General features: G+C 66.6%; 127 protein-coding genes and 5 tRNA genes (1 of these 132 only partly in view). 54 read left to right on the top strand and 78 right to left on the bottom strand.

Going from position 1 to position 112842, the window contains the following annotated elements:
* The 6 genes in view from FQ137_RS15080 to FQ137_RS15055 are tightly spaced (at most 2 nt apart) and all read left to right on the top strand, a layout consistent with a single transcriptional unit that may run on beyond the window.
* Positions 1-310, top strand: partial view of an MCE family protein gene (locus tag FQ137_RS15080; RefSeq protein ID WP_149293446.1) — the 3' portion only. 839 nt of this gene lie to the left of the window's left edge; the window shows 310 of its 1149 coding nt (coding positions 840-1149); its start codon lies beyond the left edge, outside the window; it ends in the stop codon at positions 308-310.
* Complete coding sequence (locus FQ137_RS15075; RefSeq protein WP_149293445.1) at positions 307-1563, top strand: MCE family protein; 1257 nt, start codon at positions 307-309, stop codon at positions 1561-1563. Before FQ137_RS15080 ends, FQ137_RS15075 begins: the two co-directional genes overlap by 4 nt.
* Positions 1560-2813, top strand: a complete 1254-nt coding sequence (locus tag FQ137_RS15070; protein ID WP_149293444.1) for an MCE family protein — start codon at positions 1560-1562, stop codon at positions 2811-2813. Before FQ137_RS15075 ends, FQ137_RS15070 begins: the two co-directional genes overlap by 4 nt.
* A complete protein-coding gene (locus tag FQ137_RS15065; protein ID WP_149293443.1) occupies positions 2810-4228 on the top strand; it encodes an MCE family protein in 1419 nt (472 codons plus the stop codon). Before FQ137_RS15070 ends, FQ137_RS15065 begins: the two co-directional genes overlap by 4 nt.
* 2 nt (positions 4229-4230) lie before the next feature.
* Positions 4231-4770, top strand: a complete 540-nt coding sequence (locus FQ137_RS15060; protein WP_188065103.1) for a hypothetical protein — start codon at positions 4231-4233, stop codon at positions 4768-4770.
* Positions 4767-5648: a hypothetical protein gene (locus FQ137_RS15055; protein WP_149293442.1), complete on the top strand. Its 882-nt coding sequence runs from the start codon at positions 4767-4769 to the stop codon at positions 5646-5648. The genes FQ137_RS15060 and FQ137_RS15055 overlap by 4 nt, the downstream gene beginning before the upstream one ends.
* A gap of 34 nt (positions 5649-5682) precedes the next feature.
* Here FQ137_RS15055 and FQ137_RS15050 read toward each other — a convergent pair whose 3' ends face one another.
* From FQ137_RS15050 to FQ137_RS15040, 3 genes are all read right to left on the bottom strand, one after another.
* The gene (locus FQ137_RS15050; RefSeq protein ID WP_149293441.1) at positions 5683-7146 is read right to left on the bottom strand and encodes a trehalose-6-phosphate synthase; all 1464 of its coding nucleotides are present in this window, start codon (positions 7144-7146) and stop codon (positions 5683-5685) included.
* 34 nt (positions 7147-7180) lie between these two features.
* Positions 7181-7363: a hypothetical protein gene (locus FQ137_RS15045; RefSeq protein WP_149293440.1), complete on the bottom strand. Its 183-nt coding sequence runs from the start codon at positions 7361-7363 to the stop codon at positions 7181-7183.
* A gap of 73 nt (positions 7364-7436) precedes the next feature.
* Entirely contained in the window at positions 7437-8819 is a 1383-nt protein-coding gene (locus FQ137_RS15040; RefSeq protein ID WP_255584404.1) for a threonine/serine exporter ThrE family protein, read from the bottom strand.
* Positions 8820-8898: 79 nt separating this feature from the next.
* Here FQ137_RS15040 and FQ137_RS15035 point away from each other — a divergent pair.
* From FQ137_RS15035 to FQ137_RS15025, 3 genes are all read left to right on the top strand, one after another.
* Positions 8899-8971: transfer RNA gene (locus FQ137_RS15035), tRNA-Thr, on the top strand.
* Positions 8972-9118: 147 nt separating this feature from the next.
* Complete coding sequence (locus tag FQ137_RS15030; protein ID WP_255584403.1) at positions 9119-9496, top strand: nuclear transport factor 2 family protein; 378 nt, start codon at positions 9119-9121, stop codon at positions 9494-9496.
* A 52-nt stretch (positions 9497-9548) separates the two neighbouring features.
* Positions 9549-9941: a nuclear transport factor 2 family protein gene (locus FQ137_RS15025; protein WP_149293438.1), complete on the top strand. Its 393-nt coding sequence runs from the start codon at positions 9549-9551 to the stop codon at positions 9939-9941.
* A 33-nt stretch (positions 9942-9974) separates the two neighbouring features.
* On the opposite strand, the gene FQ137_RS15020 is transcribed toward FQ137_RS15025, so the two are convergent.
* The gene (locus tag FQ137_RS15020; protein ID WP_149293437.1) at positions 9975-10403 is read right to left on the bottom strand and encodes an HIT family protein; all 429 of its coding nucleotides are present in this window, start codon (positions 10401-10403) and stop codon (positions 9975-9977) included.
* 134 nt (positions 10404-10537) lie between these two features.
* Here FQ137_RS15020 and FQ137_RS15015 point away from each other — a divergent pair, with 134 nt between their 5' ends.
* A complete protein-coding gene (locus tag FQ137_RS15015; RefSeq protein ID WP_255584402.1) occupies positions 10538-11236 on the top strand; it encodes a TetR/AcrR family transcriptional regulator in 699 nt (232 codons plus the stop codon).
* A gap of 70 nt (positions 11237-11306) precedes the next feature.
* Entirely contained in the window at positions 11307-12563 is a 1257-nt protein-coding gene (gene purD / locus FQ137_RS15010) for a phosphoribosylamine--glycine ligase (RefSeq protein WP_149293436.1), read from the top strand.
* Positions 12564-12779: 216 nt separating this feature from the next.
* Here purD and idi read toward each other — a convergent pair whose 3' ends face one another.
* Positions 12780-13346, bottom strand: a complete 567-nt coding sequence (idi, locus tag FQ137_RS15005) for an isopentenyl-diphosphate Delta-isomerase (RefSeq protein ID WP_149293435.1) — start codon at positions 13344-13346, stop codon at positions 12780-12782.
* A gap of 83 nt (positions 13347-13429) precedes the next feature.
* A complete protein-coding gene (locus FQ137_RS15000) occupies positions 13430-14569 on the bottom strand; it encodes an acyl-CoA dehydrogenase family protein (protein WP_149293434.1) in 1140 nt (379 codons plus the stop codon).
* A 164-nt stretch (positions 14570-14733) separates the two neighbouring features.
* Between FQ137_RS15000 and FQ137_RS14995 the strand changes: the two genes are divergently transcribed.
* The 6 genes from FQ137_RS14995 (at position 14734) to purB (ending at position 22548) form a co-directional block, all read left to right on the top strand.
* A complete protein-coding gene (locus FQ137_RS14995) occupies positions 14734-16362 on the top strand; it encodes an AMP-binding protein (RefSeq protein WP_188065102.1) in 1629 nt (542 codons plus the stop codon).
* Positions 16363-16416: 54 nt separating this feature from the next.
* Positions 16417-17877: a family 43 glycosylhydrolase gene (locus FQ137_RS14990; protein WP_149293433.1), complete on the top strand. Its 1461-nt coding sequence runs from the start codon at positions 16417-16419 to the stop codon at positions 17875-17877.
* A gap of 91 nt (positions 17878-17968) precedes the next feature.
* Positions 17969-19660, top strand: coding sequence for a DASS family sodium-coupled anion symporter (locus FQ137_RS14985; protein ID WP_149293432.1), 1692 nt, complete (start codon positions 17969-17971; stop codon positions 19658-19660).
* Positions 19661-19724: 64 nt separating this feature from the next.
* Positions 19725-20900, top strand: coding sequence for an aminotransferase class I/II-fold pyridoxal phosphate-dependent enzyme (locus FQ137_RS14980; protein WP_149293431.1), 1176 nt, complete (start codon positions 19725-19727; stop codon positions 20898-20900).
* Positions 20901-20942: 42 nt separating this feature from the next.
* Positions 20943-21086 (top strand): hypothetical protein, encoded by a 144-nt coding sequence (locus FQ137_RS15425; RefSeq protein ID WP_188065100.1) that lies wholly within the window; start codon positions 20943-20945, stop codon positions 21084-21086.
* A 22-nt stretch (positions 21087-21108) separates the two neighbouring features.
* Positions 21109-22548, top strand: coding sequence for an adenylosuccinate lyase (purB, locus tag FQ137_RS14975; protein WP_149293430.1), 1440 nt, complete (start codon positions 21109-21111; stop codon positions 22546-22548).
* A gap of 85 nt (positions 22549-22633) precedes the next feature.
* On the opposite strand, the gene FQ137_RS14970 is transcribed toward purB, so the two are convergent.
* The 5 genes from FQ137_RS14970 to FQ137_RS14950 form a co-directional block, all read right to left on the bottom strand.
* Entirely contained in the window at positions 22634-24127 is a 1494-nt protein-coding gene (locus FQ137_RS14970) for a multicopper oxidase family protein (RefSeq protein WP_149293429.1), read from the bottom strand.
* Positions 24124-24384: an SHOCT domain-containing protein gene (locus tag FQ137_RS14965; RefSeq protein ID WP_255584401.1), complete on the bottom strand. Its 261-nt coding sequence runs from the start codon at positions 24382-24384 to the stop codon at positions 24124-24126. The genes FQ137_RS14970 and FQ137_RS14965 overlap by 4 nt, the downstream gene beginning before the upstream one ends.
* Before the next feature lie 23 nt (positions 24385-24407).
* Complete coding sequence (locus tag FQ137_RS14960) at positions 24408-25013, bottom strand: CueP family metal-binding protein (RefSeq protein ID WP_223146524.1); 606 nt, start codon at positions 25011-25013, stop codon at positions 24408-24410.
* Positions 25010-27103 carry a heavy metal translocating P-type ATPase gene (locus tag FQ137_RS14955; RefSeq protein WP_149293428.1) on the bottom strand — a complete coding sequence of 698 codons (2094 nt, stop codon included), beginning with the start codon at positions 27101-27103 and terminating at the stop codon, positions 25010-25012. Before FQ137_RS14955 ends, FQ137_RS14960 begins: the two co-directional genes overlap by 4 nt.
* 155 nt (positions 27104-27258) lie before the next feature.
* The gene (locus FQ137_RS14950; RefSeq protein ID WP_149293427.1) at positions 27259-27879 is read right to left on the bottom strand and encodes a DUF305 domain-containing protein; all 621 of its coding nucleotides are present in this window, start codon (positions 27877-27879) and stop codon (positions 27259-27261) included.
* Positions 27880-28127: 248 nt separating this feature from the next.
* On the opposite strand from FQ137_RS14950, the gene FQ137_RS14945 reads away from it, so the two are divergent.
* From FQ137_RS14945 to FQ137_RS14925, 5 genes are all read left to right on the top strand, one after another.
* Positions 28128-28826: a response regulator transcription factor gene (locus FQ137_RS14945; protein WP_149293486.1), complete on the top strand. Its 699-nt coding sequence runs from the start codon at positions 28128-28130 to the stop codon at positions 28824-28826.
* Positions 28823-29989, top strand: a complete 1167-nt coding sequence (locus tag FQ137_RS14940) for a cell wall metabolism sensor histidine kinase WalK (RefSeq protein ID WP_149293426.1) — start codon at positions 28823-28825, stop codon at positions 29987-29989. Before FQ137_RS14945 ends, FQ137_RS14940 begins: the two co-directional genes overlap by 4 nt.
* Positions 29990-30068: 79 nt before the next feature.
* Positions 30069-30932 (top strand): alpha/beta hydrolase, encoded by an 864-nt coding sequence (locus FQ137_RS14935; RefSeq protein ID WP_149293425.1) that lies wholly within the window; start codon positions 30069-30071, stop codon positions 30930-30932.
* A gap of 70 nt (positions 30933-31002) precedes the next feature.
* Positions 31003-31896 carry a phosphoribosylaminoimidazolesuccinocarboxamide synthase gene (locus FQ137_RS14930; protein ID WP_149293424.1) on the top strand — a complete coding sequence of 298 codons (894 nt, stop codon included), beginning with the start codon at positions 31003-31005 and terminating at the stop codon, positions 31894-31896.
* A complete protein-coding gene (locus tag FQ137_RS14925; protein WP_255584400.1) occupies positions 31893-34115 on the top strand; it encodes a S9 family peptidase in 2223 nt (740 codons plus the stop codon). The genes FQ137_RS14930 and FQ137_RS14925 overlap by 4 nt, the downstream gene beginning before the upstream one ends.
* Positions 34116-34271: 156 nt before the next feature.
* Here FQ137_RS14925 and FQ137_RS14920 read toward each other — a convergent pair whose 3' ends face one another.
* Positions 34272-34826 carry a hypothetical protein gene (locus FQ137_RS14920; protein WP_149293423.1) on the bottom strand — a complete coding sequence of 185 codons (555 nt, stop codon included), beginning with the start codon at positions 34824-34826 and terminating at the stop codon, positions 34272-34274.
* On the bottom strand, positions 34823-35101 hold the full coding sequence (locus FQ137_RS14915; RefSeq protein ID WP_149293422.1) for a helix-turn-helix transcriptional regulator: 279 nt from the start codon (positions 35099-35101) through the stop codon (positions 34823-34825). The genes FQ137_RS14920 and FQ137_RS14915 overlap by 4 nt, the downstream gene beginning before the upstream one ends.
* 63 nt (positions 35102-35164) lie before the next feature.
* On the opposite strand from FQ137_RS14915, the gene FQ137_RS14910 reads away from it, so the two are divergent.
* The 3 genes from FQ137_RS14910 (at position 35165) to purQ (ending at position 36754) form a co-directional block, all read left to right on the top strand.
* The gene (locus FQ137_RS14910; protein WP_149293421.1) at positions 35165-35662 is read left to right on the top strand and encodes a glutathione peroxidase; all 498 of its coding nucleotides are present in this window, start codon (positions 35165-35167) and stop codon (positions 35660-35662) included.
* A 163-nt stretch (positions 35663-35825) separates the two neighbouring features.
* Positions 35826-36080: a phosphoribosylformylglycinamidine synthase subunit PurS gene (purS, locus tag FQ137_RS14905; RefSeq protein ID WP_149293420.1), complete on the top strand. Its 255-nt coding sequence runs from the start codon at positions 35826-35828 to the stop codon at positions 36078-36080.
* A complete protein-coding gene (purQ, locus tag FQ137_RS14900) occupies positions 36077-36754 on the top strand; it encodes a phosphoribosylformylglycinamidine synthase subunit PurQ (RefSeq protein ID WP_149293419.1) in 678 nt (225 codons plus the stop codon). Before purS ends, purQ begins: the two co-directional genes overlap by 4 nt.
* Positions 36755-36829: 75 nt before the next feature.
* Here the strand turns inward: purQ and FQ137_RS14895 are convergent, their stop codons facing one another.
* Positions 36830-37018, bottom strand: a complete 189-nt coding sequence (locus tag FQ137_RS14895) for a hypothetical protein (RefSeq protein ID WP_149293418.1) — start codon at positions 37016-37018, stop codon at positions 36830-36832.
* A gap of 228 nt (positions 37019-37246) precedes the next feature.
* On the opposite strand from FQ137_RS14895, the gene FQ137_RS14890 reads away from it, so the two are divergent.
* The 7 genes from FQ137_RS14890 to purM all read left to right on the top strand — a co-directional run bounded on the left by FQ137_RS14890 (position 37247) and on the right by purM (position 46480).
* On the top strand, positions 37247-38458 hold the full coding sequence (locus tag FQ137_RS14890) for a trans-acting enoyl reductase family protein (protein WP_149293417.1): 1212 nt from the start codon (positions 37247-37249) through the stop codon (positions 38456-38458).
* A gap of 61 nt (positions 38459-38519) precedes the next feature.
* Complete coding sequence (purL, locus tag FQ137_RS14885; RefSeq protein ID WP_149293416.1) at positions 38520-40820, top strand: phosphoribosylformylglycinamidine synthase subunit PurL; 2301 nt, start codon at positions 38520-38522, stop codon at positions 40818-40820.
* Positions 40821-40860: 40 nt separating this feature from the next.
* Positions 40861-41529, top strand: coding sequence for a YoaK family protein (locus tag FQ137_RS14880; protein ID WP_149293415.1), 669 nt, complete (start codon positions 40861-40863; stop codon positions 41527-41529).
* A gap of 106 nt (positions 41530-41635) precedes the next feature.
* Positions 41636-43204 (top strand): LssY C-terminal domain-containing protein, encoded by a 1569-nt coding sequence (locus FQ137_RS14875; RefSeq protein ID WP_149293414.1) that lies wholly within the window; start codon positions 41636-41638, stop codon positions 43202-43204.
* Complete coding sequence (locus FQ137_RS14870) at positions 43201-43587, top strand: sterol carrier family protein (protein ID WP_149293413.1); 387 nt, start codon at positions 43201-43203, stop codon at positions 43585-43587. The genes FQ137_RS14875 and FQ137_RS14870 overlap by 4 nt, the downstream gene beginning before the upstream one ends.
* Before the next feature lie 139 nt (positions 43588-43726).
* Positions 43727-45358, top strand: coding sequence for an amidophosphoribosyltransferase (purF, locus tag FQ137_RS14865; protein WP_149293412.1), 1632 nt, complete (start codon positions 43727-43729; stop codon positions 45356-45358).
* A gap of 39 nt (positions 45359-45397) precedes the next feature.
* Positions 45398-46480, top strand: a complete 1083-nt coding sequence (gene purM, locus FQ137_RS14860; RefSeq protein WP_149293411.1) for a phosphoribosylformylglycinamidine cyclo-ligase — start codon at positions 45398-45400, stop codon at positions 46478-46480.
* A 151-nt stretch (positions 46481-46631) separates the two neighbouring features.
* Here the strand turns inward: purM and FQ137_RS14855 are convergent, their stop codons facing one another.
* The 3 genes from FQ137_RS14855 to FQ137_RS14845 all read right to left on the bottom strand — a co-directional run bounded on the left by FQ137_RS14855 (position 46632) and on the right by FQ137_RS14845 (position 48644).
* Positions 46632-46817 carry a DUF3073 domain-containing protein gene (locus FQ137_RS14855; protein ID WP_149293410.1) on the bottom strand — a complete coding sequence of 62 codons (186 nt, stop codon included), beginning with the start codon at positions 46815-46817 and terminating at the stop codon, positions 46632-46634.
* A gap of 149 nt (positions 46818-46966) precedes the next feature.
* Complete coding sequence (locus tag FQ137_RS14850) at positions 46967-47308, bottom strand: carboxymuconolactone decarboxylase family protein (protein WP_149293409.1); 342 nt, start codon at positions 47306-47308, stop codon at positions 46967-46969.
* Positions 47309-47483: 175 nt separating this feature from the next.
* Positions 47484-48644, bottom strand: coding sequence for a folate-binding protein YgfZ (locus FQ137_RS14845; RefSeq protein WP_255584399.1), 1161 nt, complete (start codon positions 48642-48644; stop codon positions 47484-47486).
* 37 nt (positions 48645-48681) lie between these two features.
* Between FQ137_RS14845 and FQ137_RS14840 the strand changes: the two genes are divergently transcribed.
* From FQ137_RS14840 to cydC, 5 genes are all read left to right on the top strand, one after another.
* On the top strand, positions 48682-49602 hold the full coding sequence (locus FQ137_RS14840) for an aminodeoxychorismate lyase (RefSeq protein ID WP_149293407.1): 921 nt from the start codon (positions 48682-48684) through the stop codon (positions 49600-49602).
* A 167-nt stretch (positions 49603-49769) separates the two neighbouring features.
* Entirely contained in the window at positions 49770-51272 is a 1503-nt protein-coding gene (locus tag FQ137_RS14835; protein ID WP_149293406.1) for a cytochrome ubiquinol oxidase subunit I, read from the top strand.
* A 15-nt stretch (positions 51273-51287) separates the two neighbouring features.
* The gene (gene cydB, locus FQ137_RS14830) at positions 51288-52358 is read left to right on the top strand and encodes a cytochrome d ubiquinol oxidase subunit II (protein WP_149293405.1); all 1071 of its coding nucleotides are present in this window, start codon (positions 51288-51290) and stop codon (positions 52356-52358) included.
* 6 nt (positions 52359-52364) lie between these two features.
* Positions 52365-54053 (top strand): thiol reductant ABC exporter subunit CydD, encoded by a 1689-nt coding sequence (gene cydD, locus FQ137_RS14825; RefSeq protein ID WP_149293404.1) that lies wholly within the window; start codon positions 52365-52367, stop codon positions 54051-54053.
* Positions 54050-55729: a thiol reductant ABC exporter subunit CydC gene (gene cydC, locus FQ137_RS14820; protein WP_149293403.1), complete on the top strand. Its 1680-nt coding sequence runs from the start codon at positions 54050-54052 to the stop codon at positions 55727-55729. The genes cydD and cydC overlap by 4 nt, the downstream gene beginning before the upstream one ends.
* A 5-nt stretch (positions 55730-55734) precedes the next feature.
* Here the strand turns inward: cydC and FQ137_RS14815 are convergent, their stop codons facing one another.
* The 4 genes from FQ137_RS14815 to FQ137_RS14800 all read right to left on the bottom strand — a co-directional run bounded on the left by FQ137_RS14815 (position 55735) and on the right by FQ137_RS14800 (position 58674).
* Positions 55735-56424, bottom strand: coding sequence for an FABP family protein (locus FQ137_RS14815; RefSeq protein ID WP_188065098.1), 690 nt, complete (start codon positions 56422-56424; stop codon positions 55735-55737).
* Between the two features lie 119 nt (positions 56425-56543).
* Positions 56544-57044 (bottom strand): hypothetical protein, encoded by a 501-nt coding sequence (locus tag FQ137_RS14810; RefSeq protein WP_149293402.1) that lies wholly within the window; start codon positions 57042-57044, stop codon positions 56544-56546.
* 48 nt (positions 57045-57092) lie between these two features.
* Complete coding sequence (locus FQ137_RS14805) at positions 57093-57923, bottom strand: sulfurtransferase (protein WP_149293401.1); 831 nt, start codon at positions 57921-57923, stop codon at positions 57093-57095.
* Positions 57924-57933: 10 nt separating this feature from the next.
* Positions 57934-58674 (bottom strand): DUF2993 domain-containing protein, encoded by a 741-nt coding sequence (locus FQ137_RS14800; RefSeq protein ID WP_149293400.1) that lies wholly within the window; start codon positions 58672-58674, stop codon positions 57934-57936.
* 82 nt (positions 58675-58756) lie between these two features.
* On the opposite strand from FQ137_RS14800, the gene FQ137_RS14795 reads away from it, so the two are divergent.
* The 6 genes from FQ137_RS14795 (at position 58757) to pstB (ending at position 64622) form a co-directional block, all read left to right on the top strand.
* On the top strand, positions 58757-59440 hold the full coding sequence (locus tag FQ137_RS14795) for a winged-helix domain-containing protein (protein WP_149293399.1): 684 nt from the start codon (positions 58757-58759) through the stop codon (positions 59438-59440).
* Positions 59441-59442: 2 nt separating this feature from the next.
* A complete protein-coding gene (mshD, locus tag FQ137_RS14790) occupies positions 59443-60429 on the top strand; it encodes a mycothiol synthase (protein WP_149293398.1) in 987 nt (328 codons plus the stop codon).
* 254 nt (positions 60430-60683) lie between these two features.
* Positions 60684-61793, top strand: coding sequence for a phosphate ABC transporter substrate-binding protein PstS (pstS, locus tag FQ137_RS14785; protein WP_149293397.1), 1110 nt, complete (start codon positions 60684-60686; stop codon positions 61791-61793).
* A gap of 79 nt (positions 61794-61872) precedes the next feature.
* Entirely contained in the window at positions 61873-62922 is a 1050-nt protein-coding gene (gene pstC, locus FQ137_RS14780; protein WP_149293396.1) for a phosphate ABC transporter permease subunit PstC, read from the top strand.
* Complete coding sequence (pstA, locus tag FQ137_RS14775; RefSeq protein WP_149293395.1) at positions 62922-63836, top strand: phosphate ABC transporter permease PstA; 915 nt, start codon at positions 62922-62924, stop codon at positions 63834-63836. Before pstC ends, pstA begins: the two co-directional genes overlap by 1 nt.
* A 9-nt stretch (positions 63837-63845) precedes the next feature.
* Entirely contained in the window at positions 63846-64622 is a 777-nt protein-coding gene (gene pstB, locus FQ137_RS14770) for a phosphate ABC transporter ATP-binding protein PstB (RefSeq protein ID WP_149293394.1), read from the top strand.
* 15 nt (positions 64623-64637) lie between these two features.
* On the opposite strand, the gene phoU is transcribed toward pstB, so the two are convergent.
* The 3 genes from phoU to FQ137_RS14755 all read right to left on the bottom strand — a co-directional run bounded on the left by phoU (position 64638) and on the right by FQ137_RS14755 (position 66911).
* Positions 64638-65414, bottom strand: coding sequence for a phosphate signaling complex protein PhoU (gene phoU / locus FQ137_RS14765; RefSeq protein WP_149293393.1), 777 nt, complete (start codon positions 65412-65414; stop codon positions 64638-64640).
* A 136-nt stretch (positions 65415-65550) separates the two neighbouring features.
* Positions 65551-66729, bottom strand: a complete 1179-nt coding sequence (gene dusB, locus FQ137_RS14760; RefSeq protein WP_149293392.1) for a tRNA dihydrouridine synthase DusB — start codon at positions 66727-66729, stop codon at positions 65551-65553.
* A 105-nt stretch (positions 66730-66834) separates the two neighbouring features.
* Positions 66835-66911, bottom strand: a tRNA-Lys gene (locus FQ137_RS14755).
* 171 nt (positions 66912-67082) lie between these two features.
* On the opposite strand from FQ137_RS14755, the gene FQ137_RS14750 reads away from it, so the two are divergent.
* Both FQ137_RS14750 and FQ137_RS14745 read left to right on the top strand, forming a co-directional pair.
* Positions 67083-67931, top strand: a complete 849-nt coding sequence (locus tag FQ137_RS14750; RefSeq protein WP_255584398.1) for a tyrosine-type recombinase/integrase — start codon at positions 67083-67085, stop codon at positions 67929-67931.
* Positions 67932-67967: 36 nt separating this feature from the next.
* On the top strand, positions 67968-68288 hold the full coding sequence (locus FQ137_RS14745) for a hypothetical protein (protein ID WP_149293390.1): 321 nt from the start codon (positions 67968-67970) through the stop codon (positions 68286-68288).
* A gap of 79 nt (positions 68289-68367) precedes the next feature.
* Here FQ137_RS14745 and FQ137_RS14740 read toward each other — a convergent pair whose 3' ends face one another.
* The 53 genes from FQ137_RS14740 to FQ137_RS14490 all read right to left on the bottom strand — a co-directional run bounded on the left by FQ137_RS14740 (position 68368) and on the right by FQ137_RS14490 (position 103147).
* Complete coding sequence (locus tag FQ137_RS14740) at positions 68368-68715, bottom strand: hypothetical protein (protein ID WP_149293389.1); 348 nt, start codon at positions 68713-68715, stop codon at positions 68368-68370.
* Between the two features lie 17 nt (positions 68716-68732).
* The gene (locus FQ137_RS14735) at positions 68733-69143 is read right to left on the bottom strand and encodes a hypothetical protein (protein WP_149293388.1); all 411 of its coding nucleotides are present in this window, start codon (positions 69141-69143) and stop codon (positions 68733-68735) included.
* Positions 69144-69146: 3 nt separating this feature from the next.
* Positions 69147-69362, bottom strand: coding sequence for a hypothetical protein (locus FQ137_RS14730; RefSeq protein ID WP_149293387.1), 216 nt, complete (start codon positions 69360-69362; stop codon positions 69147-69149).
* A gap of 2 nt (positions 69363-69364) precedes the next feature.
* A complete protein-coding gene (locus tag FQ137_RS14725) occupies positions 69365-70567 on the bottom strand; it encodes a M23 family metallopeptidase (RefSeq protein ID WP_149293386.1) in 1203 nt (400 codons plus the stop codon).
* A gap of 194 nt (positions 70568-70761) precedes the next feature.
* Positions 70762-71538 (bottom strand): alpha/beta hydrolase, encoded by a 777-nt coding sequence (locus tag FQ137_RS14720; protein ID WP_149293385.1) that lies wholly within the window; start codon positions 71536-71538, stop codon positions 70762-70764.
* 41 nt (positions 71539-71579) lie between these two features.
* The gene (locus FQ137_RS14715) at positions 71580-72500 is read right to left on the bottom strand and encodes a tyrosine-type recombinase/integrase (protein WP_149293384.1); all 921 of its coding nucleotides are present in this window, start codon (positions 72498-72500) and stop codon (positions 71580-71582) included.
* A gap of 182 nt (positions 72501-72682) precedes the next feature.
* Positions 72683-74251: a hypothetical protein gene (locus FQ137_RS15420; RefSeq protein ID WP_188065096.1), complete on the bottom strand. Its 1569-nt coding sequence runs from the start codon at positions 74249-74251 to the stop codon at positions 72683-72685.
* A gap of 56 nt (positions 74252-74307) precedes the next feature.
* Entirely contained in the window at positions 74308-75063 is a 756-nt protein-coding gene (locus tag FQ137_RS14705) for a hypothetical protein (protein WP_149293383.1), read from the bottom strand.
* A gap of 3 nt (positions 75064-75066) precedes the next feature.
* On the bottom strand, positions 75067-75615 hold the full coding sequence (locus tag FQ137_RS14700; protein WP_149293382.1) for a hypothetical protein: 549 nt from the start codon (positions 75613-75615) through the stop codon (positions 75067-75069).
* A gap of 10 nt (positions 75616-75625) precedes the next feature.
* The gene (locus FQ137_RS15455; protein ID WP_223146523.1) at positions 75626-77245 is read right to left on the bottom strand and encodes a hypothetical protein; all 1620 of its coding nucleotides are present in this window, start codon (positions 77243-77245) and stop codon (positions 75626-75628) included.
* Positions 77246-77247: 2 nt separating this feature from the next.
* Positions 77248-78030, bottom strand: coding sequence for a hypothetical protein (locus FQ137_RS14690; RefSeq protein WP_149293381.1), 783 nt, complete (start codon positions 78028-78030; stop codon positions 77248-77250).
* Positions 78027-82988, bottom strand: coding sequence for a phage tail tape measure protein (locus FQ137_RS14685; protein WP_149293380.1), 4962 nt, complete (start codon positions 82986-82988; stop codon positions 78027-78029). Before FQ137_RS14685 ends, FQ137_RS14690 begins: the two co-directional genes overlap by 4 nt.
* Entirely contained in the window at positions 82988-83362 is a 375-nt protein-coding gene (locus FQ137_RS14680; protein WP_149293379.1) for a hypothetical protein, read from the bottom strand. Before FQ137_RS14680 ends, FQ137_RS14685 begins: the two co-directional genes overlap by 1 nt.
* A gap of 5 nt (positions 83363-83367) precedes the next feature.
* Complete coding sequence (locus FQ137_RS14675; protein WP_149293378.1) at positions 83368-83769, bottom strand: hypothetical protein; 402 nt, start codon at positions 83767-83769, stop codon at positions 83368-83370.
* Between the two features lie 105 nt (positions 83770-83874).
* Entirely contained in the window at positions 83875-84492 is a 618-nt protein-coding gene (locus FQ137_RS14670) for a hypothetical protein (protein WP_149293377.1), read from the bottom strand.
* A gap of 77 nt (positions 84493-84569) precedes the next feature.
* On the bottom strand, positions 84570-84950 hold the full coding sequence (locus FQ137_RS14665) for a hypothetical protein (protein WP_149293376.1): 381 nt from the start codon (positions 84948-84950) through the stop codon (positions 84570-84572).
* A 6-nt stretch (positions 84951-84956) separates the two neighbouring features.
* Positions 84957-85178 (bottom strand): hypothetical protein, encoded by a 222-nt coding sequence (locus tag FQ137_RS14660; RefSeq protein WP_149293375.1) that lies wholly within the window; start codon positions 85176-85178, stop codon positions 84957-84959.
* A gap of 3 nt (positions 85179-85181) precedes the next feature.
* A complete protein-coding gene (locus FQ137_RS14655) occupies positions 85182-85448 on the bottom strand; it encodes a hypothetical protein (protein ID WP_149293374.1) in 267 nt (88 codons plus the stop codon).
* A complete protein-coding gene (locus FQ137_RS14650) occupies positions 85448-85789 on the bottom strand; it encodes a hypothetical protein (protein ID WP_149293373.1) in 342 nt (113 codons plus the stop codon). Before FQ137_RS14650 ends, FQ137_RS14655 begins: the two co-directional genes overlap by 1 nt.
* A 13-nt stretch (positions 85790-85802) precedes the next feature.
* Complete coding sequence (locus FQ137_RS14645; protein WP_149293372.1) at positions 85803-86396, bottom strand: hypothetical protein; 594 nt, start codon at positions 86394-86396, stop codon at positions 85803-85805.
* Positions 86380-86541 (bottom strand): hypothetical protein, encoded by a 162-nt coding sequence (locus FQ137_RS15415; RefSeq protein ID WP_188065094.1) that lies wholly within the window; start codon positions 86539-86541, stop codon positions 86380-86382. Before FQ137_RS15415 ends, FQ137_RS14645 begins: the two co-directional genes overlap by 17 nt.
* Positions 86542-86607: 66 nt before the next feature.
* Complete coding sequence (locus FQ137_RS14640; RefSeq protein WP_149293371.1) at positions 86608-87822, bottom strand: phage major capsid protein; 1215 nt, start codon at positions 87820-87822, stop codon at positions 86608-86610.
* Entirely contained in the window at positions 87819-88619 is an 801-nt protein-coding gene (locus FQ137_RS14635) for an HK97 family phage prohead protease (protein ID WP_255584397.1), read from the bottom strand. Before FQ137_RS14635 ends, FQ137_RS14640 begins: the two co-directional genes overlap by 4 nt.
* 431 nt (positions 88620-89050) lie before the next feature.
* The gene (locus tag FQ137_RS14630; RefSeq protein WP_255584396.1) at positions 89051-90322 is read right to left on the bottom strand and encodes a phage portal protein; all 1272 of its coding nucleotides are present in this window, start codon (positions 90320-90322) and stop codon (positions 89051-89053) included.
* A 13-nt stretch (positions 90323-90335) separates the two neighbouring features.
* Positions 90336-91754 (bottom strand): terminase large subunit, encoded by a 1419-nt coding sequence (locus tag FQ137_RS14625; RefSeq protein WP_188065092.1) that lies wholly within the window; start codon positions 91752-91754, stop codon positions 90336-90338.
* 81 nt (positions 91755-91835) lie between these two features.
* Positions 91836-92129, bottom strand: a complete 294-nt coding sequence (locus tag FQ137_RS14620; RefSeq protein WP_149293369.1) for a hypothetical protein — start codon at positions 92127-92129, stop codon at positions 91836-91838.
* A 118-nt stretch (positions 92130-92247) separates the two neighbouring features.
* On the bottom strand, positions 92248-92562 hold the full coding sequence (locus FQ137_RS14615) for an HNH endonuclease (RefSeq protein WP_149293368.1): 315 nt from the start codon (positions 92560-92562) through the stop codon (positions 92248-92250).
* Positions 92559-92738 carry a hypothetical protein gene (locus FQ137_RS14610; protein WP_149293367.1) on the bottom strand — a complete coding sequence of 60 codons (180 nt, stop codon included), beginning with the start codon at positions 92736-92738 and terminating at the stop codon, positions 92559-92561. The genes FQ137_RS14615 and FQ137_RS14610 overlap by 4 nt, the downstream gene beginning before the upstream one ends.
* Positions 92739-92774: 36 nt before the next feature.
* Positions 92775-92975, bottom strand: a complete 201-nt coding sequence (locus tag FQ137_RS14605) for a hypothetical protein (RefSeq protein WP_149293366.1) — start codon at positions 92973-92975, stop codon at positions 92775-92777.
* Between the two features lie 294 nt (positions 92976-93269).
* Positions 93270-93914, bottom strand: a complete 645-nt coding sequence (locus tag FQ137_RS14600; protein WP_149293365.1) for a hypothetical protein — start codon at positions 93912-93914, stop codon at positions 93270-93272.
* A 423-nt stretch (positions 93915-94337) separates the two neighbouring features.
* A complete protein-coding gene (locus tag FQ137_RS14595; RefSeq protein WP_149293364.1) occupies positions 94338-94535 on the bottom strand; it encodes a hypothetical protein in 198 nt (65 codons plus the stop codon).
* Positions 94532-94861, bottom strand: a complete 330-nt coding sequence (locus FQ137_RS14590; protein WP_149293363.1) for a hypothetical protein — start codon at positions 94859-94861, stop codon at positions 94532-94534. The genes FQ137_RS14595 and FQ137_RS14590 overlap by 4 nt, the downstream gene beginning before the upstream one ends.
* A 79-nt stretch (positions 94862-94940) precedes the next feature.
* Positions 94941-95288: a hypothetical protein gene (locus tag FQ137_RS14585; RefSeq protein ID WP_149293362.1), complete on the bottom strand. Its 348-nt coding sequence runs from the start codon at positions 95286-95288 to the stop codon at positions 94941-94943.
* Between the two features lie 241 nt (positions 95289-95529).
* Positions 95530-95757, bottom strand: coding sequence for a DUF3310 domain-containing protein (locus tag FQ137_RS14580; protein ID WP_149293361.1), 228 nt, complete (start codon positions 95755-95757; stop codon positions 95530-95532).
* Positions 95754-96047 (bottom strand): hypothetical protein, encoded by a 294-nt coding sequence (locus FQ137_RS14575; RefSeq protein WP_149293360.1) that lies wholly within the window; start codon positions 96045-96047, stop codon positions 95754-95756. Before FQ137_RS14575 ends, FQ137_RS14580 begins: the two co-directional genes overlap by 4 nt.
* Positions 96040-96219 carry a hypothetical protein gene (locus FQ137_RS14570; RefSeq protein ID WP_149293359.1) on the bottom strand — a complete coding sequence of 60 codons (180 nt, stop codon included), beginning with the start codon at positions 96217-96219 and terminating at the stop codon, positions 96040-96042. Before FQ137_RS14570 ends, FQ137_RS14575 begins: the two co-directional genes overlap by 8 nt.
* A gap of 4 nt (positions 96220-96223) precedes the next feature.
* Positions 96224-96661, bottom strand: coding sequence for a single-stranded DNA-binding protein (locus tag FQ137_RS14565; protein WP_149293358.1), 438 nt, complete (start codon positions 96659-96661; stop codon positions 96224-96226).
* Positions 96658-97173, bottom strand: a complete 516-nt coding sequence (locus tag FQ137_RS14560) for a hypothetical protein (protein WP_149293357.1) — start codon at positions 97171-97173, stop codon at positions 96658-96660. The genes FQ137_RS14565 and FQ137_RS14560 overlap by 4 nt, the downstream gene beginning before the upstream one ends.
* Positions 97170-98006, bottom strand: a complete 837-nt coding sequence (locus tag FQ137_RS14555; protein ID WP_149293356.1) for a hypothetical protein — start codon at positions 98004-98006, stop codon at positions 97170-97172. The genes FQ137_RS14560 and FQ137_RS14555 overlap by 4 nt, the downstream gene beginning before the upstream one ends.
* Positions 97993-98292, bottom strand: a complete 300-nt coding sequence (locus FQ137_RS14550) for a hypothetical protein (protein ID WP_149293355.1) — start codon at positions 98290-98292, stop codon at positions 97993-97995. The genes FQ137_RS14555 and FQ137_RS14550 overlap by 14 nt, the downstream gene beginning before the upstream one ends.
* A gap of 293 nt (positions 98293-98585) precedes the next feature.
* Positions 98586-99404: a hypothetical protein gene (locus FQ137_RS14545; protein ID WP_149293354.1), complete on the bottom strand. Its 819-nt coding sequence runs from the start codon at positions 99402-99404 to the stop codon at positions 98586-98588.
* Positions 99401-99523, bottom strand: coding sequence for a hypothetical protein (locus FQ137_RS15615; RefSeq protein WP_255584394.1), 123 nt, complete (start codon positions 99521-99523; stop codon positions 99401-99403). Before FQ137_RS15615 ends, FQ137_RS14545 begins: the two co-directional genes overlap by 4 nt.
* Positions 99524-99747: 224 nt before the next feature.
* Positions 99748-100107 carry a hypothetical protein gene (locus FQ137_RS14540; protein WP_149293353.1) on the bottom strand — a complete coding sequence of 120 codons (360 nt, stop codon included), beginning with the start codon at positions 100105-100107 and terminating at the stop codon, positions 99748-99750.
* On the bottom strand, positions 100104-100664 hold the full coding sequence (locus FQ137_RS14535) for a hypothetical protein (RefSeq protein WP_149293352.1): 561 nt from the start codon (positions 100662-100664) through the stop codon (positions 100104-100106). Before FQ137_RS14535 ends, FQ137_RS14540 begins: the two co-directional genes overlap by 4 nt.
* Positions 100657-101142, bottom strand: a complete 486-nt coding sequence (locus FQ137_RS14530; protein WP_149293351.1) for a hypothetical protein — start codon at positions 101140-101142, stop codon at positions 100657-100659. Before FQ137_RS14530 ends, FQ137_RS14535 begins: the two co-directional genes overlap by 8 nt.
* The gene (locus tag FQ137_RS14525) at positions 101139-101324 is read right to left on the bottom strand and encodes a hypothetical protein (RefSeq protein WP_149293350.1); all 186 of its coding nucleotides are present in this window, start codon (positions 101322-101324) and stop codon (positions 101139-101141) included. Before FQ137_RS14525 ends, FQ137_RS14530 begins: the two co-directional genes overlap by 4 nt.
* Complete coding sequence (locus FQ137_RS14520; RefSeq protein ID WP_149293349.1) at positions 101321-101569, bottom strand: hypothetical protein; 249 nt, start codon at positions 101567-101569, stop codon at positions 101321-101323. Before FQ137_RS14520 ends, FQ137_RS14525 begins: the two co-directional genes overlap by 4 nt.
* Positions 101566-101799 (bottom strand): hypothetical protein, encoded by a 234-nt coding sequence (locus FQ137_RS14515; protein WP_149293348.1) that lies wholly within the window; start codon positions 101797-101799, stop codon positions 101566-101568. Before FQ137_RS14515 ends, FQ137_RS14520 begins: the two co-directional genes overlap by 4 nt.
* Entirely contained in the window at positions 101796-102068 is a 273-nt protein-coding gene (locus tag FQ137_RS14510; protein WP_149293347.1) for a hypothetical protein, read from the bottom strand. The genes FQ137_RS14515 and FQ137_RS14510 overlap by 4 nt, the downstream gene beginning before the upstream one ends.
* Positions 102065-102379 (bottom strand): helix-turn-helix transcriptional regulator, encoded by a 315-nt coding sequence (locus tag FQ137_RS14505; protein WP_149293346.1) that lies wholly within the window; start codon positions 102377-102379, stop codon positions 102065-102067. Before FQ137_RS14505 ends, FQ137_RS14510 begins: the two co-directional genes overlap by 4 nt.
* Positions 102376-102582 (bottom strand): hypothetical protein, encoded by a 207-nt coding sequence (locus FQ137_RS14500; protein WP_149293345.1) that lies wholly within the window; start codon positions 102580-102582, stop codon positions 102376-102378. Before FQ137_RS14500 ends, FQ137_RS14505 begins: the two co-directional genes overlap by 4 nt.
* Entirely contained in the window at positions 102582-102896 is a 315-nt protein-coding gene (locus FQ137_RS14495) for a hypothetical protein (RefSeq protein WP_149293344.1), read from the bottom strand. The genes FQ137_RS14500 and FQ137_RS14495 overlap by 1 nt, the downstream gene beginning before the upstream one ends.
* Positions 102897-102958: 62 nt before the next feature.
* The gene (locus FQ137_RS14490) at positions 102959-103147 is read right to left on the bottom strand and encodes a helix-turn-helix domain-containing protein (RefSeq protein WP_149293343.1); all 189 of its coding nucleotides are present in this window, start codon (positions 103145-103147) and stop codon (positions 102959-102961) included.
* Positions 103148-103254: 107 nt separating this feature from the next.
* Here FQ137_RS14490 and FQ137_RS14485 point away from each other — a divergent pair, with 107 nt between their 5' ends.
* The 8 genes from FQ137_RS14485 to FQ137_RS14450 all read left to right on the top strand — a co-directional run bounded on the left by FQ137_RS14485 (position 103255) and on the right by FQ137_RS14450 (position 110665).
* Complete coding sequence (locus FQ137_RS14485; protein WP_149293342.1) at positions 103255-103560, top strand: helix-turn-helix domain-containing protein; 306 nt, start codon at positions 103255-103257, stop codon at positions 103558-103560.
* Between the two features lie 115 nt (positions 103561-103675).
* Positions 103676-103748: transfer RNA gene (locus FQ137_RS14480), tRNA-Glu, on the top strand.
* Between the two features lie 239 nt (positions 103749-103987).
* Positions 103988-104064 (top strand) — tRNA-Asp (locus FQ137_RS14475).
* Between the two features lie 48 nt (positions 104065-104112).
* Positions 104113-104186, top strand: a tRNA-Phe gene (locus tag FQ137_RS14470).
* A gap of 88 nt (positions 104187-104274) precedes the next feature.
* Positions 104275-107517: an arabinosyltransferase domain-containing protein gene (locus FQ137_RS14465; protein WP_149293341.1), complete on the top strand. Its 3243-nt coding sequence runs from the start codon at positions 104275-104277 to the stop codon at positions 107515-107517.
* Positions 107518-107602: 85 nt separating this feature from the next.
* The gene (locus FQ137_RS14460) at positions 107603-108388 is read left to right on the top strand and encodes an enoyl-CoA hydratase (protein ID WP_149293340.1); all 786 of its coding nucleotides are present in this window, start codon (positions 107603-107605) and stop codon (positions 108386-108388) included.
* Positions 108376-109596, top strand: a complete 1221-nt coding sequence (locus FQ137_RS14455) for a GTP-binding protein (RefSeq protein WP_149293339.1) — start codon at positions 108376-108378, stop codon at positions 109594-109596. The genes FQ137_RS14460 and FQ137_RS14455 overlap by 13 nt, the downstream gene beginning before the upstream one ends.
* A gap of 184 nt (positions 109597-109780) precedes the next feature.
* The gene (locus tag FQ137_RS14450) at positions 109781-110665 is read left to right on the top strand and encodes a LuxR C-terminal-related transcriptional regulator (RefSeq protein ID WP_149293338.1); all 885 of its coding nucleotides are present in this window, start codon (positions 109781-109783) and stop codon (positions 110663-110665) included.
* Between the two features lie 79 nt (positions 110666-110744).
* Here FQ137_RS14450 and FQ137_RS14445 read toward each other — a convergent pair whose 3' ends face one another.
* Positions 110745-111320, bottom strand: coding sequence for a cob(I)yrinic acid a,c-diamide adenosyltransferase (locus FQ137_RS14445; RefSeq protein ID WP_149293337.1), 576 nt, complete (start codon positions 111318-111320; stop codon positions 110745-110747).
* Positions 111321-111390: 70 nt separating this feature from the next.
* Here FQ137_RS14445 and murA point away from each other — a divergent pair, with 70 nt between their 5' ends.
* Positions 111391-112674, top strand: a complete 1284-nt coding sequence (gene murA, locus FQ137_RS14440) for a UDP-N-acetylglucosamine 1-carboxyvinyltransferase (RefSeq protein ID WP_149293336.1) — start codon at positions 111391-111393, stop codon at positions 112672-112674.
* The last annotated feature ends 168 nt before the right edge of the window (positions 112675-112842 follow it).

Raw genomic sequence — 112842 nt, 5'->3', positions numbered from 1 at the left:
CAAGCTTGAGAAGGTGTCAGACCTGCTCATCCGCAATCGGGACGACATCGACCTCGGGCTCCGTCGGATCGTCCCGTATTCCACCGCGCTCGGAGAGGCCGTCGCCTCGGGCCCGTGGTTCAACGCGTACATCTCGAACCTGTCCATCGGGCAGTATCCGCAGACGATCCTCCGAGATCTCATGCCGCTCCTCGACGATCGCATCAAACCGGAACCGGGCCTGGTGCGTGAGCCGACGATGCCGGGCGTGCCGGGTCTGACCATCACGGACGAGTTCCCCGGCTGGGGAGCAGAGAGGAAGCCCCGATGAGCCGTGTTCTCAAGCCGATAGCGGTGGTCGCGGTGATCGCTCTCGTCGTCGCAGCGGCCTGGTATGTCTTCTCCGGTCGCACCAAGACCATCACCGCCTACTTCGAATCCACCAAGGGTGTTTACCAGTCCGACACTGTCCGGGTGCTCGGTGTGAAGGTGGGCAGCATCTCCTCGATCGAGGCGGAGAACGGGCTGTCCAAGGTCACGATGAAGGTCGACCGAGACCTCGCGGTCCCCGCGGACGTCAACGCGCTGCTGGTCGCACAGTCACTCGTCGCCGAACGATTCATCCAGCTCACCCCCGTCCACTCCGGTGGACCCGAGATGGAGGACGGCGGCTCCATCCCGGTCGAGCGCACCGCGGTCCCGGTCGAGTGGGACGGAGTAAAGGAGCAACTTCTCAAGCTGTCCTCGGCACTCGGGCCCACCGAGAAGAAACCGGAGGGGGCGTTGAGTAGCTTCGTGGACTCGGCAGACTCCATGCTCGACGGGAACGGCTCCGACGTGCGTGAGGCGCTCAACGAGGTCTCCCACACCATGTCGGTGCTCTCTGACGGCCGTGAGGACCTGTTCACCACCCTGCGCAATCTCCAGTTGTTCGTCAGCGCACTGTCGACGAGTGAGGAACAGATCGTCTCGTTCGGCGGCAAACTGGCGAGCGTGTCCCAGGTGCTGGGTGACCAGACCGGGGACATCGACACGGCGCTCAAGGACCTCGACCTCGCGGTGACCGACATCAACCGCTTCCTGGACAACAACGGAACGCGCGTCACCACGGCGGTGGACAAACTCGGCCAGGCGACCAAGGTCGTGCGGGACCGCCGAAAGGACCTAGAGAACCTGCTGCACGTGGCGCCGACCGCGACGTCCAACTTCTACAACATCTACCGGCCCTACCAGGGCACGCTCAACGGTGTCCTCGCGATGAACCAGATGGCCAACCCCACCAACTTCATCTGCGGGGCGATCGCCGGACTGGCCAACAACACCGCCGAGTCGGACGCGGCGTTGTGCGCCGAGTACATGGGCCCGCTGTTCAACTCGCTCACCTCCAACTACCCATACGGAACGGTCATTCCGCCGGTCACCCCGACAGCCGAGCCGGACCAGATTATTCAAGGACAGAAGCCGGGGACCCAGACCCCCAGCGGGGTTCAGCCCCCGTCTGACCGTCCTGATCCCCTGATCAACGTCGTCAATAACGGCGACGACCTCACCGCGAACCTGCTGGCCACCGGAGGCGCCCGATGACCCGCCACCATGGACGCCGCCCCCGGCTGCTCGCGACCGGAGCACTCGGCGCTGCCGTGCTGCTGGTAGGGACCGGGTGCAGCTGGCAGGGGCTCAATTCGCTGCCGTTACCCGGGGCACAGGGCAATGGGGAGGGGGCCTACGAGGTCACCATCCAGATGCCCAACGTCACCACCATCACCCGTAACTCGCCGGTCCGGGTAAATGACGTCAACGTGGGGTCTATCACGTCGATCGAGGCGCGCGACTACACGGCGATCGTCACCGTCTCCCTCAACGAGGACATCCGGCTGCCCGCCAACGCCTACGCGAAGATCGGGCAAACCAGCCTCCTCGGCTCACAGCACTTGGAGCTGTTCCCCCCGCCGGAGGGAAAACCGGTCGGCACGCTTGCCGACGGCGACGTGATCCCGCTCGACCGGGCGGGCGTTTACCCCACCACGGAACAGACACTGTCCGCGTTGTCGGTGGTCCTCACCGATGGTGGTCTCGCGCAGTTCGACACGATCTCCAAAGAACTCAATGCGGCCCTCACCGGTCGCGAGGTGGAGGCTAAAGACGTCATCTCGCAGCTCAAGACCACGATCGAGGGACTGGACGGCCAGCGAGCCGACATTATCGCCGCGATGGAGGGCCTGGACCGGCTTTCACGCCAGGTCAATGAGCAGAATGACACGCTGGCGCGCGCACTGTCGGACATGCCCGAGGCGCTCCAGTTGGTGAACGACCAGAAGCAGGAGCTCACCACGGCGCTGGTGTCCCTCGGCGACTTCGGGAACAAGGCCAACAAGATCATCGAGGCCGGCGGCGGCCAGAACCTCGTCGACAACCTCGCCGACCTCACCCCGGTGCTGGAAGAACTCGCGGCCAGCGGCCGCAACCTCACCAGGGTGTTGCAGATTCTCATCACGTTCCCATTCCCGCAGTCGGGGATCGACAACTTCCTTCGAGGGGACTTCGCGAACCTGTACATCGATGCCGACCTCACAATGCCCCGCATGGCAGAGACCCTCCTGCTAGGGACCGAATTCGGGAACCGTATGTCCGGGCTCGAGGGGTACGTGGGTCTAGCCCCCAACCCGTCGGCGAGCGCGGATCCGTACTCGCTCGACATCCCGCGTCCCCCGGAGCCCGAGCCGGGGGCTCCGATGCCACCCGGGTCACCCGAACTGCCCGGGCAGCCCGGTCTGCTCGCACCCCCCGCGGATGCCGCGGCCCCAAACACCCCGGTCGAGGAAGGCCCCCGATGAGCCGTTTCGTCAAGATCCAGCTGGCGATCTTCTCAATCGTCACCGTGATCGGGCTGACCGTCATGTCGGTCGTCTACCTCAAGATCCCCACGGTTCTAGGGTGGCAACGAACCGACGTGGCCCTGGAGATGCCGGACACAGGTGGCTTATACGAAAACGCGAATGTCAGCTACCTGGGCAACGTCATTGGCAGAGTGGATGCCGTCACGCTCAAGCCTGGCCACGTGGTCGCGGATATGCATTTCGACTCCCGGGCACAGGTTCCGGAGAACGTGCGGGCAGAGGTCCGCAGCGTGTCGGCGATCGGCGAGCAGTACGTCGACTTCGTGCCGCAGGGGGAGCCGAAAGGCAAGCTCGCCAGCGGAACGGTCCTCGGCTCGGACCGTGTCGACATGCCGCAGGACATCGGCCCTGTACTCGACCAGGCGACGGCCCTCATGGCGTCGATCGACGACCCCAAGCTAAAGAACGTCGTGGCCGAGGCGTTCGACGCCTTCAACGGCTCCGAGCGGGACCTGCAGCAGTTCCTGGACTCCGCGCAGCTACTACTCGAAGAGGCGGATCGCAACACCGACGTGACCAGAAAGCTCATCGCGGACGCCGAACCCGTCCTCGACTCGCAGTTGCGCTCGTCCGATTCGATCCGCGCCTGGACCCGCAACCTGGCCGACGTGACAGACCAGCTGCGCACGAACGAACCGCAGCTCACCTCGCTCATGCAGCGGGGGCCGGACTCGCTGGGGCGCGTCACGAAGGTGCTCAACGATCTTCAACCCACGATGCCGGTTCTGGTCGCCAACCTGGTCAGCGTCGGTGAAGTCGGCGTCGTCTACAACCGCTCGATCGAACAGGTGCTGGTCCTCTACCCGGCGCTGGTGTCCGGGTTGTTGACCGCGATCGATGGCGCTAAGGACTCCAACCAGATCAAGGTGGACTTCAACCTCCAGATCAACGACACGCCTCCGTGCACGACCGGGTTTCTTCCGGCGGCCGACCGTCGCTCACCCGCTGACCTGTCTGTTCCGTCGCAGATCAACGGACTGTACTGCAAGATCCCGCAGGATTCGCAGATCGCTACGCGTGGTGCGCGCAACCTGCCGTGTATGGAATACCCGGGCCGTCGTGCCGCCTCACCGGAGGAGTGCGCGGCCAACAACTACACACCGCTCGGCTCGAATCCGCCCGACACCAGCGAGGTTGGTCCCCCCGGGAACAATCCGGGCGGATACAACGTGCGACCCTCCTCCACGACCGGAGATCGCGAGATCAGCACTTCGGCCGCGGTCTACGATCCGGCGACCGGAGAGTACGTCGGCACCGACGGGCGTACGTACCGTCAACAGAACCTGGGTACGGTAGACAAGTTGCCCGCGGACGCGAGCATGGCCGATGTCCTGACGAACGGAGTGGCCTGAACGTGCCATTGAACAACCCCTCCCCACGCGGCGGACGGACCGGCCTGACAGTGGTTGCGGTCATCGCCGCACTCTCGTTGATCGCCGCGCTCGTCGCGGGCGGCCTGTGGCTGTCCGAGCGCGGTGAGGCAGGCTCCGTGCGAGCCGAACGTGCCTCGGCCACCGAGCTCAACACCGCGTACCGCGACTTCGCGAAGGAGGTCATGACCGATTTGATGACCATCCGCCAGGACACTCTCAAAGAAGACGTCGACAAGATCGTCAGCAAGATCGAGGGCGATTTCTCCGAGCAGTTCGCCCCCCGACGTGATTCCTACGAGGAGGTCGTCAAGACCACCAAGGTCGCGGCGGAGGGCACCGTGAGCGCGGCGGCGGTCGAGAAGGCCGACAACGAGCAGGCGCAGGTCATCATGGCCATCGATCAGACCATCGCGAACCCGCGATCGGAAAAGGGCCAGGATCGGCAGTACCGGATCCGGGTCACGGTCAACAGGCATGACGACGGTGGCATGAAGGTGTCGGGGGTGAACTTCATCCCGTGAGTAGGGACGGCAAGGACGAGACGACAGGCTCCATGGCATCCTCCGGCGGTTCCGGCGGATCGGACATCCGGAGTGCCCGCCGGGCGCAGCGCGAAGCAGAACGCGCCGCCCGAGCGCAGCGCAAGGCCGACGCGGCCCGCGAACGTGCCCTCGAAGCCGCCCGCGCCGGCGGGCTCTTCGAGGGTATGGGAGCGATGCCGCAGACTGAGAAAGCGAGCACCGGCACCCCCAGTGCCGGCACCCCGAGCGTTGAGACTGCCGCGACCACAGGCAGCCAGGGTGGGGACGCCGAGCGCTCACCCTCGACTGCGGTCGACTCGCGGTCAACCGCCCGGGGGCCGGCCAAGGGCGACGGGGACACTCCGGAGGCGCAGGAACGTCGCCGCCGGTTGATTCCCGTCCTCGCCGCTGTGTCGGTGATCCTCCTGGTTCTCGCTGGGTTGGCGACGTGGGGGTACGTCGGGGCTCGGGAGGATACTGCGGTCGAGCAGGCCATCGCAGACGCTCCTCAGGAGGCCACGGACGCCGCCCGCGACATCACCACCCAGATGTTCAGCTACGACCACCAGACGGTGGACGCCGAACTCGCGGCGGTCCGGGAGCACCTCACCGACCCGGCCTTGTCCGAATTCGTCGAACGCTCGATGCCAACCGTCTCCTCGGCGGCCAAGCAGCAGGAGGCGACCGTGTTCGCCACCGTCGCGGCGGCCGCGAGCGAGGAGGTCGTGGACGAGGACCACGTGACTGTGCTCGTGATGCTCAACCGGATGGTCTCGACCAAGGAGGAGCCGAAGGCGGCGAGCTCCGCGTCGCGGCTGCGTGTCGACATGGTCCGCGAGGGCGGGGAGTGGAAGCTGGGCAAGCTCTCGTCACTGTGAGGGGTGGGACCCCAGCCGAGCCGTCGCGCGCGACTTAGTTGCGTGCGACGGTCGTGTCCGAGGTGGCGTCGAGCGTCTCGAAGAACCGGCGCGCCCACGCGTGGACGTCGTTGCCCAACACCTGGCGGCGCATTGACCGCATGCGGCGGCGACGTTCCTCGGGTGCGTCGTCGACCGCCGCCATGATGGCGTCCTTCACCCCTTCAAGATCGTGCGGGTTGCACAGGTACGCCTGGCGTAGCTCGGCGGCAGCCCCGGCGAATTCGCTGAGTACCAGTGCGCCTTCGCCGTCGGTGCATGAGGCCACATACTCCTTGGCCACCAGGTTCATGCCGTCGCGCACGGGTGTGACCAGCATGACGTCGGCGGCCGCGTAGAACGCGGCCAGTTCCGACTTGGCGACGGGCCGGTGGATGTAGGTGACCACCGGATGCCCGATCTCGCCGAAGGTGCCGTTGATGCGGCCGACCGACTCCTCGATACGGGACCGCATGATCTGGTACTGCTCGACCCGCTCGCGACTCGGCGTGGCCAGCTGGAGAAGCGTGACGTCTGCGGGTTCCAAGCGGCCCTCTTCGAACAACTCCTCGAGCGCGCGGAGACGCACATCGATGCCCTTGGTGTAGTCCAGACGGTCCACGCCCAGCATGAGGACCCGCGGGGATCCGAGTTCGTCGCGCAGGCGGACCGCGCGGGCCCGGGTGTCACGATTGCGCGCGGCGGCGTCGACGGCGGCGGAGTCGATGGAGATGGGGAATGCCCCGACGCGGACCTTGCGGTCGTTCACGCGGATCTCGGAGGCGCGCCCTCGTGTCGACCGTAGTCTCACGGACGGGTAACCGCGCAGCCGGTTGGCGAGGATCCGGAAATTGTCTGCCCCGCCGGGCAGGTGGAATCCCACCAGGTCGGCGCCCAGCATGCCCTCGACCAATTCGGTGCGCCACGGGAGCTGCATGAACAACTCGTTCGGTGGGAACGGGATGTGGAGGAAGAACCCGATCGTCAGATCCGGTCGTAGTTCGCGTAGCAGCCGGGGGACCAGCAAGAGTTGGTAGTCCTGCACCCAGACGGTGGCACCCTCGGCGGCAGCTTCTGCCGTGGCCTCTGCGAAGCGGGTGTTGATCTCGCGGTAGGCGTTCCACCACTCGCGGTGGTACTCCGGCGGTACGACCACGTCGTGGAACAACGGCCACAGTGTCGCGTTGGAGAAGCCCTCGTAGTAAAGCTCGACGTCGCGGGCGGAGAGCGTGACAGAGTGCAGCCGAATGCCGTCCGCGTCGAACGGGGCGGGGGAGGCGTCGGGAACGCCAGGCCATCCCACCCAGGCACCGTCGTTGGCCTTGAGGATGGATTCCAGTGCGGTGACGAGGCCACCGGGGCTGGCTTTCCAGTGCTCGGTGCCGTCGGAGTCACGGACGAGGTCTACAGGAAGACGGTTTGCGACGACGACGAAGTCCGCTCCCGCGCCGGTGGACGTCTGCCCGCTACCGCTCGTCATCCTGTGCCCTCTCGAGTTAGTCGCTGTGGCCCGCCTACTCGGCGTCCGCCGTCACCTGCGGCTCTGGGCCGATCCCCAGCATATCGAGGAGCATCCGGCACTCGTCGGCGTCGGTGGAATATGAGGCGACGACCTTGCGGGCCTGGTTGGCGGTCTCGTCCGCGACCGGCTCGAGGTCGTCGATTTCGGGTTCTTTGCTGGCGGCGGCGGTTGCCATCGGTGTCCTCCTGTGGTCGGTGGGGGACGCGCACGCCATGTTTGGGGCGATGCCGTCCGCTGCCGATCCTACGTCACCCGTCAGCGGCCGCCGACCGGCGCAGATTGCGGGTCACCCACTCGCCGAACACGATGCCTGCGGCCAGTGCCACCGCGATCGCTAACGCCTGGAACATCAGACCCAGACCGATGCCCGTCTGGTCGCTCGTCAGCGCGGACAGACCCCGGTACACCGTCAGGCCTGGCAGGAACGGGGTGATGCCGGCGATAGTCACCACCAGCGGCGGAATGGTCGCGATACGGGCGAGGATGCCGCCAATGAGGCCCATCGTGCACGCCGCGAGTGCGGACCCCACCACTACGCCGAGCCCGATGGCCATGACTCCCTGGAAGATGAGCATCCCGATCGCCCCGACGGCTGCGGCGAGCCAGGTCGACCGCACGGTCGCGTAACTGGCCACGGCGAATCCGGCGGCACCGACACCGGCGGCGAACACCGCCACGTGGACCGCGGCGTTGCCGGCGATCGCAGGGTCGATCGGTGGAGGTGTCATACCCAGCCGCTCGAACACCGCGAGGGCGATCGTGATCCCGCCGAGGACTCCGCCGGTCATGACCATCGTCTCGACACCTCGACCGGCCGAGGTCACCGGGAAGCCGGTGATCGCGTCTTCGATGGCGCCGACGAGGGTCAGTCCCGCGAGCAGCACGATGATTCCCGCCGCCACCAGCTGAGACGGCTGGACCTCGAGGAAGTTGCTGCTCACCGCGACGTACGCGGTCAGGGCCCAGGCGGCCGCGATGAACCCCCCGACGACCTGCTGGAAGAAACTGGGCAATCGGTGGCTGTCCAGGTAGCGGTTGGCGTACATCAGCGCGAACGTCGAGACCATGGAGATGAGGCCGGCCAGCGGGCTCCCCCCGAGCTGGATGACGACCGCGCATCCGAGCATCGCCCACCCCAGCACCGCAACCCGGAACGAATGCGGATGTGGCGAGGCCACGATCGCCTCGACCTCCGCGGTGGCTTGGTCGACAGTGAGCTGACGGCGCACGATCAGGTCGATGAGGCGGGACACGCGCGTCACCCGTGTCATATCGACGGTGCGGTAGTTGACCACCCGGATGACCGAGATCGGCGGGCGGCCGCGACGCCGGTTGACGCCGATGGCCAATGAGGTGAAGGTGACCTCTACTGTCGCGCTCGGCAGGCCGAAGGCCGCAGCGACGGACTCCGCCTGCGCGACCGTGTCGGCGGCTCCCTCTCCGGAGGACAGCAGGATCCCGCCGATCTCGAGGGCGAGGTTGAGTACGTCCGTGACCGCGCCGTCGTCGTCCAGGTCGACCGGCGCCATCGGCGACAGGGGGGGCTCGACCGCCAGGTCCATGGCGGACTTGCGCAGGCCCAGCCACGCCAGGGGGCGGGTGAGCGGTGCCAGTGCGTCGCGGGTCTCCACGGTGGACACCGTAGTCACAAGCTCCGAAGGTGGTCGGGTTAGGATGTGTGCCGGGCCCGACCTCGGTGTCGTGGTCCGTGCTGGAGTGGCGCAATTGGTAGCGCACCCGACTTGTAATCGGGCGGTTGCGAGTTCAAGTCTCGTCTCCAGCTCTGAACTGGGCGGGCTCGATGGTCGCCGACGCTCGCCTCAGTGCGCCGTGCATACGGAGTGCCCGATACCGGTTGCGAACCCCGAGTTTCTGTAGTCCAATCCGCCAACAGTATTTTTCGCACCGACCGTATCGAGGAGCCTCCCCGATGTTGGAACAGTCTCCCAGCAGCGTGGCCCTCTCGTGGATGTGGGCAGTCGTCTCCGGCGATGTCGACACCGCGATCAGGCTCTCGTCTCCGTCGATCATCTTCACCAACAGCCATGTCAGGCGATACGAGGGGCACCAGGGCGTTCGTGACATCGTGTCCGACCTCAGTCGACTGTCCGGGTTCGTAACCAACGTCGTCGATGGGGACGTGCTCGAGGATGGGGTCGTCGTGGCACTGCGCCGGGTCCAGAGGTTTACGCTGCCCAGTGGTGGGATCGAGGTCCGGGCCTGTTCGTTTGTCGAGGTCGAGGACGGGGTGGTCACCCGGTGGGCGGACTACCAGAACCTTGAGGCGATCGACGTCGTCGTCGGCTAACGGGACGCGGGGCGGGGAGGCCAGGTCGATGAACGATGTAGGGGAGCGGTAATTGAGTGACGAACGGTCGACCAGGTCGAAACCCGGGCAGGTGGCCCTGACGTTCCTGCAGGCGGTCTTAGAGGGAGATTTCGAGACCGCGCGAGCGTACTGCACCAGCGACGTGGTGCTGCGGATCGAGGGCCTGCAGAGCACCCACGGTCACGAGGGACTGCGGGACATCATGACGTTCGCTGCGGAGACCTCAACGAATGTGCGGTACGTGACCCATCACGTACTCGGTACGGGCGACAGTGCGGCCATAAACCGGACCACGTACATGACCATCGGGGGGCAGGACCTCACGCTGGAGGTCGGCGCGTTCTTTACACTGCGCGACGGCCTGATCTGCGAGTGGACCGACTACCAGGATGTCCAGTCGTTGAACCGGGCGCTGGGGCACTGAGCCGGTTCGGATCCATTCTGGTACGCCCGGCTTTCAGGACTCAGGGACGAATTCACCGTATCCGAGTCCACGAAGCGACCGGCGGAGAGTATCCGCGGCCGCGTCGGATTCCTCGGCGGGCGCGTCAGGGTTCGCTAGCGATAGGTCGAAGCCCGACATATCGTTGGCAGGAAACACATGAATGTGGGTATGGGGCACCTCGAACCCGGCGATGAGATAGCCGGCGCGCGCCGCCCCGAAGCCTTCCACCACAGCCTTGCCGACTGCCTGCGCGACCTCGTTGAGCCGGATCAACAGCTGCGGTTCCAGGTCAGTCCAGCGATCGACCTCCGCGCGCGGCACGATCAGGGTGTGGCCCGGGGCGACGGGTGCGATCGTGAGGAATGCGACCACTTCGGGGTCCTTCCAGACGAAACGGCCCGGCAATTCCCCGGCGATAATTTTGCTGAAAACCGTCGACATGGGTCCAGCTTACGTATCGGAGGTGAAGGGCTCAGGTAGAAGACGGGTCAATAGTGTTCTAATGGGGGAGTCCGTCGATTAAGGGGCGGCTCTGGTCGTTTCACTTACGTTTACCCGCGCGAAGGAGCATCGGCATGGTCCAGGCAGGCATTGCGACAGCTGAGGTCACAGTGAAGAAGAAGGCCTACCATCACGGTGACCTCCGAAATGCCATTATCCAGGAGGCCACCGCCCGGGCCCGGACCGCCGGCGAGAAGGCGATCATCCTCCGCGAGATCGCCCCGCACATCGGGGTGTCCGCGACCGCGGCATACCGGCACTTCGCTAATCGCCAGCAGCTCGTCGAGGAAGTCGCGGCCCGCGGGTTCGTCGAGTTGGCAGATCGCGTCGCGGTCGCGGTTCCGGCCGTCGACGGCGAAGAATCGGATCCCGTCATCGCGAGTTACCTGGAAGTGCGTGACGCGGCCATCGCGATGGTGGATTTCTCCATCGATGATCCGGCGTGGGCGCGCACGATGATGGAGAACCTCGGTTCGTCGGAGACGGTCACCGAGCAGGCACGGGTCATCTCGGAGATGTTGCAGGCCGCCATCGACCGCGGGATCGAGGCGGGGACATTCCGGCCCGGGACGGTTATGACGGATGAGCATTCGCTGTGGGCGGCTATCTCCGGGCTGAGCACACAGGCGATGTTCGGGATCCGGCCCATGCGTACCCCAGAGGCCCTCCAGTGGATCACCCGAACCATCGATCTGTGCATGACGGACCTGCTCACCGAGGAGGGCGTCCGGGTCCGTGACGCGGCGTTCCCGGTCGCTCACACGGCCGACTAGCCGAGGGAATTCGGCCCATTCGTTCCGGGCCAGGTCAACAAGCCGCAGAGGCCGGACTATTGTGGTCGCTGTGCGCATTCTCGTGATCGGTTCCGGTGCCCGTGAGCACGCCCTACTCGTCGCCCTCGCCGCGGATCCCGAGGTGACCGAGCTGCACGCCGCGCCGGGCAACCCCGGCATGGTGCAGGCCCAGTGCCACGACATCGCGGTCACCGATCCCGCCGCGGTGACGGCCCTGGCCCGCAAGGTTTTCGCCGACCTCGTCGTCATCGGCCCGGAAGTCCCCCTGGTGGCCGGCGTCGCCGATGCCCTTCGCGAGGCCGGCATCCCGGTATTCGGCCCGTCCGCCGCCGCAGCCCGCATCGAGGGGTCCAAGGCGTTCGCCAAGGATGTCATGGCGGCTGCAGGCGTCAAGACCGCGCGAGCGGAGATCGTGGATTCGCCCGCGGACCTCGACGAGGCGCTCGACCGTTTCGGCCCGACCTGGGTGGTCAAGGACGACGGGCTGGCCGCGGGCAAGGGGGTCGTGGTGACCCCCGACCGGTCCGCCGCCCACGCTCACGCCCTCGCCTGTCTCGATGACGGTCACCCGGTTTTGCTTGAGTCGTTCCTCGACGGCCCGGAGGTCTCACTGTTCTGCCTGGTCGATGGCGAGACCGTCGTGCCACTGCTACCCGCCCAAGACCACAAGCGGGTCGGTGAGGGCGACCGCGGTCCCAACACCGGCGGTATGGGCGCCTACACGCCGCTGCCGTGGTTGCCGGAGGGGATGGTCGATCGGATCGTCTCCGAGGTGTGTGAACCGGTGGCTCGCGAGATGGTCGCGCGCGGCTGCGGGTTCTCCGGCCTGCTGTACGCGGGGCTGGCGATCACCTCCGCCGGGCCTGAGGTCGTGGAATTCAACTGCCGCTTCGGTGACCCCGAGACGCAGGCCGTGCTGGCGTTGCTGGAGTCGCCGCTGGGTCAGACCCTGCACGCGGTGGCTACCGGCCGACTCGCCGAGCTCCCGCCACTGGTGTGGCGTGACGGTGCCGCTGTGACCGTGGTGCTCGCAGCCGAGCACTACCCGGCGACGCCGCGGCGGGGAGACCTCATCGAGGGCGCCGAGCAGCCGGGAGTGCTCCACGCGGGCACGGCCCGAGACGCCGACGGGCGACTGGTCTCCGCCGGGGGCCGCGTCCTGTCGGTGGTCGGTACCGGGGCGGATCTCGCGGCAGCCCGCGCCGAGGCCTACCGGATCCTTGACGGCATCGAGCTCGGAGGCGGACACTACCGCCGCGACATCGGCCAGGCCGCCGAGGAAGGCCGTATCACCATTCCCGGCTGACTCTCTTGGCTCTCGGCGCGCGGCTCTCGCGGCGCAGGGTCTCGGCCGGACTCTGAGCCCGGCCGCGCCTGATCCCCCGGGTTGCGCTGCGGAAATGGACCAGAGTCGACGCCCAAGTGTGCCGAAACCGGCAGACGGGGAGCGTAAGTCGGAAGACGAGCACACTTCGGCGGGGGCGCGTTGGCGAGGTGCGCGCACCGGCGCCGGGCCGGACGATCAGCGCGCGTATAGCTCCATCCGGGGAACCTGGGCGACCAGCCACGGACTGAAGGCGAACGGGGTGGCGTCGACAGCGGTTCGGACGTCAGTCGGATGAGCCCAGTGGTGCGCGCACACCTCGTCGGCCCGTGGCTTCACCGAGGCGCGGATGCGGGCGGTGAACACCGGACAGATTTCGTTCTCCACGATCCCCGAGTCGTCGACCGCTCGGTAGCGGAAGTCCGGTACCGCGGATTCGATCGAATCCACCCTCGTGCCGAGCTCCTGTTCGGCTCGCCGCACGATTGCGTCGACCGGATCCTCGCCGGGTCCGGGATGACCGCAGAACGAGTTGGTCCAGATGCCGGGCCAGGTCAGCTTGCCCAGAGCCCGCCGGGTGAGGAGGACGCGGCCCTCGTCGTCGACCACGTGGCACGAGAACGCCAGGTGCAGCGGAGTGTTGGTGGTGTGGACGGTGGCCTTGTCCGCGGAGCCGATGGGCGTGCCGTCCTCGTGGAGGAGGACGACGAGTTCGGCCTGCCCAGACGGCGACCCGGAGGTGGGGGACTCGGAGAGGGAGGACATGGCGTCCAGCCTAGGCATTTTCGACCGCCGAGGCCGCCGCGCGCTGTGGGACGGCGCTACCCGAACCGCCCGAAGGGCAAGGCTCAGCCGGCGAGGCTACGGGCGATCACCAGCCGCTGGATCTGGTTGGTGCCCTCGAAGATCTGCGTGATCTTGGCCTCGCGCATGTAGCGCTCCACCGGGAACTCGCGGGTGTACCCCACGCCGCCGAGGACCTGCACCGCATCGGTCGTCACCTTCATGGCGGCGTCGGTGGCAGTGAGCTTGGCGATCGAGGCCTCACGCGAGTACGGGCGCCCGGCGTCCTTGCGGCGGGCGGCGTCGAGGTAGGAGGCGCGGGCCGAGGCCACCGCGGCGGCCATGTCCGCGAGCAGGAAACCCAGCCCCTGGTGTCCGATGATCGTCTTGCCGAAGGCCTCGCGCTCGTTCGCGTAGGCGACCGCGTCGTCCAGTGCGCGTTGCGCGATGCCGGTGGCCACCGCGGCGATCCCGAGGCGGCCCGAGTCCAGGGCCGAGAAGGCGATCCGGAGGCCCTCGCCCTCCGCGCCGAGCAGGCGGCTCGCATCGACCCGTGCGCCCTCGTACGAGGCGGTGGTGGTGGGCACACCGTTGAGGCCCATCTTGTCCTCGGGCTTGCCGAAGTGGAGGTTCTCGGTCTCGCGCGGGACGAGCAGGCACGAGATTCCACCGGAGCCCTCCCCGGTGCGCACGAAGGTGTTGTAGACGTCGGCGATCCCGCCGTGGGTGATCCACGACTTGGTGCCGGTGACCAGGTATTCGTCACCCTCGCGCTCGGCCCGGCACCGCAAGGCGGCCGCGTCCGACCCGGCCTGGGGTTCGGACAGCGAGTACGCGCCGATCTGCTCTCCGGCGAGGAGGCCGGGCAGCCACTCGGCCTTCTGCTCGTCGGTTCCGACGGTGGCGAGCGGGAAGCAGGACAGGCCGTGCACGCTTGTCGCCACCGCGACCGCCGCCCACCGGGCACCGAGCTCCTCCAGGACCTGCAGGTACACCTCATACGGCTGGTCGCCGCCGCCGAACTCCTCCGGGTAGGGCAGTCCCAGCAGTCCCACTTCGCCGAGCTGGGCGAACAGGCCCTCCGGGTAGGTGTGGTTCCGCTCGTGCTCGGCGGCGATCGGCTCGAGGAGCTTGTCGGCGACCGAGCGCGTCATCTCGATCAGTTCGTATGCCTCGTCGCTGGGAAGCAGGCGGTCCACGGCCATGGGGGTCCTCCGGGTGCGAGTGGGGGACCGCACGGTCCCCGGGGTCGGTCGACTCCCATTAGAGTGCACCGCCACCCCCCGGCCGCTCCAGCCCCGATAGCGGGGGTGCCCGATAGTGGGTACTGCTGGTGCGACGCGGGTCACTTGCACCACAATCTGGCGGTATGACCGAGAACAGCGCTCCCACCCCCCTGTCGCCGGAACAGCTGCTGGCGATCTACGACGTCCCTGGCGCAAGCGCTGCGGAGTTCCTCTGCGACCGCCACGATCCCGAGGCGGTCGCATTCACGGTCATCAATCCCGATCTCTCCGCCCGGGACATCACCTACGGCGAGCTCCGGACCGAGAGCGAGAAGGTGGCCGCGGCACTGGCCGAACTGGGTGTGGGCGTGGGCGACCGCGTGGCCACGCTGATGTCCAAGTCGGTCGATCTGGTGTTCACCCTCATGGGGATCTGGCGACTCGGCGCGGTGCACATGCCGCTGTTCACGGCTTTCGCGTGGCCCGCCATCGAGATGCGCATCACCGGCGGGGATGCCAAGGTGATCGTCTCCGACTCCGACCAGCGCGGCAAGCTCGAGACCACGTCCGTTCCGGTGGTTGTCGCCGGCCTGGCGGACTGCCCCGAGGCGCGGGAGGGCGACCTCGACCTGGCCACGATCACCGCCGACCAGCAGCCGGGCCGTGCCGCCGCGGTCACCGGCCCCGATGCCGGCATGGTCATGCTGTTCACCTCGGGTACCACCGGCACCCCCAAGGGCGTCGTCGTGCCGGTCCGCGCACTCGCCGCGTTCCATCAGTACATCGAGACCGGCTTGGACGTCCGCGCCGACGACGTGTTCTGGAACGGTGCCGACCCGGGCTGGGCGTACGGCCTCTACTACGGCATCCTCGGCCCGCTGGCCGCGGGCCGCCGCAGCCTGCTGCTGCACGCCCGCTACAGCCCGGAGTTGGCGTTCGCGGTGCTCCAGTACTTCAACGTCACTAACTTCGCGGCCGCACCGACGGTCTACCGCACCATGAGGGCAAAGCGGGACATTGCCCCCGACATCACCTTGCGCCGGGCCTCGGCGGCCGGTGAGCCGCTCACCCCCGAGGTGATCGAATGGTCGACCCAGCAGTTCGGCGTGGAGGTCCGCGACCAGTACGGCCAGACCGAGCACGGCATGTTCATCATCAACCCGTGGCACGACTCGCTGCGTGAGGACGTCCGCCCGGGCTCTATGGGCGTGCCTCTTCCCGGCTGGTCGTGCACCGTGCTCGCCGCGGACTCCGACGAGCCCGCGCCGGTGGGCGAACTGGGCCGCGTGGCGATCGACGTCCCCGCGAGCCCCCTGATGTGGTTCACCGGCTATCACGAGGCCCCGGAGAAGACCGCCGAGCGTTTCAGCCAGGACGGTCGCTGGTACTACACGGGCGACGCGGCCAAGCTCGACGCCGACGGCCACTTCTACTTCTCGAGTCGCGACGACGACGTGATCATCATGTCCGGCTACCGGATCGGCCCGTTCGACGTGGAGTCCGTGCTGTCCAAGCATCCGGACGTGCTCGAGTCGGCTGTCATCGGCGTGCCCGACGAACTGGCCGGCGAGGTGCTGGAGGCGTATGTGGTCCTCCGCGACGGCGTGGAAGGCGGCCCGGAAACCGAGTCCGGACTCCAGAAATGGGTCAAGACCGAGTTCGCGGCCCACGCATTCCCGCGCAAGGTCCACTTTGTCCGTGAGCTACCCAAAACCCCGTCGGGCAAGATTCAGCGTTTCCTCCTGCGCAAGGAGCGCGCCGGGCAGGCCTGACGCGAACACCGTGAACCGGGTTCACCGAGCGCGGGCCGGAACTACCCTGAGCGCATGACACCAGCGGCTGCGGCCCGTGCCCTCACGTCGGCAGCCCTCGCCGTCGTCGTCCCTCTCGTCTCGGCGACCACGGCAACGACGGCCGCGGCGAACCCGGTGATCTCCTCGGTCGCGCCCGACCCCTCCGTGCTGCGCGGCGCCGACGGCGCGTTCCACGTCCACGCGACCTCGGACGACTGGGCCGACGGCGCTGGGCGGCGGCTCATCCCGCACTTCCGGTCCTTCGACCTGGTGGAGTGGGAGTACGTGGGCGACGCGTTCGCCGCACTGCCCGCCTGGGCCCGGCCCGGATCGTTTCTCTGGGCGCCCGACGTCCACATCACCGACACCGGTGCCGCGGTCATGTACTACACGACCGGGGGCGCCGCGCCGTGTATCGGCCGCGCCACCGCGCCGGGCATCGAGGGGCCGTGGACGCACGACTCCGCGGCGATCGTCTGCTACGGCGCCGCGGAGCCGTACCAGGACCTAGATCCAATGGACCCCGAAGTGGTCGCGACCGACGCCGGGCCGGTGATGTTCATGGGCAACTTCGAGGGCATCCACGCGGTGCCGATGAACGCCGAGGGGACAGCGCTGGACGGCGATCCCGTCCTCGTCGCAGGCAGGGGAGTGGAAGCGCCGGCCGTGGTCGCCGGAAACGGGTTCACGCACCTGTTCACCAGCGCCGGACTCTGCTGTGACGGGGAGGCGTCGCAGTACCGGGTGCTGGGTGGGCGCGCTGACAACCTCTTCGGACCGTACGAGGATCGGGCCGGGCGCCCACTGGTGCAGGGGCCAGGCGATCCACTCCCAGGCGACGTCATCCTGCGCGGCAACGCCGACTGGGTGGGGCCAGGCCACGTGGACGTGGCCACCGACGACGCCGAGCAGGACTGGATGCTCTACCACGCCGCGCCCCGCGGCAGCGCCGTGCTACCCAACGGCGTCCAGCGGCGCTACTTGATGCTCGACCGCCTGGATTGGGTGAACGATTGGCCGGTGGTCGGAGTCGCCGGGGCGCCGTCCACGACGCGGACCACGGACCCCGTCGTAGATCTGCAGGTCCGCCTCACTGCAATCGGGGACGCGAAGCTGCGGTCGGAGCGCGAGGGCGAGCTGCTCGACCTCTCCGTCCGGGTCGCTTCCACCGGCTCCGCATACTCCGGCCAACTGAGGGCCACCATCACCGGTCCCGACAAGCAGCGGCGTCAGCTGCCGATCATCACCGACTCCGGGGATCTCCAGGCCGTGCCGGTGGCGGTCTCCGCCGGAGCGTCGGTGGACCGCGCACTGACCCTGCGGCCGGCCGCGCCACTGGCCCCGGGCCGCTACGAACTCGTGGTGTCGATCGGTCCGGCCGACGGCGTCGCGCAGGAACTGGCAGTGTTCGGCCTCGAGGTGGCCACCGACGGCACGCTGTCGCTCGGATCGGGCGCACTCGGGTCGGCTTCGTTGGGTTCGCTCGGCGGGTAAACGGATGAGTCGGGCCGGGATCACTAATAGTCTGATCCCACAGCACCCCGTCGGGAGGCCTCGGGGTCGGTGATTTGCCGAGGAGATCGCTATGGGAACTGACGAGCCGGATCGCCCCGACGGTCGCAGGATGGTGATGGCCCCGCATCTGACGGGGTTGGACCCCGACCCCGACCGCGGGATGGAGGTCGACCAGAAGTCGCCGGGCGAACTCGACGAGGCGGTGCCCCGGGGCGAATTCCTCCGCAGTGTCATCGGCACCATCGCCGGCCTTGCGGTAGCCGCGATCGTGTACCTGGTCATGCCGGGCGAACTCGAGCACAACGCCCGCCTGACGGCGGCTGTGGCCGTACTGCTGGGCATCTGGTGGATGACCGAGTGCATCCCGATCCCGGCGACCGCCCTGGTCCCGCTCATCGTCTTCCCCGTACTCGGGCAGGACGTCTCGGTCAACGAGGTGGGCGCCGAGTACGGCAACAACATCATCTTCCTGTTCATGGGCGGGTTCCTCATCGCGATCGCCATGCAACGCTGGAACCTGCACCGGCGTATCGCGCTGCTCACCGTGCGCGCGATGGGCACCCGGTCGACGCGGGTGGTGGCCGGGTTCATGATCGCCACCGCCTTCCTGAGCATGTGGGTGTCCAATACGGCGACGGCGGTGATGATGCTGCCGATCGGTGTGTCGGTCCTGATGCTCGCTTCCGAGCTCGGTTCGGGAACAGGCGGCGGGCGCGGTGGCGCCGGTAAGGGTGGGAAGGGTGACGACGACGGGTCGGCGATGCCGGAGATCGACGCCTCGGCCGACCCCACCTCGGACTCGGTCAAGGAGGCGGTGATCCGGTCCAACTTCGGGACCGCGCTGATGCTGGGCATCGCGTACGCGGCATCGATCGGGTCGTTGGCCACGATCATCGGCACCCCGCCCAATACCCTGCTGGCCGGGTACCTGGAGCGCGAACACGACATCATGCTCGGCTTCGGACGGTGGATGCTCGTCGGACTGCCTCTGTCGGTGATCATGCTGGTAATCACCTGGTTCCTGCTGACCAAGGTCTTGTTCCGGCCCGAGATCGAGGAGATCCCCGGCGGACGCAAACTCTTCGACGACGAGCTGAACAAACTCGGCCGCACCTCGTCCGGCGAGCGCCGCGTGCTGATGGTATTCGTCGCGGCGGCGGTCGCGTGGGTGGGCGTCCCGTTGGTGTGGGAGGACGCGCCGATCTCGGATGCGGGCATCGCTTTGGTCGCCGGGCTGGTGCTGTTCCTGGCGCCAGCAGGAACCGCGCGTGGGGTACGGCTCCTCACCTGGGAGGCGGCGCTGAAGCTGCCCTGGGGAGTGCTCCTGCTGTTCGGTGGCGGCTTGGCGCTCTCGGCCCAGTTCTCCGAGTCAGGGCTCACCGACTGGATCGGTGAGCAGTCCGCCGCCCTGGGCGGCCTGCCAGTCATCCTGTTGATCGTCGTGGCAGCCGGCGGGGTCCTCCTGCTCACCGAGCTGACCAGTAACACCGCGACGGCGGCCACATTCCTGCCCGTGGCGGGTGGCGTCGCGCTGGGACTCGGCCTCAACCCGATGCTGCTCGCCGTCCCGGTGGCACTGGCCGCTACCTGCGCGTTCATGCTTCCGGTCGCGACCCCTCCCAACGCCATCGCCTACGGCTCCGGATACGTGACGATCGGCCAGATGATCCGCGGTGGGGTGTGGCTCAACCTCATCGGGCTGATCGCTATCACCGCGGTGACCATGACCCTGCTCGTGTGGGTTTTCGGTCTGACCCTCTGATGTGGGTGCCCGGCTCGGCCAGCCGCCTGACGTGGCCGCCTGGCCGGGCGCTAGCGTCGGATGAATGACCGTCGCACGCGAACCCTCCCTTCGGTCGGCCGTCGAGCCGTTCCACGTCATGAGTGTCCTGGCCGCGGCGGCCCGTCGGCAGGAGACGCACGGGGACGTGATCTCACTGTGCGCAGGGCAGCCGTCGACCCCGGCCCCCGGGCCCGTGCTCGCGGCCGCGCACCACGCCCTGGACACCGAGATCCTCGGCTACACGGAAGCACTCGGCATCCGGCCGCTGCGCGAGGCGATCGCGGGCTACCACCAGCGCCGGGACGGTGTGGACGTGACCGCCGACGACGTCGTCGTCACCACCGGGTCGTCCGGCGGCTTCACCGTGTTGTTCCTCGCCGCGTTCGATCCCGGCGACACCGTCGTCATGGCCCGCCCCGGGTACCCCGCCTACCGCAACACCCTCCAGGCACTGGGCTGCCGCGTCCACGAGATCGCCTGCGGGCCCGAAACCCGGTACCAACCCACCGTCGCGCAGCTTGAGGCGGTCGCGGCGGAGTTGGGCCACGCGCCCGCCGGACTCATCGTCGCCAGCCCCGCCAACCCCACCGGCACGATCATCGACGCGGCCGAGCTCGCCGCCCTCGCACGCTGGTGCGAGGCGAACGGCACGCTGCTGATCAGCGACGAGATCTACCACGGCGTCACCTACGGGCGCGAGTGCGCGAGCGCCTGGCAGACAAGCCGCGCGGCGGTGGTGATGGGCTCGGTGTCGAAGTACTTCTCCATGACCGGCTGGCGGATCGGGTGGATGCTGCTGCCGGAGTACCTGCGCGACCCGGTGGACCGGCTCGTCGGCAACCTCACCATCTGCCCGCCGGCCGACGCGCAGTATGCCGCTGTCGCCGCGTTCACCGACGAGTCCGCGGCCGAACTCGATGCCCACGTACAGCGGTACGCCCGCAACCGCGACCTCGTGCTGCGCAGGCTGGGGGAGCTGGGAGTGGGAGAGATCGCCCCGCCCGACGGCGCCTTCTACGCCTACTTCGACGTCTCCCGATGGACCGACGACTCGGTGGCGTGGTGCGCGCAGGTCCTCGAGCGCACCGGGGTCGCCTTGACGCCGGGGGTCGACTTCGACACCGTCGACGGAGCCCACACCGTCCGGTTGAGTTTCGCCGGGGGCACCTCCGAAATCGCCGAGGCCATGGATCGGTTGGAGGCCGTACTGCTGACGTAGGTACCGGACCCGCAGATAGTCGCGAGCGGCTACCGTCGGTGCATGGGTTCCGCCGAGATCATTACCGCCAGCGTCTACCTCACCCGGCCGTGGCTGCTGCTGCAGGCACCCCTCACGGTGGAGCAGGTCTACCTCAACGCCCGTGAGATTCTCGCCGGGTCCACCGGCGGCTCGATGATCTCCTGATCGGGCTGCGATACTGGGAGGCGTGACCGCCCAGAACAGTAAGCCCCGCATCTCCAACGTCCTCGCCTCGCGCTACGCGAGCGCCGACCTGGCCACCCTGTGGTCCGCCGAGCACAAGATCGTGCTCGAGCGGCAGTTGTGGATCGCGGTGCTGCGCGCGCAGCGCGATCTGGGCATCGACGTCCCCGACGGCGTCATCGAGGCCTACGAGGCAGTGATCGACCGCGTCGACCTCGGCTCGATCGCCGAGCGCGAGCGCGTCACCCGGCACGACGTCAAGGCCCGGATCGAGGAGTTCAACGACCTCGCCGGCCACGAACACATCCACAAGGGCATGACGAGCCGGGACCTCACCGAGAATGTCGAGCAGCTTCAGGTAGTGCGATCGCTGCAACTCGTCCGCGACCGGGGCGTAGCCGCAGCCCGGCGATTGGCCGAGCACGCCGTCGCCCACCGCGACACGGTGATGGCCGGGCGCAGCCACAACGTCGCCGCGCAGGCCACCACCCTGGGCAAGCGGTTCGCCTCCGCCGCCGACGAGCTGCTGGTCGCCCTCGAGCGGCTCGAGTCGCTGCTCGAGCGCTACCCGCTCCGCGGCATCAAAGGCCCCATGGGCACGGCGCAGGACATGCTCGACCTCCTCGGGGGCGACGCCGCCAAGATGGACCAGCTCGAGGGGCGGATCGCCGAGCATCTCGGCTTTTCCCGCACCTTCGACTCGGTCGGTCAGGTCTACCCGCGGTCCCTGGACCACGAGGTCGTCTCCGCGCTGGTGCAGCTCGGCGCCGGCCCGTCGTCGCTGGCGCAGACCATCCGGCTGATGGCCGGGCACGAGCTGGTCACCGAGGGCTTCCAGCCCGGCCAGGTCGGCTCCTCAGCGATGCCACACAAGATGAACACTCGTTCGTGCGAGCGTGTCAACGGACTCCAGGTGGTGCTGCGAGGCTACGGCTCGATGGCCGCCGAACTCGCGGGCGCCCAGTGGAACGAGGGCGACGTGTTCTGTTCCGTCGTGCGTCGCGTAGCGCTGCCGGATGCGTTCTTCGCACTGGACGGCATGTTCGAGACGTTCCTCACCGTGCTCGACGAGTTCGGCGCCTACCCCGCGGTCATCGAGAAGGAATTGCAGCGCTACCTGCCGTTCCTGGCCACCACCAAGGTCCTCATGGCCGCTGTCCGCGCGGGCGTCGGGCGCGAGGTTGCCCACGAGGCCATCAAGGAGAACGCCGTCGCCGTTGCTCTGGCCATGCGCGAGGAGGGCCGCGAACCCGACCTCCTCGACAGGCTCGCCGCCGACGACCGTCTGCCGCTCGACCGCGCGGCGCTCGAGGCGGCACTGGCCGATCGTGCCGCGTTCGTCGGCGCGGCCGGGGACCAGGTCGACGCCGTGGCCGCCCGCGTCGAGTCCCTCGTCGCGCGTCACCCCGAGGCCGCCAGCTACTCGCCCGGCGCGATCCTCTGACCGCGTTGGAACCCTCCTCGCGTTCGCATAGGTCGCCCGTAGAGCAGTGTGCAACGCTGGCCGCTAGGTCGCTCTAAACCCGATCTCAGCGAGCCAGGATCGTGCCCATCATGCCGAGATCCTCGTGGTCGAGGATGTGACAGTGATAGACGGTGCGGCCGACGATGTCCCCGAAGGCCACGCGGACGGTGACGCGGCCGAAAGCAGGAATGTTGACCACGTCCTGCCAAGTGGGGCTGCCGCCTTCGTCGCCGAGGACCTGCATCGGCCACACATGCAGGTGCATCGGATGGTCCATGGGGCTGGTGTTGATCAGGGTCCATTCCTCCACGGTTCCGGCGCGGACGGTGATGTCGGTTCGATCCGCGTCGAACGGCTGATCGTTGATGGTGAACGACATCATCGATCCGGGCCCACGCGTCCGGCCTCTCATCCCTCGAGCTCCTCCCATGCCCATGGCGAATTCCAGGGTCCGCCTGTCAGCAACGGGCTCGGTGCGCAGGTCTCGCAGAGCGGGACCCGCCGGGACAGGGTCGAGTTCTTCCGCCGGGGCCCCGGTGACCTCCAGGGTGAGGAGTTCAATCGGCTCGTCGCGCGCGGTGAGCGCGCCAGCCAAGGGGCCGGTCATCATGCCGGGCATGGTGCCGCGGTCGACCGGAGTGGCGAGCAGGGTGGAGGTGCCACGGCGGGCGCCCACGAGCAGTTCGACCCTGTTGCCGGGGGCCAGCGTCACCTCGGTGACGTCGACTGGTCGGGGCAGGCGGCCGGTATCACGACTCAACAGGCATAAGGTCTGGCCATCCAGGGTCAAGCGGAGGTAGCGGGAGGGACAGGCGTTGACGATCCGCCACTGCTCCCGCGCACCCGGTGCTGCGGTAGCACGGGGCCGGACCTGGCCGTTAACCATGACGGTCTGGCCCTCGCGGCCCAGCATCTGTTCGGGAGAGGACGCGGCAACCGGGTTGCCTGCGCTGTCGAGGGTGATGTCAGAGACGACCAGCGTGCGCTCACGGGACACCGGGACGGGGTCGGGACTCTCGATGATGAGCGCTCCGTAGAGGCCGGCGGCCAGTTGATTGGCGACGTGGCCGTGCCGATGCGGGTGATACCAGAATGTCCCGGGCGGGTGGTCGTCCGGCAGGGCGAACTCGTAGTCGAAAGACCCGCCGGGATCGATGCTCACAAACGGATTGTCGCCGTTGCCCTCGGGCGAGACGTGCAGCCCGTGCACGTGCAGGTTGGTCGGCGCGTCGAGGCCGTTGGTCATGGATACCCGGAGCGTGTCCCCACCCCGGAGACGCATGGTGGGGCCGGGCAGGGTGCCGTTGAACGCGTGGACGTTTGCCTCCTGCCCGCCGATCCGGATCCGTGCGGGGGCGGCGACCAGGGCCATCTCGAGCACTCCGTCACGACTGTTCAGAACCTCCGGCTCGAGGAGGTCGTTGCCGGCACCAGAGGGACCACCGGACGTGGTGTCGCCGCGACAGGCGGTCCACCACAGGCCAGTTCCACCCACGGCCGCTGTGCCGGCGCCGGCAAGACCAAGGGCGAGAAGTTGCCGACGCGTCAGGTGGCTCACCGCGGGCCTTCCTCCAAGTTCTGTAGCCGTTCCCGGTATTCATCAGTGGTCAGCTCTCCGCGTGCGTACCGCTCATCGAGGATGTCCCGCGGCCGCGGCCGGCGCTCCTCTGTCGCGTGATGTCCGCTCTGTCGTCGGCCATCGGTGAGCGCCTTCACCAGCACGACCGCGACCACCATGATGCCCAAGAGGAGCAGAATCCAGAACAGCCATGCCCAGCTCATTCCGGCACAGATCCCGTAATTTCCCATCATCATGATCCCCTTGGTCGAATGAAGCGTCAGGTCAATTTCAGTGTGGTGAGGCAGGTCAGGTCGTCGTCGCCGGTGGTGATGGGGGCGGTGGCGGTGGCGCCGTCGTGGTCGACGGTGATGGTCGCGGCGATGTCGCGCGGCAGCCACAGGCCGATGAAGCCGTTGTCGTAGCTCGTCCGGGGCTCGTCGACGATCGTCCGTCCGGTGGCGCTATCGGTCACCGTGACGTGCATGCGTTCGCTGGGTTGTTCTCCCAGGCACGTCGTCAAGCTGTGGAAGTAGCAGTCGTGGGTGCGCTGCTCGTACGGCGCCACTGCCAGGTAGAACTGATCGTCCGGTAGCGGCAGTGCGGTGCTCTGGCCGGACGAGGTGTCGGTGAGCACCACCTTGTCGGGGCGAACGGAGGCCAAGAGGGTCCCAGGGCGCTCATTAACTTTCGTGGCGTCGAGCCGGTCGATGACCTGGCGGGCGTCGAGCCCCGCCAGGTCGTGCCGGTCCGGCACTGATACCGGTGCGGTAGTCGGGGGCGCTTCCTGGCCGAGGTTCGGGGTCGAGCACCCGCCCAGAGCCAGGGCGCCAGCAGCGAAGGCGGTGACGATCACGCCGCGGCGAAACGAGGGTAAGCGCATCATGGGGCTCTCTGGAGTTCCTTGGGGGAGTCTGCGCGGGTCGACACCGCGGTGAGGGCGTCCGGGTGCAGGTCGAGACGACGGAGCAGTTGCGCGTTGAGTGCGACCACGACGGTGGACAGGGACATGAGGATCGCACCCACCGACATGGGCATGACCACGCCGACCGGGGCGAGGACCCCTGCGGCCAGGGGGACGGCGAGCAGGTTGTAGCCACCCGCCCACCACAGGTTCTGAACCATCTTCCGGTAGGTGGCCTTGGACAGTGCGATAACGGAGAGCACAGCGCGTGGGTCGTCAGACGCCAGGATCACCCCGGCCGAGGCGATCGCCACATCGGTTCCGGCGCCGATCGCGATCCCGACGTCGGCCTGGGCGAGCGCGGGCGCGTCGTTCACCCCGTCGCCGACCATGGCGACCGCACGTCCCTCGTCCTGGATGCTGCGGACCGTGGACGCCTTGTCCTCGGGTCGGACCCCGGAGAAGTATCGGTCGATTCCGAGTTCGTCAGAGACCGAGGCGGCCACCGCGTCGGCGTCACCCGTGATCATCACGACCTCGAGTCCGCGCTCGTGCAATGCCTCGACTGCGGCGCGGGATTCGGTACGGACCTCGTCCACCAGCCGCAGAGCCCCGGCGACTGTGCCGTCGACGAGCACGTGCAGGATGATCGCCCCGTCCTCGCGCCAGTCGTCAGCGACCGGAAGTTCTCGCGCGTCCTCCTGCTCGAGCAGATAGGGGCCTCCGACCTGGACCCGGCGCCCGTCGACGCGGGCGCTCACGCCCACTGCAGGGGAGGAGTCGAAATCGGTGGCAGCGGCGACGTCGAGTCCCCGCCCGTCGGCGGCGGTGAGGATGGCCTTGGCCAACGGGTGCTCCGAATCGGTCTCGGCAGCGGCGGCGAGCGCGAGCACCTCGTCCCGGCCCAGGTCGCCCGAGGATTCGACCGCGGTGACCGCCGGGGTCCCCTTGGTGAGCGTGCCGGTCTTGTCGAAGAGGACGACCTCGACGGTGCGCATGCTCTCTAGCGCCAACCGGTCCTTGATGAGGACCCCGCTGCGGGCGGCCTGGGCGGTGGCCAGAGAGACCACCAGCGGGATGGCGAGCCCCAGCGCGTGCGGGCAGGCGATGACCAGCACGGTGATGACCCGGACGACTGCTTGCTCAGGGTGGGCGACCGTGAGCCACACGATGGCGGTGAGGATCGCGGCGCCGAGAGCGAACCAGAACAGCAGGGCAGCAGCCCTGTCGGCGATGCGCTGGGCGCGGGACGAGGAGTTCTGGGCGTCGTCGACGAGTTTCTGGATCCCCGCCAGAGCCGTGTCGTCGCCGATGGCGCTGATCCGGACGCGCATCCCGGAGTCGGTGGCGACGGTTCCCGCCACCACGGTGTCCCCCTCACCTCGTCGGACGGTCCGCGATTCTCCAGTGATCATCGACTCGTCCATGCTGGCGGCGCCCTGGATGACAACACCGTCGGCGGGGACGTTGCCGCCGGGACGGATGATCACCACGTCGTCCACCCGGAGCTCGTCCGGGGAGACGGTCTCGACATCGTCCCCGACGACGCGTTCGGCCTCGTCGGGCAGTAGTGCCGCCAGGGAATCCAATGCCGAGCTGGTTTGGGCGAGCGAGCGCATCTCGATCCAGTGGCCGAGAAGCATGATCACGATCAGCAGCGCGAGTTCCCACCAGAATTCGAGCTGGCTCTCCAACAGTCCGAGGGTGGCACCCCAGGACGCCAGGAAGGCGACGGTGATACCGAGGCTGATCAGCAGCATCATCCCCGGCTGACGAGCCCGGATCTCGTCGGCCCCGCCGGTGAGGAAGGGCCAACCTCCCCAGAGATACATGACGGTGCCCAGCACCGGTGACACCCACAGGGCCCACCCTGTGACGCCGTATCCGAGCAGGTCGCCAGCCATCGGCGAGAAGGCGACGGTCGGGATACCAATAACGAGCATCACCCAGAACAGTCGCCGGAACACCTGCTCGTGGCCTTCATGCCCGTCATGACCACCGTGGCCTGCATGTCCACCGTGGCCCCCGTGGCCGGCCGGGGAGTCGCCGGGGGAGGTATCGGGCTGAGTCATCTGTTCACACCCTCGTGTCGGTCGGGAGCGCGGACGGGGCCGCGTGCGACTTCCGCCGCGCCAGCTGTGCCCGAGGCTATCGTCGTCGGGCGTTCTCCGCCTTCAGCGACGACCGGTAGGGGCGACCGGGCGGAACATCGCGGGGCACCTGCGGTTTACAGAGAGTCAAGGAGACCGCGCATTGTGTCGATCTCCTCCTGCTGGGTGGTGATGATGGTCCGGGCTAGGTCGACGGCGGGCTGGTAGCTTCCGTCCGCGATCTCGTCTTCCGCCATGGTCACCGCGCCCTCGTGGTGGCCGATCATCTGTTCCAGGAACAGCCGGGCGGCGCCAGCACCCTCGGCCTCGGAGAGTTGCGCCAGCTCATCGTCGGAGAGCATGCCGTCCATTTGGGCCATCTCGTGGCCGCCATCCGGGGCGATGGGCTCCCCCCACTGGCCGAGCCACTCCGTCAACTGGTCGATCTCGGGTCCCTGGGCGGCCTTGATCTCTCCGGCCAGTCGAATCACCTCTGTGGGGATGGCGTCCTTCGCGAGAATGATGTCGCTCATCTCGATCGCCTGCTGATGGTGCGGCGTCATCATCTGGGCGAACATCACATCTGCCTCGTTGTGCCGGGTGGCCTCGCTGGCAACCTCGGTGGTGCTCTCCCCGACGCTCGAGGCGCTTGCGGAGCTGGTGGTCACGGCGCCGGTGTCGTCGCTGTCGCTCGCACACCCGGAGAGGGCGAGAATGGCGGCGATGGCGGCGCTGAGCAGAAGCGGCGTGCGGTTCACGGTGGGAAGTCCTTGTCGTGGGGCGACGGAAAAGAATCCGACGACGGCGTTCAACAGTTCGCCTCCCAAGCTGTCTGATGGACACTTTCGTTCGTGTGGAGATCATGTGAAGGTCTGATCAAGGTTCCGCACCACGGCAGCGAACCGCTCGTCCGGGGATGATGTTGGCCATGGTGGTGACTCCGGGGGCACTGGGAACTGTTGGTGGACACGCGATCGCGGTGCGCCCGCCCACGGGCCTGCGGGCCATGGTGGTCGAGGACGAGCGGGCCCTAGCCGAGCTGGTGGGTACCTATCTCGAGCGCGAGGGTTTCGAGGTGATGATCACCAGCGACGGGGTGGACGCCGTTCGGCTGGCCCGGCAGGCGGATCCGGACGTCATCGTCCTCGACGTAGGGTTGCCCAGCCTGGACGGGATGGAGGTCTGCCGTCAGGTACGGACCCATTCCGATGCGTATGTAATCATGCTCACCGCGCGAACAGAGGAGGTTGACACCCTCATCGGACTGTCCGTCGGTGCCGACGACTACATGACCAAGCCTTTCAGCCCCCGTGAGCTGATGGCCCGGGTCCAGGCGATGATGCGTCGCCCCCGTACCGGAGTCGCATCCGGACAAACCGCGGGATCGGTGCCCCGCGAACCGGTCCGCACGTTCGGGGACCTGGACATCGACGGCGACGGCCGGGACGTCTCGGTAGCGGGTGTTCCAGTCTCGCTGACCCGCACGGAATTCGACATTCTGCTGGCCCTGGCGCGGGAACCGGGCGTCGTATTCACCAGGCCGCAGCTCATCGCCTCGGTTTGGGGGCCGAATTGGGTGGGCGACGCTCATCTGGTTGACGTGCATATCGGGCATCTACGCCGGAAACTCGGTGACGAGGCGAGCCGGGGCAGATATGTGCGCACCGTCCGGGGTGTCGGCTACCGGATGGGCACCGGACGATGAGTGGCGGTCCGACGCCCCCGGTCGCGGGCCTCGCGGTCGTCCCTTCCCCTCCACGTCGTCCGGTCCTCGCCTTGTCGAGCTTCGGCACCCGGTTGTTCGCCGCACTGACCGTAGTAGTGGTGGGCTGTGCGGTCAGCGCATGGCTGGTTGCCTCTGCGCTGGCCCCCGGGATCTTCCACGACCACCTGGGGCAGGCAGGTATCGACCAGGACTCAAACGAGGCCGCTCACGTCGAGACAGCGTTCACCGTGGCAATCGTTTCCGCCTGGGGCCTCGCAGTGGCCATAGCGGTACTCCTGGCGCTGGTGGTGAGCTGGTATCTGACCCGGCGGGTCCAGCGGTCCGTCACCGCGATGACCTCGACTACCGCCGACATCGCCGGCGGCCGCTACGACAGCCGGATCCACAGCCCCGGGTTGGGCCGCGAGTTCGATGAGCTCGCCGACAGTGTCAATGAACTCGCTCGACGTCTCGACGCCACCGAGAACACCCGGCGGCGGATGTTGGCTGATCTCGGGCACGAGATGCGGACGCCGATCGCCACACTCGACTCGTACCTCGAGGCAGTCGACGACGGCGTCCGCGACTTCGACGACGACACCCGGCATGTGCTCCGGTCGGCTACCAAGCGACTTGAACGCCTCGCAGCCGACATCGTCGACGTCTCGAACGCCGACGAACATCACACCCGTCTTCAACCGGTGTCGACCACAACAGGGGACCTCGTCTCTACGGCCGTCTCGGCAGCCCGGGAGCACTACGAGAAAAAGAACGTCGAACTCCGAGCCCGAATCACTAATTCGGTCGCTGTCACGGTCGATGCCGACCGCCTCGGCCAAGTATTGGGAAATCTGCTTAGCAACGCGCTACGGCACAGTTCCGCAGGCGGCGTCGTCACCATCACCAGCACCCGGGTGCGACCGCATGTGGTCAGCATCATCGTCTCCGATTCGGGTGACGGTATCGCTCACGAACACCTGGGCCATCTCTTCGACCGCTTCTATCGTGTGGACGCCGCCCGCGATAGGGCCGCCGGTGGCAGCGGCATCGGGCTGACAATCAGTCGTGCGCTCGTCGAAGCACACGGCGGACGCATCCGCGCGCACAGCGGCGGAGTGGGAGAGGGCGCCCAGTTCACCGTCGACCTCCCGATACGGAAATAGCGCACCAACGGAGACATTGCGAAGAGGGGTCCGCCAGAAGTGCGGTGTGAATAAGCTGCAGGCCGCTAGTGTGACGGCCATGCGCGAGACCGTAATCCCCGTCCCCGGCACCTCCGGCCTGCAGGCGACCCTGCACCATGCAGACCAGCCCCGGGCGTTGCTGCTATTGGTGCACGGTTTCGCGGAACACTCCGGCCGGTACGGGCGGACCATCCGGTTCCTCACGGACCGAGGGATCAGCGTGGCCACCTACGATTTGCGTGGCCATGGCACGGCTCCCGGACCGCGCGCCAGGGTGTCGATGGAGACTCACATCGGCGATAATCTCGCGGTTCGCGACGCGGTGGCGGAATGGTGCCGCTCGGACGAGGGCGGCGGGGCCGAGTCCCTTCCCCGTCTGCTGATGGGGCATTCGATGGGCGGACTCATCGCCGGCGAATCGGCACTCCGGCGACCGTGGGATCTCAAGGGCCTCATCCTCTCCTCACCCGGGCTCGTTGTGGGCGAGCAGACCCCGGCACCACTGCGCGCGGCGGCGCCCGTGATCGCCCGCCTCCTTCCGTTCCTACCGGTGGAGAAACTCGATCCGCGCGAGATCTCCCGGGTGCCCGAGTACGTGGAGAACTACACCTCCGACCCGCTGGTCCACCACAAGGGCGTGCCAGCGCTGTCCGCAGGGACAATGCTCGCGGGTGGGCTCCGGCTCATCGAGCGCTCTCGCGGGCTGCGGCTGCCGACACTGGTCCTCAATGGTTCCGCCGACACCATCACCTCACCAAAGGGGGCGCGACGCTTCGCGCAAATCGCCGGCTCGGACCATGATCCGCGTCCGGAGATCACCTACCGGGAGTTCGAGGGTGGCCGCCACGAACTGTTCAATGACCTGTGCGCCGATGACGCGTACGCGGCGTTGGGGGAGTGGCTCGACGCCCGACTGGGCTGAGCGGCGGCGGGGGGCGGGCGAACGGTGACGGCATCCGTTCTGGATTCGGGCTCCGGCTACGCTGGCCGTCATGCGACCCGACCTCTCCTCCTACCACCACCTCGCTGCCGGAAAGGTCCGCGAGCTGTACGAGATCGACAGCGAAACGTTGCTCCTCGTGGCCACCGACCGTATCTCCGCGTACGACCACGTACTCGACACTCCCATTCCGGACAAGGGTCGCGTGCTCACCGCGATGAGCGCGTACTTCTTTGACGCCCTGGACATGCCCAACCACCTCGCCGGCCCGCTTGACGACGAGCGCATTCCCGCCGAGGTGCTGGGGCGAGCGATGGTGGTGCGCCGCCTCGACATGGTGCAGGCCGAGTGTGTGGCCCGTGGGTACCTGACCGGGTCCGGAATCGTGGAGTACCGGCAGTCGGGCACGGTGTGCGGTATCGAGCTGCCCGAGGGGCTGGTCGAGGCCAGTCGCCTTCCCGATCCGATCTTCACCCCAGCCACCAAGGCGGCGGTGGGGGACCACGACGAGAACATCTCGTTCGAGCAGCTGAGCGCGATCGTGGGGGCCGAGCTCGCTGAGCGGCTGCGCACGGCGACCCTGGACATCTACTCGAGGGCCGCCGAGATGGCCGCGGACCGCGGCGTACTCCTGGCGGACACCAAGTTCGAGTTCGGTCTGGCTGACGGGGAGTTGATCCTGGCCGATGAGGTGCTCACCCCGGATTCGTCCCGGTACTGGCCGGCGGACGGGTATTCGCCGGGCCGAGTGCAGCCGAGTTTCGACAAGCAGTTCGTGCGGGACTGGCTCACCGGTCCCGAGTCGGGGTGGAACAAGGACTCTGACGCCCCGCCGCCCGCGCTTCCGCAGCAGGTCGTGGACGCGACCAGGGCGCGGTACGTCGAGGCGTACGAACGCATCTCGGGCCTGTCGTTCTCCGACTGGATCGGGGAGGACGTCGCGTGAGCACCGCCGATACGACTGACGCCATCGCCACGGGTCAGACGCCCGCCCCGCCGCAGGCCGAGCGCCGCCCGCACCGCCGCGAGCACCACGGGCGAGTGTTCATTGATGACTACGAGTGGCTGCGTGACAAAGACGCCCCGGCGACCCGCGAATACCTCGAGGCAGAGAACGCCTACACGGACGCGATGACCGCCGACCTCAAGCCGTTGGAGGACGAGGTCTACGAGGAGATTCGCTCCCGCGTCAAGGAGACCGACATGTCGGTGCCCGTGCGTTCCGGCGGGTGGTGGTACTTCTCGCGCACTGAAGAGGGCCGCTCGTACGCCCGCCACTGCCGGGTCCCGGTACCGCAACAGTTCGTCGACGACCCGTCGGACCCGGCGGGCTGGGCCCCGCCGGAGGTCTCGCCGGGCGTGGAGTTGCCGGGCGAGCAGCTTCTTTTGGACGGCAACGCCGAGGCGGAGGGGTACGAGTACTTCGCCCTCGGCGCGTTCTCGGTCAGCCATGATGGGAGGGTCCTGGCCTGGGCCACCGATACCGAGGGCGACGAGCGTTACACGCTGCGTTTCCGTTCACTCGACCCGGACTATGTCGCCCCGGACGAGGAGATCTCCGGCATCGCCGCCGGGGTCACGTGGTCCCGAGACGGCCGGTACGTGTTCTACGTGACGGTCGACGAGGCGTGGCGTCCGGACACTGTGTGGCGCCATCGCCTGGGCACGTCGAGCGACGACGACGACAAGGTGTTCCACGAGCCCGACGAGTCCTATTGGATCGGGGTGGGCGAGACACGCAGTGAGAAGTTTCTGCAGATCGCGGCGGGGTCCAAGATCACCACGGAGGTGTGGTGCCTGGATTCGAACGATCCTGCGGGCGAGTTCTGGTGTGTGCGGCCCCGGCAGGAGGGCGTTGAGTACGACGTCGAACACGCGGTGGTCGGCGGCGAGGACCGGTTCATCGTCACCCACAACGACGGGGCCCCGAACTACGAGGTGGTCGAGGCGCCGGTGGGCCCGATCGAGGGCGAGCTGCGGGATCTGCGCACGCTGGTGGCCCACCGCGACGACGTCCGGGTGGAGGGCGTGGACGCCTTCGCGCGTGTGCTGGTGCTGGGATACCGCGAGGGGGCGCTGCCGCGCTTCGCGTTGATGCCGCTCGATCAGGGATCTGCGGCCGGGTCGGCGGCGTATTCGCGTTTCGAGCCCGTCGAGTTCGACGAGGAGCTGTTCACCTCGGGTCCGGGATCCAACCCGGAGTGGGACGCGCCTGTCCTGCGGTTCGGCTTCGGCTCGTTCGTCACGCCGGGCCGTGTCTACTCGCTCGATCTGGCCAGCGGCGAGCGGACACTGCTGCGTGAGCAGGAGGTGCTCGGTGGTTACGACCCGAGCGGGTACGTGCAACGCCGGGACTGGGCGACCGCCGGGGACGGCACCCGGGTGCCGATCTCGCTGGTCATGTCCTCCGACACCGCGGCCCGCGTCGACGCCGGTGAGCGGGTGCCGGCCTTGCTGTACGGCTACGGCTCGTACGAGACCAGCATCGATCCGGCATTCTCGGTGGCCAGACTCTCGCTGCTCGACAGGGGGATGGTCTACGCTGTGGCGCATGTGCGCGGCGGCGGTGAGATGGGTCGGCTCTGGTACGAGAACGGCAAGACGCTGACCAAGCGCAACACGTTCACTGACTTCGTCGACTGCGCCCGGCATCTGGTCGACTCCGGACTCACCTCGCCCGACCGGCTGGTGGCGGAGGGCGGCAGTGCCGGTGGGTTGCTCATGGGGGCGGTCGCCAATATGGCCCCTGAACTGTTCGCGGGCATCCAGGCCGTGGTGCCGTTCGTCGATCCGCTCACCTCGATCCTCATGCCGGAACTCCCACTCACGGTCATCGAGTGGGACGAGTGGGGCGATCCGCTGCACTCGGAGGAGGTCTACGACTACGTGGCCTCCTATGCCCCGTACGAGAACATCGAGGCCAAGGACTACCCGGCGATCCTCGCGGTGACCTCGCTCAACGACACCCGGGTGCTGTATGTGGAGCCCGCCAAGTGGGTGGCCAAGCTGCGTGCGGTGTCCCCGTCGGCCAACTCGGTTGACCGGCCGGTGCTCCTGCGATGCGAGATGAGCGCGGGTCACGGGGGCGTGTCGGGGCGGTACGAGAGGTGGCGTCAGATGGCGTTCGAGTACGCGTGGACGGTTCGCACGGTCGGCGCCGGTTAGACCCGTCCGGCCCGCCCGCCGGCCCGCCCGCTCAACGCAGCCGCGCGCAAGAACTGCAGCCGCACTCGAAATGTCGTGTGCGACTGCAGTTCTTGCGCGCGGCTGTGCCTGGGCATGGCGGGGGGACACGAAGTCGTCAGCGGCCGTCAGCGGCTGTCAGCGGCCGTCGGCGGCAGCGGGGGGTGCGAAGTTGTCCGCGCTCTCGGGGGCCATGGTGTGGGTCATCGCCGCTGCGGGAATGACCGCCCCGGCCATGAACGTGAGGATGCCGAGGCCTCCCATCACGTAGGCGAGCCGGTGTCCGTCGCCGATCTCGAAGCTCGAGCCGAAGATCAGCACCATCGAGATCACGAACAGTCCGCCGGTAACCAGCGAGAGTGCCCGCGAGCGCGCCTGCAGGAGCGTCACAAGTTCGAACTCGTCCAGGTATCGGGCTGGGGCGGTGTCCTTGGAGTCGATGGTGATGCGCAGCATCGTCCAGACCACGCAGATCACCACGGTCATAGGGAGCCAGGCCAGGATGATCGGGAACCAGAAGTAGCCCGCCACCGCGATCGCGGTCATGATCGCCAGGCTCGCCCAGTTGAGGCCGACGAGCAGTCGGCGTCGTGCAGGGGTTCGCCACGACGGGAACATGCCCTCCGTCCGGGTCTGCAACTTCTCGAAGCGCTGCTCGGATCGGGTGAGGGTGTCGACGCGGTAGGCGGTCATGATCGGTCCTCTCGGGTGGGGCGGTAGATCTCGGCGGACATCGGTTGAAACTCCTCGCGGGAGAACACGGCCTCGACCGGCAGGTCGAAGATCGCGCAGATCCGGAAGGCCAGATCCAGGCTCGGGTAGTGGTCGCCTCTCTCGAGCGCCCCTATGGTCTGGGGGTTGACCTCGATCTGCTCGGCGAGCGCCGCACGGCTCAGGCGGCGCTCGGCCCGCAGGACGGCGATCCGGTTGTGGATGGGGAGCTTTTCTCCCCGTCGGACTGGGCTCATGCACTTAACTGTTGTGAAAACCCAACAATTTGTCAACGACTTGTTGCGGGTAGGCTGGATCACATGAGCTCCGGAAGCATCCACGACATCTCGTTCACAACCATCGACGGCGAGCAGGTCAGCCTCGGCGATTACGCAGGCCACGCGGTCCTGGTGGTCAACGTCGCCAGTGAATGCGGATTGACCCCGCAGTACGAGGGACTGCAGGAACTGGCCGACGACTACCGGGACCGCGGTCTCTTCGTCATCGGGTTCCCGTGTAATCAGTTCATGGGCCAGGAGCCGGGCGACGAGGACGCCATCAAGGAGTTCACGTCGGGCAAGTACGGGATCACCTTCCCGCTTGCGGCCAAGGTCGACGTCAACGGTCCGGATCGCCATCCGCTCTACGCCGAGCTCACCAAGGTCGCCGACGCCGGTGGTGAGGCGGGCGACGTCCAGTGGAACTTCGAGAAGTTCCTGCTCTCCCCTTCGGGGGAGGTCGTCGGCCGCTTCCGCCCGAAGGTCGAGCCCGGAGCCCCCGAACTGGTGGAGGCCATCGAGGAGACTCTTCCGGTCTGACGGCATGGGCGGGACCGCCGGGCTCGCCAATCCGGTGTGCACCTCGTCGTCGTGGAGTCACGTGAGCTTTCGGTCGTGCAACCAGTGGCAGGTAGGATCGTGGTGCGAGTCCCGGCCGGTCCGGGGCCGTTCCGCGTAGCCGCCCGATCGAGGAGTTCCCACCGTGGCCCGAGTCGTCGTCGAAGTCATGCCCAAGGCCGAGATCCTCGATCCGCAGGGTCAGGCCATACATAGAGCCCTGGGCCGCCTGGGTCACGGCGGAGTCACCGATGTCCGGCAGGGCAAGCGGTTCGAGCTCGAGGTCGCCGACGACGTGTCGGATGCCGAACTCGAGGAGATCGCCTCGTCACTCCTGGCCAACACGGTGATCGAGGACTGGAAGGTCGTCCGCGTGGACACCGCGGAGGTCGCTTCGTGACCGCACGGATCGGCGTCATCACCTTCCCCGGCACACTCGACGACATCGACGCCGCACGTGCCGTCACTCGTGCCGGCGGCGAGGCCGTCTCGCTCTGGCACGACGACGCCGACCTCAAGGGCGTCGACGCGGTGGTAGTTCCCGGCGGCTTTTCCTACGGCGATTACTTGCGCTGCGGCGCGATCGCCTCGATGGCCCCCGTCATGGGCGAGGTCATCTCGGCCGCGAAGGGCGGAATGCCCGTGCTGGGTATCTGCAACGGCTTCCAGATCCTGTGCGAAGCCGGACTGCTGCCCGGCGCCATGGGTCGCAACCGCGATATGCACTTCATCTGCCGCGACGAGTGGCTGCGTGTGGAGAACAACGACACCGCCTGGACCTCGCGCTACGAGCAGGGCGCCGAAATCCTTATCCCGCTCAAATCCGGTGAGGGCCGCTACATGGCCGCGCCGGAGACGATCGAGCAGCTCGAGGGTGAGGGCCGCGTGGTGTTCCGTTACGCGGGTGGCGCCCCCAACGGCTCCACCAACGACATCGCTGGAATCGCGTCCGAGAACGGGCGGGTGGTGGGCCTCATGCCGCACCCGGAGCACGCGATCGACCCGCTGACCGGGCCCTCCGACGACGGGCTGGGGCTGTTCCTGTCGGCGCTCGACGCGGTGGTCACCGTCTGAGCGTCGTGCTCGCGACAGGTATGTGGGCCGCTGCGAGGAATCGTCAGCGGCCCACGTGCACTGCTTGGTTGCCGATCACGCGCCGAGCGTGCTGCCCACATCCGCGCCCGCACCCGCCATCAGCTGGAGCAGGGCCCCCGTCAGTACCACCGGACTTCGGAGCACGGTGTCGATGAGGGACGAGCCTGTGCCTGCGCCGAGACTGCCGTACATAGTCTCGACTATCGGCCAGGTGGCGGTGGCCAGGGAGCCGCTGAGGTCCATGGGGATATCCTTCTGTCAGTGTGTGACCGGGGCGGTCGCACGCGCTCATCATGCCCAGGTCGCCACGAAAATACTGTGTGTTTCGACATAGTGCGGTAAGCGTCGCCACCCGGCGAACAGCACGGGCGCCCGACTTTTATCAGCACTGCCGAGAACGCGGGCGCGCGCCACGAAGTGTACGGGGTTGACACTAGCCGCATTGCTCGTCGGATGCTGTAGAACCGTGGGATGAGCGAATCAATCAACCAGCCCGCCGCTGCGCCGGACAAGTCCGATCGTCCGTTCGACATCGTTCTCTACGGTGCGACCGGATTTACCGGTGGGCTCGTAGCCGAGTACCTCATGCGGAACATGCCGGTGGGCGGATCGTGGGCGGTGGCCGGTCGATCCCGCACCAAGCTGGACGCACTCGTCGCACGCCTGGCCACCGACTTCCCTGACGTCCCAGCCCCGGGGGTCGTGATGGCAGACACCTCGGACCCGACCTCGTTGACGGAGATGGTGCGCGTCGCCCGCGTCGTCATCACCACCGTCGGTCCCTACCTCGAGTACGGCGAGCCCCTCGTCGCCGCCTGCGCTGCCGAGGGCACCGACTACGTCGACCTGGCAGGCGAGCCGGAGTTCGTCGACAGGATGTACCTGGAGCACCACGACGCCGCCGTGGCCTCCGGGGCCCGCATCGTGCACGCGTGCGGCTTCGACTCGATCCCGCACGACCTGGGCGTCTACTACACGATGAAGCAGGTACCCGAGGGAGTGCCGGTGACCGTCTACGGCGCCGTTCACGCCGACGCGCAATTCTCCGGCGGCACCTTCCACTCGGCCATCGGGCAATTCACCCGACTGCGCGAGGCCGGTCGCGCGGCCAAAAAGCGGCGCGACAAGCAGGGCAAGGCGGAGGGCCGGCGGATCAGGTCCGTGGCGGGCAAACCCCACCACGACTCCACGCTCGACCGCTGGCTGGTCCCGTTGCCGACCATCGACCCACAGGTGGTGCTCCGCTCGGCCGCCGCGCTCGACTCGTACGGTCCCGACTTCTCCTACGCCCACTACGCGTCCTTGAAGTCCCCGCTCACGGCCGTGGCGGGGATGGCCGGCGTCGGTGCGATCGCGGCGGGCGTTCAGATCGGGCCGATCCGGTCACAGATCCTAAAACGCATCAATCGTGGCAGCGGGCCGAGCGAGGAGCGTCGCGCGCGGTCGTCGTTCGACGTCACCTTTGTGGCGCTGGCGGGCGGCCGTCGTGTGGTTACCCGGGTGTCGGGCGGCGACCCCGGTTACACCGAGACGTCGATGATGATCTCCGAGTCAGCGCTGTGCCTGGCGTTCGACGACCTGCCGGCCCGTTCGGGGCAGCTCACCACCGCCGAGGCGATGGGGGACGCGCTGCTCGACCGGCTCGAGCGCGGCGGACTCACTTTTGAGGTCCTCTCGAGCTGACCGGCGGCCCCGCCGGGCGACGGATTCGCCCGGCGGCGTGGGACGACTAGACTCTCCAACCGTGACCTCTCCTGTCGATTCCACCGCGAACGCCGCCGCCACCCCCGACCTGGAGCAGCCCTGGGCCGAGCTCGGTCTCAAGGAGGACGAATACGCCAGGATCCGCGAGATTCTCGGCCGTCGGCCCACGGAGGCCGAGCTGGCCGTCTACTCCGTCATGTGGTCGGAACACTGCTCCTACAAGTCGTCCAAGGTGCACCTGCGCTACTTCGGCGAAACCACCACGGACGAGATGCGGTCCTCGATGCTTGCCGGCATCGGAGAGAACGCCGGAGTGGTGGACATCGGTGACGGCTGGGCCGTGACCTTCAAGGTGGAATCGCACAACAGTCCGTCGTACATCGAGCCCTACCAGGGTGCCGCGACCGGCGTCGGCGGGATCGTCCGCGACATCATGGCGATGGGTGCACGCCCGGTGGCCGTGATGGACCAACTTCGCTTCGGCCCGGCCGACGCTGACGACACGCATCGGGTGCTCCCCGGCGTGGTCGCAGGCATCGGCGGCTACGGAAACTGCCTGGGCCTGCCCAATATCGGCGGCGAGACGGTCTTTGACGAGTCGTATGCAGGCAACCCACTGGTGAACGCGCTGTGCGCGGGCGTGATGCGGGTGGAGGACCTGCACCTGGCGTTTGCCTCAGGCACCGGCAACCGCATCATCCTGTTCGGCGCCCGCACCGGGTTGGACGGCATCGGCGGCGTGTCGGTACTGGCCTCGGAGAGCTTCGAGGTCGACTCTGACGGCGCCCCCGTCAAGCCCCGCAAGCTGCCCAGCGTGCAGGTCGGCGACCCGTTCGCGGAGAAGGTGCTCATCGAGTGCTGCCTCGAGCTGTACAAGCAGGAGCTCGTGGTGGGCATCCAGGACCTCGGCGGCGCCGGCCTGGCATGCGCCACTTCCGAGCTCGCCGCGGCCGGCGACGGCGGCATGCACATCGTGCTGGACAACGTCCCGCTGCGCGCCGAGGGGATGACCGCGGCAGAAATCCTGTCGAGCGAGTCGCAGGAGCGCATGTGCGCGGTCGTGGCACCGGAGAACGTCGAGGCGTTCATGGAGGTGTGCCGCCGCTGGGACGTGCTGGCCACCGACATCGGCGAGGTCACCGACGGCGACCACCTCACCATCGAGTTCAAGGGCGAGATCGTCCTGGACGCCCCGCCGAGCACGATCGCCGACGAGGGGCCCGTCTACCACCGCCCCATCGAGCGTCCGGCCGATCAGGATGCACTGCAGGCCGACACCTCCGCGAGCCTGGCCCGCCCGGCCAGCGGTGACGAGCTGCGTCAGACCCTGCTGGACATGGTCTCCAGCCCCGCCCTGTGCTCGCGCCGATTCATCACCGAGCAGTACGACCGGTACGTGCGCGGCAACACGATCCTGGCCGAGGGCGCCGATGGCGGCGTCCTGCGGATCGACGAGGAGTCCGGACGGGGAATCGCGCTATCCACCGACGCCTCGGGTCGCTACACCAAGCTCGACCCGTACACCGGCGCCCGGCTGGCCCTGGCGGAGGCGTACCGCAACGTCGCTGTCACCGGTGCCACTCCGGTCGCGGTGACCAACTGCCTCAACTTCGGCTCCCCCGAGGACCCGGGCGTGATGTGGCAGTTCCGCGAGGCCGTTCACGGACTCGCGGACGGCTGCGCCGAGCTCGGCATCCCCGTCACCGGCGGCAACGTGAGCTTCTACAACCAGACCGGCACCACGCCGATCCTGCCGACGCCCGTCGTGGGCGTCCTCGGCGTGATCGACGACGTCGCCCGCCGCACGCCCACCGCGTTCGGCGACACCCCCGGCGAGAGCATCTACCTGCTCGGCGAGACCCGCGACGAGTTTGACGGCTCCATCTGGGCGCAGGTCGCCCACGACCATCTCGGCGGCCTGCCCCCGGCGGTGGACCTGCAGTGGGAGGCCACCCTGGCCCGCATCATGGCGACCAGCTCCAAGGACGGCCTCATCACCGGGGCTCACGACCTGTCCGAGGGCGGCCTGGCGCAGGCGCTCGTGGAGTCGGCGCTGGCGGGGGAGTGCGGCCTGCGCGTCGTCCTGCCGGAGGACGCCGACCCGTTCGTGTGGCTGTTCTCCGAGTCCGCCGGTCGCGTGATCGTCTCCGTGCCGCGCGGCGAGGAGATCCGGTTCCAGCAGATGCTCACCGCGCAGAGCATCCCTCACACCCGCATCGGCGTCACCGACCCGGAGTCGGGCACCTTCGAGGTGCAGGGCCAGTTCACCATCACCACTGCCGAGCTGCGGGACGCCCACGAGGGGACGCTGCCGGCGCTGTTCGGTGTCGACCCCGTCTGAGCCGACGCCGTAGACGACCGGACCGGGGGTAGGCGGGCGGATGCGTGACCTGGGCAAGCGTGAACGAGTCCTCGCGGTGGTGCTCGCCGCCACCGCCGGGTTCGTCGACGCCGTGGGCTTCCTCGTCGTCGGCGGCTACTTCGTGTCCTTCATGAGCGGAAACTCCACCCGCATGGTCGTCGAGGTGGCCGCGGGGAACCTCGCCGGCGCCGGCATCGCCGCCGTCGTCCTCGTATCGTTTTTCCTCGGCGCGGTCGCCGGAGCCGTCGTCACCCGTCGCCGCAACCTCGACGACCGTCCCGCAGTCCTGTCCCTGGTCGCGTTCCTCCTACTCCTGTCGCTGGGCTTGCACTGGGTCACCTCCGTGACGGTCCTGGGGGTGCCGGTGTCCATCGCGGCCGCCGCCGCGTCGATGGGCGCCATGAACTCCGTATTCCATTCCGGTGGAGAGGTCTCGCTCGGCGTGACTTATATGACGGGCGCCGTCGTGAAGTCGGCACACAGGCTGGTCGACGCACTGACCGGGGGATCGTGGGCGCCATACCGCCAGCAGGTGGCGCTGTGGTCCGCACTCGTCCTGGGCGGTGTCGCCGGCGCGCTGCTGCACGTGGTCATGGGGATCAACGCACTGGCGCTGGCTGCGGCGGTCGTGATTGGCTCACTGCTCGTGACCATCAGGCTGCGCGTCCGGGCACTCCGCTCCCCCTGACGACCCTTCAGGGCCGCGGACGCAGAGGACGGTCTCGTCGTCGCCGGCCCCCGAACAGAAGTGCGCACGTGGTACTCGTGGTCCGTCCGGCGACTATCGTCGAGCCATGTCCACGAGCGAGCGCACTGGTACCGCAGCCTGCGGGGGTACCGACCCCGTGGCACCGGCCGTGCCGGACGCGATGGACCGCCCGGTCGGTCCGCCCGTGTACGTCAGTCCGCCATCCAAGGTTCGCGACGACACGGTGCGGCCGCCCCTGCCCGGGCTCGCGGTGGACACCGTGTTCTTCGTGCTCGCCACCGTGTCCGCGGGATGGCTGGGCTGGCGGTTGTTCGCCGACGCCTGGCGCCAAGACTGGTGGCACCTGTTGCTGCTTATTCCGTTCTGGGCGCTGGTCGCGTACCTGGTGTTGCCACGTCTGCAGACGCTCCTCACGTCGGTGTATGTGCCCGGCTATTTCATCGCCCGCACCCGCACCTCCGACGGGCTGCTGGGGGACCCGGTCAATCTCGCGGTGGACGGTACCGCCCGACAAATTCACGAGGCCATGACAGCGTGCGGTTGGGTGCTGGCCGACGACGTCACGATTCGTTCCTCGTGGGGCATCGTCGTGTCCTCGGTCTTGCGCCGGTCCTACCCCTCGGCACCGGTCAGCCCGTTGAGACTGTTCGGGCGGCGGCAGTGCCTGGCCTATCAGCAGGAGGTCGAGGGCAACGCCGCGCAGCGCCACCACGTCCGATTCTGGCGTTGCCCGGACGGCTGGTTACTGCCCGGCGGGCACCGGGTGCAGTGGCTGGGCGCGGGCACATACGACCGCGCGGTCGGCCTGTCACTGTTCACCCTCCAGGTCACCCACAAGATCGACGCGGACATCGACGTCGAGCGCGACTACATCGTGGACTCGATCCGCTACCACGTGCCCGACGTGGGGGGCCGGGTGCTGGAGAACTTCTCCACCGGTTACCACTCCCGTAACGGCGGCGGCGACGCGATCCGCACCGACGGGGACCTGCCCGTGCTGGATCTGCGCCGCATTCCGGTCCACGAGGAGTCGGCCGCCGAACTGCCGCCAGGGGTGGTGCGCGCGGCCCGAGGATTCGACGACCCTCTCGCCGAGGGCGGTGTGGCCTCGGCGGATCCGGACCGCCCAGCCGACGACGTCGCTCCTGACCCCGCTCACCTGCCACGTCCGGGCGCGGTCACCGCAGGCTGCGCGCTCGTCGCGGTCACCCTCCTCGTGTTGACCGTGTTCGCGGTGCGTGACCTACTGGGAGGAGCTGACATGGAGGAGTTCGCCGGACTCGACCAGTCCGAGGTGGTACCAGCCTTCGTCGCCCTCGCTGTGTTCATAGGAGCGGTGTACGGCGCGATGGGTGTGCTGGCGCTGCTCACCTACCTGGGGTACGCCGCGCCTCGCGTGTGGCTGCTGGCGCTGACCATGGTGAGCACTGTCTCGACCGAGTACGGGCGTCTGAGCACCGGTGCCGAGCAGGACACGTTTCTCGGCGGGTATGCCGTCCTTGCCGTGAACGTTCTCATCATGTTGCTGCTCACGAGCCACGCGGCGCGCACGTGGAGCCGGCGCACCGCCCAAAATCGGCGTGAGCGTCGGCGCGGCCTGCCCACCGCGGCAGACGCCGTGCCTGTCGCCGCAGCCGCGGGGGAGCCGACGTGAGCCGCGTCCCCGACGCCGCGGCGGTGCGCGCAGCGGTCGAGGCCGTGACCCCGTGGCTCGACGACGGCGAGCCCACCGCCACACCGGGTCGGTCCGCATTGGCGGCGGCGGTCCGCGGCACCGTAGAGGTCCTCGCGGCCGAGTTGCCGGGGCGTTCGGTGGAGGTCCGAGTGCCACCGTTCGCCGCGGCACAGTGCGTGGAGGGGCCCCGGCACACCCGGGGTAGTCCGCCCAACGTCGTCGAGACGGATCCCCGCACCTGGCTGGAGTTGGCGACGGGCAGACTCACCTGGGACTGCGCGGTCAAAGAGGGGCGGGTGCGGGCGTCGGGCACCCGTGCGGCGGCGGTCGCCGCGGGACTTCCGGTGATCCGGCCCGCGTGAACAGTGGGCCGCCCCGCCCGATGGAGGTGGACGAGAACCGGTCATTGGGGTCGCCGGGGTAGGTGAACGTAGACTTGTCTCGCACCGCCGGGGTCCGTCCGGGCGGACCGCCCCGAAAGTTGCGAGGGAGCACCAGCTGGTGGAGAGCACGTCGTCACGACCGGCACCGTCCGGGTCACTCCGCCGTACCGGTGGCAAGTCAGCCGTCGGCCTGGGACTGCCGGACCCGTCAGCCCCTGGTCCTGCGGGCCTGCCCATCGACACCGAGCGCATCGGCCCCGTCGAGGAATGCGGCGTCTTCGGGGTGTGGGCCCCGGGCGAGGACGTCGCCAAGCTCACGTACTACGGCCTGTACGCGCTACAACACCGGGGCCAGGAGGCCGCCGGGATCGCTGTCGCGGACGGTGAACAGGTCCTCGTTTACAAGGATCTCGGCCTGGTCAGCCAGGTCTTCGACGAGCAGACACTCGAGTCGATGCACGGTCACGTGGCCATCGGACACTGCCGCTACTCCACCACGGGTGCGGCGAGCTGGGACAACGCCCAGCCGATGTTCCGGCCGACCACCGAGGGCGGTTCCTTGGTCCTCGGTCACAACGGCAACCTCGTCAATACGCAGGAACTCAAACGGCACGCCACGGCGCTGGGCATCGGGGGCTACTCGGAGGAGAGCACCCACTCGGACTCCGACATCATCTCGACCCTGCTGGCCCACGAGGCGCGCGACGGCGGACTCGAGGAGGCGGCGGCCCGTCTGCTGCCCCGCCTGCGCGGGGCCTACTGCCTCACCTTCTCCGATGAGAACACGCTCTACGCGGCCCGCGATCCGCACGGTGTCCGTCCGCTCGCGCTCGGCCGTCTCGAACGCGGCTGGGTCGTCTCGTCCGAGACGTCGGCCCTGGACATCGTCGGTGCCTCCTTCGTCCGCGACATCGAGCCCGGCGAGCTCATCGCCATCGACGCCGACGGCGTGCGCTCACGCAGGCTGTCGCCGTCGACGCCCAAGACGTGCGTGTTCGAGTACGTCTACCTTGCCCGTCCCGACTCGGTGATCAATCAGCGGCTGGTCAACGCCGCGCGTGTCGAGATCGGTCGACGGCTGGCACGTGAGCACCCAGCGGACGGTGACATGGTGATCCCGGTCCCCGAGTCCGGCACCCCGGCGGCGGTCGGCTACGCGCAGGCGTCGGGGCTCCCGTTCGCGCAGGGACTGACCAAGAACGCCTACGTGGGGCGCACGTTCATCCAGCCCAGTCAGACCATTCGTCAGCTGGGTATCCGCCTCAAGCTCAACCCGTTGCGCGAGGTGATCCGTGGGCAGCGGCTCGTGGTGGTGGACGACTCGATCGTCCGCGGGAACACCCAGCGGGCCCTGATCCGGATGTTGCGTGAGGCCGGTGCCCTCGAAGTGCACGTCCGTATTGCCTCACCTCCGGTGCGCTGGCCGTGCTTCTACGGGATTGACTTCGCCAGCCCCGCCGAGCTCATCGCGAACGGGGTCGACGCCTCGGACGGGATGCTCGAGGGCGTTCGCCGTGCCATCGGCGCCGACAGTCTCGGTTATGTCTCCGTCGAGGGGATGATCGAGGCCAGCGGCCAGCGTGCTGATGAATTGTGCGCGGCCTGCTTCGATGGGCACTATCCCATCGAGCTGCCCGATGACTCACCCATGAGTGCGGCCGTGCGCGCACTGGCCGCTGAGGTCGACGACCTCGGCGCCGCTGTCACCCCGGACCGCAGCGACAGCGTGGACCCCGTCCGCCGACCCTGAACGGGCGCCCGACCAGGGGCGCCGACGAGGAGAGACCACATGACCGACAACTCACACCCCCCGACCGGCGCTTCGTACGCTTCCGCCGGCGTCGACATCGACGCGGGTGAGCGTGCGGTGGAGCTGTTCGCTCCCCATGCCAAGCGGGCGACCCGGCCGGAGGTGATGGGGGGCCTCGGTGGTTTCGCCGGCCTGTTCTCACTGAAGAACACCTACCGGCAGCCGCTGCTGGCGTCGTCCACGGACGGGGTCGGTACGAAGATCGCCGTCGCGCAGGCGATGGACGTCCACAACACTGTGGGCATCGATCTCGTCGCGATGGTCGTCGACGATCTCGTGGTGTGCGGCGCCGAGCCCCTATTCCTGCAGGACTACATCGCCATCGGCAAGGTCGTGCCCGAGCACGTGGCCAGCATCGTGGAGGGCATCGCCGAGGGGTGTGTGCGCGCCGGATGCGCGCTCCTGGGAGGAGAGACCGCCGAGCACCCGGGGCTCATGGCGCCGGGGGAGTACGACATCTCCGCCACCGGTGTGGGGATCGTGGAGGCCGACGAGATCCTCCAGGCCGAGAACGTCCGTCCCGGCGACGTGATCATCGGCATGGCCTCGTCTGGGCTCCACTCCAACGGGTACTCCCTGGCCAGGCACGTTCTCCTCGACCTCGCCCGCCTCCCGCTCGAAGGGCACGTCGAGGAGTTCGGACGCACCTTGGGCGAGGAGATGCTCGAGCCCACGCGCATCTATGCCCTCGACTGTCTGAGCCTCATCGCCGAGACCGATGTCAGGGTCTTCAGTCACGTCACCGGTGGCGGGCTCGCGGAGAACCTCGCGCGGGTGATGCCGCGCGGCCTGGTCGCCAGGCTCGACCGAGGGCGGTGGCCCGTGCCCGCGATCTTCGGCACCATCGCCCATCACGGCCGCGTCGAGCAGGCCGAGATGGAACGCACCTTCAACATGGGCGTCGGGATGGTCGCCGTCCTGCCCGAGGAGGATGTGGACCGTGCCCAGGCCGTCCTCACCGCACGCCACGTTCAGAACTGGGTGATCGGTCACGTGGAGAAGGCCGGCGACGATACAGACGCCCCGCGCGTCACGCTGGAGGGCTCCCACGCCCGCTTCTAGGGCCCATAGCGGGCAGACGACAGCGACCCGGCCGGGGCAGTTCCGGCCGGGTCGCTGTCGTCGTGCGCTGTCCTACGCTCGGGTTACGCACGTGAGCCGAACATCCTTTTGGATGCTCGGCTCACGTGGATCTAACGGGAGCGGGGGATGATCAGTACCTGGTGCCACCATCGGACCACGACCCGTAGGGGTCGTCATCCCCGTCGGTGCTGAGTCGCGTCGGCGACCCTCCACCCGACAACTCCTGCTGAAGACGTTCTAGGTCCGTCTGCGGAGTGTTGTACTTGAGTTCGCGAGCGACCTTGGTCTGCTTCGCCTTCGCGCGGCCTCGGCCCATTGACCTGACCCCCTCGGAAACGGTGCTGGGCCACCTCGGGGGTGCCCATTGCAAGTGTGAGTATCTGCCTGCCCACAGGATAGCGTGCTCGGCGCGGAATGTCCGCCCGGCCTGTCTGGCGGGGTGGATCGCCCCTGTATGGCCGTCGCTCACTCGGTGCTGAACTCCGCGAAAGCCTCCCAGGCGCGCGGCCCGTACACGGTGGACGGGCCGCCGTTCATGAAGATCGCCACTCCGAGCGCTTCAGCGACCTCCTTCTTGGTCGCACCGGCTCGTGCGGCGGCACGGGCGTGGGAGGCGATGCATCCGTCGCACTGCTGGGTGACCCCGATGACCAGCGCCATGAGTTCCTTGGTCTTGGTGTCGAGTGCGCCCGGGGCCATCGCTGCCTTGAGTTCGGCGGAGAACCCGGCGTAGACCTCGGGGATCTCGCGACGGAGTTCGCTCGCGGGTCCGCGAAGGTCTTCGAGGGTCTTCTTTCCGTACGACATGACTGCCTCCTCGGTGTGCGGGACGGGCGATCCGCCCCGCGACACCAAATGTACCCCCAGGGGTATGTCGGGGGTGGCGGATCGGCGATCGCTCGAGTTGCGATCCGGATCCGAGCCCCCGACCAGCCTGCCTAGAGAGGCGAGTAACCCGCGACCGCGGGCTCCGCGGGCTGATTCAGTGTCCCCGCAGGCGTTTGACCGCCTCGCGGCCGGCTTGCGGGCCGGAATCGCCGGGTACGGATTCTGGATCGATCGCGCCGGACACCCCTCCGATGTCGAGTTGCGCGTCAGCGGGCACCGCCCGCTTGAGCAGGGCGAGCGCGACGGGGCCGTCCTCGTGGTGGTGGACGACCGTTCCCACGCGCCCCACGGGTCGGCCACCCGAGTGGACCTCGGCACCGGTGGCGGGCATTTGGTCGCCGCTTGATCCATCCAACTGCAGTCGTACGAGCACCCGGGGTGAGCGGCCGAGGTTGTGGACACGGGAGACGGTCTCCTGGCCCCGGTAGCACCCCTTGTCGAGGTGCACTGCACCGCGACGGGCCACCTCGCCGATCCAGCTGGGCACCTCGTGCGGGATCGTCTTCTCGTCGGTGTCCACGCCCAGGCGAGCCCGCAGGGGGGTCGTGTCCGTCGCCCGCAGGGCCTCGAACGTCCACGATCCGGCGGGTCGTGCACCAGCGACGACGACGGCGTCGAACCACGCGGCCAGCCCGGAACGGGGGACCAGGAGATCGACGGACCCGGCCAGTGGCCACGGCGTCCGCCGCGCGACGCCCCCTCCTGGCAGCGCGCGGGACTCGTAGTCATCGACCGGCAGGGGCACCTCGGTGCCGTCGGGGGCGATCAGTGCGGCGGGCAGCGCGGTGCCAAGGAGGGTGATCACGGCGAGGTCCGCAGCAGCCGGGGCCGCATCCGCCCAGAAGACCATCTTGGTGAGAAAGTCCAGCAACGCGGCCCCGCGGCCCGGCTCGGTGTCCACGAAGAGCGTGCCAGCGACGTCGGCGAGCAAGGCGTGGTGTTCCACGCGTCCGTTGGCGTCCAACAGCAGCGTCTCTCCGCCGCCACCGTCCGGGATCTCGGACACGTGCTGGGAGACGAAGCCCTCCAGCCACGTGAGCCTTTCGCCCCCGCCGATCGTCAGCACGTCACGGTGCGACCGGTCCACGACAACCACCGACTCCGCAGCCGCGCGTTGCTCACCGAGCGGGTCCCCGTAATGGTGCGGAACCCCGGCATCGGGAGAGTCGGCGGGCGCGTCCACCGCGCCGGGACGGTTCAGGACCGGGCTGCGATAGCCGCTGTTGGTCCTGTCGGGCACAGCTGGGTCGTTCACGACCGCGATCCTACGTGCGTCGCCGTAGGGTGGGGTCATGCGCGCTGGATCAGGAACGCGGGATGCCTCGGACGGTGGGGCGGCGGGTGACGCCAGGGTCGTCGTACTCGTCGCCGGCGGGCCGGACGGGCCACGGCCACGGGTACACCCGGCGGACGAGCCTTTACTACTGGCTGATGACCTTGCCGCTGTTCGGGGAGACGGTTGCTTCGAGACGTTGCTCGTCGTGGGTGGTCGGCCGGCCAAGCCGGAGCGTCATCTCGCGCGGTTGTCGCGGTCGGCGACGGCCTTGGGACTCACCGGGCCCTCGGACGACGTGTGGCGGGAAGGGATCGACCTGGCGGCGCGGGAGTGGGGCGCGGATTCCGAGGCGATGCTGCGGTTGGTTCTGTCGCGGGGCCCCGAACGGGGAGGGACGGAGACCGCCTACATCACCGTTGCGCCTGTCGGCCCGCACGCGTTGCGCGCCCGCGAGGAGGGCATCGCGGTGACCGTGCTCAACCGGGGATACGCTGCGGATCTCGAGGGGTCGGCTCCGTGGCTGTTGCTCGGCTCCAAAACCCTGTCGTATGCGACCAATATGGCGGCCCTGCGGCACGCCGCAGCGAACGGGTTCGACGACGTGGTCTACCTGTCTTCGGACGGGGAGGTCCTCGAGGGGCCGCGATCGACAGTCGTGATAGCCCGGTCGGGCGAGCTGGTCAGTCCGCCGGCCACGGCAGGGATCCTCGAGGGGACCACCCTCGGGGCTCTCTACGACGTCGCCGAGCGCGAAGGCGTTTCAGTGCATCGGGAGCGGTTGCTGCTCACAGATCTCCTGGCCGCCGACGCGGTGTGGTTGATCTCCTCGGTCACGTTGGCCGCCCGGGTCCGGCGTATCGACGACGTGGTCCTGCCGGCCGGGGACCCGCAGATCAATGTCCCGGGGCTGGTCGATCGCGCTGTGGGGCGGGCCTGAGCGCAGGCCGGAGATCGTCACGGGGGAGCCCGGTTTACCACCCCGGCCGCAGGTGAACGTGGTGGACGACACCCCGTGAACGATTGAGAGTTCATACCCTGCGGCGTATCGTCCGGCTTATATCCGCCGGACGGGGCGGTCGAGCCGCGTGGTAGGAGCACGGACAAATGGACGTCCTCGACATCTCGAGGTGGCAGTTCGGAATCACCACCGTCTACCACTTCATTTTTGTCCCGCTGACCATTGGCCTGGCGCCGTTGGTCGCGATCATGCAGTCGGTCTGGGTGGCCACAGGTAAGACGGGTTGGTACCGCGCGACCAAGTTCTTCGGCAAGTTGTTTTTGATCAACTTCGCGCTCGGCGTCGTCACCGGAATCGTCCAGGAGTTCCAGTTCGGGATGAACTGGTCCGAGTACTCCCGGTTCGTCGGGGACGTCTTCGGTGCCCCGTTGGCGCTCGAAGGCCTGGCCGCCTTCTTCCTCGAGTCCACCTTCCTCGGGTTGTGGATCTTCGGATGGGGGCGACTACCGCGGGCCGTGCACCTCGCGACCATCTGGATGGCGGCGATCGGGGTCAATCTCTCGGCGTACTTCATCATCGCCGCGAACTCGTTCATGCAGCATCCCGTGGGTGCGGTGTACAACCCCGAAACCGGGCGGGCCGAGCTCACGAGCATCTGGGCCCTGATGACCAACTCCACCGCGATGGCGGCGGTACCTCACACCATCGCCGGAGCGTTCCTCACCGCGGGGACCTTCGTCGCCGGGGTCGGGCTGTGGTGGATGGTCCGGGCGACGCGTCAGCAGGCCCGGCTCGACAGCGACGGCGAGGTCGAGGCTGCGGCGGAAAAGAGCGCCCAGGCCCTTGAACTGTTCCGTCCGGTGACCCGGCTCGCGCTCTGGGTGATGATCGTCTCGGGCGTGGCCCTCATCATCACCGGCGATATCCAGGGCAAACTCATGTTCGAGCAGCAGCCGATGAAGATGGCGTCCGCCGAATCGCTCTGCCACACGGAGACCGACCCCGACTTCTCCGTCCTGACCGTGGGGACACACAACAACTGCGATTCGGTGACCCACCTCATTGAGGTTCCGTTCGTGTTGCCCTATCTGGCCGAGGGGCGCTTCTCCGGCGTCGAACTCCAGGGCGTGCAGGACCTGCAGGAGCAATACCAGGAGCAGTTCGGCCCCGGAAACTACGCCCCCAACCTGTTCGTCACCTATTGGAGCTTCCGCGCCATGATCGGGCTCGGCGTCGGCTCCGCCGCGTTGGCCGTGGTGGGTCTCTGGGTCACCCGCCGCTCGGCCCCCATGCCTGACCAGCGTTGGCTCGGCATCCTCGGACTGGCAGCGATCCCCTTCCCGTTCCTGGCGAACTCCGCCGGGTGGATCTTCACCGAGATGGGCCGCCAACCCTGGGTGGTGCACCCGAATCCCACCGGAGACCCGGTGATCAGTCTTCTCGTGAGCCAAGGCGTGTCCGATCATCCCGCGTGGCTGGTGATGACCACCCTCATCGGGTTCACGATCGTTTACGGAGGGCTGGCGGTGGTGTGGTTCTACCTCATCCGGCGATACACCATCGAGGGGCCGCTCGAGCACGATGCGGAGCCGCATCTCGCCTCGGATGGTGACGGTGACGCCGACCGGCCACTGTCCTTCGCCTACTGACGTCGGGAGAGAGTAATGGGCCTCCAAGAATTCTGGTTTGTCCTCATCGCCGTACTCTTCCTCGGGTACTTCCTCCTCGAGGGTTTCGACTTCGGTGTCGGAATACTCATGCGGGTCATCGGCCGTGGGCCGGACACCCCCGAGCGGGACAACCGGCGGAGGGCGGTGCTCAACACGATCGGCCCGGTCTGGGACGGCAACGAGGTGTGGCTGATCGTGGCCGGCGGCGCAATGTTCGCCGCATTCCCGGAGTGGTACGCGACCCTGTTCTCCGGCTTCTATCTGCCGCTGTTCCTCATCCTGCTCGCGTTGATATTCCGGGCGGTGGCCATCGAGTTCAGGGGCAAGATCGACGACCAGGCGTGGCGCCGCCGATGGGATGTGGCAATCGTGGCCGGGTCGGTCATACCTGCGGTCCTGTGGGGGGTCGCGTTCGCTAACATCGTCCGCGGTGTGGCCATCGACGCGGACAAGCAGTTCACCGGAACCCTCTTCGACCTTCTCAATCCGTACGCTCTGCTGGGCGGTCTGGTGACGCTCTCGGTGTTCACCTTGCACGGTGCCGTGTTCCTCGCGCTCAAGACCAGCGGCGAAATGCGCACCGAATCGGTCCGGCTCGCGCGCCTACTGGCTCCCCTGGTCCTCGTCGTCGGTGCCGCGTTCGCTTTGTGGACGCAGCTGGCCCACGGCTACACGTGGACGTGGATCGCTGTCGCTGTGGCTGCCGCGGCCCTGATCGGCGTCGTGGGCGCGGTCGCCGCGGACCGCGAGGGCTGGGCGTTCGCCGGGACGAGTCTGGCGATCACGGCGGTCGTCGTGCTGCTGTTCGGTTCGCTCTTTCCCGACGTCATGCCCACCACGCTCGCCGACGGTGTCGGGCTGACCATCGAGAACGCGTCCAGCTCGCACTACACGCTGGTCGTCATGACCTGGGCGGCCGCGTTGCTCACCCCCGTCGTCGTGCTCTACCAGGGCTGGACCTACTGGGTGTTCCGCCGACGCATCTCGCTGGAGCAGATACCGCCGTCGGTCGGACTCGCACCGACGCGAGCCGGATCGGTGCGCGGAACCGCCGGGCGGAGCTGACCGACGGTGGCGGCGCCGCTCGACCCCAGGCTCGTGCGCGAGTCGCGGCCGGTCCGTCGCCACCTCGCCGTCTCGGTTGGTCTTTCCGTGGTCCTCGCCCTGGCCACGGCCGGGTTCGCCCTACTGCTGGCGCGGGTGCTCGCCGGCGTCATCACCGACCCCACGTCACGCGCGCTCGGGGCCTGGGCGCCGGAGTTGACGGGCCTCGCGGTCGCGGCGGCCGTGCGGGTCGCGGCGACCTGGGCGCAGCAACGGCTGGCGCGAGCGGCGGCAGGCGGGGTCGTCGACGACCTGCGTGCGCGCCTCACGCATGCGGTGGCCGGATGGGACCCCCTCGCCCGCCGGCGGCAGGCATCCGAGCTCCACTCGATCCTCACCACGGGGCTGGCGGGTCTGGTCCCGTACCTCGCCGGTTACGTGCCCGCACTGGCGACCGCGGTCGTCGTGACGCCCGCACTGCTGGTCGTCGTAGCGTTCGTCGATCCGCTCTCGGCCCTACTGATCGTGGTGACCCTTCCACTCATCCCGGTGTTCATGATCCTCGTCGGCACCCTCACCCGGTCGCGAACCGAGCAACAATTGGCGATGATGTCGCGACTGTCGTCCAGGGTTCTTGACCTCATCGCGGGACTGCCCACGCTCGTCGCACTCGGGCGGGAAAGGGGGCCGGAGATCCAGGTCGCACGTGCCGCGGAGGCACACCGGCGGGCCACCATGGGGGCATTGCGCATCGCGTTTCTCTCCTCGATGGTGCTGGAGCTCTTGGCGACACTGTGCGTCGCGCTGGTGGCAGTGGGGATCGGATTGCGGCTCGTGGTGGGGGACATGGAGCTGGCCGCCGGGATCACCGCTCTGATCCTGGCCCCGGAGGTCTACCAACCCCTGCGCACCGTCGGGGCCCGTTTCCACGAGTCCACCGATGGCGCCCACGCCGCGGACCGGGCGTTTCGGGTGCTGGACGGGCCCGCGGGCCCGGCGAACTCCGTCCACGCCGCCCGCTCTCCAATACCCGACGGCCCGGTCACGATCGAAGTGGAGAACCTCACGGTTGACGGTCGCGACGGGCTACGGCCTGACGGCCTCGGGTTCATCGCCGAGCCCGGACGCGTCACCGCACTCACCGGGCCCAACGGTTCGGGGAAATCCACGACCGTGATGGCCGTACTCGGACTCCTCGGGCCAGATCGTCTAGTCAATGGTCAGGTCCTCGTCAATGGCAGCGACCTTGCGCGCGTGGACCGCGCCGACTGGTGGCCCAAGGTGACGTGGCAGCCCCAACGCCCGACCCTCGTGGCGGGAACGCTGCGTGAGAACGCCGAACTGTTCGGGGCCGACCCCAGGCGGCTCGAGACAGCGGCCCGGCAGGCGGGATTCGACGAGGTGCTCACAGCGCGGGAGGAGGGTTGGGACAGCGTCGTGGGCCACGCGGGTCAGGGCCTTTCCACCGGCGAGGCCCACCGGTTGGCGCTGACCAGGATGCTCGCCTCCGACGCACAGGTGCTGCTGTCGGACGAGCCCACCGCACACCTCGACCGGGTGACTGCCCAGCGGGTCGTCGACGCCCTCACCGCCCGCGCGCGCCGGGGTGCGACCGTCCTCGTCGTCTCGCACACCCCGGCTGTCCTCGCCGCTGCGGACGTGGTGGTCACACTCACCGGCGCCGGGAGGCCCGTGGAGGCGGGTGTAGGGAGATGAACGACCTGCGTCACGTCCTCGGGCTGTTGGAACTCGACCGTTTCCGAGTCCTGCGTGCGGTGCTGATGGCCAGTGTCACCCTCGCTGCTGCTGCATCGCTGGCCGCGATCTCCGCGTGGCTGATCACCCGTGCGTGGGAACAACCCCCCGTCCTGGATCTCACGGTGGCCGTCGTCGCCGTGCGGGCCCTCGGGATCGGGCGAGGCGTATCCCGATACCTCGACAGGCTGGCAGGCCACGACGTCGCGCTCCGTGGCGCCGCGCGCGCCCGGGAGCGGCTGTACGAGCGCCTCGCGGAAGCGGGCACGACGCCCGCACTTCGCACCGGTGACGTGCTGCTGCGCTCCGGGCGGGATCTCGACGTGGTGGCGGACACGGTGGTGCGTGTCATCATCCCCGCGGCGGTGGCCGCGGTCCTGTCGCTCGGCTCGGTGCTCGCGCTCGCCCTGCTCTCCCCGGTGGTCGCGGTGGTCATGGCCGTGGCGGTACTCGCCGCGGGCGTCGTCGCCCCGGTGCTCGCGGCGCGCGCCGCGCTGGGCTCTGAGCGTGAGGCCTCCGCCGCGACGTCGGACCAGGCCGCGGCGGCAGTCCTAGTGGTCGATCACGCGGCCGAACTCGCGGTGGGCGGACGGCTTGACTCGACGATCGACTCGATCACCGACGCAGGAGGTCGTCGACGGTCAGCGGAGCTGTCTGCGGACGCGGCCTCGGCCAGGGCCGTCGCCGCAGTACCGGCCGCGATGACCGTGACGGCGATCTCGGCACTGCTCGCCGGGATCGCGGCCTACGGGACCGGCGCTGGGCACGGTCCCACGTGGATCGGAATGCTCGTCCTGTTCCCGCTGGCGGCATTCGAGGCGCTGACCGCACTACCCGGCGCGGCTGAGCACGTCTCGCGTGCAATCCCGGCCGCCGAGAGGATCCGGTCGATGGTCGAGGAACCAAGGCGGGGACCCGCGTCGGGGGCAGTCGGTCGTGGTGGGCCGGTGTCCGGTCACCACCGGCCAGCGCGCGACGACAGCGCGGACCTGCTGAGCGTCGTCGCCCTGGAGTGGGGGCCCGAGGGCAGGGCGTTGGCGGGAGGGCCGCTTGACCTCGTCCTGTCCGCGGGGGATCGTGTGGTCGTCCGCGGTCCGTCAGGGTCCGGTAAGAGCACGCTCGCGCGGGTGCTGGCAGGCCTCCAACCGCCGGTGTCCGGGGGCGTATCAGCCGCGGGGGAGGACCTATCCCTCCTCGACCGGCCGCTCCGCCGACAGCGGGTGATCTACCTTGCTGAAGACGCGCGGATCTTCGACACCACCCTCCGGGACAATCTTCTCGTGGCCCGGGGTGACGCGCCCGATGAGGAACTCCTGGCAGCACTGGAACAGGTCGGTCTCGGCTCATGGGTGGACGGGTTGCCCGGAGGGCTCAACACCGTCTTGGAAGGTGGAGACGAGGCGACGTCCGCCGGTCAGCGTCGGAGATTGCTGCTCGCTCGGGCCCTACTGGTGCCCGCGCCCGTGCTGGTCCTGGACGAACCGACCGAGCACCTCTCGGCGGACGACGCGGGAACTCTGATGCAGCGGATTTGCGACGCCGGCCCGGACGGGCTGTTCGGAGCGGAGCGCGCAGTCGTGGTGGTGACGCACGACCGCGCGACGCCGCTACAGGTATCGAAGGAGATTGAGCTGTAGCCGGATCAGCCGGCCACTCGGCGAAGGCGGGCGGACATGTGGGGCACTAAACCCTTCTCCGAGACGACGCGTTCCTCGACCCAGCCGAGGTCGCCGCCCTCGACGATTCCGTAGATGCGCTTGGCGCCACCCCGCGTGGGCCCGGTGGGGGAGGCGAGCACGACGTCGGTGGCCATCTCCCATGCGGACTGGGTGATCGGGGCGCCGTAGTACATCTCGATGACGCCGGAGGCGTGGGCCACGAGGAACTCGATTTGGTCGTCGGCCGAGATTCGCCAGAATCCCGTCTCCCGGTAGGCCGCGTCGTCCACGGCTCCGCCGCTGTCGTACGTCCAGGCACGAGACGTCCAGCTCAGGTAGTTCCCGCCGTCGTGGGAGACCACCACCTGCTGGCCGAACCGGTGCTGTCCGCGGTCCTCGGTGTCCGCCTCCCCTTCGCCCTCCCAGACACCCACGAGGGGCAGCAGGGCGAGCAGGCCGGGGTGCAGGTCGGGTCCGAAGCGGAGGTTCGCGGTGTCTTCCGGGACGGGGAGTTCGGAGAACGCGGTGATGTTGCGGCGGGCGGTCTCCTCCGATCGCTGCGCCGCGGCGTCGACGGCAGCGTTTCCGGAACCGGGCACGACCGACTCACCGCCGCCGCTCTCGGGGCTGGGCGGCGTGGGATCGCCGGCGTTCGCCGGGCCGCTTTCCGTCACGACTCGTCGGTGACCGTGCGGTAGGCGATGTAGCAGGTGGCCCACAGGATGGCCAGCGTGCAGAGGACCAAGAGGATTTCGAAGAAGAGCACCATGGCCCAATCCTAACCCTGAGCCGTTCAGCCGAGTGAGATGCGGGCCTCTATGGAGTGGATGAGGCAGTCTTCGAGCGGCACGACGAAGTCCTCGCTGACCCGCGCGGGCACACCCAGAACGGTGGCTAGCGCGAATTCCGCGTGAACGACGCCCTCGCGACCCGGGGGGTCGACGGTGATGACGATGTCGCGGACCTCGCGTATCAGCGAGTACTGGAGGTGTAGATGCAGGTCCCAACGAAGGTGGTCCGCCCCGAACCCGGTTTTCAGGCCGTTTTCGCGTCGAACGCAGTCCTTCGCAAACGGGACACGGAACGCCGCGGCCGGGACCGTGAGCGCGGTCAGATACATCCGTACGGCGGCCTCACGCTCCTCGGGGGAGTAGGGGCCGGGATGATCGGGCACGGCCGGGGTCGCTCCCCGGCGTTGGTCGATTCCCACGAGCACGGCGGAGGCGACCGAGGCGCCCACAGCCACGACGGATGCTCGCCCGGCCACGCCGAGCGCACGAGACAGCAGAGACATGCGACCGAGATTAGTCAGTTCCGGGACAGTCTGGGGTGGACATCCGGCTCACCTCTCGACCGGTACCCCGATCAGTGAGCCGTACTCCACCCAGCTTCCGTCGTAGTTCACGACGTTCGGCCGATCGAGGAGTTCGTGGAGGACGAACCAGGTGTGGCTAGACCTTTCGCCGATCCGGCAGTAGGCGACCACCCGCTGGTCGTCATCGCTGAGGAGGTCGGCGTAGATCTGGCGCAGTTCGGCGTCGGACCGGAAGGTGCCGTCCCGGGTGACCGCCCGGTTCCACGGGATACTCACGGCGCCGGGGATGTGGCCGCGCTGGCGACCGCCCTCCTGGGGGAGTCCAGCGGGGGCGGCGAGCCGACCGGTGAACTCGTCGACCGAGCGGACGTCGACGAGCGCGTCCCTGCCGAGACCCGCGAGCACGTCGTCGCGGAACGCCCGGATCGACAGGTCCTGTGGTTCAGCGACGTAGTCGGTCACCGCGCGCTGCGGTAGCTCGGTCTCCAGTGGTAGACCGTCCCGCTCCCAGCGCATACGTCCACCGTCGAGTAGGCGGACGTCTGGGTGCCGGTACAGGCGGAGGTACCAGTAGGCGTAGGCCGCGAACCAATTGTGGTTGCCGCCGTAGACGACCACAGTGTGCTCGCGGGTGATGCCCCGTTCGGACAGGAGGGCGCCGAACCGCTCGCGATCGACGAGGTCGCGGGTGTATTCCTGCTGCAGCTCGGTACGCCAGTTCAGTGCGACAGCCCCGGGGATGTGCCCCTCGGTGTGATAAGCCGTCACGTCCTCGTCGACCTCGAGAAAGACCACCGAGTCGTCGGCCAGGCGCGACTCGGCCCAGCGGGTGCTGACCAGTACATTGTCGCGACTCATGGGCCCGAGTCTAGAGGTCTGAGCGTGCGAGGCCGTTGAGTGGCGCGGTGCCAGGTCCGCCGGCACCAGTGGCCGTGACGGTGCCGCCCTTGACTGTGAGTGTGTCGACCGCCACGCCTAGCGGCAGAACGTCTGGGGCGAGTGTCAGCGCAGTGCGACGAAGTGTCAGTTCGGCGTCACCGTCGGGGAACCCCGCCGGTCCCGTCGCGGGGGCGACGGGGACAAGGCGCGCGCCGAGGTCGTCGACGACGAGGTCTACGAACGCCGAAACGCGAACGTTGGACTCCTCGAGTGTCCCGGTGATTCGGGCTCGGTGCTCGGTCCCCCCGGCCAGGCTCGGATCGTCGGCAGCGCCGACCAGTACGTCCCGCATCCCCAGCGCCGGGCCGAGCGAATCGCCGGTGATCTGCACCGAGACCTTCACCGCCCGCGCCGTCAGTGGCCCGGTCGGGTCGTCCGGCACTGTCACATCGTTGGCAACGGCCTCGACGGCGGTCGGTCCGAGTCCGGGTCGGTCGACGCCCTCGACCCGGATGGCCACCGAGTCGAGGGTGCCCGGACCGGACCACCTCGAGCCCGGAGCGCCGCCGATCTTCACCGAGGGGGGGCCGGTGCCGGGATCCGCGGGTGCGATGCGACCGGACAGATCGGCCTCGATACGCGAGGCGGACACCGACTCCACGGTGAAGGCGCTGCCGGACACGACGGCCACGGCGGCAGCTGCGAGGGCAACGGTGCGGGGGACTCTCATGGGCTTCAGGTGTACTCCAATCCCCGTTTCGGGGGTGCAGGTCGCTAGTATCGTTCCCGCCCCAGCACGGAGAGGATGCGACATGGATGTAGTGCTCCTCGCTGCTGAAGAAGACCCCGAGGCGGTCATCCCGGCGCTGCCCCTCCTGCCGCACACCGTGCGTGTGCTTCCTCCGCTGGCGTCCTCGCTGGGGGACCTGTCCGGAGTGGCTCTCGCGCTCGTCGACGCGCGGAGTGATCTCGCGGCGTCACGCGCGCTGTGCCGATTGTTATCGGGTAGTGGTGACTTCGCCGTCATCGCCGTGGTCTCGGAGGGTGGACTGATCGCGGTCAGCGGGGACTGGGGCCTGGACGACATCCTCCTGCCGGCTACAGGCCCGGCGGAGGTGGACGCGCGGTTCCGGCTGGCGGCGGCGCGACGCTCGTCCCAGAGCTCGGCGGACGGTGGACTCCTCACGGTCGGTGACCTGGTCATCGACGAGGAGACCTACGTCGCGCGCGTCAAGGGACGCGCACTGGACCTGACCTACAAGGAATTCGAACTCCTCAAACACCTCTGCCACCATCCCGGCCGGGTGTTCTCCCGTGCGCAGCTGCTCCAGGAGGTGTGGGGCTACGACTTCTTCGGCGGCACCCGGACGGTCGACGTCCATATCCGGCGATTGCGCGCCAAACTCGGTCCTGATCACGAGTCGCTGATCGGCACCGTCCGTAACGTCGGGTACAAGGCGGTCCGTCCGACGGATCGCAGGGAGGACGGAGAATAAGCATGACTGTGACCGAACGTGCAGTGGATGTCGGGGCCGCCGACCGCATAGAGGCGATGGCCGGGATCGCAGAATCGGTCGACGGAGTCGCGCCCCTTGGTGAGCAGCCGCTCCGAGCACTCCGCGGCCCCGCAGGGGAGGTTCGGCACTTTCTCGCATCCGACCCCGCCGCATCTGAATCGGACGCCGGCGGCCCCTCCGCGTCTCCGAGCGCCGGAGACCCCGCGATCGTCGGCTATGCCCAGCTCACGGGCACCGGGGACGAGGCCACGGTGGAGATGGTCGTAGATCCCGAGCACCGTCGACGTGGGCACGGTTCCGCCCTCCTGAGGGCAGTGTTCAACGCCGAGCCCCGCGCCGCGGTGTGGGCGCACGGGGACCTGACGGCGGCCCGGGCCCTCGCGGAGAACCTCGGGCTGGCGCGCACTCGCGAATTGCTCAAGATGCGCCGACGAGCCGCCGACGGGCCGACGCTGCCGGAACCGCGCGCGTCAGAAGGAATCGAGACCGGGGCTCTCGCCGACGCCGCGTCCGAGGGGGGATCGCGGTGGGCGGGGATGGACGCCCGGGATGAGTTCCTCCGCGTCAACAACGCCGCGTTCTCGTGGCACCCGGAACAAGGTGGATGGACGCGCGAGCAACTCGACGACCGTCTCGCCGTCGATTGGGTGGACCCCGGTGCAGTCTTCCTCGCCGTGGACACCTCCGGCGAGATCCCGCGACTCGCGGGGTTCCACTGGACAAAAACCGTGGCGGAGCCCGGGAAGTCGATCGAGGGTGAGGTCTACGTAGTCGCCGTAGACCCGGCAGACCAGGGCAGGGGGCTTGGTGGTCTGCTCACGGCCATTGGGGTCGCTCATCTGGAAAGCACGGTAGGGGCGGAGTCTGTCGTCCTCTATGTGGAAGGCGACAACCTCCCCGCGATCCGCACATACGAGAGGCTCGGCTTCGCCGTCGAGCATCGCGATGTGACGTACGCCTCGCGCTGAGTCCGCCCGGCATCCCGGGCCGGAAATCTCAGGAGCACCCCAGGTGGGGGCCCTGGGCAGAGGAGCTGCAGTGGGAGGTGAACGGCGCTCGAGCTGGGAGTTCATCTCGGGTTCACCTACCTTCGCGGGGTTGTTCACGTCTGCGCTCTAGGTTCTCTTCTCGTCGGGTCGGTGTGTTCCGATCCGGACTCGCGATGCAGTTGCCAGCTACGTGACCCGGTCGAGTGCTGTGCCGGGTAAACCAAGGAGAATCTGTGGACCTCAAGCGCACCGGTGCCCTGTTCGGGTTGGCCGCCCTCACCGCGGTCGGGTTGGCCGCCTGTTCGGATGACAACACCGGCGGGGGCGACACGGCCGCCCAGGCGGTTTCCAATGCGGAGTGCGGTGGCAAAGCCAGCCTCAACGCCTCGGGTTCGTCCGCGCAGAACAACGCCATGACGATCTTCGCCAACTCCTACGCCATGAGCTGTGAGGGGCAGACGCTGGACTATAACTCCAACGGTTCCGGTTCGGGTGTCAAGGAGTTCATCGGCGGCCAGACCGATTTTGGCGGCTCCGACTCCCCGCTCAAGGACAACGAGTACCCCCGGGCTGAGGAGCGGTGCGAGGGCCCGGCATGGAACCTGCCGGCCGTCTTCGGACCCATCGCGATCGCCTACAACCTCGACGGGGTCGACGTGTCGCTGTCGGCCGACACCCTCGCCAAGATTTTCTCCGGCGAGATCACCACCTGGAACGACACGGCCATTGCAGCGGAAAATCAGGGAACGGAGCTGCCCGACCAGCCGATCACAGTGATCTTCCGTTCCGACGAATCCGGCACCACCGACAACTTCCAGAAGTATCTCGAGGCTGCCGCCCCCGATTCCTGGACCGGGGGCGCGGGCAAGACCTTCAACGGCGGAACTGGTGAGGGTTCTCGCGGGAACGAGGGTGTCTCCGCAGCCGTCGCGCAGACCCCCGGCACCATCACCTACACCGAGTGGTCCTACGCCAAGAACCTCGGCCTCGCGATGGTCGACCTCATCACCCCGGCGGATGCGGAGGGTGTGGAGCTCAACGCCGAGACCGCCGGCACGACTATCGATTCGGCAACCTTGAAGAACGAGGGGTCCAACGACCTGGTGATCGACACCTCTTCGTTCTACGTCCCCGAGGCCGCGGGCGCCTACCCGCTCATCATGCCGACCTACGAGATCGTGTGCTCCACCTACGGCGATCCCGAGACGGCCGCAGCCGTCAAGTCGTTCCTCAACGTCGCGGTGTCCGAGGACGTCCAAGCTCAGCTCGAGGACGAGGGCTACATCCCCGTGCCGGACGCGTTCCGAGAGAAGCTCGTCACGGCCATCTCAGAGATCTCATGATATTCGCGGTCACCACGTCTGCCCCTGTACGGTCGTGCGCGGTGACCGACCTATTCCCACCTGAGCGACTGAAGGTCTCATGACAGTTCACGAACCCGTCGACCGCGACGCCGGTGGCAACGCCGCGTCCGGCGAGATCAAGGACGGCACCAGTCTGGTGTACGACAGAAACCAAGACGGAGGAGGCGGTCTGCGCGACGCCGGGTCGTCACGGAAAATCGATCCGATCTTCCGCGGAGTCACCGTCGCGGCGGGCGCCGTCATCGTCGCGCTCATCGCGCTCATCGGGATAGTGCTGGTTTTGCAGGCGGCGCCGTCGCTGATGCAGAACAATGTCAACTTCTTCACGTCGTCCGAGTGGAACACCACGGATCCGGAGAGCATGCGCTTCGGCATCCTGGATCTTCTCAAGGTCACGGTCCTGAGCGCGATCTTCGCACTGGTTCTGGCGGTGCCCGTCTCGATCGGCATCGCCACGTTCCTCGTCCAGTACGCACCGCCCCGGCTTTCGCGGTCACTGTCGGCGCTTATCGACCTGCTGGCCGCCGTCCCGTCGATCATCTACGGCATGTGGGGGCTGCTGGTGCTGGGGCCGTGGATGGTGCCGTTCGCCGGGTGGCTGAACGAAAACCTCAACTGGATATTCCTGTTCGGAGACGGCAACGTCACCATCGCCGGCGGCGGTACCATCTTCACGGCCGGCGTCGTTCTGGCCATCATGATCTTGCCGATCATCACATCCATGTCGCGCGAGACGATCCGCCAGACCCCATCCCTCCACCAGGAGGCCGCCCTCGCGCTGGGCGCCACCAAATGGGAGAAGATCCGGCTCACCTGCTTCCCTTACGCCAAGTCCGGGATGATCGCGGGCTCCATGCTCGCGCTCGGGCGGGCGCTCGGTGAGACCGTGGCGGTGCTGATCATCCTCCGCGCGGCGAGCTCGCCGAGCACCCTGTCGCTGTTCGACGGCGGTTTCACGTTCGCGTCGAAGATCGCGTCCGGCAGCGCCGAGTTCAATCACCCGCTTCCCACCGGCGCCTATATCGCGGCCGGCCTCGTGCTCTTCATCCTCACCTTCATCGTCAACCTCATCGCGCGGTCTGTGTCCGGTGGAAAGGTCAACGGCTGATGTCCCAGGCAACCCCCGACCTCGCGAAGCCGGCCAAGCCGGTCGACACCTTTCTCCCGATCTCGACAAGCCGGAAGATCAAGAACAAGGCGGCGACCGTTGTTTTCACGGTGTGCTTCGTCCTGGCAGTGATCCCCCTGGTGGCCCTGTTGTTCAAGGTGATCACCTCGGGGCTGCCCGCGATCATCGACGTGACGTGGTGGACCAACTCGTTCAATCTCGTCGCACCGTCGTCAATGGCAGGCGGCGTAGGCCACGCGATCTACGGCAGCCTGGTCCAGGCCGGGATCGCGGCCGTCATCTCGATCCCGCTCGGGGTCGCAGCCGGCATCATGCTGGTGGAGTACCCCGAATCGCGACTCGCCAAGCCGACGACCTTCATGGTCGACGTCCTCGCCGGTGTCCCCTCGGTGGTGGCGGCCATCTTCGTCTTCGGCGTCTGGGTCTCGGTACTGAAATTCAACCTCAGCGCGTTCGCGGTGTCCCTCGCACTGGTCCTGCTCATGCTGCCGCTGATCGTGCGTTCGACCGAGGAGATGCTCAAGCTCGTTCCCGACGAGCTCCGTGAGGCCTCCTACGCGCTGGGCGTCCCCAAGTGGAAGACCATCGTCAGCGTGGTCGTCCCGACCGCGCTGTCCGGGATGATCTCCGGGATCTTCCTCGCCCTCGCGAGAGTGATGGGCGAGACCGCGCCGGTGCTCATCTTGGTGGGCTACACCGCGCGCTACAACTTCGACGTCTTCAACGGCAACATGGCCTCGCTCCCACTGTTGATCTACAACCAGCTCTCGAACCCCAACGAGGCCGGCCAGTTCCGGATCTGGGGTGCAGCGCTCACCCTTATCGTCATCATCGCGTTGGCGAACGTGCTCGCCACCTTCGCCGCCAAGGCGCTCGCGCCCAAAACCAAGTAAGGACCCGCTATGGCCAAGCGACTAGACCTAGAGAACGTCGACATCTTCTATGGCGACTTCCACGCGGTGAAGAACGTCAACCTCCATGTGCCGCCGCGATCCGTGACCGCGTTCATCGGGCCCTCCGGATGTGGCAAGTCGACCGTGCTGCGCTCCCTCAACCGCATGCACGAAGAGATCGCCGGTGCCTATGTCAAGGGCTCCATCAAGCTCGACGGCGTGGACATCTACGACAAGAAAATCGACCCCGTCGCCGTCCGCAGGACGATCGGGATGGTCTTTCAACGCCCCAATCCGTTCCCCACGATGTCCATCAAGGAGAACGTGGTCGCGGGCCTCAGGCTCCAGGGCGTCAAGAACAAGAAGATCCTCGATGAGGTCGCCGAGAAGTCACTGCGCGGCGCGAACCTGTGGAACGAGGTGAAGGATCGTCTCGACAAGCCGGGCGGCGGGCTCTCCGGTGGCCAGCAGCAACGTCTGTGCATCGCGCGCGCTATCGCCATCGAGCCCCAGGTGCTGCTGATGGACGAGCCCTGCTCCGCGCTCGACCCGATCTCGACGCTGGCGGTGGAAGATCTCATTTCCGAACTCAAGAACGAGTTCACCATCGTGATCGTGACCCACAACATGCAGCAGGCCGCTCGAGTGTCCGACCAGACCGCGTTCTTCTCCCTTGAAGCCACCGGCATGCCGGGCCAGCTGGTCGAGGTCAACTCGACCGAGAAGATCTTCTCCAACCCGGACAACAAGCAGACTGAGGACTACGTCTCGGGCCGCTTCGGCTGACCCGTCGCGTCAGTACTAGTCGGCGGGGTCGTCTCCATTGGCGGTCTTGTGCCGTGCGATGCGCTCTGTAAATGTCCGGTCCGTTTCATTGAACCGACGCACCAATTCCTCGCTCGAGGGGGAGGTCTTCTCGGGGTCGTCCTCGGGGACGGTGGCGTACTCGCCGGTGGCCAGGAAGATCACGCGCTGGGCGACCTCCACGGCGTGGTCGGCGAACCGCTCGTAGTAGCGGCCCAGAAGAGTGACGTCGACCGCACAGGCGACCCCCCACTTCCATTCCCGGACAGTGAGCAGGGTGAAGAGGTGACGCCTCAGTTCGTCGACGGCGTCATCCTGTTGTGCCAGCGTGGCCGCCTGCTCGGCGTCGCGGTTGAGGAGGACCTCCGTGGCGGAGCGGCCGAGCGAGACCGCTACCCGGCCCATTTCCGCGAGGTAGCCGTTGACCGGTTCGGGCAGGACCGGCTCGGGATGGCGCCGGCGGACGATTTTGGCGACATGGCCGGCGAGGGCTCCCATACGGACGAGGTCCTGCACGAGTTGGATCGAGGTGACAACTTGCCGGAGATCACGCGCGACGGGAGCTTGAAGGGCGAGGAGCGCGAAGCCCCGTTCTTCATTCGCGGTCGCGAGCCGGGACATCTCCGTCGAAGACTCCAGGACCTTCTCCGCAGCGACGAGGTCGACCTGGAGCAGGGCGTGGGTCGCGAGCTCCATGTCGTCGGTCGCGAGGGAGCACATCCGGGCCATCGATGTGGCCAGGTCCGCGAGTTCTTCGGAGTAGACGAGACGCATACGGCCAGGATACGCGCATGTCAGCACCGTGATCGCCGTCGCGGTGAACGGCCGGTGAACACCCGGCCCCGCTGTCCTGACTGGTCGGGATGAACTAGAGCGGGCTGACTTGTGCCGGGCTCAACCTCCGGATTTCTCAGCCGCCGGAGTTCTCGGCGTCCGCGCCCTCGAGCGCGGTCGCGTCGTCTTCCGGGTCGTCGAGCCAACCCTCGGGCAGTAACACCTTGGAGGGGGACCCCTGACGGCCACGGGGGCCGTGGCCGTCCGCCGGGAAGGGCTCGTCCGCGGGGAGGTCGGCGAGCATCGCGGCGAGGTCATCCAGGGTGCGGACGGCGGACAGTCCGACCCGCTTCTGGGACCCGGCCGGGAATCCACGGAGATACCAGGCGACGTGCTTTCGGATGTCGCGCATCCCTTTGTCCTCGCCGTGGTGCTGTGTCAGCAGTTCGCCGTGGCGGTACATGACGCGCGTAACCTCACCCAGAGTGGGCGGGGTGGGGGCCTCGCGACCGTCGAGCCTTGCGGCGAGTTCGGAGAACAGCCACGGCCGCCCCAGGCAGCCGCGGCCGATCACCACTCCCGCGCAGCCGGTCTGCTCGCGCATCCGCACGGCGTCCTCGGCGGAGAAGATGTCGCCGTTGCCGAGGACGGGGACATCTGAGATCGCCCCAATGTGGTCCACCAGGCGGGAGATCTCTGACCAGTCGGCCTTGCCCGAGTACCGCTGAGCCGCGGTCCGGGCGTGTAGCGCGACGGCACGGGCCCCCTCCTCGACGGCGATACGGCCTGCATCGAGATGGGTGTGGTGGGCGTCGTCGATGCCCACGCGCATCTTCACGGTCACCGGGATGTCCGTGCCCTCGGTGGCGCGGACCGCCGCCGCGACGATCGAACGGAACAGTCGGCGCTTGTACGGGATCGCGGACCCGCCGCCGCGCCTGGTGACCTTGGGGACAGGGCATCCGAAGTTGATGTCGATGTGGTCGGCGAGGTCCTCGTCGACGATCATCTTGGCCGCCGCGTACGTGTACTCGGCGTCGACCGTGTACAGCTGCAGGCTGCGCGGTGACTCGTCCGGCGCGAAGGTGGCCATGTGCAACGTCGCGGGCTGGCGTTCCACCAGTGCCCGGGCGGTGACCATCTCGCAAACGTAGAGGCCCGACACCGATCCCTGCTGCTCCCGCTCGATCTCACGGCACAGTGTGCGGAACGCGACGTTGGTGACCCCGGCCATCGGCGCCAGGACGACGGGGGACGCGAGCTCCAGGGGGCCGATGCGTAGCGCGGGGGCCGCGGCGGCGGTGGGTGCGGACATGCTCCGATTGTCCCAATGGGACGCGGGCAGGTCCAATGACCCGGCATCGGGGGCCGAACGGAACAGGTCGGCGGGCCGACGGGCCCCGCATCTCGGTGCGGGAAGTGGTGCCCCCAGCCGGGCTCGAACCGGCGACCTGCGGATTAAAAGTCCGTAGCTCTAACCAACTGAGCTATAGGGGCGAAGAACACGGTAGCACCGTCCGTGATCTGTTCCAACGAGAGGCAGCCGCATGACACCCGGCCCGCTCGACCACACACCCACCATCGAGCAGGCAGTGAATAACACCAATGGGATATAACAACCCGGCAACACGACACCCCCGGCTGCGTGATGTGAGCGACAGTAACGCCATGCCCATCACACACCTTGACGAATACGAGTTGTGGCAAGCCGCAAGACGATTGGCACACAACACCATCAGCGAACGGCGCCGCGTACTCACGCAGTTCTTCCGCGAAACAAGCGTCCAGCCCGCGCACGCTGACCCGCTCATCATCACCCGCTGGATAGCAGAACACGACACCTGGGCCGACTCCACAATCGCCAACTACGTCGGATACCTCAACGCCTGGTTCAAGTGGTTACAGGCACACGATCACCGGGCCGACAACCCGATGGTGAAAGTGGGAACACCCAAAGCCCCGACACGGCTCCCGCGCCCCCTCTCCGGCAGGGACGTACAGAAACTCTTGTCAGCCCCCACCCGCATGTCCACCCACGCCATGATCCTGCTCGCCGCACTACAGGGGTTGCGGGTCCATGAGATCGCCAAAATCCGCACCGAGGACATCGACCTGGACCGCCAAACCCTACGAGTCAAAGGCAAAGGCAAGAAGCCGGCAGAACTACCGCTGCATCCGATTGTGGGGGAGTGGTCGCGGCGGATGCCTGACCGGGGCTGGTGGTTCCCGTCCCGCCACTACCCGTCCGAACACGTCCAAGCCAAGTCGGTGTCTCGCACCATCTCGGATCAGATGCGCCGTACCGGGGTGACAGGTACCCCGCACCAGTTGCGTCACTTCTTCGCCACGCAACTCCTCGCGGATGGCGCCGACATCTACACAGTCAGAGACTTGCTGCGGCATCAGAATGTTGCGACGACCGCTATTTATGCGCAGTTACCCGATGAGGTGCGTCGTGACGCTATTGACCGCCTCGACCCGTGGCAATCCGTCCCGCGGCTACACGGCGCCGCGTAACCGTCCCGAGCTTGACCACCACGAAAGGTAAAACCCATGCGCACCATCCTCGCCATCACCACGATCGCCCTCGCGGCACTGGCCGGCTGTTCCAGCGACCCTAACAGTGACAGCCGCATCAACGGCATGGACCGCAACAAGGCCGCGGTGCTCTGTCAGAAGCATCTCGCCGGCATCTCGCCCGGTACGTCGATCGGCGACTTCTCCACCGTCGGCGCGGACGGGTTGCGGAAGATCAACGCTGACGGGGTCGACCACTGGCAAGTGAACGGCGAACTCAACGGCCGGACCTACCAGTGCCGTGTCACCCCGATCGGCGAGGACGATGCTGAAGTCGAAGGCGCATTCACGATGTGACGCCCTGAAATGCGAAACGCCGCCCCCGTCCTCAAGTGAGGCGGGGGCGGCTATTTCGTACAATTGAGGCGGTCCAGCCTCACAGGTCGGCGCTGATCTCCGGTGGGGGGGCTTCGATCTCGTCCGGCTCGACATGCCGCTGCAACTGGTGAACAACCCTGCGGATATAGGCGATAGCGATCCGGTACTTACTCATAAACGAGTCCAGCTCCGACCGGATCTCCGCCACCTCTGTCGTCAGCGCGTTGATCTTCTGGTCCCGTTCAGCGAACCTGTCCTCGGTCCATTCCCGCCACTCCCGCGAGAACGCCTCCCAGTCCGCGGTTCGGGCCTGCGTGGCTGCCGCCTCGTTCGCTTCCTCCCCAGTCTTGCGGGAAAACCGTGCAGTCACCCACGTACCGATCAGCAGGAACAGGCTTCCCAACACGGTTTGCCACCACGTCATCATTCATCCCATCGGTATTTCGGTGGGCCTACAGTGTCAGCGAGCGCGGCGATGATGATCGTCAGTCCGGCCACGTTCAGCATCAGTGCCCCGGTCACCCAACCCCGGTGCGCATCCCCGAACAAGGTGGAAGTGACGTAGGAGATGCCCCAGATGGCCCACATCATCGACACGAACGCGAGCGCATACCTAGCGACGATGCGGTGCCACACCCCGGCGAACACGGTGATGCCGGCGGCGATCCACACAATGGCCCACACGTGCAGTGGGACGATGGTGTCGATGAAGTGGGTGAGCCCGCCGGTGTTGGGTCTCTCAATGTATGCCGCGCCCCTGGCTATCGCCCCCGTGGAGACAATAGTGAGGGCCGCTATCCGCAGTTTGGGGTGTAATGGCTCGAGTGCCCGCACGGGTCAGTCCTCGGCGCGGTGTTTGCCGGTGTACGCCTCTGGCTCCACACCTACGTTCGCCGCAGCCAAGCTCGAGGATGAGACTCCGAGGACAGCGGCGGCGAGCGCCACCCACATCGGTGCCTGGTCCGGCCCGAGGATCCCGTACGCGGCCAGAAGGGGCAGTGCTGCGATGACGATGCCGTACGCCCAACGGCGCTGCGTTTCAGTGAGATTCATGGTCACTTCTCCATCAGTTTGTCGAGGTCGGCGCGGATCTCCGCGATGGCGTCGACCAGGGTCAGGTTCTCGCCCTTCTCGGTTTTTCCGAGCTGCGGCCAGCCCTTACCGCCCGGGCCGCGCAACTGGTCCCATATCTCCTGGAGCATCCTGTGCTGGTCGGTGTTCAACTCGTCCTCCTTGGTTGGTGGCGCCGGGGATGGTGCCGGGTTTAGCGCTTCGGTCACGTAACGGAGGAACACATCCATCGGAAACCCCTTGCCGGGATCCCGGTGATCGGATTCTCCGAACGCGTCCGAAATGTCGGCGTGGGTGCAGAACCCCTTCGCTTTACGCGCCCGCATCTCCGCGATCGATAGGTGTCGTGGCTGATGTCCGTACAGGCGGCACCACTCGGCACAAATGCGGGCAGCCTCACGCAACTGGGTGTCGTAGGCCAGCCACGTCTCTCTGCTGTCTCGGGCATAGGCCAGAAACGAGAGGTGGAACCCGAGCCTGTCCCCCGTGTGGAGGCTCGCGCATGGGGTGTAGTTGTCATCGTTGGCGCGAAGGCTTTTGCCGTCTGCGGACACGAGCACGGTGTAAGAGCCGGTGCCGCTCGTCTGCTGGTATTGCGCCCTGTTCCGGAGTGCCCGCTCGCCGGATTCGCGGGGACATTCGTAGGTGTGTATGGCGATGAGCGGGACGGTGTTGGGGTCTCGCCAGCCGCGGTCAACGGTTGTGAGTTGTGTGTAGGTGGTTGATGGTTGCGCCATGCGCGGCTCCTTCTTTGGTGGGGTGCCCGGCCATCGGGCGCCGGCGAGCATCGCCATCGGGTCGAGGCGGTCCGGGCCGGGCGGGGACCACACATAGCGGTGCCACTCGAGGTGTAGATGCGGTGCGACTCCGCCGTTTGTGCGGGAGTCTGGGTTGATGCGGGCGATACGCTGCCCCTCGGTCACGGACTGGCCGACACGCACCTCGGGGATGACGTGCCCGTACACGGTGAGCCCACCGCCGTTGGATGCGGGATGATCGACATTGACCCACTGCCCGAACCCGGACGCGGGCCCGGATGCGGTTACGGTGCCGTCCTTGACCGCGTAGACGGGATGGCCTCCAGAGCCGCCGCCGCGGCCGAAGTCGGTGCCGTAGTGGAATGTTCCCCACCTGGGGCCGAAGCCGGAGGTGACGTAGAACCCGTTATCTACGGGCATGGTTGGCATGGGGACTCCTTCAGGGATGTCGTGGCTACAGTTCGTCCACGAACACGAGATAGACCAAGATGCCCATAGCTCCGACAATGAGTCCGAGAATGAACATGAGCACCGCAATCACCAGCCGAGCGTGTTCCGGGCAGCATCGAGGTAGATGGAGGCGACTGCCCATCCCATGCGGATCGCCCACACGATGTGCCCGATCACTGGTTGCGCACTTTCCACGCCACCGAATCCGCGAGTCGGTGCGCGAGGGGGCGACGGTCGCCGTCGCCACTGTCGAACGGTTCGGTGTAACCGCGGGTGTGCCTGCCGGTCGTCAAGTAGCCCTCGGCTTCACGGATAGAGCGTTCGATACGCGGACCAAGACCGAACAGCCATTCGTGGATCGGTAGCCCCAGGAACGGGATCAGTTGTAAGCGTCCGCGGTGGGCCTTGTCCACGAAAGTGGCGAGCATCTGACCGGGAACCGCATCCGCCACCGCCGGCAGATAGCGCAGGAGGGAGTCGCGGGCGCAGCGGGGGATTGGGTCGCCAGGTGCTGCCACCCAGTAGGTGCGGTCTCGCAGTGGCCCGAAATCGGAGCCCATGATGCCGTGGCCGGACGGGTTCGGTACCCCGTACTGCTGGCGACTAGCGGGCTGCCACGCATCCGCCATGAGCGCTACTGCTGCGATCCTGTTGTGGAACTCGGGATGCTTCTCCAGGAACTCACGCACCGGGCGACATCCAGCCGAATACCCGATGAGGATGATGTCGTTGTCGGTGGCGCGCACTTGCGCGGCGATACTGTTGACGGCCCGCCTAGATGCTTCGGGCCACGACAGACTGCCGCCGACCCCCATCAACGACGCGGCCCAGGGCACCCACTTAGCGGTGCATCCCGTCTTCCATCGAAGTCTTTCAACGCACGGGTCCACCACGCCCGAGGTGCGGCCTGCCGATCCGGCCCCGTCGAGAATGAGAGCAGTCAGTGCCATAGCGTGCCTCCTGGGCGCGAGGAAAACCCCCGCGCCCAGGATTAGGCAGCGAGGTAACTGGCGAGAATGTAGGCACCGTGGCGATCAATGTCGCCGCGGGAACGGTCGTAGATCTCGGTCGTACGCGGATCGGCATGGCGGGCCATCGTCTGCACATCCCGCAACGGGATCCCCGAGTCCAACGCGCACGTGATCGCCGCGGCCCGAAGGTCATGCGGCGACACCGACTTGTCGACACCGGCAGCGGCAGCGATCCGGGCCACGACACGGGCCGCCGACCGGCGCGTCATCCGCGTCCCGTCCCGGCGCACCAACAGCGGCCCGCACTGCCGGTCCCCGCGGGCCCGATCCAACCGCCGACCCACCTGCACGGGAACCGGGATGCCGGTGGTGCCGCCCCCCTTACCGGTGACGGTGAGCATCCGATGCCCGCGCTCGAACCGGTCCGCACAATCCACCTCGAGCGAACACGCCTCCGACACCCGCAAGCCGAGGACCCCCATCAACGCCAGCAGCGCCCCATCGGTGGGGGAGGCCTCATCGGCAGCGCGCAGCATGGACGACAGTTCCCCGCGGGTCAGGTGGGTGTACTTGGTGCGGTCCCGGACCACCTTGGGCAGTCGGACACTCTCCGCGGGCGAGGACAGGATCATCCCGTCGGCGGCAAGGACACGGTAGAAGGACCGCAAACTGACAAGCCTGCGATGCACGGTGGCGGCACTGTTGCCGCGTTCTGTCTCGAGCCAGCGGGCGAACAGTTCGAGGTGGGCGCGCTGCACGGTCAGTGGGTCCAGCCCGCCGGAGGCGCACCACGAGCGCCACAGGGCGAGATCGCCAGCGTAGGCGCTGCGGGTGGCGGGGGAGGTGAAGCGGGCGAGGAACCCGTCGACCATGAGATCGAGGGTGTCGAAGGTGGGGGGAACGGGCGCGCCGACGGGGCGCGCAGCGGTATCCTGCTGCACAGGTCATCACTCCAGGGATCATCTGGTTGGTGGCTCAGACCCCCGCATGGTGTTGGTAGCACCTGCGGGGGTCGCTCACTTCTGTGAGCACCTACCACTTAGATATACCTGTCAACCGACCTGACCCGCCACCCCGCCCGTAATCGGTCAGTAGCGGCCGCAATCGACCGTCAGGCGCAAAGTCACGTCGCTATCTCAACAGTGACCATCCGTGCCGACCACGCCACCGGACGGCCAGTCATCCCCTTCACCCGAGGCGCGACAGCCCCAGCGGTGGAGGCCGTGACAAGTGTCGCTGTAGGGGCAATGGCCGGGTCCTCTGTCCGCACGAACCGTGGGGTCACCACGGGGGCTTGCAGCACGACCAAGTTGCCGGTGGCGGGCCACTCCACGACAGCCTTAATATCCCACGCGCCGATCACATGCCCGGTGGCGATCTCTTTACCGATCACCGTCAAGTCCACAGTGGCAGCCTGCCCCCGCGCCAGCGCCCACACCGTCACGGCGGCAACAGGGCCAGACCGCAGAGTGGTCTCGACATCGCTGGTCGTGGTGCCACCGAAGTGGGTAACCGACGTTTGGCAATCGCCGGTGGTGGCGATCCGCTGCGAGGCGAGCGCGTTCTGTGCCGGGTTGCGGCCCATCGCATAGAAGCCCATCGCGGAGGCGTGGTTCGCGCCCGAGACGGTCTGACAATAGTTGCCGTGAACCCAGCCGTAGGCCGCGATGTTTGTGCCGTTCTGGCCGGACATGACGCCCTGGATCGAGTTGTTCGTGTTGAACCCGCCCGAGGTCCACGACAAGTTGCCGGTGGACGTGTTATCCGTGCCAACTACTCCCGCCGCCAGCGCGTTGACGGTGTTGCGACGACCTGTGCTGAACGCGAACGAGGCGTTAGACCCCATCGTGATGTTCGCCCCACCGAAGATGCCGTTATGTCCACCCGATCCGGGTAGCGTCTTGGAGTGGTCCGAGATGATTTTCGAGGACAGGGCACCAGCCGAGTTGTCATACCCGCCCACAACCGAGACGTGCGCGTTGGTGCCGGTCGTCGTGGTGTTCGGAGTTGTGGTGTTGACGTTCGCCCCATCCCCACCAATGACGTTGTTGTACGGCCCGGTGCCCGGTTGCAAAATCACCGAGATTCCCACATCCGAGGCAATGGCGGTGTTGTTCTGGGTGCCACCCACGAGGACGTTCGGCCCCGTCATGGACGACGGCGCGACGATCAGTTTCGAGGTCGCCTGCACCTGCGTCTCATAGGTGGCATTAAGGGCCGCTTGGGTGAGGTGCGGGGCCGCGTTCTGATTCGCCGCGTCGATGAGGTTCTGGCGCAACTGCTCGATCTCGGCCCGGTCCTGCCCGGTGGCGATCGCCGCCTCGAGCGCATCGGTGGCGGCGGTGACAGTGTCCTCCCGCAGCTTCACCATGAGCGACTCCACCCACGACCGCTCCGGCAACGTCTCCGCCAACGCCTCGGTCAGCAACGTCATGTCCTCGGTGACACCGAGCTCGTACACGTCCCGAGACCGGTTCGTCTCCACGAGGAGGATCGCCGGACCGGGCTCGAGGTCGACAGTGATCTCCCCGGCCGCGGTGACGGTGACCGGCACCGGCACCGATGCGACCAGGCGGGCCTGCTCGGCGAGGGACGCCCGCTGGGATGGGGCGCGTACCGTGACGCGGGGCAGTGCCGCCGGGTCGAGGGGGGCCCCGGTGACGTCTTCGATTGTTCCGAACAAGGTGGGCATCAAGACCTCCAGGTCAAGTGGGGGCGGCCGGAGCCGCAGGAGTAGGGGGTCGGCCGTCAGCCGATCTCGGGGCCGTCCGGCACCTCGGGGGCGTTGGCATAGTCGGTGGTGTCGATGTCCCACCGCGACAGGGTGAAGGACGATAACTCGGTGCCGCCGAGTAATTTCTGCTTCGCCAGAGATGCTTGCTTGGTCCACCGGGCGTGGACGGTGTAACCGTCGTCTTCGACGACGAAGGTGTGGGACACGGCCAGCGAACGCCGCTGAGTGCCGTTGAATGCGCCCTTGGCGAAGATAGCCCGTGAGTACGGGGTGCCGTCCGGGGTGCAAACCTCGAGAATGAGACGGGCATCGGTCTCGAGAGTGAGCCCGGTCACCCGCACCTCTGCCCGCCACGTGCCCGGCGCGAGCAGACGCCAGTGGCCGGTCTCGTTCGACCCAGCCGGGCCGAGGACGAGCTCGCAGTTCTTGTGCGGGCCCAGGTAGTCCCGGAACGGGATCTCCAGACCACGCTCGTCTAGCCCGCCGCCACCGCCGGAACCCATCCAGTAGTTCAGGGTCATGTAGGCGGTGCCGTAACCGGAGATGGACTGGAGCAGGTCGAACCGTTCATTGATGGCGATCTGCCCATCCACAAACGCCGGAAAGCTCCCCTCGTATCGCCCGAGGACCATGTCGATCAAGCCGTTGATAACGCCGTTCAACCCGGCCGCGAACGCATCACCGATACCAGCGATACCAGTGAAGATGTGCTCCAAAATATTGCCGGACCCACCCGGCTCCGGCTGCGCCGGCCCAAGATTCACACCCACGACTCAGACACCCTTCGCCGTCCGCGCACGATGCGCATTCAATGCGGCCTCGGCATCGATCAGAATCTGCGCCAACTCCGCCTCCGACTTGCCCGTCAGCACCACATCGGGGGTGGTCACCTCCACCGCGACACGCTCAGCATCCCGCTTGATCCACCGCCCCGTCTCATGCGGCGCCCCCGACCCTCCCAACGCGTCGTACTTCACCTTCGCGTCAACCCCCGGACCGGAACAATCCAGCGAGTCGAACACCCACGCCGCCAACGCGTGCGCCGTCTCCGCAGACACCTTCAAAAAAGGCATGTTGAAAAACAGGAACGCCAACCGGTGAAACTCCGCATCCCGCGGATACGGGAACAACTCGTCCATGACGCGCGCCTGTACTTGTTCAGGCGTCTCCACCGGCTCCGGGTCCGGCTCATCGGCACGCCCCCCGCTCTCACATCCGGTGCCCGGATCGGCCACGTCATCCGCGTCATCCGCGTCAGCCTCGTCCACAGGCTCCGGATCCGGCGCGTCGACAAACTCGTCAGGGTTGACCTCGTCGGGCATCATCGTCTCCTCACATCACAAACGTCTTCACGCGATCCACCGCGTTCTTCACCGACACGATCGACCTGTTCAACACCGCCACCGGATCCTCACGCACCCGCGGATCACCAAGCTCGACCGTCTCCCGCAACCGCTTATCGCCACGCTTCTGGCCAATCACCGTCTTCGACACAAACGTGGCGAACACAATCCCGCGATGAACCACACCCTGCTGATCCCCAGCCCGGTAATCGCGGCCCCACTCGAACGGGGCCCGCCCATCAACCTGGAATCCGACAGAGATCCCGCCCGCCCCCTGCGCGAGCATCTGGAACCCCTGCTGGAACGCACTGAGGGTCCACCCATCACCGGCGCCGACAGCGTCACGGTTCGCGAACCGGCCATGCGCGGCCTTACGTTTGTTGTCCCAGAACGCCTGCCACGCGAACAGTTTGTCCTTCAAACTGTCGCCGACAACTTCACCGAGGAAGATCGCCGCCGCCTGGATCAACGGACCGAACACCGGGATCGCGCCCGCCAGGGCGGCACCGAGACCCATAAACACGGCCTTCGACCCCGACCCGACCAGCTTGTTCAACGCTTCCGGAGAACGGCCACCCACCGTCACATGCCACAGCTCCGACTTGGCGATCGTGAACTCGGAAGTCACCGACGCCATATGCTCCGGACGCCACACCACCCACGCTGGCACCCCAGCCGCCGTCGAACTCGTGTCCGCCAACCCAATCCGGGGCGCATTCGCATCCGTGTCGTACTGCCGGATGATGCCCTTCAACAAGTCGCCGACATGCCCACTGGTCGACGTATCGAACTGGCGCGGCACGACATCGAGAATGATCGTCGGCATCGTCAAGATGGTGTGCTCGGGGAACGGTTGCGGATCGCCCTCCAACCACATATCCAACGTCAGCAGCAGACCTGCAGCGTTCAGGGTTTCCTTGACCGCCTCGAACCCCGAATCGAACCGGTAATCGAGGATCGTCATCGCCGTCGTGGTCGACTGGTTGATCGGGTTGACGATGCACGGCCACTGCGACGCCACCACGTTCTGCCACGCCGACGGCGCCCACAGATCCCAGCCGGTCACCGCGCCCGGCTGGAACTCGCGCATCAGATTGACCAGGAACGACTCCTTGATCGTCCGCAGAGAATCCCCAGCCCGAATGTCGCGGTACTTGAGCTGCGCGATAAGCGGGGCCCCAGGGTCAGCACGGAACGTGATATGCGAGGCATACCGGTGCAGCGACACCGCCTCGATCTTCATGTGCGACCCGCGCCGACGTGACCCCTGCGAATCAGTGATCCGCAAAATCCGGTACACCAGCCGCTGCGGCTTCGGCCCATCCCCAGCAGTCTCGATCAACACCCACAAGGCGTTATGGACCAACTCGGTCCACGTGTCCTCCGGACGCTCCGGATCCAAACCACCAAGCGGAATGATTGTCTCCACCAGCGGATGATCAGCCGGATACGACGCCACAAACGTCGTCTCCTCATTCACCCCCTCCGGGGCCTCCCAATCGATAAACCCGTGCAGGTCATCGATCGGCTCCCCATTCTTATCGAGGAGCTTCATCACAATCCCGCCCGCCGCGAGGGTGGCGTGCCGTTCAGCCGACCAATCGGACATGCTCACCTACCCCACGGGTTGAGGATCTTCGGCTGCATCACAGCGGTGCAGCCCGTGAACGTCCACGCGGCCGACTGGCCGGCAGGGATCGGAACCGGGGCGACCCGGCCCCGCAACAGCCGCCGCAGCACAGTCGCGGGCTGGCCATCAATCGTGACCAGCCCACCGGTGGCCGGATCGGTGTCCCACACCGCCGCCTGCGACGTAGCGGGCAGAGTGAACTGCGGGATGCCCGGGCCGGACACCTTCGCCCCCGACCCCAACCACTCCACGAGCGGGTACCCGTCCAGGTCCCCAAGATTGACGACCTCAGACGGGCCGCTGTACTCCGAGATCGGGCCCAACCACAGCCCGTCCAGGCAGCGGACAGGGAACCCCACCCGCAGCAAGCGTTCCCCCAGACCGGCGGGCGACTTATCCGGAGTAGGGAACAGGCCATCCAGTCGGGCACGGGTCCGCATCAGCACGCCCGCATCCGACCGCCACGTCAACTCCCCATCCTCGAGCTTCGACCACGACCGGCCCACCCGGTCATACAGGCGATGCAATGAATCGCCGGACTCCATGAACAGGGGCGAGACGTTCAGGTCCAGGGTGCCCTTCATCGACCCGAGCACCCACCCGGACGCGGTCTCCCCAGCCTGCGCCGGGGCCGGCTCAAACGTCACATCGGGGTCAGCGACAAAACCGTCCGGCTTCGCCGCCACCACACCCTCACGGCCCTGCCCCTCACCCACATACTCCCAATAGGAACCGTCCGGCCCGGTATAAGTCAGGGTGATCATGCGATACCCCCCACACCGAGACCGAGCGGCGCCGGATCAGCTTCCCCATCAATCGCAATCTCCACGCTGTCGAGCCGCTCATCAATGCGCACAAGGATCTCCTTGAACTCGTCGATGGACAGGGCAGTCTTACCTTCGGGGATCTCGATAGACACCTTCGTGCCCGCCTCGACCGGGGCGGTATCGAGGTCGATGGCCTCGTCCGGCAGGGTGACCGTCGGCGGTTCCGCGAGCTCGACAGCCTGCGGCGCCTCCACTGTCCCCACTGCCTCCGGGGTACTGCCCGGCAACTGAGACCCGATCACACGGCCCTCGTCGTCCAGGATCGGAGGAGCCGACAACAGGGGCGACTCCGCGGTCGCGATCAGCAGGTTCGCGAACGAATCCTTGAACTTGCCGCCCACAATCCCGCCGAACCCGACCTGCGACAGCAGCCAGTCACCCTGCGCGGTGCCGTACTCGCCGCCGTAGTGCTGGAAATACTCCTGCCACGACCCCTGCCGGCCCTGCGTGTCCGACGCCATCGCCCAGTTCAGGTAGCCGTTCACCGCACCCTGAACCATCTGCCCGGTGACGATCGCCGCATCCCGGGCCCGCAACACCGCCTCGGTCAACTGCGAGTTTGATGCAGTCCACTCCTCGAGTCGGGCAGTTTCCCCGGTCTCGAACGCGTGCAACGCCGCATCGGTTGCGGCTTCGATCGCATTCGGGCCCATCGCAGCAATACGCGCCAGATCCGGCAGGATCGGATCCCGACCGAAAATGTCGAACAAGGCATTGGCGACCGGATCGTTGCCGGGCGAAAGTTTCCCGGCCATAACCTGCTCTGCGAGATCGACGTTTGCGCGCGCAACTTCCTCGAGCGAATCATCGAGACGGAACTGCTGCCAGCCCGGGCCAGGCTCGACCACCGGGGTACGGGCCGACCCGATCGGCCACTCACCCTTCGACCAGGCGATCGCCTTCTCGTTCAGGTAGCCGGACACCTTCTCCCACTGCGCGCCGACAGCTTCGGCGACAGTGAGAGCATCCTTCACCTCGCCGGGTAGTGCAGCCCACACCGCAGCGGACACAGCACCCATCCGGGTATCGATCTGGTGCTGCACCCCGCGACGGGTGTCGTCGGCGATCTTCTTCAGATGACTGATCGCGTCCCGACCATCACGGGCCATCAACCGGATCGGATCGAGCAACTCCGCGGTGGAGATGACCAGCGACTTGATGAGTGTCCACTGCGGGTTGGTGAACACCGGCTCCGGCTTACCGGACTCGTTGACCCCGATACCGCCAGAGGGTAGCCAGCCGCCATCGTCGTACCAGTGCGGCGACTGCGCATTCCAGAACGACAACGCCCCGGTCGCGGTACCGTACCGGTCCTGGATGTAGCGGATGCCGTACTCGATCTGCTTCGCCGGATCAGACGTCTTCGGCCCGTACGGGGCCCACGTCGAATCGAGGAACTGGGCAATGCCGTAGGCCGTGGAGGTCGGGTTCTGGGCATTGTTGTTCCACCCGGACTCGCCCGTCCACAGCGTCTTCAGTGCCTCCCACTCGGCTCCGGTCCAGCCGACCTGCTTCGCGGCAGCCTCGCCGAGCGCAAGATTGTCGCCGGCCACACCGGTGAGGTCGATGTTCCCGTACTGCCCGCCACCACCGGCAGGGACCTTCGACAGCACCCAATCCTTGAAGGTGCCGTACACCTTCTCGCCCAGCCCCTTACCGAGACCGCCGATCAGGCCACCACCCTCGGGGATGGCCTTCATGATCGGGTTCATGATCGCGTCCATCGCCGACCGCACCATGCTGCCGATGATCGAACCACCCCCGGCGCTGGAACCGTCTGATCCGCCCTCGAACACGCCGCCACCAAACGGCATCGTCGGCGGGGTGTTCATCGCCCAATGCACGTGATGCTGGTGGTTACCGGCCTGGCCCCAGGTGTAGAACTGCCCGAACGGGCCGACCACCTGCCCGTTCTTGATCGTCCGATTGAAACCGGGGGAGTCATAGATCAACTCCATTGACCCCGGGTAAGTGTCGGCAATATCGTTCGCCAGCGCCAACTGGGCAGGGGTGTTGCCGGACCCATTCGAGAAGTCGCCGGCCATCCCCTGACCATGCAGGTCATTGGAGTTGCGGTAACCGGACGTCATCTGCAGCATCGGGTACTTCTGCTGCACAATCCTGGTCATCGCCGCGACAATCCCGCCGTTGGCGAACGCCAACACGCCACCGTCAGCGAAGGCTGCAGCCTCACGCCCATGCTTGCGGACACGCCCATACTTGGCGTCACGGTTCATCTGATCGACCGCCGCAGCACCACCAACCGCACGGGTCCACTCCGGGCGCATGATCGCCTCACCACCCGACAGGTGGAGACCCTGCCCCGTTGCCGGGTTGATAAACTTATGCACGTCACGTCCCGGCGTGTACCCGGGCAGGACACCACCCGACGCGAACTCGAGCGGCATCGTCTCGAGCTTCTTGTCGTCCATGCCCAGCCAGCCGGCGACCTTGTTCCAGACCGCGACAATGCCCTTGTTGTAGACAGTGTCAATAACGAACCGGATCGGGGCCGCAGTCTTCTCCTTGATCGAATCCCACACGCGACCGATCAGATCCGTGGCGAACTCGAACCCCTTCGCGACAAGATCGACACCCCGCTTGAGACCCTCAAATACGGGATGCACAACATTGTCGGCAACCCACCGGATGCCGTTACCCAAGGCAGTCCACACCGGGTTGATGACGTTGTTCCACACCCACGAAAACGTGTCACCGACCAGCCCCAGGCCGGCCTTCAACGCGTCGAACACGGGCAGGACAATGCTGGCCCACACCCACCGGATACCGGCACCGAGCGCGTTCCACACCGGCTTGATGACGGTGTTCCAGTAAAACGAGAACGCCGCACCGACGAGCTGGAACCCGGTCTTGATCCAGCCGAACACCGGCATCAACACGGCATTCCACAGCCACAATGCGACCGCGGCGAGCGCAGTGAACACGGGCCTGAGGATGGTGTTCCAGATGACCGAGATCGCCGTCGACACGATCAGCCAGTGAGTGCGAATGTAGAGCAGGAAACCGTTGACGAGGAACGCTCCCACAGTCTGCGCCGCGCCCCACAGACCGTCAAAGACCGGCTTGATGAACGCCCACGCGGTAGCGAACGCGTTCTTGACCCACTCCCACCCGGTCAACAGGGCACCGGTGAACGATTCCCAGATCGCCCTACCCGTCTCGGTGGACGTGAAGAACCACGTCAGGCCCGCAACCAGACCAACGATCGCGCCGGTAATCAGTCCGAACATGTTGGCCTTCATCGCCATGTTCAGGCCCTTCATGCCCTGCGTCGACAGCAACGTCACCACATTCCAGATGCGTTGCGCGGCCGTGAACGCCATCAGCCCGGTCCGGGCGATCACCAAACCTGCCGCCATCGACCCGACCACGATCGCCAGTGCCGACAACACATCCTTGTTGCGGCCCACCCAGTCGGCCATATCCCGCAGCGCAGGGACCGCATTGTCCTTGAACCAGGTCATCGCCTCCGAGATCGCCCCGAAGACCCGCTGCGCCACCGGCGCCAACTCCACAGCAAGCATCTGCTTGAACAGTTGCCACTGCTCCGCAAAGTCAGCCGTCTCCTCCGCGACACCCAGGATGGTGTCCGACGACGCGCCCGTAGCCGACACGAAGTCGTCGACCGCCAACTGCCCGGACTTCACCGCGTCAACGAACTGGCCGGCTCCACGAGTGCCGAACATCTTGCCCGCCAAATCCAGCGCCGCGACATCATTGCCCGCATTGGTGAAGTTCTCGATCTCAACGACCGTCTCCCACAGCGCCTTCTTCGGCTCCCTGCCATCCTTGGCGAACGCCACCATCGCCCGAGACATCCCGGCAATCGTCTTGTCCGCGTCCAGGCCCGCCTTATCCAGCGAACCGATCAACGCTGCCGAGTCGGCCATGTCGAACCCGAACTGCCGCAACTGCGGGCCACCCTTGACTGCCGAGTCCGCGAGCTCAGTGATCGACAGACCGGTGGCCTGCGAAATCTGGAACAACTCGTCCATCGCGGCCGGCGCCTCAGAGGCGGAAATCCCGAACCCGGACAGTGCCTGCGACACTGAGTTGATGTCGGCGTCGATGCCCATGTTCGTCAACTGCACGAACTGGCCCGTCAACGTCTCAAGATCCCCGCCCGTCGCACCCAGACGGGTATTTAGGTCAGCCATCGTCGACCCGATCTGCGACAGGCCACCGTCCATCGCGGGCACCGTTTGCGCGACCTTCAACGCCGACTCCTGCAGCCCGGCGAACGCGTCACCAGACGCGCCGGTACCGACACGGATGGTGTCGAACATTTCATCGAACTGCGACCCGAGATCGTACAGTCCCTTACCCACCACCGCGGCCCCGGCGACGATCGCCACCATCGACGCGGCCAACGCCTTGTTCGCAGTATCGAGATCCTTCGACGCCTGCTCGGCCTGCTCGGCTGACAGTGCCGACGCCTTCACCTCACGCGCCTGCTCCTGCGCGTTCTTGGTCACCGCCTCCTGGGACGAGGCGAGATTCTTCTGCGCCCCAGCCAATGCCTTCGACTTGGCCTCAGCATCGGTGGTTGCCTCGCCCTGACGGCGCCGAGCAGTCGCCAACGCCTCCTCAGCGCGGGCCACCTTCACCGGGTCGCCAGACTCAATAGCCTTGTTGAACTGCTCCTGCGCGACACGCACCTTGCCGGTCGCGTCCGCGACACGGTTCTGCGCCTTCTCCGCAGCCTGCGCCGCCCGAGAAACGGCAGTCTCCGACTTGGAGACTGCCGCCTCAAGCTCCTTCGCGATCTGGTCCCCAGCCGCCTTGCCTGCGCCCTTCGTGCCCTTCTCCATACCCTTGGAGAAGTCCTTGAACGACGGCAGGACAGGCACCCAGACGGATGAACTATCGGCCATTACTGGTCACCGCCTTGGGATTGTTGAGGGGGCCGGATCGTGTCCAGCCACGCTTCGACCTGCTCATTCGTCAACTCGCCGCGATCGCCGAGCTTCTTTGACCCGCTACCGGACGTCGACTCGGTCGACCACGGGTAGGTCGTCCACTTCGGCATCTTCGGCTTGGCACGCTTCTGCCACACCAGCCGCTGATCGATCACCTGCAGCAGATAGACGATCATCCACAGCAACGACTCGGTCCACGTCCACACGTGACCGCCGGTCTGTGCCCGATGCAACGCCGAATCCGGCGGCAACCCATTGATGAGCACCACCAGCCGGCGAGCGGTGATCCGGCCATGCCAAAAATCGGCGACCGGATCACCGCCATACACGGCGCTTAGCGCCGCTTCACATTCCTGCGGGTACTCCGCGAGGACGTCCGGGTAGGGTCCGTCTGGTCATTCCACGCACGAAGCGTCTCCATCAGCAGATCGGACGCCGCCTGCAGGGGAGACGGGAACCCGTCGAACATGGCGATGTACTCGTCAGCCTGGTCGTACTTGTCATCGTCGAGAAGCATCTCGATCGCCGCATGATGGAAGTCGGACGGCAGGACATCTCCGTCTTGGAAGTCCTGCTGCAACTGCGCGAACTCGTCACGCCACTCATCTGTGGCGCACTTGGGGTCGAGCACCCAGAACGACTTCTTGTCGTCTACAGGCCACTCGAACCGAGTTTTGGAACCGAGCTCCTCTTTCCGCTTAGCGAGCATCTCGGACAGATTCTGAACCTTGGCCACGATTGGCCTCCTTTAGTGTCGGGCTTGTCGGGCATAGGTAGACCCCGGTCGTGCGTGCCCGACAAGGCGCACGACCGGGGCCGTTTAGGGGACGGGAATTAACCGTCAGGGGGGAGTGAGAGCCAGACCGGTCGAGCGACGCTTGATCGACCAACCCTGCGACGACACCTGTGCGGTGATCGTGCCCTCGAGCTTGATCGTGTCGTCACGGTTGAGGGTGATCGAACCGCGATCCGAGAACACGCCACGCGGAATGAGAATCCGATCGTGACCGGTACCGCCGCCGGTGATGTAGTCGATCCCGAAGAACCGCTCATCCAGGGCGGGGGCGCCACCATCGGTCCACTCGTAGTACGCCGGCGACTCCGGATCAGTGCCAGCCGGGATGAGGGTGAACTGGTCCACCGGGATGCCGTAGAACACCGACACCGTATCGATGGAGCGGGCCATCATCGTGAACCCGAACGTGAACGTCCGAGACTTGATCCACTCCTTGATCTTGCCGCCGGCCTGCCAGACCTCGACATCGCCCTTCTCCTCGTCGAGGCTCTCCTCGATCCCGTCCGTGGACAGGTAGCCGAGGTCAACGAACGGGGTGTCGTAGGCGGTCATCCCCGTCGGCTCATCCGTCCCGGTCGGGGCGACGAACACCGCCCCCTCCTTGGCGAAGTCGATCAGATCGGGGTTGTAGTTCGGTCCGGTCTTGGTGAGGCTAGTAGCCACTGGGTGCCTCCTTAGGCATAAACAAAACCCCCGACCGGACCACCCGGCGGGGGACGAAAAACGTGCAGTTGGTTGTGTCAGGTGTGGCGGGCCCGGAAACGGACCACAGCGCCACGACGACGCACCCGCTCATTGAAATCAGGGCGCCGAGCGAACACCGGCACATTGACCGGCTGGAATGGAAGACCCGGAGCATCAGTCAGAAGCCAATGCCGGACCTCTGCCGCGGTGTCGAACACGGCCCCAAGGTCGGTGGCGTACACGTCAATATCGACGTCCACCACGTCTGAGACCGACCGCATCGGGCCACCCCACGTCGACTCCGCCTCCTGAGACGGCAGGGTCGACACGGAAACGTACGGCAGATGGTCGTCGACTCTGACGACATCCACCCCGACAGCCGCGACGCCGAGCAAGGTGCGCAGCGCCGACACCAGGTCGGCTTCGACGTCACGCACCGCGGATCACTTCTTCGTGGCCTTGTCGTCGTTCCCGGCGGACTCCTTACGGGTGGCGGCAGCCTTCTTCGCTGCGGCCGACCGCTTGTCATCCTCTGTCGCCCGACGTGCGAGACCGGTCGACATTGCGGCCTGCGCCTCACCGGTGGGTAGTGCCTCGACGGTGCCGACCTTCGTCGAATCCGAATGCGACGTCCAACACACGTCGACATTGTCCTTCTGTGCCATGTTTTAAACCTCCCTGCTGGCGCGCCCCAGGGCGCGAATCCGTTTCTGCTTCTCAGCCCCGTACTCCTCGACGGGACTGTCCGACACCACCCGGGCCTGCCACCTGCCGAGAGGACGTTGCGAAGACTCCACACGAATCAACGCCTCACCACCCTCGGCAGCGGTGATCTGCCGGGCACGCGACGCAACCTTCTGCGCCACCTGCTCACACGCCCGCTGCACCGACTTGTTGCGGTTCAGCCGCTCCCACTGCTCCTTCGACAGAGCCATCAGCCGGCCACCCTTTCGAGTGCCGCCCGCACGTGGTGAACCCTGCCGGGCGCCCCTGCCCGGTACCGGGCCACGTCACCGACGACCGACATCGTCATCTCGCCGTTGACCTCCACCCGATCCACCGACCGCAAATCCAGATCCCGGCCGGGCGGTGTGAGGAGTCGCCACGTCGTCGTGACTGCCGGACGCTCCGGTCCGTCCTCGCTCGACGAGAGCGGCTGAACAGACACCAGGAACGGGACAGTGATCCGCTCCGGCGGCAACGTCCAATCCGGTTTCTCGACCGACGAGTACCGGTCGACCGTCATACGCGGACGCAGAACCACCAACGAATCCACGAACGCAGACACCTCACACCCCCGGGTTAAGCCGGTAGTGATCGAGCACTGCGTACTCCGACTGCAGAAACGCAGACCCTCCGGCCGCGCCAGCACCACTGGACTGGTAGGAGATGTCTCCCACCCGGGCCAACGCGTTACCGTCCGGGGCGCTGGTATGCCGCACCGCGGCATGAACTACCACCCCGAGCAGGTCGTCTGCGGCATCGAACCCGTGAGTGAGAGAGACCTTGACCCCTCGCCGCTCACGCGTCCACACACCGGACCGCTTCTCCACAACCCCATGAACAGACCACGAATATCCCGTGGCGGGCAGCAGGCTCGTCTCGACGCCCTGCCCGGTCCACCACTCCTCGGACACCTCAGCCACATCGACCACCCGCAACGTCGGCAGATGAACTGTCGATGCCCCGGTGCCGTCGACGATCAACGTCTCAGCACGCTCGCCGATCACATGCCAGCCACAGTAGGTGCGCACCCACGACAGGATCCGCCGCACCGAGGCCGCACTGTCATCAGAGTCTGCCAGCAGCATCCCGCCAGACAGTGCCTGCGCTGTCTCGCCATCGATAGGCAGGTCCGCCCACAGGTCAATCGGAGCTGTCACCGGACACCGCCGGCTTCGTCTTCGGGGCAGACTTGCGGGCCACCTTCTGACCCTTATGCTCGACGGCCCCGTACCGCTCCACATCCTCGTCGGCCAACTGCACCGTGTGGGCAATGCCGCCAATCTTCACTTCATACTCACGCATGATGCTCCCTTCCGGCACCGCCGGGGCTGCTGACATGGGCAGCCCCGGCGGCTAGTAGTCGGTCACTCAGGCCGCGAGCGAGACCTTGACGAACGCGGACGGGTAACGCACCGCCAGGGCGATACGCTCCTCGACACGCAGCGTCACGAGGTTGTTGATGAAGTCGTCCTGGTTGGTGTTGGCAGCGTCGACACGCACGCCGCCCTTGCGGTACACCGTGGCGCCCTGCGAGAACGCGCCGACCAGGACCGTACCGGCCGCGATCGCCGGAGTGACGATGGTGCGCAGACCCCACAGCGGGGGCTGCTCCGGAACGCCACCGACACCGTACTGGCCGGTGAAGTAACCGCCGCCGAAGTACTGGCCATTGCCGTCCTTGTTCAGACGGAACGACTGGTAGTCGAGCGGGTTGATGACAATGCCATCAGCGGTGAGATCGGTCGCGGTCGACACCTTGGTCATCGCGCGGAACAGCGCATCAGCCTCATCCTCTGCGGCTGCCGCGGTCTCGGTCTGCACACCGGAACGGTTGAGCAGGCCAAGAATGTTCTGCCCACTGCCGTTACCGTTGAGCAGTTGCGTCTCCTCGACCATCGCGAGCCGGTACAGCATCCGGACATCGATCTCGGTCTTGAGGAAATCGGCATCCTCAATCAGCTCGTCGGAGAACTTGGTCCAGCCGGCGATCTTCTTGAGAGCGTCAACGACAGCAGTCGGGGTACCGAACTCGAGCTCCGGCTTGGTCGCACCCTCCGCCACCGTGCCGAAGTCGCCGGTGAGCGCGCCCTCAACAAAGTAGGAGATCGCATTGCCAGAAATCGCGCCCGACCCGAGAAGGTCAGCGATGACCGGGCGGTCACGCTTGGCGCGGACAACAGTGCGATCGTAGTCAGTCAGAACCGGCGCGCCGGCCGTCCAGCCACCGATCGTGTTCGGGGCCTTGAACTCGGGGGCGGTCACCGCGAAACGGTTACCCTTAACCTCCGAGCGATCATCCTCGGTGGAGGCGACGAAGTGCTCACCGAGCGACTTCGCCTCCATCCCTGCACCGCGCTCCCCGGCACCGCGGCGAGACTTCGCGCCCAGCCCGGCGATCGACTGGAACAGGTCACCGTCACGCTTAGCCTTCTCGGCGTGCTCGTCGCCCGACTTGACCTCGGTAGTGATCTCGTCGAGCTTGGTGCGCTCATCATCGGTCAGTGCGCGGTCCGCGGCCTTCGCCTCGTCCACGATCTTGCTTGCGTCCGCGATCAGGGCGGCGCGCTTGGTCTCCCAGTTCATCGGGGGACTCCCTTCATAGTCAGGATGTTGATCTGTGCCGCCCAGGCATCGACGGACACATCCGGGCTGGCCGAGGACTTACCCTCGACGGACCCTTCTGCGCTGGCCTTGTCCTGGTCGTCTGTGTCGCCGGTGTCAGCCGGCGTGCCCTCGTCCTCGTCATCGGTGACGGGGGAGGGAAGCATGGATTCGAGTGAGTCCGCGGCGTCACGCAGTTCGGTGACCACGTCGCGGATCGTGTCCTCGTTCTTCGTCGAGAAGGTGCGCCCGGCCTTGGCCTGCATCGCCAACGACGACGCGGCAGCACGGACAGCGATCACCTCGGTGTCAGGGTTCGCACCAACGGGGACTACCGACACCTCGAACAGTTTGACCTCATCGAGTTGCCGCACATATCGTCCGTCGCGCTCAGCGTCGGTCGCCTTCACCGTGGAGAATCCGAACGACATCTCCCGAACCCGACGCCCCTTGAGGAGTCGATAGGTTTGCGCCGACTTCGGATTGTCCAGGTCCAGTCGCGCCTTCACCAGCAGACCGCGGTCATCCTCGACAGCCTCGACGATCTCGCCGATGTTGAAATCGGGGTCCGCGATGTTATGGCCCCAGTACAGGGGGATCGGGGCGCCCGACTCTTTCCACTCGGCGAGGGTGTTAGCGAACGCGCCCTTGGTCACGACATCGCCATACGAATCGACGTTGTCGTACACCGACGCGTACGCGGTGAACTCGCCCTCCGCGAGCCCATCATCGGGGCCAGCCTTAATCTCGATTGGCCTGTCAATTGTGGAGGTGATCACGTTCGTCCCCTTCTCTCCGCTTCCTTTCGGAATCTCAGGCGGATTGTCGTACCACTTCCGAATCACGTCAGCGGCGCTTTTTGGTCGGCCATCTCTTTCAGCGCGGGCCAAACATTCGTCTATGCCGGGATCAACCACGATGAAATCGGCGCCCTCTTCAGCGAACCGTTCAAGTAACCCTTTAGGTGGCGACGAGTAGGGGAACCACACGTCCCCATCTAAGGACTCCCACTCCTTCAGTGCGAGACCTACAACCCCCGACCTGGCAGCAAGGGTCGCCTTAATGACCGCCGAAGGGGCATCGTGCGAACTCTCCGAACCCAACGCCCCAGCCATACGGTCAAAATCAACCGTCACATCACCGACAGTCGCGTGCTCTGCGATGTATGTAGATTTACCCGCACACGGCGGTCCAATGACGACTCGAATCGTCACCCCTCGTCACCACCATCATTCGAATCGTCAACAGAAGCGGCAGGGATCGGCGTCTGACTCCCGTTCTGTGTCACATTCAGCGGGCGGATCAAAGCATCGCCACCCTCGACAGCCGGAAGATTCTGGCGCGCACGACCCTCGTTGATCGTCATCCACGGGCCACCGATCGACGCCTGCATCACCTGCGCCTGCTCCTCGAACGACCCCCGCAGACGAGCCTCAGTGTTGAACTCCACATACACCGACGGATCGTCATAACCGAGCTTCGGCAACAAGAACGAATTGAGCCGACCCTCAAGATGGGCAATGATCGGCCCCAACGTCTCCCCGTACAACATCCGCCGAAACTCGCGCACATTCGAGTAATTCGCGTTATCCAACAAGCCAACCATCGTCGGATTCACGTGGTACACCGCAGCCACAGTCGACAGCGCCAACTTCGTGCCATCGATGTACTCCTCCTCCTTAGCGGAGAAGCCGACCCGCTTCAGTTCCATCCCGTCCTCGAGGACCGGGGTGGCACCAGCAGCAGCACCATTATTCGAGTACGCCGACGACCACTGCTCCTTGAACCGTGTGCGGCCCTCCTTCGACCACTGCGCAGCATCCTTCGGGCGCGTCAAATACGTACCGACACGCCCAGCCCGACGCCACACCTGCTCACGGAACAGTTGCGCCTGGATCTGCTCAGTCAGAATCGACCGCAGCGCATTCACCGGAGACGAACCCGTCAACTCGTCGACCGGATTCCAACCGTGGAACGCGACCACATTCTCAGCCGGCACCTCAATCGGGCGATCAGTGCCAGGGAACTTCACCACGTACCCAGAAACCGAATACGCATCAGCACCGATAAAACTCGTCACCCACGACGGACGGATCGTCCGAAGGTGGTAACCGTCGCCCTCCACCGCGATCACCATGATGTAGGCAGAGTCATACAGTGCCAGATCCGACACCACAGCCCGCCAAAACTCGTAGCCCGTTTGCTCCGGGTTCGGCCTACGCAACACCGCCGGCAACAGGCCGTCCCGCATCCGGACCCGGCCCTCATCGCCCTGCATCTCGAAAGCGTGAACCCCGAGCTGCGCCACATTACGGGCCAGGAAGTCGATCACCGTCCGAAGATGCGGCTGCTCTTTCCATAACGTGTCCGCGCTCTTACCCATCGCCTGCGCCTGCAACGTCTCCACAATCGGAGCGGCAGTAACCATCACATCAGGGATAGGCGAAACGGGCTTAAACCCGAGCCATGAAGCGATACGCATTCCTCACCGCCTTTCACAGCACGAGCAACTCAAAGTCTTCGTTGTCATACACCGAGGTCGGCGCATCTTCGGTCGGACGAGTCGCGTCCCAAAACGCGGCAACCGCCGCGATCGAGGGAGACGCATCACCCACAGAGTTTCTTCGGTCAATCCACGTAGCGTCCCCAGACGCCTTGTCTTTCGCCCCACGCACCGACGCCGCCAACACAGGCTGCGACAAGTGCGTGATCCGACCCTGCACGAGAGCGTCATAAAACCGTCCCGTACCCGCCGACAATTCAGGGCCACCCCACTCGATGACCTCGACCCCAGCAGCCGTCAGATCATCCTTCAGCGCCGACGCAGGGGCACCACGCGCCTGCACCACCAGCCGGCCATCCCACCAGCCAGCCCCGCCCTCCACCGGAAGACGCTCGACCAGCCACGGAATCACCCACTCAGTACCCGGACGCGACGCCACCAACTCAACATGCCAGCGACCATCCGCCCGCTGCCCACACACCACCAGATGCGAACGAGCCCGATCCCACGACACATCCAGCGCCAGCGACAACCGCGCACCCTCAGCCGGCCGCGATTGCGAGTCCAAACTCGCCGGCCACGCACCCTCCGGGAAATACCCCGGCTCAAGGACCGTCACCCACTGGCACAAGTTCTCCGTACGAAACCCAGCCGTGTTCGACCGCTTCTCCTGCAGCTTCGCCGCCAGATCATCCACCGTCAGCGTGTGACCCAAAGCAGGGTTCGCCTGCGCCCACGCCTCCCGATCGTTCAGATCACAACCCTCCGGGGCAGACCACTCGAACAACCCGACCCGCTCACCCGTCGTATCGTCATCACCCAACGCCCGAATACAGCCATCCCGCAGCTCGCGCAACACCACCGACCGGGCATCCCCAGCATTCGAGGCAGCAACAATCTGCGACCTGGCAGGAACCAACGTCGTCGACGACATCGCATCCCACGCCTCCCACGACCGATGCTCACGCAACTCATCGAGGAACAACAGATCGATAGTCTGACCGCGGCCCGCCTCCCGCTTGAGCGGACGCACCACATACCGGGCGCCCGACTTGAGTCGGATCGTGCGCTTACCATTCCGACGCTCCGGCCGCAACATCCGCTTCTTCAACGCCGGCCGCGACTCCGCCAGATCCAGAACCTCATCCCACGTGTCCTCGGCATCAGACAAAGTCTGCGCCGCACCCAGAATCCGGGGCGGATGACCATTACGCTTCGGCCCATCCACGAACAGGCGCCACAACAACAACACCCGAGCAAGATGAGTCTTACCGTTCTGCCGCGCCACCAACAGCAACACAGTCTTGAACCGGAACGACCCATCCTCATTCAGCTCGAGCGCATGAACCAGGAACCACCGCTGCCACGGAAGCATCGGCGTCTTAAGGACCCGCTCCGCGAAGTCACACACCTCGAACCCCAGAGAAGTCTCCGGTGTGAGCTCCCGCCGCGGGGGAGTGAACAACCGCGGGGTCTCGCTGCCCCGCAGCATCTAACCTGCCCCCTCGAACTCCGACATCTCGTCGTCCTCCTCGGCCTCCGTCAAACCGAGCTTCAGCCGGCCCTCCGGGTTCAACCCCAGAGAGGCCAAGATCTTGTGATAAGTCGCAGTCGGCCCATACATCGCCCGATGCGTCTCCTCATACCCCGCACCGAACGCCGCATCCAAGTGATCGGCGTGCGCGCGCGCCAACTCCACCGTCGCCGCATCCATATACGTCAAATGAGAGGCCACCTCGATCGCATTCTCGAGCTCACGCCGCTGCGCACCCTGATCATCAGACATAATCCGGCCTCCTATCGCGCGCGACCCCACCTCAACCCCGGGGGAGGGAGGACCCGATACCTGCCCGGACTGGTCCGCGGTGTTCGTTTCTGGTGATGTTGACCCCCTACCCCCTTGGTTACCAGGTTCGGGATTGGTCTCCGATGGTGAGTAGGTCGGTGGGGTCGGTGTCTCCGCGTGTTCGGTTGCATGATGCGTGTGAGGGGCGGAGGTTTGCGGGGTCTTCGCGTAGTTCTGGGTGTGTTTTGACGGGGTGGTAGTGGTCTGGTTCGAAGGCGTCGGGGTGGTATCCGTAGTCGTCTGTGTTGACTGTGTAGTCGATGGGTTGTCCGCAGAGCCAGCATGGTGCGTTGGTTGTTTGGCTTTGGGTGCGGAATGTTTCTTTGAGTTTTCGCCAGTTGCGGGTGCTGCGGTTGACCTTGGGTGTGGTCATGTTTGGCCTGTGAGTGTGTTGCGTCGGTCGAGTAGTGCGTCGATGGCTTCCCATGCTCTGCGTTCGAAGGTTGGGTTGTGCCATGTGATGTCAGCGTGGGTGAGTGCGATGAGCGCGTCGATGCCGGTGACATCGAGGTGTTCGACTGCTTGGTGTGCTTGGGGTGTGAGTGTCACGGTCGCCTCCCGTGGTCTCGCCCGTCAGGGTGTGGGCTAGTCGTGGTCGCACTCGTGGTCGTGGCAGTCGCACCAGTCGTCTGCCCGCAACACCATGTCCTTACCCATCTCCAACATGCCCACCAACTGTGCAGTGCTGTGGTTGTCTGCGTGTTCGATGGTGAGTTGTTCGGTGCCGTCACTGTCCATCGTGAGGGTGATGGTGAGTGTGGCTAGGTGTATGCCTGTGCCTGGCATTGGGGTGTCCCCTTCTGGTGGGGGGTGGTTGTGTCCCGGTCGCTGCGCCTCGCGTGGGTGCGCGCCCTCGCATCGAAGCGGGGCCTGTCGATTGTTGATCGCGAGCGACGACGACCGGGAAGTCTGAGGGGGTCGGGTTGTTTGTGGGCACCGCGCTTTGCCGAGGCGGTGCGTCTCTCGGTGTTCGGCTCGCGGAAGGTAGGGACCGCGGGAACAACAAAGGTGAGGACGTCCCCCGCACGGGCACGTCACTCACCTATGGTGAATCATATCATACGACTTGGACAGTGCAGGTCACGCTTGTTTGCGTCTCCGCATGTGGTCGATCACCTCGCGGGGCGAGTAGATAGAACGGCCTGTCGGCCCGAACCTAGTCACGTGCCCGCGCTTGCCCCATGTGCGGATCTGGTCGGGAGTCGGGGTGTGATCGCCGTTTGTCCATTCGGCTACGAGTTCGGCGCATGTGGGTGCGTCGACCTTGGCGATGGACATGCCCTCCCGGCGTTGGGCTGGGGTGTAGTCTTCCAGCTTCTTCTCCGGGGGCGGGGTTGTTATTGCGAGGATGGTGGTGGCCCAACCGTTGATCTCGCTGGCGCAGTCCTCAGCCCAGGGTTGTTGTGCGATGCGGTGGGCGTGGTACTTGAGGTGCAAGGCGAGGCCGGTGTCGTCCATGTGTGCGGGCATGGGGATGTTGGTGTCGGCTTTGAGGTTGCGTGCCCAGCCGGCGAGGCAGTCGTGTACTTCGTTGGCTACGGATAGTGCGCCAAGGTTTAGTGGTGGCCGGCTGCCTGGTGTGCGGGGGTTGCGTGCTGCTCGTCCTCCGGGCGGTGAGACTTCTCTGCGTGCGATGCGGAGTAGTTCGGTTGAGGATGTGGCGATGATGGTGAGGTCGGAGGTGAGGGTGCGGGTGGTGTGCTGGTCGAGGAAGGTGTCGGTCACTCCGTCGCCTCCAAAATGTATGCGGCCATCCTGCGAGCTTCCGCGACAGTCAGTCCTACCTCGCACATGTCGTCACCCTCGCCGACTTCGATCCGGATTCCGGTTAGGTCTCTGTTGTTATTGACGGCGTGGACTTCGACCCACTGATCTGCTTCGCCGCGACTGAACAAGGTTTGGTACCAAACTGGGTTCATTGGTTCTCCCATCTCGGGGTGGCCGTCTGCACGATCCAGTCAGCGGTCAGATCGTTCGTCACACACGCCTGGTTGAGTGCCCCGCACCTACCGTTAGCGTGCCCCCAATCCCCGGTGACTAGTCCGGTCTCTTGGCGGGTGGGGGAGTAGACGCGGTAGATGTTGGGGCAGTCGTGGTCCCACCTGTACTGGATGGGGGTGCTTGCACCGCAGCCGTCGCATGTCCAGGTCATGTCGCCCACCCGTCGAACTTGTAGCGGGCCACCCGCACATGCTGCGGGCGGAAGATGTCCACATTCCTGTCCCGGTGTGCCCGCTCTGCTGCGGGGTTGAGGGTTCGGAATGCCCACCTGCCGGACGCTGATTGGGTGTTGAGGTCGCCGTTAGCGTCAACGATGGCGAAGATGTGTTCCTGCGGATCAGTCACCGGTCTGCCCTCCTGTCACCCTCGGCCCGGTCCGCAGGCAGCCAGTCGGTTACAAGTCGGCGCACTAACTGGTCGCCGTCACATGCCGCGCTCTCTGCGTCCTGACGGGAGGCAGACTTCGAGGTGTAGATCGGCTCGTCTGCAAGGTTCATGTACCGGAGTCCCCATTCCTCGCGCAGTGGTTCGGGGGCGAGAAGCCCAGCGGCGTGCAATGCGCTGGCGATGATGCGGTAGTGATCTATGTGGCACGCACCCTCGCTGTATCCGTCCATTGCGGATGCGGCGACCTGTGCTGCCTGTTCGATCTGCTCGTCGTTCACCACCATGCACCGCCCTCTGCCATTCGGCGCATGGCTGCCCACCCGGTGAACGTGGGCAGGGACGGGATCTGTGCAAGCCAATGAATCATGGTCTCTCCCCGGTGATGATGGTGAGCAGTTCCCGAACCGTGAGCGTCACCCACTGGTCCAACGCCTGCCCCTTTCCATGACGCTTGTGGATCAAAATCCCCACGTCGGCGTCGTCGTTGCCTCGCTCGATCTCCACTTCGTTCCAGTGGGTTCCGAGCTGGGTGGCCTTGGTGTTCTTCACCTCGGCCACCGTGCGTAGCCCGCGGATGTACAGGCCGTGAATGTCGCCGCGGTCTTTCGCCCCGCTGGTGGTGCGCCGACATATCTCCGGGCCGAGGTGTTCCTGTAGCGCGGTGACGATGAGTGTTTCCATCGCGGTGCCCTTGGCCTTGGATCGGCTCATGGTTCGTCCTCACTTCGGGTTCTGTCGCATGTCCCAACCGCGTACGCCGAACCGCTCAGGAACGTGACCAGAGCTACCCCAAGAAACTTTGCCCACAGTTCCAGATCGAGTTGGAAGAACAAGAGCAACGTCACGACGTAGAAGACGGAGTATGCAAACTCTGCGATCCGCTTGCCACTGACAGATGCGAACACCTTGTCTATGGCCCGTAGTGCGGGTCCGCGCCCGTGCTGGTCTTTACTCACTTGTCGTCACCTTCACGCTCGAGCCGAACAATCTCCCGATACAACAACAGGGACGCCTTCCGCAAATCCCCCAACGGGTCGCCCTTCACCACACCATCCGTGCGAGTAGCTCGGGCCACGTACTGCACCACCTGCGCCCCATTCCCGGTCAACCACTCGCTGATGTCGATGACCTCGACACCGCTGGGGAACCGGTAATAGTCCGGGCGAACCTGCTCGGTCACTGGTCTGTGCTCCAGTCACCCTCGGTCCGATCTTGCGAGTAAGGGCTGGCCGGCTCTGGTTGGCTGGCTGGTGCCATCGTCCGCCACTCGTCGCACGCGGCCCACCCCTCTGTCCATGCGCGATCCTGTACATCCAGCAGTGACGCGGGTGCGAGTAGTCCAGCATCGTGCAGTTCGCGGGCTAATGCCATGTCGATCCCGCCATCAACGTCGGGTCGGCCCTGCATGTCCCACAGGCTCATGTGCTTGCCGATTACCCGTGCAGCCTGCTCGATCCTGTCGTCACTCATCGCTGGTCTCCTGCCGGTACGGGTTGAGGAAACACGCATGGTCGTCGGACATGGCGTCCATCGCGCAGACCTCGCCAGCGTCATAGCCTTCGTCCCACGCTTCGGCGCGAGCCAGGCGGAGGACCGTCTGAAATTGGGCTTTAGTCACAGTCACGTCATCGGCGTCACTCATCGGGCTAAAACGGAGGCTGGTCATCGTTGTCACCTCCGAAGCCCTGCTGCTGCGGCTGTGATCCCCACGGATCCTGCTGCGCCTGCTGCTGCGGGCGAGCCTGCTGGTCCTTCGGCGGATGCACATACACCACATCAGCCACCAGAGTCGTGGACTTACGGGTCTCCCCGGTCTGCTTGTCCTGCCACTCATCAGCCCGCACCCGACCACTGACAGTGACCAGTGCGCCCTTCCGGACCTCTTCGCCGGCCTTCTCTGCTTCTGGTCCCCACACCTGCACCCGCTGCCACAACGTTGGGCCTGCATCAACCCACTGGCCCGACTGGTCCTTCTTGCGTGGCGTATCAGCCACCGAGAACGAACAGGACGCGACACCCGACGGCGTGAACCGAACCTCTCCATCGGATCCTGCGCGGCCCTTGATGATCATGCTGTTACTCATGCTTGGTTCCTCTTCCTGTTGCGGTATGCGAGCGCAAGACGCGCCACGCACGGGATCTTGAAGTCGTGGCCATCGCGGCCACACGTCTCACCCGGCTGCGCCTGGCAGCTCGGGCACGGGAGATGGCCGGCACCGTCAATCTCGTACGCTTCCTGGATCGGCTCCCCGGTCGCGTTGATTGCGCCCATGTGGGTTGATGTGCCGGAACCTGCTGGGAGTGCGCCTGTGGCGTGATTAGCCGTCAATGCGTGCGTGTTGTCGACCATCGCGTCACGCTGGCGAAGATCACGCGCCATGCGGATCACATCACCCACCTGGACAGTGCGGTCCCGAGGCTCCTCGTAGTAGGCGGTGACCGCGTTCAACAGGTATGAGATGTCGAGGTTGTGCCGACCGATCACCTCAGCCCACACCGCCGTCTGCGCCGGATCACCTTGACGGACTCGTGCATCCATCAGGTTGGCGCGGGCGAGTACCTGCGCGGCGTACTGTGCTGCGAGTTGCGGGTTCACTGCCCACCACCCATCAGCCGCACGGCTTCCTCAACGGTGTCGAGGTGGGCCTGTGCCCGCTGCGACGCCGTAGGCCGAGACGGGAACGTGGTCACATTCGACTGCTGGTGCGACTTGATCTGTAGCGCCGGGAACTTCTCACGGAACTTCGGCATCGACAGGATGTTGGACTTCCAGAACGAGTCCTGCTGGCACCAGTCCAAGACACGGACCGCCTCATCGAACGGAACGCCATCCCGGTCCAGGAGCAGTCGCGCCTCGGTACGCCACTTCGCTGTGATGTTCGGTGTCCGGGTGGTGTTGCCTGCGATGTGGTTTCGGAGTCGGTCGCATAGTGCTTCGACGTCCTGCCTCGGTGGCTCTGCCACCGCCGGCGGCTTAGCCGACGAAGAGTAATGGTCGGGTCGGGTCGGGTCGGGTCGGGTCGGGTCGGGGGTAGAAACTTTTTGAGAACTACCCCGTGAGTCACGCGTCGTGTCACGCGTTACACCCGGTGTGACGTTCTTTCTGTTCTCGCGTTCTTCGCGGAACCTTCGCTGCCGCTCACGCGCCTGCTCACGCCTACGCTTAACCGTCTCCGACGTCTCCTGGTAGTCATCCCAATCATGGAACTCATACCCGCCATCAGCCTCGAGCCACAGCCCGTTACCAACCAGTTCACGGGCAGCATCCTCGCTACCAAGAACCTGCAACAGACCAGTGGCGATATAGCCATCCGTGAGGTGCTGGCACGAGTACGTCCCGGCCCGCACCCACAACGATGTGGCTTCTGCGCTCATCGTCAACACCTTCGGGTGCGACCAGAAACCGTCATCGACCTTAAACCAGGTCATCGGCAGCACCGCCCTCCAGCGGATGCGACGACATGCGCACCTTCACCAAGTCGTCAATGAGTCGACGTTCCTCGATGGGTAGGTGTGATTCCCCGAGCATGATCTCTCGGCGGAACTTGTTGAGCTGATCGTATGCGGCGTACGCGCCATCAATTAGCGATCCACGTCGAGTCAGTAGTGCTTCCTGGACCTCTTCAAGTTGCTCCATGATGAGCTGGTTGAGGGTCAGTTCGTATCGTTGAATCCAGTGCATCGACTGGTACTCGGTGCGGCTAAGATAGGTCATAGCCCGCTCCTTTCTGCTAGTCCCAGAAGGGGGTTGGTCAGGCCCCGGAACCCCTGAACGTTGGCGCGTTCAGCCGGGGCCGTTCTTGTCCCCAAGTTTACAGCATCACCGCAGGTAGAGTTATGTGTCACTGCGATCACCTGTTCGACCCTCAGCCTTAACTCGAACACGGCGACGGGCTTCCTCGAGCCGCTGCAACCGTGCATCTGACAGGTGATAGGGCACCTGCTCATCCGGGCGGCACCAGTGATCCTTACGAGCCGCCGGGATCACCGACTTCTCCATGAAGCTGTTCACGACACACGCTCCGGGATCCGTCCAGCCCACACACCATCGCCACCAGCCAAAGCCCGCGACTCACGACAATGAGCAACCACCGGGCACTCCGACACACACAGGAAAGCGGCACGCCGCCACCGGGCCTCCACCACACCTGGCCCCTCGCCGTCAGCACGCGGATCCCAGATGTAACCGTTCCTCGGATCCGTGCAAGGGGCCTTGTGCGCGTTCTCCGGCGCAACAACAGGCAGTGCGGCGTTCTTCGCCTTCTCCGCCTTCTTGCGTAGGTACTCCTTCATGTAATCCCGGTACCCCTGCCTGCACGGCTCACACGGCTGCTCCCCAGCCTTCAAGTGACGCTGATAGGCGGCATGAGTGCCGCACGGCTTCAACGCCGGCGACTTCTTCCGCAACGCCTCACGACGAGCCCTGAACGCGTCACGATTCGCCTTCTTGCACGCATCGCACGGTTCCTCACCGGCAGCCCTGTGCCGCTTGTACGCGGCCTGAGTGCCACACGGCTTCAACTTGGACGTGTCCCGCGGCTTCGGCTTATAGCGGGCACGATTCCGTTCACGGTTCGCCTCCAGGCACGCATCGCACGGCTGCTCGCCTGCCCTCACATGGCGTTGGTATGCGGCGCGGGTGCCGCACGGCTGCAAGTCGGAGGTGTCCAGCTTCTTCGGCTTATAGCTGGCGCGGCTCTGCTCACGGTTCGCCAACACGCATGGCTCGCACGGCTGCTCGCCGGCTTTCATGTGCCTCTGGTATGCGGCGTTGGTGCCGCACGGCTGCAACTCGAGCGACATCTGTAGTTCCTTTCGATAGCTCACGATGCGACTCCTGCCGGGGTGATGCCGCCCTCGTCATCCAGCAACACCCACCGCCGATACCTGTAGACGGGGATCTCGCGCGGATCCGAGCCCTGCCGGACTATCCAGCCGCGCTCCATCGCCACCTCCCGGTGCGACTCGACCCACGCATGGCACTGGACACAAGTAGCTGCCGCGTTCGCTGCACTCCCAGTGAGTACGGACCGGGACCCACCCATGCCGCGGGGACGACGGTGATGGAGCTGTGCTGCCTCGTCCCAACAACCCGCTGCACGGATCTCACAGAAACCACCACACCGGGCCATCACACGAGCACGCACCACCGGGGAAAACGCTGACACGCTCACGCCCCCTCACCCCTCCCGGCAACCGAATACATCGACCGGACAGACGCCCCAATCGACTGCCACGCACGCAACTCCGCATCCAACGCACGAGCCGTACGATCCGCATGCCGGTAAGCCACATCCGCCGCATCCCTAGCGGCACGCTCACCAGCAGTCGCCAGAGTCGCCGCATACTTCTTCTCGTGAGCCGCCCCCTCGTGCGCCATGTATGCGCGGGCGAACGCCAGATCATGCGCGTGCTCAGCCTCGAGGAACAGCCCGTACCGTTCAGAGCAGACAGTGACGCCCTTGGACATACGGTTCGACACGTCACGGATCGACTGCTCGATCTGCACCGGGTTAAGTACGTCGGTCACGACGCCACCTCCGCGACAGCCTCACGAACCGCCACAGGATCAGCCTCAAAATCAGCAATCACGCGATCCACAACCTTCGGATCATTAACGACCCGAAGATTCACCCCGCCACCCTGCGGAGTCAGCTTCCACGCCGTAAACGCCGCAGCATCAACCTCATACGCGGCCAACAGATCCAACAAGTTCTGCTTCGACCGCTGCAACGGAGTCATCTGCCGATTACGAACCTCTTCAGCCGACGCGACACCCTTCTTCGTGTCGCCCGCCAACGCGGCCACAATCGCCCGACCCCACGCCGCAGTCTCCGCGTTCTGCATCTCCGAGTCGCGGGTGAACTGGGTAGGCCCCGGCACTGGCTCCCACGCCGTCCCGATACCAGGACGAGGATCATCCGGGGTGCGGTACGCGGCAGCCGTGTAGACGATGAACGACTTGTTGTTCACCACCAGCAGCTCGTACTTGACTTGCTGCATCGACCCTTCGGGATACTGCCGGCGAAACTCCACTAGGCGTTGTGCGACGTCTATGTAGTCCAGGGGTCCCTTGAACTCAGCCACGGTCGCCCCCCTCAATAGCGAGGGCATCGTCTAGCGACAGGATCCCGCGGGAAAGCATTGACTCCACCAGAGCGTCAGCCCCACCGTCCTCGTGATCCGGCTTATGCGGCACCCACCGCACAGTCGGGGCACCAACCGTTTCCGTCACAGTGACGCCAGGAACCTGGGTTCCCCGCTTCGCCGCCTCAATCACCGACGAACGGCCAGCCGAGGACAGCCCGATAACCGTTTCACCGAAGTTGTCCACCGCCCACTCGAGAGCAGCAGCCTCGTCATCAATGGCTACAGACACGGACTTGCGTCCACGAGCCACCTGCAACGACCCGATCTCCCGGCCAGCGTCATCAACGATGTAGTCCGTGCCGCGGGACACCTTCTCGTCCTGGTAAGCCTCCTTATCGGTGGACTGCTGGCCCTTGATCTTGCGGGCCATCCAATCCAGCACAGCTAGGCGTCGGCCCAACTCTTGAATGCTCATTGCGTTTCCTTTGCGTGGATTCGGTTGCGCCACACGAGCACATCGAGCGGGCCACATTCGGCCAGCAGCTCGGACTCGGTGGAACCGTGGGTGTCTGGTTGGGTGACGCAGTACCAGCGGCCATCGACCCACGACCAGATGTCGGAGTCCCTGTCGATGACCAGCGCCTCAGTGGGGATCATTGGTAGTCCTTGAGATAGGCGAGTGCCTGTCCGGCGAGATGTCGGGCGGTGTCGATCTCCCACTGGGCGCCACCGGCCAGTGCGGACAGCATCACTTCGATGGTTCGGGCAAGTTCGTCGCGTTCCTGGCGTAGCGTCTCGGCTTCGACCTGCAACACACCGCGGGCACGGGCAACTTCGCTCAGTACGTCACCCGTGGGGGCCGCATCCCCACAGGCCCCCACGGGGAGATTCGGGGGAGTCACCAGAACTCCTTGCGTCGGGCGCGTTCCTCATCCGCCCACACCGAGATGCGGTCCTGACGGAGCACGTCGCACTTCTCCGCGATCAACCAGCCGTCAGCCAACGCGGAATCAATCTGCGCTTCGGTCCAGTCCAGCTCGCGGCGTTCCTCACGCAACGCTTCTTCCGCTGCGTCCCACTCGGCGTCAGAAAACTCCGAGTCCGGGACCGCGTACCTGTCCAGCGGGTTCACCACGACCACCCCGCCACCACGTCAGCCACCAACGCCGGCCCGCACACGATGAGCACAAACACGGCGACGATGCCGATGACGTTTCCCACCTGGCGCCAGAACGAGACCGGATTCCAGTTGGAAGACGCCAACCGGCACGCCTCGTCATCCATCGCCGCCTGCACATCAGCAGACACGAGCCCCTTACCGGCGGGATGCCGCAGCATCGCCTCAGCGCGGGCATCCATGTCAAGCCAGCGGGCCATATCGGTGTACGGGTCGATACTCATGCCGACACCCGCTCGCTGTTGTCTGCCAGCAGCGCCAGCGCCACACGTAGGTGGTTTTCGATCAGACGTTCCCGCGACGACCAGACCGGTGCGCCGTACAATCTGCCGATGTCCAGACCGAGCGTGCGGGCGATGACAACGGCCTCACTCAGCCGGAATGGCCTAGAACCTGCCAGCATCTTCGAGACCGTGGTGTGGTAGATGTGCGGCAGCCCTGCGTCGGTGAGTAGCTGCGCGCATTCGGCCTGGGTTATCCCCAGCGCGTCCATCGCAACCTTCATCTCGCGGGCGAACTCGATGTCGGGGTTCATGCCGCCACCGCCAGATCCAGCGTGCGGAAACCCAACCTGTCCGCCGCCTGAGTCACCGACCAGCCATGAACATCCATCAGATATTCGGCCAGCCAACGCCGTTCCTCCCGGCCCTCCGGGATGTCGACCGGGCGCCCGTGATGCAGACGGAGAGCGACAACCCAGTCACCCTTCACCGGGGAACGCATGTACTTCTTGCTCATCACGCGGCCCTCCACACCTGGTTCTTCGACGCGTGCCGAGACGCGCGATTCGTCCTCGCGCGACCCATCGACACGATCTGCCCGGTGCGGGCGCGGGAACCGATGATCGCCGGCACCACGTTCGGGGAATGCGGGGTCAGGTCGTTGGGGATGAGGTCGTGTACCTCGTCGGCGGTGAATGCGCGCCTGGTAGCGATGAGTAGGTCCACTGCGGCGATGGCTGCGGCCCGGTAGTCGGCGGGGGAGTTTTCGATGACGCGGGCGGTGCCCTCGTCTCGCAGGTGTTGTCCTGCGCTGGATGCTGTAGAGTGCATCTCAGATTCCTTTCGTGGGGATTCGTTGCCCGTCACCAGTTGCCGCTGGTGGCGGGCGTTTTTTATGCGGCGAGTGTCTTCTCGGCGTAGTCCTCGACCGCGGTCCTGGTGAGCACGTACGGGCCGTTGGGTCCGTTGAGTTTTCCGAGGGGTGTGATTGCTCCGGCTTCGATGAGTCGGATCACGGTGCGGCTGGACTTTCCGAGAATGACGCCCGCTTGGGTGCTTGTGAGCAGTTCCGTGGGTGTCATGTGGATCACTATGGTGCATTGCATCACGTCGGTCAAGCGACACGCCGGATAAACTTTCATCAATGTAATACTTGACCCACGTCGGACACGTGCCACATACTGTGTCTATGACACACAGCATCCAGCCCAACGGCGTCCCGGAACTCACCCTCGGATGGCGCATCCAGATGGCAATCGACGCCGCCGGCCTCAAGCAGACAGACCTCATGGACTACTTCGAACTCAGCCGCGGCACCATAAGTAGGTGGTGCCGCGACGATGGAGTCCCACCGAAGCGGCACCAGATCATGCAGATCGCCCTCATGACTGGCGTCAACGCCACCTGGCTCGAAACAGGAAAAACCCCCACCGGAGGCGGCGGGGGCGAAGAAAACACGGACTATGGATTAAAAGTCCGTAGCTCTACCAACTGAGCTATAGGGGCGTTGGTCACGATACCGTCCGTGTCCGTGGCTGGTTTAACCGCCCGGCAGTCGGTGCCCTACACTGGACTCCGCTGCGGACCGGGGCACCCCGGACGTGGCGCAGGCCCCCTTCGTTTAGCGGCCTAGGACACCGGCCTTTCACGCCGGCAGCGCGGGTTCGAATCCCGTAGGGGGTACGCACATCCGAGATCCCGGCCACCAGCAGGTGGCCGGGATCTCGCGCATTTGTGGTCCCGGCGGGCGGGTGGTCCGGATTCCGATGGAGGCTCCGTCGACTTCGTGCAGGTAGGACTCGAGTCGAGCCGGGCGGGCGCGCCATCAAAGTGTCGTTGAGCTGCACGGATGTCGCCGATTGCCTGCTGATTTGCGTTATGGTCGGGGCGTCTACTAATGTTCTTTCTCGTGCGAAGAGCACGGCCCTGTGGCGCAGTTGGTTAGCGCGCCGCCCTGTCACGGCGGAGGTCGCGGGTTCGAGTCCCGTCAGGGTCGCCAGAGACAACCGGCGCATTCGGTGTTCACCGGATGCGCCGGTGGTCTTATGGCCAGGTAGCTCAGTTGGTACGAGCGTCCGCCTGAAAAGCGGAAGGTCGCCGGTTCGATCCCGGCCCTGGCCACAACGGTGACGAACGCGCCGGAGGGAACACTCCTCCGGCGCGTTCGTCGTTTCGGGGATCCTCCGCCCTTCGTTATAGCGTGGACGCCATGCCATCGACTGCCCCCGAGGTCTCCGACGTGCCACAGAAGTCCCAGGCCGGGCCTCGGTGGGGGATCGTCGCCGCGGTCAGCGGGCTCGTCGCCGTCCTCCTGGCGATCATCGTGCCGCTGCTGCCGGTCACCCAGACCACCACGAGCATCAGTTGGCCCGAGGCAGGCACACTCGACCCGGTCACGGCTCCGCTCGTCGCGTATTACCCACTCGATCTCACCTTGGACGTGCCGTGCTCGGCCGTCCGACAACTGCGCGAGCAGGGTCGTGAGGACGGAGTGCTCGTGTCGACCGCGCCCCGCCAAGCGGGGGAGAATTCAGCTGCCCGCGCTCTCGTGGTATCCGTGGCCGGCCCCAACGTGGAGGTCCGCAGCCGCAACGCGCTCGTTGCTTCCGCGCCCACCGACGCTGTCGCCGGGGCAGGGGCGTGCTCGACGATCCACGTCACGGCCGACTCCGGGTCGACCGGTGCCGAGTTCGTCGGTCTCAATGTCGACGGGCAGGGCGTCGGGGGCCGCATCGACCAGGACCTGCGCCCGCAGGTGGTCGGCGTGTTCACCGACCTCAAGGGCGCGGTACCGGAGGGCATGGCCGTGAACATCACGGTCGACTCGCGCTACACCACCCAGGCGACCGCGATCAAGCAGATCGCGATCGTTTTGGGCATCCTCACGATCATCGTCGCGCTCGTCGCCCTGCACCGGCTCGACCTGCGCGACGGGCGGGTCGCGCGTCGCATCCTCCCGCCGGGCTGGTGGAAACCGCGACCGCTGGACCTACTGGTCGTCGTGACTCTCCTGGTGTGGCACGTCATCGGGGCCAACACCGCAGACGACGGCTACATCCTCACCGAGGCCCGCGCTGCCGTCTCGAGCGGCTACATGCCGGAGGTGTTCCGCTATTACGGCGCCCCGTACGCGCCGTTCGGGATGCCCTACTACCTGTACACCGCGATGAGCGCCGTCTCGCTCGGTAGCATCTGGCTACGACTACCCGCGTTGCTCCTGGGCATCGCCTCGTGGATCCTGCTGTCCCGGGAAGTGATCCCGAGGTTGGGCATCGCCGCCCGCGGCGCCCCGGCAGTGAGGTGGAGCACCGCCGCGGTCTTCCTCGCGTTCTGGCTCACCTACAACAACGGCCTGCGGCCCGAACCGATCATCGCGTTCGGCGTCCTGGCGACCTGGGTTTCGCTCGAGCGGGCGCTCGCAACGGGCCGACTGCTGCCGGCCGCGACCGGGTTCATCATCGGCGGACTCACCCTGTCCGCTGCGCCGACGGGCACGTTCTGCATCGCCGTCATCATCGCCGCGTCGCGGCCGCTGCTGCTGCTGGTGATCCGGCGAGCGAGGCGGGACGGATGGGTGCCCACCGTCGCGCCGCTGCTGGCTGCCGGCCTGGGCGTGCTGCACCTGATCTTCCTCGACCAGCCCCTGGTCACCACGCTGCAGTCCTCCGCGCTGCTCGGGGACGTCGGCCCCGCCGGCAGCTGGTATGAGGAGGTGTGGCGCTACGGGTGGCTGATGAACCCCACCCCGGATGGGTCCCTGGCCCGCCGCTTCGCGGTGCTCGCCATGCTGCTGTCCCTCATCACCTGTGCGGCGATCCTCTTCCGCAAGGGGCGAATCCCCGGGGTGTCTGGTGGGCCCGCCCGCCGCATCGTGGGTTTGGCCGCCATCTCCATCGCGTTCATGGCACTCAACCCGACCAAGTGGACCCACCACTTCGGCGCGTTCGCCACCATCGGCGCGGCGCTGGCAGCGCTGGTGACCATGGCCGTCCTCCCGGCTGCGACCAGGTCGCTACGAAACCGCATGCTCTTCCTGGCCGCCGTCCTGTTTGTGCTCGCTCTGAGCTTCACCTCCACCAACGGCTGGTGGTACATCTCCATCTACGGAATCCCCTGGGGAGGCACCCAGCCCACGATCGCCGGGGTGACCCTGTACTCGGTGTTCTTCGCGCTGATGGTCCTCGCGCTTCTTGCCGCGCTGTTCCTGCACTACCGGGAGCCGTTCATCACGCGGACCGGGCCGGCGCGGCCCGGGGACGACCGCGGGCCCCTGCTCCGGTTCGCGCGCGAGGTCTCACATGCCCCTCTCGGGCTGGCGGCGGCCCTCGTCGTCGTCGTCATCGTCGCCTCGATGGCCGCAGCGGTCCGTAACCAGTACCCCGCCTATTCGGTGGGCCTGCAGAATCTCCGCGCGCTTTCGGGCAAGCCCTGCGGGATCGCGGACGCGGTCCTCGTCGAGCCCGACGCCAACGCCGGACTGCTCGCCCCGGTCGGCGAGCCCCGGAACCAGCTCGAGGCCGGGGGCGAAGCGGTCAAGTTCGCACCCGACGGGATCCCCACCGACCTCACCGCCACCCAGGCGGTAGAGACAGACACGCCCGGTACGGGCGAGGGCTCCGACACCACCTCGACGACCGCCGGGACGGAGGGCGGTGTGCGCGCAGGCGAGGGAATCAACGGCAGCCACTCCGTCCTCCCGTTTGGCCTCGACCCGGCCCGGGTGCCGGTCCTCGGTAGCCACCAGTTCGGCGCGCAGCTCAACGCAGAGACGACGACCGACTGGTACCCGCTGCCCGAGCGGTCCGAACAGAACCCGCTCATCACGATCGGGGTGGCCGGGTCCATCGCCCGCGACGCGGTGCAGGTGGAGTACTCCACCGGCGGCGGCAAGTTCGAGGTGGCGGGCTCGGTGCTGCCCATCGACATCGGGCCCGCCCCGTCCTGGCGCAACCTGCGCGTCCCGGTGGACACGCTGCCCGCCGAGACCACCGCGATCCGGCTGGTCGTGCGCGACCTCGACCCGGACCCGTCGCGGTGGATCGCGATCACCCCGCCTCGCATGCCCGAGCTGATCACGATGCAGGACCTGGTGGGCGACACGACCCCGGTCCTGCCCGACTGGGCAGTGGCGTTCCACACCCCCTGCCTGCGCCCGTTCGAGGAATACGCCGGCATCCATGAACTGCCCGAATATCGCGTCCTGCCCGATCGCGGGCTGGCGGTGAGTTCCACCAATACGTGGCAGGCGTGGGACGGCGGCGGGCCACTCGGGTTCATCGAGCTGCTGCTCAAGGGCGAGACGGTGCCGACCTACCTCGAGCACGACTGGGACCGGGACTGGGGATCGCTCGTGCGGTACACCCCGCTCGTGCCGGAGGCGCGCGAGGCGACAGTCGAGCACGGGGAGGCCGTACGGTCGGGACTGTGGAACGGCGGGCCGCTCGCCCGCTGACCGGCTAGCATCGGTCCCGACGCTTTTACAAGGACTTCCAAGTAACAGCGTTCAGGACCCTGGCGACGACAGACTGGAGACACGCATGTCCGTGACGGAGAAGCAGTTCGAGAACATCCTGGTGGAGCAGAAGGACCGCGTCGCGGTCATCACGCTCAACCGCCCCAAGGCACTTAACGCGCTGAGCAGTGCCATGGAAAAGGAGGTCGTCGAGGCGGTTGAGGCACTGGACGGCGAGCCCGGGGTCGGTTGCATCGTCATCACCGGTTCGGAGAAGGCCTTCGCGGCCGGCGCCGACATCAAGGAGATGAAGGACAAGACCTACCCGGGGATCTACCTTGAGCGCTTCTTCCACGACTGGAAGCGCCTCACCACCGCACGCACGCCGATCATCGCCGCAGTGTCCGGTTTCGCCTTGGGCGGCGGCTGCGAGCTGGCAATGATGTGCGACATGATCATCGCCGGCGATAACGCCAAGTTCGGCCAGCCCGAGATCACCCTCGGCGTCATCCCGGGTATGGGCGGTTCACAGCGCCTCACCCGCGCCGTCGGCAAGGCCAAGGCCATGGACCTGTGCCTGACAGGCCGCCAGATGGACGCCGAGGAAGCCGAGCGCTCCGGCTTGGTCGCCCGCGTCGTTCCCGCGGCCGAACTGCTCGACGAGGCCATGAAGGTCGCCGACAAGATCGCCTCCATGAGCAAGACCACCGCCATCGTCGCGAAGCAGGCCGTCAACCGCTCCTTCGAGACGACCCTCGAGGAGGGACTGCTCGCCGAGCAGAACGCCTTCTACGCGCTGTTCGCCACCGAGGACCAGACCGAGGGCATGTCGGCGTTCGCGGAGAAGCGCAGGCCCGAGTGGCGCCGCTGAGCCAGAGGCAGAAGCACGGGCACCTCGCCGGGGCCGCGGGCGCCCACCGCGCCCCCGGCGAGCCCCTGCCTGTGCTCGTCCTGACCGGCTACTTGGGTGCCGGAAAGACCACGCTGCTCAACCACCTGCTGTCCGGCACGCCGGGCCTGCGCATCGCGGCGATCGTCAACGACTTCGGCGAGATCGACGTGGACGCCACCGCCGTGGCCGGCCGCGTGGACTCCATGGTCTCGCTGGCCAATGGCTGCGTGTGCTGCGAGATCGACGCCAGTGAGCTCAGCGAGACCCTGACCACACTCGCCGACCCGGAGCTGAGCCTGGATCTGGCGGTCATCGAGGCCAGTGGGCTCGCCGAGCCGCCGGTCCTGTCGCGGATGGTCCACGACGTCCCTCGCGACGTGGCGCGCCACGCCGGGATGGTCCAGGTCGTCGACGCCGAGGGCCTCGACGACGCCATGGCTAGGCACCCGGGACTGGCGGCGCACCTGGCGGAGGCCGACCTCGTCGTCGTCAACAAGTGCGACCTTGTCACCCGCGAGCGGTTCGGGGAGCTCCGCGCGACGATTCGCGCCCACGCCCCGCGCGTGGCTGTAGTGCCGGCGGTCCGCGCCGCGGTCCCGGCCGGGTTGCTACTCGACATGGCGCCCGACAGTGCGCCCACCGCAGACGGCGGCGGCCACTCACACGGCGACCACGCACACGGCGGCCACTCGCACGGCGGCCACGAACACCTCCACGAACACCTCCACGACGGCTACACGGCGGTCACCGTGACGCCCGCCGGACACCTCCATCCGCGTCGCTTCCTCGCCGCGGTCTCCGCACCGCCGACCGGCGCGTACCGCGCCAAGGGCACACTGACCATGGCCACCGCGGACGGCCCCCGTCGCTACGAGGTGGCCCTGGTGGGCCGCCGGTTGGAACTGCGCGCGGGGGGAGAGGGGCCGGAGGGCCTGGTGGTGATCGGCGTGGCGATGGACGACGACGAGGTGGCCGGCTTCCTCGACGAGGTCGTTCTGGTCGCCGGGGAGACGGTGGACGCGACCGCGGAGTTGGGCTTGCACCCGTACCTGATCGGCGACCCGGACTCCAGCGATGTCGAGGAGTGGATCTATGACGAGCAGCGCGCGGCGCCCGTCACCGGGGCCGCCGCGATGCTGGCGGATCCCGAGGATCCCGAGGCATTCGATCCAGCTTTCACTCCCTGACCGTCTCGTGGGGATGAAGCGGCAACCGGTACCCCCGATGACCTGACGGCTTTCTCATGTTTCGGTTCGGCGTCACCCCGTCCACGTGCGTATAGTGGCGCTGACGATGGCGGAGTGCCGCACCGGCAGGGGGGGCCTACCTACTGCGGTGGGGGGGGGCCGCACAGACGAGGGAGGAGACCTCGTGGACGAGGACAGTACGGGCCGCGGCTCGAACGGCGCCGGGGACGCCCAGCGACGTAAGCGCGACCTCGCCTCGGTGCGCAGTGCGATCGCGGCGCTGCGCGAGGCCACGGGGATCCCCGTGACGATCGGTGGTGTCGTCGGTGAGGGCCACACGCTCGTCCTGTCCGAGTCCCTCGGCATGCGGACCTCGGCGATGAAGGATCTCAAGGTCCACTACGGGGCCGGCGTCGGCGGGCGGGTCATGGCGACCGGCAAACCGGTCGGCGTTGCCGATTACCCGCGGGCCGGTGTCATCACCCACGAGTACGACCTCCCGGTACTCTCCGAGGGCCTGCGGTCGATGGCGGCGATCCCCGTGGTGGTGGGCAAGGACGTCCGCGCGGTGATCTACGCCGGCGTCCACTCTTCGGTCCGGTTCGGGGAGAAGGTCCTCAACCAGATGGCGGCGACCGCCCGTGCGTTGGAACAGGAGATTGCTGTCAACGACGCGTTGGCGGCCCGGGGCGCCGCCCCGGTCGGACCCGGCTCCGGCGAGGGCCGGTGGGACGACGTGCTGTCCAACGAGCGGATGCGCGAGACGCACGCCCGCCTGCGGATGCTCGCGTCACGCACCGAGGATCCGGACGTGCGCGCCGAGCTCGAACGCATCTGCGCTGAGATGGTCTCCCCGCCGCCCGAGATGCCCACCGCGCGGCTGTCCCGCCGCGAGCTGGACGTGCTGGCCTGCGTCGCGCAGGGCAAGACCAACATCGAGACCGCCGCCGACATGGGGATCGGCGCCGAGACGGTGAAGAGCTATCTGCGGTCGGTGATGCGGAAACTCGACGCGCACACCCGTTTCGAGGCGGTCAACGCAGCGCGCCGCATGGGCGCGCTGCCCTGATTGCGCCGCCTTGATCACGCCGCCTTGATCTCGCCGCCCCGGGTGCGCGCCGGCGAGGCCGCCAGCCCGTGGCCTCGGCTCAGCCGCGCTCGCCGCCGGGCACCCACAGGACGTCGCCCTCCGGGTTCGCGACGCGACCCAGGACGAACAGCAGATCCGACAACCGGTTGAGGTACTTCGCGGGAAGGACCGAGGTCGTCTCCGAATTGGACTCCACGGCCGCCCACGCCGAGCGCTCCGCGCGACGGGTAACCGTGCGCGCGACGTGAAGGTACGCGCCCCCAGGTGTCCCGCCGGGCAGGATGAACGATGTGAGGTCCGGTACCTCGGCGTTGAACTCGTCGATCCAGCCCTCGAGCCGGTCGATGTAGGACTGCTCGATCCGTAGGGGCGGGTACTTCGGATTCTCGACCACCGGCGTAGACAGGTCGGCTCCGGCATCGAACAGGTCGTTCTGCACGGTCCGCAGAACAGCGACGACACGGTCGTCCAACCCGCCGAGGGTCACGGCCACGCCGATCGCGGCGTTGGCCTCGTCGCAGTCCGCATACGCGACCAGCCGCGGGTCGTTCTTGCTGACGCGCGAGAAATCCGACAGGCCCGTGGACCCGTCGTCGCCGGTCCGGGTATAGATCTTGGTCAGATGAACAGCCATAACAGCCAACCTACGCTGCGGAGGGCCGCCGTTCCTCGGATCCTTCCCCCGTCTCACCTAGGGTGGGACCGTGAGCGCTAATCCCACATCCCGCGAGGAGAGCTTCCTCGTCCGAGGCGGCACCCGACTGTCAGGCGAGATCTCCGTTGCCGGTGCCAAGAACAGCGTGCTGAAGCTGATGGCCGTGGCACTCATGGCCGAGGGGCGGACGACTCTGACCAACTGCCCGGCCATCTCCGATGTGCCGGCGATGGCCGATGTCCTGCGCCATCTCGGGTGCACGGTCGAGATCTCCGGCGATACCGTCGTGATCGACACTCCAGCCGAGTTGGGGCACGTGGCCGATGACAAGGCGGCACAGCGTCTGCGCGCATCCGTGTGCATCCTCGGTCCACTGGTCGGACGCCACCACCGTGCGGTCCTCGCCATGCCCGGTGGCGATGCCATCGGTAGCCGCCCACTCAACTGGCACCAGAACGGACTCAACCGGCTCGGCGCGCGCACCCACATGGACCACGGCCGGTTGGTCGCCGAGGCCACCGAACTCAGGGGGGCGGACTACGAGCTGAGCTTCCCGTCGGTCGGCGCCACCGAGACGTTCGTGACCGCAGCCGTGCTGGCGGAGGGCACCTCGGTCCTAAAGAATGCAGCCCGCGAGCCGGAGATTGTGGACATCTGCGACCTGCTCAATGAGATGGGTGCGCAAATCAGCGGTGCCGGAACGAGCACGATCACCATCCGCGGCGTAGACGGACTGACCCCGGTCAGTCACCGGGTCATCGGGGACCGGATCGTCGCCGCCACCTGGGCCATGGGGGCCGTCATGACCCGGGGCGACGTCACCGTCACCGGAATCGACCCCATGTTCATTCACGTGGTGCTGGAGAATTTGCGCGCAGTGGGCGCACACGTGGAGACCGGTCCCGACTGGATCCGTATCTCCCAGGACGGCCGCCCGCGGGCCCGCGACATCCGGACCCTGCCCTTCCCCGGATTCCCCACGGACCTCCAGCCGATGGCGATCGCGCTCGCCTCGGTCTCCCAAGGGATGTCGGTGGTGACAGAGAACCTCTTCGAGGCGCGCTTCCGGTTCGTGGAGGAGATGGTGCGCATGGGTGTGAATGCGGAGACGGACGGGCACCACGCCAAGATCGTCGGCCGGGAACGCTTGGACTCGGCGACCGTCTGGGCAAGCGATATCCGCGCTGGCGCAGGTCTTGTGTTGGCGGGCATGTGCGCAGACGACGTGACCGAGGTCTGCGAAATCTTCCACATAGATCGCGGTTACTCCGACTTCGTGGGCAACGTGCGGGCGCTCGGCGGTGAGATTGAACGAGTCCCCACCAATCGGTGAAGCACGGACCGCTGGGTGCGTGCCGGCGCGGAGCTTGTGGTTGTGGGGGCTGTTGGGTGGTGGTCGTGGCGGGATTGGGTGTCTGACCTGGCGATTAGTAGTTTCGTCGCGGTCCGTGTAACTTTATCGGAGCCGCCAGGGAGCGGGCCGGAGCCGAGAGGCGAGGGT

Source organism: Dietzia sp. ANT_WB102, assembly GCF_008369165.1.
Lineage (GTDB): Bacteria > Actinomycetota > Actinomycetes > Mycobacteriales > Mycobacteriaceae > Dietzia.
This window is presented reverse-complemented; position numbering and strand designations above follow the sequence as displayed.

Coding starts and splice junctions, on each gene's coding strand:
- FQ137_RS15075 (WP_149293445.1), top strand. CDS start 307: ATGAGCCGTGTTCTCAAGCCGATAGCGGTGGTCGCGGTGATCGCTCTC.
- FQ137_RS15070 (WP_149293444.1), top strand. CDS start 1,560: ATGACCCGCCACCATGGACGCCGCCCCCGGCTGCTCGCGACCGGAGCA.
- FQ137_RS15065 (WP_149293443.1), top strand. CDS start 2,810: ATGAGCCGTTTCGTCAAGATCCAGCTGGCGATCTTCTCAATCGTCACC.
- FQ137_RS15050 (WP_149293441.1), bottom strand. CDS start 7,146: ATGACGAGCGGTAGCGGGCAGACGTCCACCGGCGCGGGAGCGGACTTC.
- FQ137_RS15045 (WP_149293440.1), bottom strand. CDS start 7,363: ATGGCAACCGCCGCCGCCAGCAAAGAACCCGAAATCGACGACCTCGAG.
- FQ137_RS15030 (WP_255584403.1), top strand. CDS start 9,119: ATGTTGGAACAGTCTCCCAGCAGCGTGGCCCTCTCGTGGATGTGGGCA.
- FQ137_RS15020 (WP_149293437.1), bottom strand. CDS start 10,403: ATGTCGACGGTTTTCAGCAAAATTATCGCCGGGGAATTGCCGGGCCGT.
- FQ137_RS15015 (WP_255584402.1), top strand. CDS start 10,538: ATGGTCCAGGCAGGCATTGCGACAGCTGAGGTCACAGTGAAGAAGAAG.
- idi (WP_149293435.1), bottom strand. CDS start 13,346: ATGTCCTCCCTCTCCGAGTCCCCCACCTCCGGGTCGCCGTCTGGGCAG.
- FQ137_RS15000 (WP_149293434.1), bottom strand. CDS start 14,569: ATGGCCGTGGACCGCCTGCTTCCCAGCGACGAGGCATACGAACTGATC.
- FQ137_RS14995 (WP_188065102.1), top strand. CDS start 14,734: ATGACCGAGAACAGCGCTCCCACCCCCCTGTCGCCGGAACAGCTGCTG.
- FQ137_RS14990 (WP_149293433.1), top strand. CDS start 16,417: ATGACACCAGCGGCTGCGGCCCGTGCCCTCACGTCGGCAGCCCTCGCC.
- FQ137_RS14985 (WP_149293432.1), top strand. CDS start 17,969: ATGGGAACTGACGAGCCGGATCGCCCCGACGGTCGCAGGATGGTGATG.
- FQ137_RS14980 (WP_149293431.1), top strand. CDS start 19,725: ATGACCGTCGCACGCGAACCCTCCCTTCGGTCGGCCGTCGAGCCGTTC.
- FQ137_RS15425 (WP_188065100.1), top strand. CDS start 20,943: ATGGGTTCCGCCGAGATCATTACCGCCAGCGTCTACCTCACCCGGCCG.
- FQ137_RS14965 (WP_255584401.1), bottom strand. CDS start 24,384: ATGATGATGGGAAATTACGGGATCTGTGCCGGAATGAGCTGGGCATGG.
- FQ137_RS14960 (WP_223146524.1), bottom strand. CDS start 25,013: ATGATGCGCTTACCCTCGTTTCGCCGCGGCGTGATCGTCACCGCCTTC.
- FQ137_RS14955 (WP_149293428.1), bottom strand. CDS start 27,103: ATGACTCAGCCCGATACCTCCCCCGGCGACTCCCCGGCCGGCCACGGG.
- FQ137_RS14945 (WP_149293486.1), top strand. CDS start 28,128: ATGGTGGTCGAGGACGAGCGGGCCCTAGCCGAGCTGGTGGGTACCTAT.
- FQ137_RS14940 (WP_149293426.1), top strand. CDS start 28,823: ATGAGTGGCGGTCCGACGCCCCCGGTCGCGGGCCTCGCGGTCGTCCCT.
- FQ137_RS14935 (WP_149293425.1), top strand. CDS start 30,069: ATGCGCGAGACCGTAATCCCCGTCCCCGGCACCTCCGGCCTGCAGGCG.
- FQ137_RS14930 (WP_149293424.1), top strand. CDS start 31,003: ATGCGACCCGACCTCTCCTCCTACCACCACCTCGCTGCCGGAAAGGTC.
- FQ137_RS14920 (WP_149293423.1), bottom strand. CDS start 34,826: ATGACCGCCTACCGCGTCGACACCCTCACCCGATCCGAGCAGCGCTTC.
- FQ137_RS14915 (WP_149293422.1), bottom strand. CDS start 35,101: ATGAGCCCAGTCCGACGGGGAGAAAAGCTCCCCATCCACAACCGGATC.
- FQ137_RS14910 (WP_149293421.1), top strand. CDS start 35,165: ATGAGCTCCGGAAGCATCCACGACATCTCGTTCACAACCATCGACGGC.
- FQ137_RS14895 (WP_149293418.1), bottom strand. CDS start 37,018: ATGGACCTCAGCGGCTCCCTGGCCACCGCCACCTGGCCGATAGTCGAG.
- FQ137_RS14890 (WP_149293417.1), top strand. CDS start 37,247: ATGAGCGAATCAATCAACCAGCCCGCCGCTGCGCCGGACAAGTCCGAT.
- FQ137_RS14880 (WP_149293415.1), top strand. CDS start 40,861: ATGCGTGACCTGGGCAAGCGTGAACGAGTCCTCGCGGTGGTGCTCGCC.
- FQ137_RS14875 (WP_149293414.1), top strand. CDS start 41,636: ATGTCCACGAGCGAGCGCACTGGTACCGCAGCCTGCGGGGGTACCGAC.
- purM (WP_149293411.1), top strand. CDS start 45,398: ATGACCGACAACTCACACCCCCCGACCGGCGCTTCGTACGCTTCCGCC.
- FQ137_RS14855 (WP_149293410.1), bottom strand. CDS start 46,817: ATGGGCCGAGGCCGCGCGAAGGCGAAGCAGACCAAGGTCGCTCGCGAA.
- FQ137_RS14850 (WP_149293409.1), bottom strand. CDS start 47,308: ATGTCGTACGGAAAGAAGACCCTCGAAGACCTTCGCGGACCCGCGAGC.
- FQ137_RS14840 (WP_149293407.1), top strand. CDS start 48,682: ATGCGCGCTGGATCAGGAACGCGGGATGCCTCGGACGGTGGGGCGGCG.
- FQ137_RS14835 (WP_149293406.1), top strand. CDS start 49,770: ATGGACGTCCTCGACATCTCGAGGTGGCAGTTCGGAATCACCACCGTC.
- cydB (WP_149293405.1), top strand. CDS start 51,288: ATGGGCCTCCAAGAATTCTGGTTTGTCCTCATCGCCGTACTCTTCCTC.
- cydC (WP_149293403.1), top strand. CDS start 54,050: ATGAACGACCTGCGTCACGTCCTCGGGCTGTTGGAACTCGACCGTTTC.
- FQ137_RS14810 (WP_149293402.1), bottom strand. CDS start 57,044: ATGTCTCTGCTGTCTCGTGCGCTCGGCGTGGCCGGGCGAGCATCCGTC.
- FQ137_RS14805 (WP_149293401.1), bottom strand. CDS start 57,923: ATGAGTCGCGACAATGTACTGGTCAGCACCCGCTGGGCCGAGTCGCGC.
- FQ137_RS14800 (WP_149293400.1), bottom strand. CDS start 58,674: ATGAGAGTCCCCCGCACCGTTGCCCTCGCAGCTGCCGCCGTGGCCGTC.
- FQ137_RS14795 (WP_149293399.1), top strand. CDS start 58,757: ATGGATGTAGTGCTCCTCGCTGCTGAAGAAGACCCCGAGGCGGTCATC.
- mshD (WP_149293398.1), top strand. CDS start 59,443: ATGACTGTGACCGAACGTGCAGTGGATGTCGGGGCCGCCGACCGCATA.
- pstC (WP_149293396.1), top strand. CDS start 61,873: ATGACAGTTCACGAACCCGTCGACCGCGACGCCGGTGGCAACGCCGCG.
- pstA (WP_149293395.1), top strand. CDS start 62,922: ATGTCCCAGGCAACCCCCGACCTCGCGAAGCCGGCCAAGCCGGTCGAC.
- pstB (WP_149293394.1), top strand. CDS start 63,846: ATGGCCAAGCGACTAGACCTAGAGAACGTCGACATCTTCTATGGCGAC.
- phoU (WP_149293393.1), bottom strand. CDS start 65,414: ATGCGTCTCGTCTACTCCGAAGAACTCGCGGACCTGGCCACATCGATG.
- dusB (WP_149293392.1), bottom strand. CDS start 66,729: ATGTCCGCACCCACCGCCGCCGCGGCCCCCGCGCTACGCATCGGCCCC.
- FQ137_RS14750 (WP_255584398.1), top strand. CDS start 67,083: ATGCCCATCACACACCTTGACGAATACGAGTTGTGGCAAGCCGCAAGA.
- FQ137_RS14745 (WP_149293390.1), top strand. CDS start 67,968: ATGCGCACCATCCTCGCCATCACCACGATCGCCCTCGCGGCACTGGCC.
- FQ137_RS14730 (WP_149293387.1), bottom strand. CDS start 69,362: ATGAATCTCACTGAAACGCAGCGCCGTTGGGCGTACGGCATCGTCATC.
- FQ137_RS14725 (WP_149293386.1), bottom strand. CDS start 70,567: ATGCCAACCATGCCCGTAGATAACGGGTTCTACGTCACCTCCGGCTTC.
- FQ137_RS14720 (WP_149293385.1), bottom strand. CDS start 71,538: ATGGCACTGACTGCTCTCATTCTCGACGGGGCCGGATCGGCAGGCCGC.
- FQ137_RS15420 (WP_188065096.1), bottom strand. CDS start 74,251: ATGCCCACCTTGTTCGGAACAATCGAAGACGTCACCGGGGCCCCCCTC.
- FQ137_RS14700 (WP_149293382.1), bottom strand. CDS start 75,615: ATGCCCGACGAGGTCAACCCTGACGAGTTTGTCGACGCGCCGGATCCG.
- FQ137_RS15455 (WP_223146523.1), bottom strand. CDS start 77,245: ATGTCCGATTGGTCGGCTGAACGGCACGCCACCCTCGCGGCGGGCGGG.
- FQ137_RS14690 (WP_149293381.1), bottom strand. CDS start 78,030: ATGATCACCCTGACTTATACCGGGCCGGACGGTTCCTATTGGGAGTAT.
- FQ137_RS14685 (WP_149293380.1), bottom strand. CDS start 82,988: ATGGCCGATAGTTCATCCGTCTGGGTGCCTGTCCTGCCGTCGTTCAAG.
- FQ137_RS14660 (WP_149293375.1), bottom strand. CDS start 85,178: ATGGCACAGAAGGACAATGTCGACGTGTGTTGGACGTCGCATTCGGAT.
- FQ137_RS14655 (WP_149293374.1), bottom strand. CDS start 85,448: ATGGCTCTGTCGAAGGAGCAGTGGGAGCGGCTGAACCGCAACAAGTCG.
- FQ137_RS15415 (WP_188065094.1), bottom strand. CDS start 86,541: ATGCGTGAGTATGAAGTGAAGATTGGCGGCATTGCCCACACGGTGCAG.
- FQ137_RS14640 (WP_149293371.1), bottom strand. CDS start 87,822: ATGAACTGGGAGACCAAGCGCGCCGCCCTGATCGCGGACGCAAGCAAG.
- FQ137_RS14630 (WP_255584396.1), bottom strand. CDS start 90,322: ATGCGTATCGCTTCATGGCTCGGGTTTAAGCCCGTTTCGCCTATCCCT.
- FQ137_RS14620 (WP_149293369.1), bottom strand. CDS start 92,129: ATGTCTGATGATCAGGGTGCGCAGCGGCGTGAGCTCGAGAATGCGATC.
- FQ137_RS14615 (WP_149293368.1), bottom strand. CDS start 92,562: ATGACCACACCCAAGGTCAACCGCAGCACCCGCAACTGGCGAAAACTC.
- FQ137_RS14605 (WP_149293366.1), bottom strand. CDS start 92,975: ATGCCAGGCACAGGCATACACCTAGCCACACTCACCATCACCCTCACG.
- FQ137_RS14590 (WP_149293363.1), bottom strand. CDS start 94,861: ATGGTGGTGAACGACGAGCAGATCGAACAGGCAGCACAGGTCGCCGCA.
- FQ137_RS14585 (WP_149293362.1), bottom strand. CDS start 95,288: ATGAGCCGATCCAAGGCCAAGGGCACCGCGATGGAAACACTCATCGTC.
- FQ137_RS14575 (WP_149293360.1), bottom strand. CDS start 96,047: ATGAGTGACGACAGGATCGAGCAGGCTGCACGGGTAATCGGCAAGCAC.
- FQ137_RS14570 (WP_149293359.1), bottom strand. CDS start 96,219: ATGAGTGACGCCGATGACGTGACTGTGACTAAAGCCCAATTTCAGACG.
- FQ137_RS14565 (WP_149293358.1), bottom strand. CDS start 96,661: ATGAGTAACAGCATGATCATCAAGGGCCGCGCAGGATCCGATGGAGAG.
- FQ137_RS14555 (WP_149293356.1), bottom strand. CDS start 98,006: ATGACCTGGTTTAAGGTCGATGACGGTTTCTGGTCGCACCCGAAGGTG.
- FQ137_RS14550 (WP_149293355.1), bottom strand. CDS start 98,292: ATGACCTATCTTAGCCGCACCGAGTACCAGTCGATGCACTGGATTCAA.
- FQ137_RS15615 (WP_255584394.1), bottom strand. CDS start 99,523: ATGGAGCGCGGCTGGATAGTCCGGCAGGGCTCGGATCCGCGCGAGATC.
- FQ137_RS14530 (WP_149293351.1), bottom strand. CDS start 101,142: ATGAGCATTCAAGAGTTGGGCCGACGCCTAGCTGTGCTGGATTGGATG.
- FQ137_RS14525 (WP_149293350.1), bottom strand. CDS start 101,324: ATGATCCCCACTGAGGCGCTGGTCATCGACAGGGACTCCGACATCTGG.
- FQ137_RS14510 (WP_149293347.1), bottom strand. CDS start 102,068: ATGAGTATCGACCCGTACACCGATATGGCCCGCTGGCTTGACATGGAT.
- FQ137_RS14505 (WP_149293346.1), bottom strand. CDS start 102,379: ATGAACCCCGACATCGAGTTCGCCCGCGAGATGAAGGTTGCGATGGAC.
- FQ137_RS14500 (WP_149293345.1), bottom strand. CDS start 102,582: ATGAGCAAGAAGTACATGCGTTCCCCGGTGAAGGGTGACTGGGTTGTC.
- FQ137_RS14495 (WP_149293344.1), bottom strand. CDS start 102,896: ATGCACTCTACAGCATCCAGCGCAGGACAACACCTGCGAGACGAGGGC.
- FQ137_RS14490 (WP_149293343.1), bottom strand. CDS start 103,147: ATGACACCCACGGAACTGCTCACAAGCACCCAAGCGGGCGTCATTCTC.
- FQ137_RS14485 (WP_149293342.1), top strand. CDS start 103,255: ATGACACACAGCATCCAGCCCAACGGCGTCCCGGAACTCACCCTCGGA.
- FQ137_RS14465 (WP_149293341.1), top strand. CDS start 104,275: ATGCCATCGACTGCCCCCGAGGTCTCCGACGTGCCACAGAAGTCCCAG.
- FQ137_RS14460 (WP_149293340.1), top strand. CDS start 107,603: ATGTCCGTGACGGAGAAGCAGTTCGAGAACATCCTGGTGGAGCAGAAG.
- FQ137_RS14445 (WP_149293337.1), bottom strand. CDS start 111,320: ATGGCTGTTCATCTGACCAAGATCTATACCCGGACCGGCGACGACGGG.